General features: G+C 63.6%; 113 protein-coding genes and 2 riboswitches (2 of these 115 running past the window's edge). Of the genes, 80 read left to right on the top strand and 33 right to left on the bottom strand.

Annotation, left to right across the window (positions count from 1 at the left end):
* Positions 1–417: the 5' portion of a nucleoside triphosphate pyrophosphohydrolase gene (gene mazG, locus CHB87_RS10540; RefSeq protein ID WP_089408389.1), read on the bottom strand. The gene continues 393 nt to the left of window position 1, outside the view; the window shows 417 of its 810 coding nt (coding positions 1–417); the start codon lies at positions 415–417; the stop codon falls past the left edge of the window.
* Positions 418–522: 105 nt separating this feature from the next.
* On the opposite strand from mazG, the gene CHB87_RS10535 reads away from it, so the two are divergent.
* Positions 523–726 carry a DUF3311 domain-containing protein gene (locus CHB87_RS10535; RefSeq protein ID WP_089408388.1) on the top strand — a complete coding sequence of 68 codons (204 nt, stop codon included), beginning with the start codon at positions 523–525 and terminating at the stop codon, positions 724–726.
* Between the two features lie 453 nt (positions 727–1,179).
* On the opposite strand, the gene CHB87_RS10530 is transcribed toward CHB87_RS10535, so the two are convergent.
* Positions 1,180–1,899 (bottom strand): OmpA family protein, encoded by a 720-nt coding sequence (locus CHB87_RS10530; RefSeq protein WP_089408387.1) that lies wholly within the window; start codon positions 1,897–1,899, stop codon positions 1,180–1,182.
* A 247-nt stretch (positions 1,900–2,146) separates the two neighbouring features.
* Here CHB87_RS10530 and uvrC point away from each other — a divergent pair, with 247 nt between their 5' ends.
* Entirely contained in the window at positions 2,147–4,207 is a 2,061-nt protein-coding gene (gene uvrC, locus CHB87_RS10525; protein ID WP_089408386.1) for an excinuclease ABC subunit UvrC, read from the top strand.
* Positions 4,208–4,429: 222 nt separating this feature from the next.
* Positions 4,430–6,904 carry a TonB-dependent receptor gene (locus CHB87_RS10520; protein ID WP_245817930.1) on the top strand — a complete coding sequence of 825 codons (2,475 nt, stop codon included), beginning with the start codon at positions 4,430–4,432 and terminating at the stop codon, positions 6,902–6,904.
* A gap of 225 nt (positions 6,905–7,129) precedes the next feature.
* Here the strand turns inward: CHB87_RS10520 and CHB87_RS10515 are convergent, their stop codons facing one another.
* The gene (locus tag CHB87_RS10515; protein WP_176441694.1) at positions 7,130–8,056 is read right to left on the bottom strand and encodes an extracellular solute-binding protein; all 927 of its coding nucleotides are present in this window, start codon (positions 8,054–8,056) and stop codon (positions 7,130–7,132) included.
* An 82-nt stretch (positions 8,057–8,138) separates the two neighbouring features.
* Between CHB87_RS10515 and CHB87_RS10510 the strand changes: the two genes are divergently transcribed.
* The gene (locus tag CHB87_RS10510) at positions 8,139–10,094 is read left to right on the top strand and encodes a DUF1570 domain-containing protein (protein ID WP_089408384.1); all 1,956 of its coding nucleotides are present in this window, start codon (positions 8,139–8,141) and stop codon (positions 10,092–10,094) included.
* A gap of 254 nt (positions 10,095–10,348) precedes the next feature.
* On the opposite strand, the gene CHB87_RS10505 is transcribed toward CHB87_RS10510, so the two are convergent.
* Positions 10,349–10,774: a thioredoxin family protein gene (locus tag CHB87_RS10505; protein ID WP_089408383.1), complete on the bottom strand. Its 426-nt coding sequence runs from the start codon at positions 10,772–10,774 to the stop codon at positions 10,349–10,351.
* An 81-nt stretch (positions 10,775–10,855) separates the two neighbouring features.
* Here CHB87_RS10505 and CHB87_RS10500 point away from each other — a divergent pair, with 81 nt between their 5' ends.
* On the top strand, positions 10,856–11,518 hold the full coding sequence (locus CHB87_RS10500; RefSeq protein WP_089408382.1) for a peroxiredoxin-like family protein: 663 nt from the start codon (positions 10,856–10,858) through the stop codon (positions 11,516–11,518).
* A gap of 240 nt (positions 11,519–11,758) precedes the next feature.
* On the opposite strand, the gene pgi is transcribed toward CHB87_RS10500, so the two are convergent.
* Positions 11,759–13,396, bottom strand: a complete 1,638-nt coding sequence (gene pgi, locus CHB87_RS10495; RefSeq protein WP_089408381.1) for a glucose-6-phosphate isomerase — start codon at positions 13,394–13,396, stop codon at positions 11,759–11,761.
* A gap of 344 nt (positions 13,397–13,740) precedes the next feature.
* On the opposite strand from pgi, the gene CHB87_RS10490 reads away from it, so the two are divergent.
* The 4 genes from CHB87_RS10490 (at position 13,741) to CHB87_RS10475 (ending at position 18,193) form a co-directional block, all read left to right on the top strand.
* Positions 13,741–14,601: an IclR family transcriptional regulator domain-containing protein gene (locus tag CHB87_RS10490; RefSeq protein ID WP_089408649.1), complete on the top strand. Its 861-nt coding sequence runs from the start codon at positions 13,741–13,743 to the stop codon at positions 14,599–14,601.
* A 324-nt stretch (positions 14,602–14,925) separates the two neighbouring features.
* Positions 14,926–16,110 carry a glycosyltransferase family 2 protein gene (locus tag CHB87_RS10485; protein WP_089408380.1) on the top strand — a complete coding sequence of 395 codons (1,185 nt, stop codon included), beginning with the start codon at positions 14,926–14,928 and terminating at the stop codon, positions 16,108–16,110.
* A 17-nt stretch (positions 16,111–16,127) separates the two neighbouring features.
* On the top strand, positions 16,128–17,342 hold the full coding sequence (locus CHB87_RS10480; protein WP_089408379.1) for a hypothetical protein: 1,215 nt from the start codon (positions 16,128–16,130) through the stop codon (positions 17,340–17,342).
* Positions 17,343–17,398: 56 nt separating this feature from the next.
* Entirely contained in the window at positions 17,399–18,193 is a 795-nt protein-coding gene (locus CHB87_RS10475; RefSeq protein WP_089408378.1) for a glycosyltransferase family 2 protein, read from the top strand.
* A 28-nt stretch (positions 18,194–18,221) separates the two neighbouring features.
* Here CHB87_RS10475 and CHB87_RS10470 read toward each other — a convergent pair whose 3' ends face one another.
* Positions 18,222–19,439, bottom strand: a complete 1,218-nt coding sequence (locus tag CHB87_RS10470; protein WP_089408377.1) for a hypothetical protein — start codon at positions 19,437–19,439, stop codon at positions 18,222–18,224.
* Between the two features lie 291 nt (positions 19,440–19,730).
* Here CHB87_RS10470 and CHB87_RS10465 point away from each other — a divergent pair, with 291 nt between their 5' ends.
* Complete coding sequence (locus CHB87_RS10465; protein WP_176441693.1) at positions 19,731–21,077, top strand: ArnT family glycosyltransferase; 1,347 nt, start codon at positions 19,731–19,733, stop codon at positions 21,075–21,077.
* 71 nt (positions 21,078–21,148) lie between these two features.
* Here the strand turns inward: CHB87_RS10465 and CHB87_RS10460 are convergent, their stop codons facing one another.
* Complete coding sequence (locus CHB87_RS10460; protein WP_142988299.1) at positions 21,149–22,129, bottom strand: type I phosphomannose isomerase catalytic subunit; 981 nt, start codon at positions 22,127–22,129, stop codon at positions 21,149–21,151.
* A 329-nt stretch (positions 22,130–22,458) separates the two neighbouring features.
* Here CHB87_RS10460 and CHB87_RS10455 point away from each other — a divergent pair, with 329 nt between their 5' ends.
* Entirely contained in the window at positions 22,459–23,397 is a 939-nt protein-coding gene (locus CHB87_RS10455) for an acyl-CoA desaturase (protein ID WP_176441712.1), read from the top strand.
* Positions 23,398–23,470: 73 nt separating this feature from the next.
* Here the strand turns inward: CHB87_RS10455 and CHB87_RS10450 are convergent, their stop codons facing one another.
* Both CHB87_RS10450 and CHB87_RS10445 read right to left on the bottom strand, forming a co-directional pair.
* Positions 23,471–25,117, bottom strand: a complete 1,647-nt coding sequence (locus CHB87_RS10450) for a carboxylesterase/lipase family protein (RefSeq protein ID WP_089408647.1) — start codon at positions 25,115–25,117, stop codon at positions 23,471–23,473.
* A 157-nt stretch (positions 25,118–25,274) separates the two neighbouring features.
* Positions 25,275–26,381 (bottom strand): lactonase family protein, encoded by a 1,107-nt coding sequence (locus CHB87_RS10445; RefSeq protein WP_245817929.1) that lies wholly within the window; start codon positions 26,379–26,381, stop codon positions 25,275–25,277.
* 108 nt (positions 26,382–26,489) lie between these two features.
* Between CHB87_RS10445 and CHB87_RS10440 the strand changes: the two genes are divergently transcribed.
* The 8 genes from CHB87_RS10440 (at position 26,490) to CHB87_RS10405 (ending at position 36,751) form a co-directional block, all read left to right on the top strand.
* Positions 26,490–27,440, top strand: coding sequence for a sensor histidine kinase (locus tag CHB87_RS10440; protein WP_089408374.1), 951 nt, complete (start codon positions 26,490–26,492; stop codon positions 27,438–27,440).
* A 22-nt stretch (positions 27,441–27,462) separates the two neighbouring features.
* Positions 27,463–28,155, top strand: coding sequence for a MarC family protein (locus CHB87_RS10435; RefSeq protein WP_089408373.1), 693 nt, complete (start codon positions 27,463–27,465; stop codon positions 28,153–28,155).
* Positions 28,156–28,206: 51 nt separating this feature from the next.
* Positions 28,207–28,953, top strand: coding sequence for a response regulator transcription factor (locus CHB87_RS10430; RefSeq protein ID WP_089408645.1), 747 nt, complete (start codon positions 28,207–28,209; stop codon positions 28,951–28,953).
* Positions 28,954–29,056: 103 nt separating this feature from the next.
* The gene (locus CHB87_RS10425) at positions 29,057–29,251 is read left to right on the top strand and encodes a heavy-metal-associated domain-containing protein (RefSeq protein ID WP_089408372.1); all 195 of its coding nucleotides are present in this window, start codon (positions 29,057–29,059) and stop codon (positions 29,249–29,251) included.
* Complete coding sequence (locus tag CHB87_RS10420) at positions 29,248–31,563, top strand: heavy metal translocating P-type ATPase (protein ID WP_089408371.1); 2,316 nt, start codon at positions 29,248–29,250, stop codon at positions 31,561–31,563. The genes CHB87_RS10425 and CHB87_RS10420 overlap by 4 nt, the downstream gene beginning before the upstream one ends.
* 99 nt (positions 31,564–31,662) lie before the next feature.
* On the top strand, positions 31,663–34,077 hold the full coding sequence (locus CHB87_RS10415) for an LptF/LptG family permease (RefSeq protein ID WP_089408370.1): 2,415 nt from the start codon (positions 31,663–31,665) through the stop codon (positions 34,075–34,077).
* Positions 34,078–34,186: 109 nt separating this feature from the next.
* A complete protein-coding gene (locus CHB87_RS10410) occupies positions 34,187–34,975 on the top strand; it encodes an FKBP-type peptidyl-prolyl cis-trans isomerase (RefSeq protein WP_089408644.1) in 789 nt (262 codons plus the stop codon).
* A 24-nt stretch (positions 34,976–34,999) separates the two neighbouring features.
* A complete protein-coding gene (locus CHB87_RS10405) occupies positions 35,000–36,751 on the top strand; it encodes an ABC transporter ATP-binding protein (RefSeq protein WP_089408369.1) in 1,752 nt (583 codons plus the stop codon).
* Between the two features lie 63 nt (positions 36,752–36,814).
* On the opposite strand, the gene fliS is transcribed toward CHB87_RS10405, so the two are convergent.
* From fliS to CHB87_RS10390, 3 genes are all read right to left on the bottom strand, one after another.
* Positions 36,815–37,288: a flagellar export chaperone FliS gene (gene fliS / locus CHB87_RS10400; RefSeq protein ID WP_089408368.1), complete on the bottom strand. Its 474-nt coding sequence runs from the start codon at positions 37,286–37,288 to the stop codon at positions 36,815–36,817.
* Between the two features lie 27 nt (positions 37,289–37,315).
* Complete coding sequence (gene fliD / locus CHB87_RS10395) at positions 37,316–38,680, bottom strand: flagellar filament capping protein FliD (RefSeq protein ID WP_089408367.1); 1,365 nt, start codon at positions 38,678–38,680, stop codon at positions 37,316–37,318.
* Positions 38,681–38,855: 175 nt separating this feature from the next.
* Positions 38,856–40,082: a flagellin N-terminal helical domain-containing protein gene (locus CHB87_RS10390; RefSeq protein ID WP_089408366.1), complete on the bottom strand. Its 1,227-nt coding sequence runs from the start codon at positions 40,080–40,082 to the stop codon at positions 38,856–38,858.
* A gap of 373 nt (positions 40,083–40,455) precedes the next feature.
* Here CHB87_RS10390 and CHB87_RS10385 point away from each other — a divergent pair, with 373 nt between their 5' ends.
* From CHB87_RS10385 to CHB87_RS10375, 3 genes are all read left to right on the top strand, one after another.
* Entirely contained in the window at positions 40,456–40,704 is a 249-nt protein-coding gene (locus tag CHB87_RS10385; RefSeq protein WP_089408365.1) for a flagellar FlbD family protein, read from the top strand.
* A 66-nt stretch (positions 40,705–40,770) separates the two neighbouring features.
* The gene (locus CHB87_RS10380; protein WP_089408364.1) at positions 40,771–41,568 is read left to right on the top strand and encodes a flagellar motor protein; all 798 of its coding nucleotides are present in this window, start codon (positions 40,771–40,773) and stop codon (positions 41,566–41,568) included.
* A complete protein-coding gene (locus tag CHB87_RS10375) occupies positions 41,565–42,320 on the top strand; it encodes a flagellar motor protein MotB (RefSeq protein WP_089408363.1) in 756 nt (251 codons plus the stop codon). The genes CHB87_RS10380 and CHB87_RS10375 overlap by 4 nt, the downstream gene beginning before the upstream one ends.
* Here CHB87_RS10375 and CHB87_RS10370 read toward each other — a convergent pair.
* On the bottom strand, positions 42,286–42,717 hold the full coding sequence (locus CHB87_RS10370; RefSeq protein WP_217897028.1) for a secondary thiamine-phosphate synthase enzyme YjbQ: 432 nt from the start codon (positions 42,715–42,717) through the stop codon (positions 42,286–42,288). The genes CHB87_RS10375 and CHB87_RS10370 overlap by 35 nt on opposite strands.
* Before the next feature lie 42 nt (positions 42,718–42,759).
* On the opposite strand from CHB87_RS10370, the gene CHB87_RS10365 reads away from it, so the two are divergent.
* The 10 genes from CHB87_RS10365 (at position 42,760) to CHB87_RS10325 (ending at position 50,359) form a co-directional block, all read left to right on the top strand.
* Positions 42,760–43,143: a hypothetical protein gene (locus CHB87_RS10365; protein ID WP_089408362.1), complete on the top strand. Its 384-nt coding sequence runs from the start codon at positions 42,760–42,762 to the stop codon at positions 43,141–43,143.
* A gap of 158 nt (positions 43,144–43,301) precedes the next feature.
* Positions 43,302–44,585 carry a hypothetical protein gene (locus CHB87_RS10360; protein WP_245817928.1) on the top strand — a complete coding sequence of 428 codons (1,284 nt, stop codon included), beginning with the start codon at positions 43,302–43,304 and terminating at the stop codon, positions 44,583–44,585.
* A 134-nt stretch (positions 44,586–44,719) separates the two neighbouring features.
* On the top strand, positions 44,720–45,340 hold the full coding sequence (locus CHB87_RS10355) for a non-canonical purine NTP pyrophosphatase (protein WP_089408360.1): 621 nt from the start codon (positions 44,720–44,722) through the stop codon (positions 45,338–45,340).
* A 136-nt stretch (positions 45,341–45,476) separates the two neighbouring features.
* Positions 45,477–46,259: a succinate dehydrogenase cytochrome b558 subunit gene (locus CHB87_RS10350; RefSeq protein WP_089408359.1), complete on the top strand. Its 783-nt coding sequence runs from the start codon at positions 45,477–45,479 to the stop codon at positions 46,257–46,259.
* Positions 46,260–46,654: 395 nt separating this feature from the next.
* Complete coding sequence (gene sdhA, locus CHB87_RS10345; protein WP_089408358.1) at positions 46,655–48,424, top strand: succinate dehydrogenase flavoprotein subunit; 1,770 nt, start codon at positions 46,655–46,657, stop codon at positions 48,422–48,424.
* 11 nt (positions 48,425–48,435) lie between these two features.
* Positions 48,436–48,627: a hypothetical protein gene (locus CHB87_RS21880; RefSeq protein ID WP_142988298.1), complete on the top strand. Its 192-nt coding sequence runs from the start codon at positions 48,436–48,438 to the stop codon at positions 48,625–48,627.
* 12 nt (positions 48,628–48,639) lie between these two features.
* Entirely contained in the window at positions 48,640–49,395 is a 756-nt protein-coding gene (sdhB, locus tag CHB87_RS10340; RefSeq protein ID WP_089408357.1) for a succinate dehydrogenase iron-sulfur subunit, read from the top strand.
* A gap of 50 nt (positions 49,396–49,445) precedes the next feature.
* Positions 49,446–49,655 carry a type II toxin-antitoxin system HicB family antitoxin gene (locus CHB87_RS10335; protein WP_089408356.1) on the top strand — a complete coding sequence of 70 codons (210 nt, stop codon included), beginning with the start codon at positions 49,446–49,448 and terminating at the stop codon, positions 49,653–49,655.
* Positions 49,652–49,891 carry a type II toxin-antitoxin system HicA family toxin gene (locus tag CHB87_RS10330; RefSeq protein WP_089408355.1) on the top strand — a complete coding sequence of 80 codons (240 nt, stop codon included), beginning with the start codon at positions 49,652–49,654 and terminating at the stop codon, positions 49,889–49,891. The genes CHB87_RS10335 and CHB87_RS10330 overlap by 4 nt, the downstream gene beginning before the upstream one ends.
* A gap of 54 nt (positions 49,892–49,945) precedes the next feature.
* Positions 49,946–50,359 carry a GlcG/HbpS family heme-binding protein gene (locus tag CHB87_RS10325; RefSeq protein ID WP_089408354.1) on the top strand — a complete coding sequence of 138 codons (414 nt, stop codon included), beginning with the start codon at positions 49,946–49,948 and terminating at the stop codon, positions 50,357–50,359.
* Between the two features lie 86 nt (positions 50,360–50,445).
* Here CHB87_RS10325 and CHB87_RS10320 read toward each other — a convergent pair whose 3' ends face one another.
* Positions 50,446–50,634 (bottom strand): hypothetical protein, encoded by a 189-nt coding sequence (locus CHB87_RS10320; protein WP_089408353.1) that lies wholly within the window; start codon positions 50,632–50,634, stop codon positions 50,446–50,448.
* A gap of 73 nt (positions 50,635–50,707) precedes the next feature.
* Between CHB87_RS10320 and CHB87_RS10315 the strand changes: the two genes are divergently transcribed.
* Complete coding sequence (locus CHB87_RS10315) at positions 50,708–51,826, top strand: dipeptidase (protein WP_089408352.1); 1,119 nt, start codon at positions 50,708–50,710, stop codon at positions 51,824–51,826.
* 2 nt (positions 51,827–51,828) lie between these two features.
* On the opposite strand, the gene CHB87_RS10310 is transcribed toward CHB87_RS10315, so the two are convergent.
* On the bottom strand, positions 51,829–52,122 hold the full coding sequence (locus CHB87_RS10310) for a putative quinol monooxygenase (protein WP_089408351.1): 294 nt from the start codon (positions 52,120–52,122) through the stop codon (positions 51,829–51,831).
* A 90-nt stretch (positions 52,123–52,212) separates the two neighbouring features.
* On the opposite strand from CHB87_RS10310, the gene CHB87_RS10305 reads away from it, so the two are divergent.
* On the top strand, positions 52,213–53,025 hold the full coding sequence (locus CHB87_RS10305; protein ID WP_245817927.1) for a peptidylprolyl isomerase: 813 nt from the start codon (positions 52,213–52,215) through the stop codon (positions 53,023–53,025).
* A gap of 96 nt (positions 53,026–53,121) precedes the next feature.
* On the top strand, positions 53,122–53,643 hold the full coding sequence (locus CHB87_RS10300) for a peptidylprolyl isomerase (protein ID WP_089408350.1): 522 nt from the start codon (positions 53,122–53,124) through the stop codon (positions 53,641–53,643).
* 70 nt (positions 53,644–53,713) lie between these two features.
* Here the strand turns inward: CHB87_RS10300 and CHB87_RS10295 are convergent, their stop codons facing one another.
* The 4 genes from CHB87_RS10295 to CHB87_RS10280 form a co-directional block, all read right to left on the bottom strand.
* Positions 53,714–54,145, bottom strand: coding sequence for an organic hydroperoxide resistance protein (locus CHB87_RS10295; RefSeq protein ID WP_089408349.1), 432 nt, complete (start codon positions 54,143–54,145; stop codon positions 53,714–53,716).
* A gap of 118 nt (positions 54,146–54,263) precedes the next feature.
* Positions 54,264–55,193, bottom strand: a complete 930-nt coding sequence (mdh, locus tag CHB87_RS10290) for a malate dehydrogenase (protein ID WP_089408348.1) — start codon at positions 55,191–55,193, stop codon at positions 54,264–54,266.
* A 122-nt stretch (positions 55,194–55,315) separates the two neighbouring features.
* Positions 55,316–56,851, bottom strand: coding sequence for a glycosyl hydrolase family 79 C-terminal domain-containing protein (locus CHB87_RS10285; RefSeq protein WP_089408347.1), 1,536 nt, complete (start codon positions 56,849–56,851; stop codon positions 55,316–55,318).
* Between the two features lie 236 nt (positions 56,852–57,087).
* Positions 57,088–58,527 carry a glutamine synthetase family protein gene (locus tag CHB87_RS10280; RefSeq protein WP_089408346.1) on the bottom strand — a complete coding sequence of 480 codons (1,440 nt, stop codon included), beginning with the start codon at positions 58,525–58,527 and terminating at the stop codon, positions 57,088–57,090.
* A gap of 409 nt (positions 58,528–58,936) precedes the next feature.
* On the opposite strand from CHB87_RS10280, the gene CHB87_RS10275 reads away from it, so the two are divergent.
* The 5 genes from CHB87_RS10275 (at position 58,937) to CHB87_RS10255 (ending at position 62,021) form a co-directional block, all read left to right on the top strand.
* Complete coding sequence (locus tag CHB87_RS10275) at positions 58,937–59,953, top strand: glutamine synthetase beta-grasp domain-containing protein (RefSeq protein ID WP_089408345.1); 1,017 nt, start codon at positions 58,937–58,939, stop codon at positions 59,951–59,953.
* 96 nt (positions 59,954–60,049) lie between these two features.
* Positions 60,050–60,331 (top strand): type II toxin-antitoxin system Phd/YefM family antitoxin, encoded by a 282-nt coding sequence (locus CHB87_RS10270; RefSeq protein ID WP_176441692.1) that lies wholly within the window; start codon positions 60,050–60,052, stop codon positions 60,329–60,331.
* Positions 60,332–60,338: 7 nt separating this feature from the next.
* A complete protein-coding gene (locus CHB87_RS10265; protein ID WP_176441691.1) occupies positions 60,339–60,740 on the top strand; it encodes a type II toxin-antitoxin system VapC family toxin in 402 nt (133 codons plus the stop codon).
* Positions 60,741–60,762: 22 nt separating this feature from the next.
* Complete coding sequence (locus tag CHB87_RS10260; protein ID WP_089408342.1) at positions 60,763–61,680, top strand: carbon-nitrogen hydrolase; 918 nt, start codon at positions 60,763–60,765, stop codon at positions 61,678–61,680.
* The gene (locus CHB87_RS10255; protein WP_089408341.1) at positions 61,680–62,021 is read left to right on the top strand and encodes a hypothetical protein; all 342 of its coding nucleotides are present in this window, start codon (positions 61,680–61,682) and stop codon (positions 62,019–62,021) included. Before CHB87_RS10260 ends, CHB87_RS10255 begins: the two co-directional genes overlap by 1 nt.
* A gap of 2 nt (positions 62,022–62,023) precedes the next feature.
* Here the strand turns inward: CHB87_RS10255 and CHB87_RS10250 are convergent, their stop codons facing one another.
* Together CHB87_RS10250 and CHB87_RS10245 are read right to left on the bottom strand one after the other, a co-directional pair.
* On the bottom strand, positions 62,024–62,356 hold the full coding sequence (locus tag CHB87_RS10250; RefSeq protein ID WP_089408340.1) for a DUF5615 family PIN-like protein: 333 nt from the start codon (positions 62,354–62,356) through the stop codon (positions 62,024–62,026).
* Entirely contained in the window at positions 62,353–62,796 is a 444-nt protein-coding gene (locus CHB87_RS10245; RefSeq protein ID WP_176441690.1) for a DUF433 domain-containing protein, read from the bottom strand. The genes CHB87_RS10250 and CHB87_RS10245 overlap by 4 nt, the downstream gene beginning before the upstream one ends.
* Positions 62,797–62,883: 87 nt before the next feature.
* Here CHB87_RS10245 and CHB87_RS10240 point away from each other — a divergent pair, with 87 nt between their 5' ends.
* The 9 genes from CHB87_RS10240 (at position 62,884) to CHB87_RS10195 (ending at position 70,710) form a co-directional block, all read left to right on the top strand.
* Positions 62,884–64,383, top strand: coding sequence for a hypothetical protein (locus CHB87_RS10240; RefSeq protein ID WP_089408338.1), 1,500 nt, complete (start codon positions 62,884–62,886; stop codon positions 64,381–64,383).
* A 121-nt stretch (positions 64,384–64,504) separates the two neighbouring features.
* Positions 64,505–65,566 (top strand): agmatine deiminase family protein, encoded by a 1,062-nt coding sequence (locus CHB87_RS10235; protein ID WP_089408337.1) that lies wholly within the window; start codon positions 64,505–64,507, stop codon positions 65,564–65,566.
* Positions 65,566–65,889: a hypothetical protein gene (locus CHB87_RS10230; protein WP_089408336.1), complete on the top strand. Its 324-nt coding sequence runs from the start codon at positions 65,566–65,568 to the stop codon at positions 65,887–65,889. The genes CHB87_RS10235 and CHB87_RS10230 overlap by 1 nt, the downstream gene beginning before the upstream one ends.
* A gap of 9 nt (positions 65,890–65,898) precedes the next feature.
* Entirely contained in the window at positions 65,899–66,369 is a 471-nt protein-coding gene (gene tadA / locus CHB87_RS10225; protein WP_089408335.1) for a tRNA adenosine(34) deaminase TadA, read from the top strand.
* Positions 66,370–66,390: 21 nt separating this feature from the next.
* The gene (locus tag CHB87_RS10220; protein WP_089408334.1) at positions 66,391–67,164 is read left to right on the top strand and encodes a glucose 1-dehydrogenase; all 774 of its coding nucleotides are present in this window, start codon (positions 66,391–66,393) and stop codon (positions 67,162–67,164) included.
* A gap of 39 nt (positions 67,165–67,203) precedes the next feature.
* Complete coding sequence (locus CHB87_RS10215; RefSeq protein WP_089408333.1) at positions 67,204–67,461, top strand: glutaredoxin family protein; 258 nt, start codon at positions 67,204–67,206, stop codon at positions 67,459–67,461.
* A gap of 357 nt (positions 67,462–67,818) precedes the next feature.
* Positions 67,819–69,123, top strand: a complete 1,305-nt coding sequence (gene purB / locus CHB87_RS10205; RefSeq protein ID WP_089408331.1) for an adenylosuccinate lyase — start codon at positions 67,819–67,821, stop codon at positions 69,121–69,123.
* A 94-nt stretch (positions 69,124–69,217) separates the two neighbouring features.
* Complete coding sequence (gene purU / locus CHB87_RS10200; RefSeq protein ID WP_089408330.1) at positions 69,218–70,075, top strand: formyltetrahydrofolate deformylase; 858 nt, start codon at positions 69,218–69,220, stop codon at positions 70,073–70,075.
* A gap of 41 nt (positions 70,076–70,116) precedes the next feature.
* Positions 70,117–70,710, top strand: a complete 594-nt coding sequence (locus tag CHB87_RS10195; protein ID WP_245817926.1) for a YkgJ family cysteine cluster protein — start codon at positions 70,117–70,119, stop codon at positions 70,708–70,710.
* Here CHB87_RS10195 and CHB87_RS10190 read toward each other — a convergent pair.
* On the bottom strand, positions 70,707–71,666 hold the full coding sequence (locus CHB87_RS10190) for a hypothetical protein (RefSeq protein ID WP_142988297.1): 960 nt from the start codon (positions 71,664–71,666) through the stop codon (positions 70,707–70,709). The two genes, CHB87_RS10195 and CHB87_RS10190, sit on opposite strands and share 4 nt — an antisense overlap.
* Before the next feature lie 174 nt (positions 71,667–71,840).
* Between CHB87_RS10190 and CHB87_RS10185 the strand changes: the two genes are divergently transcribed.
* Positions 71,841–72,482: a UbiX family flavin prenyltransferase gene (locus CHB87_RS10185; protein ID WP_089408328.1), complete on the top strand. Its 642-nt coding sequence runs from the start codon at positions 71,841–71,843 to the stop codon at positions 72,480–72,482.
* 18 nt (positions 72,483–72,500) lie between these two features.
* Here CHB87_RS10185 and CHB87_RS10180 read toward each other — a convergent pair whose 3' ends face one another.
* The 3 genes from CHB87_RS10180 to CHB87_RS10170 all read right to left on the bottom strand — a co-directional run bounded on the left by CHB87_RS10180 (position 72,501) and on the right by CHB87_RS10170 (position 75,235).
* The gene (locus CHB87_RS10180; RefSeq protein WP_245817925.1) at positions 72,501–73,403 is read right to left on the bottom strand and encodes an alpha/beta fold hydrolase; all 903 of its coding nucleotides are present in this window, start codon (positions 73,401–73,403) and stop codon (positions 72,501–72,503) included.
* A gap of 62 nt (positions 73,404–73,465) precedes the next feature.
* Entirely contained in the window at positions 73,466–74,113 is a 648-nt protein-coding gene (locus tag CHB87_RS10175; protein WP_089408326.1) for a nitroreductase family protein, read from the bottom strand.
* Positions 74,114–74,200: 87 nt separating this feature from the next.
* Entirely contained in the window at positions 74,201–75,235 is a 1,035-nt protein-coding gene (locus tag CHB87_RS10170; protein ID WP_245817924.1) for a hypothetical protein, read from the bottom strand.
* A 182-nt stretch (positions 75,236–75,417) separates the two neighbouring features.
* On the opposite strand from CHB87_RS10170, the gene CHB87_RS10165 reads away from it, so the two are divergent.
* The gene (locus tag CHB87_RS10165; RefSeq protein ID WP_089408324.1) at positions 75,418–76,236 is read left to right on the top strand and encodes a hypothetical protein; all 819 of its coding nucleotides are present in this window, start codon (positions 75,418–75,420) and stop codon (positions 76,234–76,236) included.
* 165 nt (positions 76,237–76,401) lie between these two features.
* Here CHB87_RS10165 and CHB87_RS10160 read toward each other — a convergent pair whose 3' ends face one another.
* Positions 76,402–76,587 carry a hypothetical protein gene (locus CHB87_RS10160; RefSeq protein WP_089408323.1) on the bottom strand — a complete coding sequence of 62 codons (186 nt, stop codon included), beginning with the start codon at positions 76,585–76,587 and terminating at the stop codon, positions 76,402–76,404.
* A 243-nt stretch (positions 76,588–76,830) separates the two neighbouring features.
* Here CHB87_RS10160 and uvrA point away from each other — a divergent pair, with 243 nt between their 5' ends.
* From uvrA to pyrE, 3 genes are all read left to right on the top strand, one after another.
* Positions 76,831–79,986: an excinuclease ABC subunit UvrA gene (gene uvrA / locus CHB87_RS10155; protein WP_089408322.1), complete on the top strand. Its 3,156-nt coding sequence runs from the start codon at positions 76,831–76,833 to the stop codon at positions 79,984–79,986.
* Positions 79,987–80,102: 116 nt separating this feature from the next.
* The gene (locus tag CHB87_RS10150; protein ID WP_089408321.1) at positions 80,103–81,038 is read left to right on the top strand and encodes a CPBP family intramembrane glutamic endopeptidase; all 936 of its coding nucleotides are present in this window, start codon (positions 80,103–80,105) and stop codon (positions 81,036–81,038) included.
* 43 nt (positions 81,039–81,081) lie between these two features.
* Complete coding sequence (gene pyrE, locus CHB87_RS10145) at positions 81,082–81,726, top strand: orotate phosphoribosyltransferase (protein WP_089408320.1); 645 nt, start codon at positions 81,082–81,084, stop codon at positions 81,724–81,726.
* Here pyrE and CHB87_RS10140 read toward each other — a convergent pair whose 3' ends face one another.
* The 3 genes from CHB87_RS10140 to CHB87_RS22870 are packed head-to-tail and all read right to left on the bottom strand — an operon-like array spanning position 81,727 to position 82,925.
* Complete coding sequence (locus tag CHB87_RS10140; protein ID WP_089408319.1) at positions 81,727–82,260, bottom strand: hypothetical protein; 534 nt, start codon at positions 82,258–82,260, stop codon at positions 81,727–81,729.
* A 34-nt stretch (positions 82,261–82,294) separates the two neighbouring features.
* Positions 82,295–82,663, bottom strand: coding sequence for a DUF2442 domain-containing protein (locus CHB87_RS10135; RefSeq protein ID WP_176441689.1), 369 nt, complete (start codon positions 82,661–82,663; stop codon positions 82,295–82,297).
* A gap of 1 nt (position 82,664) precedes the next feature.
* Entirely contained in the window at positions 82,665–82,925 is a 261-nt protein-coding gene (locus CHB87_RS22870) for a DUF4160 domain-containing protein (protein WP_089408317.1), read from the bottom strand.
* Positions 82,926–82,971: 46 nt separating this feature from the next.
* Here CHB87_RS22870 and mtnA point away from each other — a divergent pair, with 46 nt between their 5' ends.
* From mtnA to mscL, 4 genes are all read left to right on the top strand, one after another.
* Entirely contained in the window at positions 82,972–84,027 is a 1,056-nt protein-coding gene (mtnA, locus tag CHB87_RS10125; protein WP_089408316.1) for an S-methyl-5-thioribose-1-phosphate isomerase, read from the top strand.
* 47 nt (positions 84,028–84,074) lie between these two features.
* A complete protein-coding gene (locus CHB87_RS10120) occupies positions 84,075–86,012 on the top strand; it encodes a VWA domain-containing protein (RefSeq protein ID WP_089408315.1) in 1,938 nt (645 codons plus the stop codon).
* A 52-nt stretch (positions 86,013–86,064) separates the two neighbouring features.
* Complete coding sequence (locus CHB87_RS10115) at positions 86,065–86,382, top strand: permease (RefSeq protein WP_089408314.1); 318 nt, start codon at positions 86,065–86,067, stop codon at positions 86,380–86,382.
* A gap of 100 nt (positions 86,383–86,482) precedes the next feature.
* Positions 86,483–86,887 carry a large conductance mechanosensitive channel protein MscL gene (gene mscL / locus CHB87_RS10110; RefSeq protein WP_089408313.1) on the top strand — a complete coding sequence of 135 codons (405 nt, stop codon included), beginning with the start codon at positions 86,483–86,485 and terminating at the stop codon, positions 86,885–86,887.
* Positions 86,888–87,474: 587 nt separating this feature from the next.
* Here the strand turns inward: mscL and thiC are convergent.
* The gene (gene thiC, locus CHB87_RS10105; protein WP_089408312.1) at positions 87,475–88,977 is read right to left on the bottom strand and encodes a phosphomethylpyrimidine synthase ThiC; all 1,503 of its coding nucleotides are present in this window, start codon (positions 88,975–88,977) and stop codon (positions 87,475–87,477) included.
* 145 nt (positions 88,978–89,122) lie between these two features.
* Here thiC and CHB87_RS10100 point away from each other — a divergent pair, with 145 nt between their 5' ends.
* From CHB87_RS10100 to CHB87_RS10075, 7 genes are all read left to right on the top strand, one after another.
* Complete coding sequence (locus CHB87_RS10100) at positions 89,123–89,602, top strand: cytochrome c maturation protein CcmE (RefSeq protein WP_089408311.1); 480 nt, start codon at positions 89,123–89,125, stop codon at positions 89,600–89,602.
* A gap of 191 nt (positions 89,603–89,793) precedes the next feature.
* Positions 89,794–90,525 (top strand): ABC transporter ATP-binding protein, encoded by a 732-nt coding sequence (locus tag CHB87_RS10095; RefSeq protein ID WP_245817923.1) that lies wholly within the window; start codon positions 89,794–89,796, stop codon positions 90,523–90,525.
* The gene (ybaK, locus tag CHB87_RS10090) at positions 90,522–91,016 is read left to right on the top strand and encodes a Cys-tRNA(Pro) deacylase (protein ID WP_176441688.1); all 495 of its coding nucleotides are present in this window, start codon (positions 90,522–90,524) and stop codon (positions 91,014–91,016) included. The genes CHB87_RS10095 and ybaK overlap by 4 nt, the downstream gene beginning before the upstream one ends.
* Positions 91,013–91,687: a heme exporter protein CcmB gene (locus CHB87_RS10085; protein WP_089408309.1), complete on the top strand. Its 675-nt coding sequence runs from the start codon at positions 91,013–91,015 to the stop codon at positions 91,685–91,687. Before ybaK ends, CHB87_RS10085 begins: the two co-directional genes overlap by 4 nt.
* Positions 91,688–91,722: 35 nt before the next feature.
* Positions 91,723–92,529, top strand: coding sequence for a cytochrome c biogenesis protein CcsA (gene ccsA / locus CHB87_RS10080; protein WP_089408308.1), 807 nt, complete (start codon positions 91,723–91,725; stop codon positions 92,527–92,529).
* A complete protein-coding gene (locus tag CHB87_RS22245) occupies positions 92,519–92,695 on the top strand; it encodes a hypothetical protein (RefSeq protein ID WP_176441674.1) in 177 nt (58 codons plus the stop codon). The genes ccsA and CHB87_RS22245 overlap by 11 nt, the downstream gene beginning before the upstream one ends.
* Positions 92,696–92,861: 166 nt before the next feature.
* Entirely contained in the window at positions 92,862–94,109 is a 1,248-nt protein-coding gene (locus tag CHB87_RS10075) for a YncE family protein (RefSeq protein WP_342743554.1), read from the top strand.
* Positions 94,110–94,130: 21 nt separating this feature from the next.
* On the opposite strand, the gene CHB87_RS10070 is transcribed toward CHB87_RS10075, so the two are convergent.
* Genes CHB87_RS10070 through CHB87_RS10060 form a run of 3 tightly spaced genes read right to left on the bottom strand, consistent with a single transcriptional unit; the run spans position 94,131 to position 97,238 of the window.
* On the bottom strand, positions 94,131–95,108 hold the full coding sequence (locus CHB87_RS10070; protein ID WP_089408306.1) for a YihY/virulence factor BrkB family protein: 978 nt from the start codon (positions 95,106–95,108) through the stop codon (positions 94,131–94,133).
* A 9-nt stretch (positions 95,109–95,117) separates the two neighbouring features.
* On the bottom strand, positions 95,118–96,257 hold the full coding sequence (gene queG, locus CHB87_RS10065; RefSeq protein ID WP_245817922.1) for a tRNA epoxyqueuosine(34) reductase QueG: 1,140 nt from the start codon (positions 96,255–96,257) through the stop codon (positions 95,118–95,120).
* A gap of 9 nt (positions 96,258–96,266) precedes the next feature.
* Complete coding sequence (locus tag CHB87_RS10060; protein ID WP_142988296.1) at positions 96,267–97,238, bottom strand: hypothetical protein; 972 nt, start codon at positions 97,236–97,238, stop codon at positions 96,267–96,269.
* A gap of 178 nt (positions 97,239–97,416) precedes the next feature.
* Positions 97,417–97,597: riboswitch (cobalamin riboswitch) on the top strand.
* 172 nt (positions 97,598–97,769) lie between these two features.
* Here CHB87_RS10060 and cobU point away from each other — a divergent pair.
* The 15 genes from cobU to CHB87_RS09985 all read left to right on the top strand — a co-directional run.
* A complete protein-coding gene (gene cobU / locus CHB87_RS10055; protein ID WP_089408304.1) occupies positions 97,770–98,312 on the top strand; it encodes a bifunctional adenosylcobinamide kinase/adenosylcobinamide-phosphate guanylyltransferase in 543 nt (180 codons plus the stop codon).
* Positions 98,313–98,320: 8 nt separating this feature from the next.
* Positions 98,321–99,688: a cobyrinic acid a,c-diamide synthase CobB gene (locus CHB87_RS10050; RefSeq protein WP_245817921.1), complete on the top strand. Its 1,368-nt coding sequence runs from the start codon at positions 98,321–98,323 to the stop codon at positions 99,686–99,688.
* Complete coding sequence (locus CHB87_RS10045) at positions 99,685–100,536, top strand: ABC transporter substrate-binding protein (protein WP_089408302.1); 852 nt, start codon at positions 99,685–99,687, stop codon at positions 100,534–100,536. Before CHB87_RS10050 ends, CHB87_RS10045 begins: the two co-directional genes overlap by 4 nt.
* A 61-nt stretch (positions 100,537–100,597) precedes the next feature.
* Positions 100,598–100,734: riboswitch (cobalamin riboswitch) on the top strand.
* Positions 100,735–100,765: 31 nt separating this feature from the next.
* Entirely contained in the window at positions 100,766–103,174 is a 2,409-nt protein-coding gene (locus tag CHB87_RS10040; RefSeq protein WP_089408301.1) for a TonB-dependent receptor, read from the top strand.
* 113 nt (positions 103,175–103,287) lie between these two features.
* The gene (locus CHB87_RS10035; RefSeq protein WP_089408300.1) at positions 103,288–104,385 is read left to right on the top strand and encodes a FecCD family ABC transporter permease; all 1,098 of its coding nucleotides are present in this window, start codon (positions 103,288–103,290) and stop codon (positions 104,383–104,385) included.
* Complete coding sequence (locus tag CHB87_RS10030) at positions 104,382–105,137, top strand: ABC transporter ATP-binding protein (protein ID WP_089408299.1); 756 nt, start codon at positions 104,382–104,384, stop codon at positions 105,135–105,137. The genes CHB87_RS10035 and CHB87_RS10030 overlap by 4 nt, the downstream gene beginning before the upstream one ends.
* Positions 105,134–106,207: a nicotinate-nucleotide--dimethylbenzimidazole phosphoribosyltransferase gene (gene cobT, locus CHB87_RS10025; RefSeq protein ID WP_089408298.1), complete on the top strand. Its 1,074-nt coding sequence runs from the start codon at positions 105,134–105,136 to the stop codon at positions 106,205–106,207. Before CHB87_RS10030 ends, cobT begins: the two co-directional genes overlap by 4 nt.
* 35 nt (positions 106,208–106,242) lie before the next feature.
* Positions 106,243–107,001, top strand: coding sequence for an adenosylcobinamide-GDP ribazoletransferase (gene cobS, locus CHB87_RS10020; RefSeq protein ID WP_089408297.1), 759 nt, complete (start codon positions 106,243–106,245; stop codon positions 106,999–107,001).
* Positions 106,998–107,579, top strand: a complete 582-nt coding sequence (locus tag CHB87_RS10015; RefSeq protein WP_245817920.1) for a histidine phosphatase family protein — start codon at positions 106,998–107,000, stop codon at positions 107,577–107,579. The genes cobS and CHB87_RS10015 overlap by 4 nt, the downstream gene beginning before the upstream one ends.
* Positions 107,572–108,348, top strand: coding sequence for a hypothetical protein (locus CHB87_RS10010; protein ID WP_089408295.1), 777 nt, complete (start codon positions 107,572–107,574; stop codon positions 108,346–108,348). The genes CHB87_RS10015 and CHB87_RS10010 overlap by 8 nt, the downstream gene beginning before the upstream one ends.
* Positions 108,345–108,920, top strand: coding sequence for a cob(I)yrinic acid a,c-diamide adenosyltransferase (locus CHB87_RS10005; RefSeq protein WP_089408294.1), 576 nt, complete (start codon positions 108,345–108,347; stop codon positions 108,918–108,920). Before CHB87_RS10010 ends, CHB87_RS10005 begins: the two co-directional genes overlap by 4 nt.
* Before the next feature lie 29 nt (positions 108,921–108,949).
* Positions 108,950–109,612, top strand: coding sequence for a 5,6-dimethylbenzimidazole synthase (bluB, locus tag CHB87_RS10000; protein WP_089408293.1), 663 nt, complete (start codon positions 108,950–108,952; stop codon positions 109,610–109,612).
* Positions 109,609–111,192, top strand: coding sequence for a cobyric acid synthase (locus CHB87_RS09995; protein WP_089408292.1), 1,584 nt, complete (start codon positions 109,609–109,611; stop codon positions 111,190–111,192). Before bluB ends, CHB87_RS09995 begins: the two co-directional genes overlap by 4 nt.
* A complete protein-coding gene (cbiB, locus tag CHB87_RS09990; protein ID WP_089408291.1) occupies positions 111,189–112,145 on the top strand; it encodes an adenosylcobinamide-phosphate synthase CbiB in 957 nt (318 codons plus the stop codon). Before CHB87_RS09995 ends, cbiB begins: the two co-directional genes overlap by 4 nt.
* Positions 112,142–112,332, top strand: the 5' end (the start) of a protein-coding gene (locus CHB87_RS09985; RefSeq protein WP_142988295.1) for a pyridoxal phosphate-dependent aminotransferase. 892 nt of this gene lie beyond the right edge of the window; the window shows 191 of its 1,083 coding nt (coding positions 1–191); the start codon lies at positions 112,142–112,144; its stop codon lies beyond the right edge, outside the window. Before cbiB ends, CHB87_RS09985 begins: the two co-directional genes overlap by 4 nt.

Here is a 112,332-nt window from a genome sequence, read left to right as displayed (position 1 = left end):
GGACCGTGGAACATCCTCCAGCAGGCCGCCGGAGACGCCTCGCGCGGCCTTCTCCTGCTTCTTGACCGCCTCCCAGTTGCGATTCACCTGGTCGGCGTTGTCGACCGTTCCGTCGGAGAAGATGTGCGGGTGGCGCCGGATCAGCTTCGCATTCAGGTTCGCCGCGACATCCTCGATGTTGAAGTAGCCTGCGTCCTGCGCCATCTGGGCGTAAAAAAGCACCTGCAGAAGCAGATCGCCAAGCTCGTCCTTCAGGTCCGGCCACGCGCGCCGCTCGATCGCGTCGAAGACCTCGTAGGTTTCTTCGAGCGTATGCCGCTTGATGGAGTCGAAGGTCTGCTCACGATCCCAGGGACACCCATCCGGCCCACGCAGCCGAGCCATCAATGCAACCGCTTCTTCCAACGCAGAGACCATACGTCCAGTTTATCCGGCCTATCGCCTTTACGCATTGGCCTTTCCTGTTTGTCATCCTCGAAGAGAATCTGCTTTTGCCTTTTTCGGTGTATTCTGACCAACAACATGCCCACCGAGCCCACATCCGCCACGAGAACCCGCTGGAAGCTGCTGCTGATCCTGCCCTACCTCGGCCTGTGCTTCCCCGCGCTCTACGCCCGCAATACGCCCGTGCTCATGGGCTTTCCGTTCTTCTACTGGTACCAGTTTGCATGGGTGGCGCTGGCGTCGGCGATTATGGCTCTGGTCTATAAGAAGCTGAAGTATTAGCGACTGTGCTCCGTCGCCCTTCCTGTGAATCCAATTTTTCCGTGCGTGAGCCATTGACTTTGCTGGCACAAGAGCGAGGATTGAATTCGGAGGACCTGCAGATGTCAAAAGACATTGACTGGCCGTTTTCTAACTATCCCCATTACCCGCCGGGCCACCCAGAACGACTTCGCTTACTGCGTTTACAGCTCAGGCTGGCCAAGACTCGTGGGAAAATACGCAAGAAGAAGCGCTAAATCTATAACAACAGAGGACCTTAAATAAAAAGGCGGCTGGCAGGGCATTGCACATGCTGCCCCGCCGCCGGGTGGTAGGAGCGTCTCCGCCGGCAGCACGCCGGCGGATCGCTTGAGGTAAGAGTGGTCGTGCAGGGTGAATCTTTGAAGCAGAAGGGTGTTGCAGAACCTATCGGCGAATCCGCCGAAAGCTTGAGAGCAAGACGCTCGAAAAATCCTAAGAACCCGTCATATTCGAAAGCAGCTGAATCTCCACGCGGCGATTCTTCGCTCGTCCGGCTGCAGTCTTATCAGACGCTACCTGTACATCCTTGCCTATCCCCACAAGGTAGAACTTGTGCGGCGGAACGTTGTACTTCGCGGACAGATAGGTCACAACCGCGTCCGCGCGACGCTGGCTCAGGCGATAGTTATACTCCGCATCGCCGACTGAGTCCGTACCGCCCGTCACCTGCAGAATATAGTGCTGCGTCGAAGCCAACTGGTCGGCCAGCGAGTCGAGCTGCTTCTTGTCCGCGGCCGTCAGCACCGCTTTGTCGAAGCCGAAGGTTACGCTGGTGTCCGCGAGCGACTTGTAGTTGTCCAGATTGGCGACCACACCGCTGAGCGAGTCCACGCGGTTGTAGGCCTCCTGCGCGTTCTTCCCCGCCGCGTCGGCCGACTGGCCAGCCGCAAGGGCATGCTGATCCGCCGTATTCGCCGCGTTCTGCGCATTGGCGATGCCGCGCTGCGCACGATCATCCGTATCCAGAATATTGCGGTGGTCGGCCGCCGTCTTCGCGTCCAGTTCATTGGTCTGCTGGATCAGCGGCGCCGTCTGCGCACGCACGTAGTTCTTCGACGAGCAGCCCGTCACCGTGACACAGGCAAGCAGGGCGGAGGTTGCGGCAGCAGCCAACATCATACGCATCCGGTCGGTTCGGACAACTTCGCTCATATTCGATCTCATGGCTTCTCCTTGGTCATAACCTTTGTGGCAACAAATCTTGCATGACACATCACAACAATCGGAGAGATAGCAATCCCCGCGCCAAATCGATAAGTCATTTACGTTCAACGGTTTGCCAATTTCGCACCGTCCCAGGCGCCCGCAGAACCCGGAACTTTTCTCCCGCTCGCGCGTCAAATCTTCCGGCCCGAAGACGCATACACTGAAGAGAACGCCTCGTCGCCCCAGAACCCGCATGGATCTCTACGAAAAAATCCGGACGCTCCCCACCAAGCCGGGCTGCTACCTCTACAAGAACGCCGAGGGCGTCGTGATTTACGTGGGCAAGGCGAAGAACCTGCGCTCGCGCGTGCGCAGCTACTTTCTGGAGGCGAACCAGCGGCAGAATCCGAAGACCGGCTCGCTCATGCGTGAGGCGGTCGACGTCGAGTACATCGTCGTCGACAACGAGCGCGAGGCGCTGGCGCTTGAGAACAACCTCATCAAGCAGCGCAAGCCGCGCTTCAACATCCTGCTGCGGGACGACAAGACCTATCCTTATATCAAGCTCACCCTGCACGACCGTCACCCGAAGGTCTTCGTCACGCGCAAGCTGCGCAAGGACGGCTCGGCGTACTTCGGTCCGTTCTTCCCCGGCAACCTGGCCTACCGGCTGGTCGACCTGATCCACCGCTCCTTCCTGATCCCAAGCTGCAAGGTGGACCTGAACCGCTACCACCCGCGCGCCTGTCTGCAGTACTACATCAAGCGCTGCCTCGGCCCATGCGTGCAGGACCTCGTCACGAACGAGGCTTACCGCGAGACCATCCGCGACGTCCAGCTCTTCCTCGAAGGCCGGACGGAGGAGCTCGAAAAGAAGCTGAGCCAGCGCATGGCCCAGGCCGCCGAAGACATGCAGTTCGAGCTGGCCGCCCGGCTGCGCGACCAGATCGTCACCGTCCACCAGATGCAGGACAAGCAGCGCATGGCCAGCGCGGACAACGAGGACGCCGACGTCTTCGGCTTCCACTACGAGAACCAGATGCTCGCCGTGAACCTCTTCCACATGCGCGGCGGCAAGATGGTCGACCGCCGCGACTTCTTCTGGGAGGATCTGCCGGAGTTCCTCAATACGTCGCTGAACGACGAATTGGAATCGGAGCAAGAGGAGGTTTGTCATCCTGAGCGCAGCGAAGGACCTGCGTCTCCGCCGCTCGAGGAGGCGTCCATCTCAACCCTCGAACCCAGCCCCGATCATTCCGCGCCCCAGATCGAACAGGAGAACATCGACGCCCGCGCGCCCATCCAGCGCGCCGCCTTGACCGATATGGGCACCGAGCTGGGCGAGGCCTTCTCCCCCGCCGTCTTCTTCAGCGCGCTCCTGAAGCAGCTCTACTTAGACCAGTCCTACGTCCCGCGCAGCATTCTTGTGCCGGTCGACTTCCCCGACCGCGCCGTGCTGGCCGACCTGCTCAGTGAACGCACCAAGCACCGCATCGAGCTGGCCGCCCCGCAGCGCGGCGACAAGCGTTCGCTGGTCGACCTCGTCTGCCAGAACGCCAAACAGTCCTACGACCAGCGCTTCCGCGTGCTGCAGCCCAATCAAAAAGCCATCCAGCAGGCGCTACAAGACGCGCTGATGCTCGGCGAGCTGCCCACCCGCATCGAGTGCTTCGACATCTCGCACATCCAGGGCGCGGAGACGGTCGCCAGCATGGTCGTCTGGGAGAACGGCGAGATGAAGAAGGCCGACTACCGCAAGTTCCAGATCAAGACCGTCTCCGGCAACGACGACTTCGCCAGCATGCGCGAGGTCATCCAGCGCCGCTACAAACGGCTCCTCGACGACAAAAAGCCATTCCCGAGCCTCGTCCTGATCGACGGCGGACTCGGCCAGCTTCACGCGGCCTACATGGCGCTCGAAGAGATTGGCGTCACGCTGCAGCCGCTCGCCAGCATCGCTAAGAAGGAAGAGATCATCTACGTCCACGGGCAGGAAGACGAGCCGGTCGTGCTCGACCGCCGCTCGCCCGTGCTGCACCTCGTCCAGAAGATCCGCGACGAATCCCATCGCTTCGCCGTCACCTACCACCGCAAACGCCGCCAGATCCGCGACCGCGAGTCCGAGCTGGACGCCATCCCCGGCGTCGGCGCACGCACCCGGCAGCGGCTCATCCAGCACTTCGGCAGCGTACGCGGCATCAAGCAGGCGGCCGAACAGAATCCCGACGCGCTGACCGCCGTCGTCACCAAGGCGACTGCGGCGAAGATTCAAAGCCACTTCCAGAGCGAGCCGGCGCTGCCCATCCTGCAGTAGCCGAAGGCCGGGCCGACCGCCCCGCAGCCGGTTGACCCACCCCTTGAAAACTTATAAAGTCGCTATGAAGAATCGATATTTTTCGATTTCCTTCGCACGCGAACCCCAACTTTCCCGATGCGCAGATCGGCCTGTCACGGTCTCGCCCTGCCTCGTTCACCCTCTCCGCAACTGTCTCCGCCGCGTGCGTGAGACCTGAGAGCCTGCTTGAAAAGGAATCCGATGCCCCGCACCACCGCTGTCTCCCGGCCCGCTTTTGTTCTACAGATGTCGCTTCCCTTCTGCGCTCTTCTGCTGTCTCCAGCCGCAAGCGTCGCGCAGACCGCGCCGCAGCTCAGCGGAACTGTCCGTGACCAGTCCCAGGCATTCGTCGCCGACGCCGCCGTCACGCTGATCGACACGGAGTCCGGCCTCACGCTGCGGACCATTACGAACTCCGCCGGCCAGTACACCTTCGTCTCCGTCGCCCCGGGCGTGTACCGGCTCGAAATTCAGAAGCCGCGCTTCGCCCCCGTCTCGATCCCGGGCCTCAGCCTACACGCCGGCGGATCGCTGACGCGAGACCTCACCCTTTCGCTCGCGGGCGCGACCGCCTCCGTTACAGTCAACGGCACGGCCGCCGGCGCGGTTGCCGACGGATACGCCGTCGGCAGCGTCGACCACGGCGTCATGGGCAACGCTCCGCTGGTCGACCAGCCGTACACCATCACCGTCATGCCCGCCGAAGAGATCGCCAACACCCAGGTCAAGAGCCTGCGCGACGCCATCAAGTACCTTCCGCTGGTCTCCTTCACCGAGCAGCAGGGGCCCGAAATCCTGCGGCCCGCGACACGCGGCGTGCAGGGCAGCATCGCGCAGAACACCCGCATGGACGGCATGGCCATGGCCATCACCGGCGGCAACCCGATGGAGCAGTACCAGGCGTTGCAGGTCGAGAACGGCCTGGGCGCGGCCATGTACGGCCCGGCGAACCCCTCCGGCATGTTCGACTTCGTCCTCAAGCGGCCGACCGAGGAGCGCACGGCGAACCTCTACCTCGAACAGGACGGCTCGACCGTCGGCACCATCTACGGCGACGCCGGCGGACGCCTCGGCCCGCACAAGATCTTCGGCTATCGCACCAACCTGCTCTTCGGCGACGGCACGCAGTTCGTCGAAGGCAGCCGCCTGCGCCGGCGCCTGGCTGAGTTCGCCTTCGACATCCGTCCCACCGAACACACCACCATCGACGCGCACTACAGCGTCTACGACCTCGTGCAGCGCGGCTATCCGGGCTGGTTCAGCTACGGGCCTTCGTCGAAGACCAATGCCGCCGCGCCGGACTACATTCTGCCCAACGCGCCCGACCCGACCCGCATGGGCTACGGTCAGGTCTACGCCGGCGTGAACCTGACGACGCAGTCCACCAGCGCACGCGTTCTGCACGACTTTTCGCCCAACTGGCACGCCATGGCAGGCGGCCTGGCGCAGCGGCTGGACCGCTTCATCGACACGCCCGTCAACACCATCACCGACAACGCCGGCGACTACAGCTCGTCCCTCGCCAGCGGCTTCGCGCCGCGCTTCGGCGTGGAGAGCGACCTCGGCTACATCACCGGCGTCATCCAGAAGTTCGGCATCAAGCAGGACGTCGTACTTGCCAGCGAGGGCTACCGGTTCAACCAGTACTCCTATACCGCGAATCTCGCCGCGAATCTTCTGCTGGGCACGGCGAACGTCGACGCGCCGAAGCTCTTCGCCGCTCCGCTGGCCGGTCTGCCTCAGAATCGCGGACTCTACCAGTCGGCAGTGGTTCATCAGCAGGGTTTCAACCTCGGCGACCTGATCTCCTACCGCAACCGCTTCCTGGTGCGCCTCTCGGCCAGCCAGGACTGGATCGGCGTCGACAACAACTCCGCGACCGCGCGGCTGAGCGGATCGAACAAGCAAGGCATCAGCCCGTCGGCCAGCGTGATGTACAAGCCGACCAGTTGGAGCACGGCCTACGCCACCTATGCCAGCAGCCTGCAGCAGGGCGACATCGCTCCCGGCAGCACGAACCTGATCAACGCTAACCAGTCGCTCTCGCCCTATCGCAGCAAGGAGTGGGAGGTCGGCTTCAAGACCGAGAACCATCCGCTGGCCATCACCACGGCGCTCTTCCGGCTGCAGCGCCCCTTCGCCGACACCATCGCCTACAACGGCAGCACGACCGAGAACATTTACGCCATCGTGGGCCAGCAGGTGAACTTCGGCGCCGAGATCTCCGGCCAGGGCACGCTCTTCCATCGCCTGCTGATCGACGGCGGCTTCACGGCGCTGAACGCGCGGCTGAACAACACCAACGTCCCCTCGACCGACGGCAAGCGCTTCGTCGGCATCCCTGCCTACAAGTCGAACCTGCTGAGCGAGTTCCGCGTTCCGTATGTCGCCAACCTGAGCGTCACGGGCGACTGGCAGTTCGTCGGCAAGCGGCCGCAGGACGACCAGAACCTGCACACCACGACCGGCTACAACACCTTCGACTTCGGGTTCCGCTACTCGCACGCCATCTTCACCCGGCTGGCGACGCTGCGCTTCACCTGCAACAACATCACCGATACGCGGTACTACTCGACCATCGCCGCGGGCGATATCACGGGTACAAACGCCAGCGCCAACACCGCCCACCTCGGCACGCCGCGAACGATCTCCAGCTCACTGCAGTTCGCGTTTTAGGGTATGTTCTTGCGACGTAGGGTGTAGCGGCTTTGTTCAGGGCACGGCTTTAGCCGTGCCATCTCTCCCCGACCCAATGCGGCTTCAGCCGCTGAGGTACGCCTTTCGCTCTGTGGCGGCTCGAACAAGAATCGTACCCCAGCGGCTGAAGCCGAATCCGTCGCCTGACCGGACCGGCATGGCTGAAGCCATGCCCCTAACAGGTCCACTCCTCATGCTCCCTGGTCAGGCGCGAAGCGGTTGCGCCGCACCCGGCGCCCCAAACGCATTCTGTAACAAAATTGCCTGAGCCTCCGCCGTCTGGAGCCAGTCCACGAACGCCTTCGCCCCTTTGGGGTTGGGGGCGTTCCTGAGCGCAGCCGCATAGAAGACCAGCGGCTCCGGCAGGAAGGTCTTACCGTCGATCGCAAGCAGTATCTCCGGATGCTCCTCGTGGATGCGATCGCCACTCAGATTCACATCGGCTGGCAGCACGATGTAAGGCATCTTCGACGCGACCGCGCCCATCCTGTAGGTCGCCATGGCGTCGACCTCGCCGGACTGGAGCCGGTCCTGATTGTTGCCGGTGGTAAGAATCTGCGCGGGGTTCAACGTAGGGCCTAGCACGCGATCCACCAACTCGGGCTGTCCATACTTCTTTGCCGCCAGCATCATCGCGAAGATGATGTTGCGGCCGCCGGGATCGCCAGCCGGGTTCGAACGCACGAGGTGAAAGCCAGGCTCCTGCAGGATCTCCCACCATGCGCCATCGCCCTTCGCGGCCTTGTCCAGCTTCGCGGCGAAGCGGCTCTTCGGGCTGTACACGATCACCATCTCGGTGCGAGCGACCGGAACGGCAGTCTCGGCAAAGCCGGCGTGCATCACCGTCTCCATCGGCCCGGCGGTGATGGGGATAAAGACATCGGCCATCAAGGCGCCGGTGACGATCTGCTTCGCCACCGCGTCCGCGCCCTGCGAATGGCTGCGCAGATTCAGGCCCAGCTTCCGCGCGGCCGCTGTCTTCAAAGGGCCGTCCAGCATCGCGCGGAAGGAGCCGGCGGATGCCGCCTCCAGCATAGGCAGCTCCTGCGCAAACAACCGCGTCGCCATCCCCCCGGCCATCAACGCCAGCGAGTCCGCCAGCAGATCCCGTCGTGTCGTTGCAATGCTCATCGAATCACGCTCCGTATGGACCATTTTAGCGGCTGCGATTTCGCTTTCCCCGCCACGCATCTTTCGCTAACCTCACAACATCATGCGAAGACGTCTCCCGGCCATCCTTCTGTTCTTTGCGACGAGCTTCGCCTCGGCAGCTCCCACCCCCTGGACCGAGGTGCGCAGCCCGCACTTCATCGTCTACACCAACGCCGGAGAGCACGACGGACGGCGCGTAGCCGGGCAGTTCGAGCGCATGCGCTCCGTCTTCCACACGCTGCTTCCGGGCGCCGCCAGCGACAACGAGCCGCCCATCACCGTGCTGGCCCTGAAGGACAAGAAGTCCTTCCAGAGCATCGAGCCGGAGTCCTATCTCGCCAAGGGCGCGCTCGACCTCGCCGGCATGTTCCTGCGCACGCCGGATAAAAACTACATCCTGATGCGGCTCGACAATCAGGGCGAACACCCTTTTTCCACCGTGTACCACGAGTACACGCACTACATGCTGCGCAAGGCCGACAGCTTTCTGCCGCTGTGGTTGAACGAAGGGCTCGCCCAGTTCTACGAGAATACGGAGATCGAGAACAAGGAGGTCCGGCTCGGCCAGGCGAGCGTCAACGAGATTCTCTACCTGCGCGAGCAGCATCTGCTGCCGCTGGCTACCCTGCTCGCCGTCGACCACAACTCGCCCTATTACCACGAGGAGCAGAAGGGCTCGGCCTTTTACGCCGAGTCCTGGGCGCTGACCCACTACCTCATCGTGAACGATCGCAAAAACAACACCCACATGCTCACGCAGTACATGCATCTGGTGCAGAACTACGAGGATCCGGTCGTCGCCGCGCAGCACGCCTTCGGCGATCTGAAGAAGCTGGAGCAGTCTCTCAATGGCTACATCAGCGGCGCGACCTTCTCGGAGTTCCGCATGAACTCAGGCTTCGCGCTGGACGACTCCGCTCTGCAGGCGCGGCCCGCCTCCCAGTCGGAGGCCGACACGGTGCGCGCGGACGTGCTCGTCTCCACCCGACGCACGCAGGAGGCGGAGACGCTGATCGAAGCCGTTCTGCGCGACGACCCGAAGAGCGCCGCCGCGCACGAGGTGATGGGCAATCTGCGTCTGCGCGTGAACGATCCCGACGGCGCCCAGAAGTGGTACGGCGAGGCCGTGCAGCTTGGCTCGCAAAACTATATGGTCCAGTTTCAGTACGCGATGCTTTCGCTGCGCGGCGGCGGCCACGATCGCGACGCAGCCGTCGAAGCGAGCCTGCGCGAAGCCATTAAGCTCAACCCCACCTTCGCGCCGCCGTACGACTCGCTCGCCATGTTTTACATGAGCCGCGGCCGGGATCTGGGCGAGGCGCACCGGCTGACCGTCCGGGCGATCGAGAACGATCCCGCGAACATGCACTACCGGATGAACGCGGCGGCCGTGCTCCAGCAGGACCAACAGCCGGACAACGCCGTGAACGTCCTCAAAACAGCGCTCAAGATCGCGCACGGCGCAGGCGAAAAGACCATGCTGCAGGGCCGTATCGACTCCATCGAACGCTACAAGGCCATGGGAGAGACGCCGGACCGCGCCCTGACCGCCTCGATCTCCGAGCGCCCCGGACCGGTGATCGCGGTGGAGTCGGAGCAGGTCACCGTCGCTCCGGCGCAGGGCCAGTCGGAGGCCGAGGCGCGAAATGCCGCGCGCATCACAGGGCTGCACAACTCGCTGACCGAGAGCCACCCCGCGCACACCCAGGTGGAGCTAAGCGCCGACGGCAAGACCGCCACCGTCGACCTGAACGCCGAACCCGAGCCGGCCAACGCGAAGGGCGTTCTCCGCGACGTCCACTGCGCCGGTCCGGGACTGACCCTGAATCTCGAAGAGACCGGCAGGAACGTCAAACTATTCTCGAGCGACCTCTCGAAGATCGCATTCACCTCGGCCAGCCACGCGGCCATCGACCCCTGCAAAAACTTCGAGGGCGCGAAGGCCAGCGTCGTCTATACCCCAAGCGAAGACGCCAACAGCGCGAGCCAGATCGTCTCGATCGAGCTCACGCAGTGATACATGGAATAGGGCTTAGGCAATAGAGTTTAAGAAGATTGAAAAGGCTTGTCATCCTGAGCGCAGCGAAGGACCTGCGTCTCTCCAGGCGCGCCCTCGTCGCTTCAAGCAAGACGCAGGTCCTTCGCTGCGCTCAGGATGACAGGCGTTGTGTCAGGATGACGGGCGTTGTGTCAGGATGACAGGCGTTGTGTCAGGATGACGGGCGTTGTGTCAGGATGACAGGCGTTTTGTCCGCTCAGTCAGGAAAGCATTTACAAAGCCGCCCGCAGCCAGCCGCTCATCACGTCCGAACCCACCAGCCCGGCCTGCTGGCGCACCGGCTTGCCGCCGGCGAAGACCATGAAGTTCGGGATGCCCTGAATGCGATAGCGCGCCGAGAGCGCCGGGTCTTTCTCTGTGTCGACCTTCAGGACGACGGCCTTGCCAGCCATCTCCTTCGCGGTCTTCGCCACCTCGGGCGCCGCGGCGCGACACGGGCCGCACCACGCGGCCCAGAAATCCACCAGTACCGGCACCTTCGCCTGGCCGACGATCTCGTCGAACTCCGCGCCGCTGACGGCGATCGGCTCCGCGACCGGCGGAAGCTCCGCCTTGCAGGCGCCGCAGCGGCCAGTGTCCGCCAAATGCCCCGGCGCGATCCGATTTTTCTGCCCACAGCTTGAACATGCACGAATCATGGCACTTAACCTCTCCTATTTGGATGCAGACTCCCACAGCTTCGAACCATCCGGCGGCCGGACGGCTTGGTAAACTGGGGTATGTCTTTGCAGGACGAGTTGGACGCCATCACGGCTCGCACACGAACGCTTGTACAGCCCGAGCGGCTAGCCTTTTCCGAGCAGGCCACTGCGGCGCTCTTTGAAAGCGGTATCGAGGACCGCATACTTGGCGCCGGCGCGCTGGCCCCGGAGTTCACGCTTGAAGACGGCGCCACGGGCAAGCTCGTCCGCTCGGCCGACCTACTCGCGCTGGGCCCGCTGGTGGTGAACTTCTTCCGCGGCCGCTGGTGTCCGTACTGCGTCACGGAGCTGGAAACCTGGCGCGATATCTACCCCGAGCTGCGCGCACGCGGCGCGCTGCTGGTAGGCATCTCGCCGCAGACGCGCCGGCAGAACGACTTCGCCGTGCAGCAGCACAAACTGCCCTTTCCGCTGCTCTCCGACCCCGGCGCCGCATTGGCCGAGCAGTTCGGCATCGCGTACAGCGTCCCGATCGATGCGCGCGCGTACTACCGCTCGATCCTGGTCAACATCCCCTTCAACAACGCCGGCCGAAGCTACGACACAGCCTGCGAGGCCGACTGGCGCCTGCCTCTGCCCGCCGTCTTCGTCATCCGGCAGGATGGAACCATCGCCTTCGCCGAGGCCCACGCCGACTCGCGCGTGCGGCCGGAGCCCACGGAGATTCTGGCGCTGCTGTAGTTTATGGGTGCTTCCAGCGACACGCGGATCCTTCGCTGCGCTCAGGATGACAGGCTTTTAGACGGGTCAAACAACGCTGACAGCAATTTTTTTGGGTGGTTGAGATCATTACAAAGGCCTGTCATCCTGAGCGGAGCGAAGCGTAGTCGAAGGATCTGCGTTTGTTCCCATCGCCACATAACTCTCAAACAAAACGGCCGCGAGTCCGAAGACCCGCGGCCACTTCTGCACTGCGAAGAGCTACTTATTCGCCCGATACTTCGCAATCAGGCTATTGGTCGAAGAGTCATGCGCACCAGCCGGAGCCTCCACCGACTCCAGCTCGCCAAGGATCTTCGTCGCCAGCACCTTGCCCAGCTCCACGCCCCACTGGTCGAACGAGTCGATGTTCCAAACCGCGCCCTGGGTGAAGACGACGTGCTCGTACAGCGCGACGAGCTTACCCAGAACATTCGGCGTCAGAACCTCGGTCAGGATCGTGTTCGACGGGCGGTTGCCCTCGAAGACCTTGTGCGGGACCAGCGCCTCGGCCACACCCTCGGCGCGCACCTGCTCGGCGGTCTTGCCGAAGGCCAGCGCCTCGGACTGCGCGAAGACGTTCGCCATCAGCATGTCGTGGTGGCGGCCCAGCGGATTCAGCGTCTTGTAGAAGCCGATGAAGTCCGCCGGAATCAGCCGCGTGCCCTGGTGGATCAGCTGGTAGAAGCTGTGCTGACCGTTCGTGCCGGGCTCGCCCCAGTAGACCGGACCGGTCTCATAGTCCACATGCGTGCCGTCCAGCGTGACGTGCTTGCCGTTCGACTCCATCGTCAACTGCTGCAGATAGGCCGGGAAACGCTTCAGGTAGTTCTCATACGGCAGAATCGCGACCGTCTGAGCGTCGAAGAAGTCCGTGTACCAGACCGAGAGCAGGCCCATCAGCACGGGCAGATTCTTTTCGAACGGCGCGGTGCGGAAGTGGACGTCCATCTCGTGGAATCCGGCCAGCAGCGACTCGAAGTTCTTCGGCCCGATGGCGATCATCGTCGAAAGGCCAATGGCCGAGTCCATGGAGTAGCGTCCGCCGACCCAGTCCCAGAAGCCGAACATGTTCGCCGTGTCGATGCCGAACTTGCCGACTGCCTGCGCGTTGGTCGAGATCGCGACGAAGTGGCTCGCAATCGCCTTCTCGTCCTTCAGCGAGGCCAGCGTCCAGTCGCGCGCCGAGTGCGCGTTGGTCATCGTCTCCTGCGTGGTGAAGGTCTTCGAGGCGACGAGGAAGACCGTCTCGTCGGCGTTCAGATCGTGGACCGCCTCCGCGAAGTCCGAGCCGTCCACGTTCGAGACGAAGCGGAAGGTCAGGTCGCGCTGCGAGTAGTGCTTCAGCGCCTCGTACGCCATCACCGGACCCAGGTCCGAGCCGCCGATGCCGATGTTGACCACGTTCTTGATCTTCTTGCCAGTGAAGCCCTTCCACTCGCCCGAGCGGATCTTGTCGGCGAAGCCGCCCATCTTTTCAAGCACTTCGTGAACCGCGGGAACGACATCCTCGCCGTCTACCAGAATCGACTCGGACTTCGGCGCACGCAGGGCGACATGCAGCACGGCGCGGCCCTCGGTGATGTTGATCTTCGCGCCGGTGAACATGGCCTCGATCTTCGCGCGCACGCCCGACTCCTCGGCCAGCTCGACCAGCAGCTTCAGCGTCTCGTCGTCCACGCGGTTCTTCGAGTAGTCGAGGAAGATGCCGGCGGCCTCGGCCGTGTAGCGCTCGCCGCGCGTGGGGTCGGCGGCAAAAAGGTCCTTCAGGTGCTTCGGGGAGATCTGCTCAAAGTGGCTCTGAAGCGCCTTCCAGGCCTTACGCTCGCCCAGGGGCAGCACTGTGGTTGCGGTCTGCATACGTTCCCATCTCCTTAGAAATACGGCTGAAATCTTTTGTCCTGCAAAAGGCCGCGGCCCGAAGCCGCGCCAGCGATCTTGCGTCACACCTAGTTTAGATAGCTCCGAGGCAAATGCGGGTGTACAAATACGACGCCGTCCGTTTTCCGCACAGAAGCAGAGTACGCTCTACGGATTTCAGGCCGGTAACCGACCTCGATTTGCCTTGGGTCGCTTCGTGCGTTTATCGTTACATCAGTTCGTCTATCGCACTGTACGTGTCAAATGGCCAGATCCCAGTCGATCCTGAGGCCCATTCCCTCCAGCCGCCGCACGCCGGAGATTTGATTCAGGAGATTCGCTCCATGCCTTCCGCACTCGCCCGTCCCGCCTCCACCCCGCCACAGGAGCTGCCCGTCGCTCCGCCGGTCGCCAAGCCCACCCCGGCCTCGACCCTCGACGCTTATGTCGGCGACCCCAACTTCATGACCTCGCTCGCCCGCGGACTCATCGTCATCCAGGCCTTCACCCAGCAGCACCCGCAGATGACGATCTCGCAGCTCAGTGTGAAGACCGGCCTCTCGCGCGCGGCCGTGCGCCGCTGCCTCTACACCCTCACCAAGCTGGGCTTCGCCGGCGCAGAGGACGGCCAGCGCTACGGCCTGCGCCCGCGCATGCTCTCGCTCTCGCACACCTATACCACCTCCAGCTCGCTCTCCACCTCCGCGCAGCCCATTCTGGAACGCATGTCCGCCACCTTCCGCGAGTCGTTCTCGGTCGCGACGCTCGACGGCGACGACATCGTCTACATCGCCCGCACGCAGGTCTCGCGGGTGATGGCGGTCGATCTGCACATCGGCTCGCGGCTGCCGGCCTACTGCACCAGCATGGGACGCGTTCTCCTCGCGTATCTTCCGACCGAGCAGTTGGAGCAATATCTCTCCCGCGTCGACCTGATTCCGCATACCACCCGCACCATCACAAGCGTGGAAAAACTGCGGCTGGCGCTGCGCAACGTCCGCCGGCTGGGCTACGCGCTGGTCGATCAGGAGCTGGAGGTTGGGCTGCGCTCGCTGGCCGTACCGGTCTACGCGCCGTCGGGACGCGTGGTCGCGACCGTCAACCTCTCCGGCAACGCCCCACGCATGCCGGTCTACGACATGCAGACGCACTTCCTGGCGCCGCTGCGCAACGCGGCCAGCGAGCTGAGCGCGTTTCTCCGGTAGTTACCGGCAACTCCGGCGGACGGCGCCCTGTCGCCGCCGGAGATTCCTCCCCGCATCACAAATTGCATGCCGCAAATGAGGCAATCCGTCGTAGGATGGTTTTTATTTGAGGGCTGGTGCTCGTCTCGCAAACTGGCGCGTCTATATTTCCAGCGGCGGTCAAGCCCTGCCGCAGGACGTTGGAACATGCTATCGACCATAAACCGCACACAGCCTTCCGAAGAGGATTCGCGCTACCTTCCGTAAAAATTCTGGCCCCATACCGTTTTTCCCCGATGGGGACCACCTTTGAACGACGAGTTTTCGGAAAGGAATGCTTTGCGGATGAGTTTTGAAGCCTCGAATGCGGAGATCGCGTACTGCCCGCGCATCGATCTCGCGGTCGTCATTCCAACCTATAACGAACGTGGAAACATCCCCGAGCTGGTCGCACGGATCGAAGAGGCGCTCACCGGGCTCGACTGGGAGCTCATCTTCGTCGACGACGACTCGCCCGACGAGACCGCCGAGGTCATTCGCGAGTACGCCTGCCGCGACTGCCGCATCCGGCTCATCCACCGCATCGGACGGCGCGGCCTCTCCTCCGCCTGCATCGAGGGCATCCTCGCCACGACCTCGAACTACGTCGCCATCATGGACGCCGACATGCAGCACGACGAGACCATCCTGCCGCGCATGCTCGAAACGCTGCGCCAGGACTCGCTCGACCTCGTTATCGGCACGCGAAACGCCGAGGGGGGCAGCATGGGCCAGTTCGGCCAGGCGCGCGTGATGCTCAGCCGCATGGGCCAGAAGATCAGCAATACCGTCTGCCAGTGCCGCATCAGCGACCCAATGAGCGGCTTCTTCCTCTTCAATCGCAGCTTCTTCAACGAGGTCGTGCGCCAGCTTCACGGTGGCGGATTCAAGATCCTGGTCGACATGCTTGCCTCATCCGAGCGGCCCGTACGCTTCGCCGAGGTGGGATACACCTTCCGCTCGCGCAAGCACGGGACCAGCAAGCTGGACGTGAACACCGGCGTCGAGTACCTCTTCCTCATCATCGACAAGCTGACCGGCTTCCTCATCCCAATTCGCTTCGCCGCGTTTTCACTCGTCGGAGCGGCCGGCGCCGCCACCCACCTCGCGTTGGTCGCGCTGCTGATGTTCCACTTCCAGTGGCATTTCATGTCCGCGCAGGTCGCCGCCACCTTCGTCGCCATGACCGAGAACTTCTTTCTGAACAACCTGATCACCTGGCGCGACCGCAGCCTGCGCGGACTTCGCATGGTGACGGGTCTGTTCTCCTTCTGGGTGGCGTGTTCGTTTGGCGCGTGGGCCAATGTGGTGGTGGCGCGCTCGCTGGTGCAGTCGGGCGCGCGCTGGTACATGGCCGGAATCGCCGGCATCATCCTCGGCTCGGTCTGGAACTACTCCATCGCGAACCTCTTCACCTGGCAGATGCCGAAGCGCGCACGCCCCGCGCCGCCGCTCGAGATCCCTGCCTACGACTCCGAGCTCGTCCCGTAATCCGCACGTGAGGTTCTTTGACTGACCACTCCGCCGCCGGCCGGCCCCTATCGTCTTCGACTCTGCTCCTGCTCGCCGCGCTCACCATCCTGCTCGGCAGCATGTTCGGCCAGTACGATCTCGACCTACCCACGGCCGGGCGCCTGCTCGTCGCGGCTGCTGTGGCGATCGGCATAGCCGCAGCCATCGTCAGCCTCCGGGAGGTCGAGCGGCCTTCGATCGCACTCCCGGTGCGCGGTTCGTGGCGCATCCTCGCCGGTCTTGCGCTCTTTCACATCGTCCTTGCCGTCTACTGTATCCATTCGGTCTCGCCGGAGACGATCGACTGCATCACCTTCCAGCGCGACGCAGTCCGAAACCTCCTCCACGGCGTCGATCCCTACGGCCAGACGCAGGCCAACATCTACAGCCCGGAGCTGACGAAGAAGTTCTATGGACCCGGCATGGTCGTCGATGGACGCGTCCAGGTCGGCTTTCAGTACCCTCCGCTGACGCTTGCCTGGGCGCTGCCGGGTTATTTGCTGGGCGATGTCCGCTACAGCTACGTGCTGGCGATCGTCGCCGCGGCGCTGCTGCTTTACGGGATCTATCCCGGCGGACGCAGCCTCGGCCTGGCGGCGTTTCTCCTGCTCAATCCGCTGACCTACTACGTCGAAGACCGCGGCTGGACCGAGCCGCTGGTGCTGATGCTGGCCGCGGCCGCGCTCTACGCCGCCGTTCACAAGCGCTGGTGGCTGCCCCTCGCCGCCGGCCTTTTGCTGGGGTCGAAGCAGTACAACTTCCTCGCGCTGCCGTTCCTGGGCTACCTCGCGCCGCCGCTCGGCTGGCGAACCTACCGCAAGCTCGCGGGATACGCGATGCTGGTTGGCCTCGCCACCGCCCTGCCTTTCCTGCTCTGGAACGCGAAGGCGCTCGTCCACGACATCGTCCTCTTCCACCTCGCGCAGCCCTTCCGCGACGACGCCCTGAGCATGGCCGTGCCGTTTCCGTGGATGCTCAAGGTCGGCCCGCTCTTCGTCATCGCCTTTGTCCTCTGGTACATACGCAAGGGGCCGCACCGCTTCGCCACCTTTGCGGCGGGCTATGCGCTCGCCATGCTAATCTTCGTGGCGACCAGCAAGCAGGCCTTCTGCAACTACTTTTTCCTGATCGGCAATCTTTTGCTGCTTGCCGTCGCGGCGATGCCCAGTATCTCGCTGAGGCCGCAACTTCGCTCGAAAGATGTCGTCTAACCCACCAGAACGGCTCGACACATCGACACCGAAAGAAGAGAGCTAAACCTTCTATTATGTTGAACGGAAAAAACATCGCCGTGGTCATGCCGGCCTATAACGCCGCCAAGACCCTCTCGCTTACCTACGATCATCTGCCGCACGAGATCGTCGACACCGTCATTCTGGTCGACGACAACAGCCGCGACGAGACCGTCAGGATCGCCCGCGAGCTCGGCATCCACACCTTCGCCCACAAGGCGAACTTCGGCTATGGCCGCAACCAGAAGACCTGCTACGCGGAGGCGCTGCGCCTCGGCGCCGACATCGTCATCATGGTGCATCCGGACTACCAGTACTCGCCGGAACTGGTGACTTCCATGGCCGGCATGCTCGCCTACGGGGTCTACGACGTCGCGCTCGCCTCGCGCATCCTGGGCGTCGGCGCGCGCAAGGGCGGCATGCCGCTCTATAAATATGTCGCCAACCGCTTCCTGACCCTGACCCAGAACATCCTGCTCAACTACAAGCTGTCGGAGTACCACACGGGCTACCGCGCCTTCACGCGCGACGTGCTCGAAAAGCTGCCGCTCCACCAGAACACGGACGACTTCTCCTTCGACAACGAGATGCTCGCGCAGGCAATCTTCTTCGGCTACCGGCTGGGCGAGATCTCCTGCCCGACGAAGTACTTCGAGGAGGCCTCCTCGATCAACTTCTCGCGCAGCGTGAAGTACGGGCTGGAGGTGCTCTCCGTATCGCTGAAGTTCCGCCTGGAAAGACTGGGACTGGGACGCTTCCCGATCTTCTGCCGCGAGACGAAGACCGAGCAGGCGACGGCCCGGATGGACTACTACGAGTGTATGAAGTAAAGGTCGAAGCCCTCACCAGAGGGCCGTCCTAAGCGACAGCCTCCACAGGCTCGATTTCGCTCACCAACTTGCTCTGCGTGAAGAGTTCCCGTGCGCCGCCGACGAACAGACCCGTAAGCGTAAGACCCTCGGTAATCCTCCAGTCGAAGACGGCGGCGACGTTGATCGCGGCGAAGAACACCGCCATCCAGACGATCGTACGTCCGAACGTTCCGCTGCGCGCGCACAGCCGCCACGCCACCAGCGCCATCGGCAGTGTAATCGGCGCCGCGTCGTATTCCATGATGCGGGGATTCAGCAGGATCGTGCCCAGCAGCAGCACCGGCATCCACTGCGCGAGCGTCAGCGCGCCCGCCAGAAACCGCCGCGACAGCACCCACATCGCCGCAAAGATCGCCCCGCCGTACAGCAGGTAGGAGACGCCGCTCGTCACCTGATAGGGAATGCGGTGGAAAAACGCATTCGCCAGCAGACCCGCCGGGCTGCTGCTGAAGTCGCGATTGAAGCTGAACTGCAACTCGACCGCGTCCAGATAGTTGTGAAACGCAGCCGGCCAGATGTGCGGCTGCAGTGCGAAGAGCGCAACCCCGGCGACGCCCGTCAGAACAGCCGGCAGCACCTGCCGCCGGGCCGACAGGATCGGAATCGCCACCAGGCTCAGCAGCGGCGCCTTGACGCAGGAGGCGGCGAGCACCGCCGCGTAGAACCAGCCCCACTGCCCTCGGCGGAGACCGACCCAGGCCATCGCGAACGCGAGCCCATAGAGGATGTAGGCGATGTTGCCGCTGAAGAAGGCGTCCTGTTCCAGCAGCCCGGGAAAGAAGACCACGACCGGCGCCAGCAGCGCAAAGACCCGTCGTTCGCGGCCCTCCGTCCACTGAAAACCGAACCAGATCGCAGCGGCAATTCCCGCAGCGTAGATCAGCCAGAAGAGCGTTCCGCTGACCAGCGGCGGCAGCATTCCGATCAGGCGCAGCGCTGGCAAGGTAACCGGCGAATACACGTAACAGTAGGGGATGGGATCGTGCGCGTGGGCCGGCAGATCGGCGTAGTAAGCCCGCTGGGCGGCCGTCGCATCCGCGTACGGATCGTGCCCGGCATGCATCGACGCAATCGCCGCGCGATAGATGTTGAGATCCCAGCCGACCACATATCCGGGAACCAGGCTCCATGCCACGATGGCCGTAAGCGCAAGAATCCAAAAGACATACGGAACCTTGCGGGCGCCGGGAAAGCGGGTCGTCATGAAAGCTGCTCCTGGAGTTCAGAGGGTTCGGAACCCATTTCAATCGACCGGGAAGTCAGCCTCATTGTTGTTTGGACGAGAAGAACGCTCGGCAGTTTCAAGGTACGTTTATCTTAATCCAGATGGCGCGGTCCACCATAGGTAACCGGAAAATGTTATGCAGCTTCAATCCGATTCACGATAGACTCAGTGGAAGAACAGCAGCAAGGAAAAGTAGCCATTCTGACCCAAACGAAGCAGCGCAATAGAGTTCAGGCGCATCCAATGCGCGGCGTCCCGGTCTCGCAGCCTATGAGACCGTTCGCGGCACTGAAGACGTTTTTGCTCGTCACCGACCTGAAGGTGTTTCTCCTCGGCACCGTCCTGCTGGCCATCTTTCTCCGGCTGGCCGTGGTTGCGTTTCTGATCCACGATGCGGCGTCGCAGGCGATCAACATCAACGACTTCGGCTGGGAGAGCTGGGAGATGGGCTGGACCGCCCGCAGCATCTTCCTCGGCCACGGCTTCAGCTCGCCGTTCCTGCCGACCAACACCGGCCCAACCGCGCTGGTTCCTCCGCTCTACCCCTACTTTCTGGCCGGCGTCTTCAAACTGCTCGGTCTCTACACGCTTAAATCGGCGTTCGCGGTGCTGGGCTTTAACAGTATCTGCTCGGCTCTGACCTGCCTGCCGCTTTATCTGCTGACGCGCAATGCGCTCACGGAGCGCGCGGGACGCATCGCCGCCTTCGGCTGGGCCGTCTATCCGTTCTCCATCTACTTCTCGGCCGACCGGGTGTGGGACTACGCGCTCACCGCGCTGCTCTTTAGCTGCTGCCTGCTGATGGCGCAGCGGCTTCATCTGCGCGGCCGCCTGGCGTGGGCAGGGTTCGGCCTGCTGTATGGCGTCGCCGTGCTGTCGAACCCGTCCATCGTCTCCATGCTGCCGGTGCTGCTGCTGATCGCGCTCTTCAAGGTCTGGCGCGTCGGCGGCGCGTGGTTCACCAAGGGACTGATCGCCTCGCTCGCCTTCATCGCGGTATGCACGCCCTGGACGATCCGCAATCAGCGCGTCATGCACGCCAGCTTCTTCATGCGCGACGGCTTCTGGCTGGAGTTCTACGCGGGCAACAACGGCGACACGCACGAGTCCAACTCCGCCTTCGCGCACCCGGCCAGCAACCCGGCCGAGATGGTGAAGTACGAGCAGATGGGCGAGATCGCCTACATGGCCTCGAAGCACGATCTGGCGGTGGACTTCGTCAAGCACCACCCGGGATTCTTCGCCGTCGCCACGGTGCGGCGCGTGGTGCGGTTCTGGACCGGCTTCTGGTCCTTCAGCCCCAGCTACCTGAAGTACGAGCCGTTCGACCTGCCCAACGTCCCTTTCTGCCTGGTGCTGATCTGGGCGCTGCAGCGCGGCATCCGCCGCTGGTGGCGGGAGAATCCGGGCTCGCTCGTGCCCTATCTCTGTGCGCTGATCCTCTTCCCGCTGCCGTACTACCTGACGCACGCCTCCATGGACTATCGCCAGCCGCTCGAACCGATGATCATCGTGCTCGTCACGGTCGGCTTCTTCGGGACGGGTTCGGATCGCCAGACCGAGCCGGACCAGAGCGAGTTCGAGCTGCAGAATGAGCAGGAACCCGTGCTCGCGTAACGATCTTCAGCCATGAAAGAGGCCGCTCGTCCATTCCGGACAAGCGGCCTCTTTTTTGCCCTCACGCCGCTCTACGCAGGCTCCGAGCAGCGCACGAAGGCGATATCCTCGCCCGCAACCGAGACCTCCAGGCCAGCCGGAACGATCACCGCCTGCCCTGCCGGCATCTCCACCGAGGCGCCATGCGCCGTCACCGTTGCGGTTCCCTTCAGACTCACGAGGCAGGATGCGCCGACCGCATCGAGCGCCATGGCGCCCTCGAAGCGGTCGACGATGAAGTACTGCTGGTCGATCAGGCGGGTGAAGCCGTGCATCGCGACCGGCGCGATCTTACCGGCTTTGGTCGAGGTGCTCGTGACGGCCAGACCGGCCTCCAGATGCAGCTCGCGCGGGCGGCCGTAGTCGTACAGCCGATAGGTGACGTCGCAGGTCTGCTGTGTCTCCAGCAGCACCACGCCAGGCCCGATCGCATGCACGGTGCCGGCGTCGACGAAGACCATATCGCCAACCTTCACCGGCACCTGCTCGATGAGCGACTCCATCGTGTTGTCCTTGGCCGCGGCGCCGAGCGCGGCGACATCGACGCCTGGCTTCAGCCCCAGCGCGACGGTCGCGCCGGGCTCGGCCTCGAGCACATACCAGCACTCGGTCTTGCCCCGCGCCACGCCCATGGCCTGCGCCTGCGCATCGTTCGGATGCACCTGCACGGAGAGCTTATCGTTCGGGAAAAGAATCTTGATGAGCAGCGGAAACTCGCCCTGGCTGGCCGGTCCGAGCAGCGCCGTACCCAGTTGTGCAGCCACCGCAGCCAACGTCTGGCCGGTAAACGGCCCTGTCTCGACGATGCAGTCCGGGCCGGTGAGCCACGCTTCTCCGACGAGTTCGTCGGTGCCCGTGGACGCATACCAGGGCTTCAGATCCGGCTTGCCCCAGATGCGTTTGCTGAAGACCGGCGCAAGGCGGAAGGGCATCAAAACCGCGTCAACCGGGCGGATATCGCTGAAGTCCTCGGCCAGGCCGCCTGTTCCCAAAGCTGTGTGATCCAACGTCATTCCCTCGTCTCCCGATGCAGAGTGATGCGCAGAGTCAGGATACCTGCAAGTTGCTCTGCCTGTTGTTTCTTAAGCTACCAAAGCTCGCGCATGCAATGTGTCAGGGGCCATTACAAAAGTCTTACAACGCCGCGCTGCAGCCCCTGATAGCTTTGTCGATAGCAACACCAGAGGAATCGAACGACATGACACCAGCAACGCTGAACACCGAATCCGAAGCGATCAAAGCTCCGAAAAAGAGCTACGAAGACACCGTCTGGGCGCCTGAGCACGAAGGTGTGATCCAGGACATCAGCAGCAACCACATCGCCAAGGCGCCGGTGATTCCGATGTCCGAGCGCGCGACCGCCAAGGCCGTAGCCGCCAAGGTGAAGCAGGACCTGCGCATGGGCCGCGAGCACCAGCAGGGACGCATCAACTGGATTACGTCGATCGCCATGGGCCTGTTCCATGTGGGCGCCATCGCCGCGTTCTTCTTCTTCTCGTGGGCGAATCTGGCGGTCTTCTTCGTCATGTACTTCCTCGCCATCAACGTGGGCATCGGCATGTGCTACCACCGCCTGCTGACGCACCGCGGCTACAAGACTCCGAAGTGGGTCGAGTACCTGATTACCGCCTGCGGCTGCCTCGCGCTTGAGGGCGGACCGATCTTCTGGGTGGCGACGCACCGCGTCCACCACCAGAACTCGGACCACGAAGGCGATCCGCACACGCCGCACGACGGTAGCTGGTGGGCGCACGCAGGCTGGATCCTCTCCGGCCGCGCCATGCACTCCGAGACCGCCCTGCTGGGCCGCTACGCCCCCGACCTGACCCGCGACAAGGGCCATGTCTGGCTCTCGAAGTTCCATTACCTGCCGCTGGTCGTCACGGGCCTGCTGCAGATTGCGCTCGGCGCGGCGATCGCCGCTCCCGGCCACCGCGTCGTCGGCGCGCTCGGCATGGTGCTGTGGGGCACCTTCCTCCGGACCACCATCGGCCTCCACGCGACCTGGCTCGTCAACTCGGCCAGCCACCTGTGGGGCCAGCGCCGCTTCGAGACCCGCGACGACTCGCGCAACAACTGGTGGGTCGCGCTCCTGACCGGCGGCGAGGGCTGGCACAACAACCACCACGCCCACCCGGTCAGCGCGCGCCATGGCCTCGCCTGGTACGAGTTCGACATCAACTACTACGGCATCTGGGTGCTCTCGAAGATCGGCCTCGCCGAAAAGGTCCAGATCGCGAAGTTCGACAAACTCAACCCCAAGCCGGCCGGCACCAACTAACTCCTGCCGCCGAAACAAAAAGCCGCCATCCGAAAGGGTGGCGGCTTTTGTTTTGTCATTCCCGCGGTGCGACCTAAGCCGTACCCGGCTGGCGATAGTGCGCCTCCGCCACCATCCGCCGTTCCTCCCCACGTGGGTCGTCCTGCACCTTCGAGACGCGATCGAAGAGCATCGTGCTCCGCGCCTTCAGGTCGTAGGTCGGCCACTTCGGCATGCCTGCGCCATTCGGATCCCCGGTCTTCGCAAACCGGATCAGCATGGTCGACATCAACGTCGCAAGCGGCTGGGCAGCGGCGATGTCCGCCTCCGTCGCGCCGATCATTCCGGGCGAGAGCTTCAGGTTGTCGAAGACAAACGCAATGTCGATCGTGTGCGGCGCGCGGCCGTCGGCGGTCGGCGAGCCGTAGTCCATCTGGTAGACCCATGTCCGCTTCGCGCTCTCCGGATTCGCGGCGCGACGTTCGGCCTCGATCACCTGCCCCGGCCCTGACCGGAACGCAGCCGTGGCGGCGATGAAGACGTCGACCGGCTGGTACGCCGGGTAGAGTTCGCGGTAGCGCTTCACGATGGCCTCCGGCGTGTACGGCCCCATGAACTCCTTCAGCGCCGGACCGAGCTGCGCCGGAAGCTGCTCCCACGTAAGCGAAGCCATGCGCCAGGCGTTGCCGCCCTGCAGCTCGTCTTTTGTATTGCCTAAGATCATCGGCACGGATAAAGACTGCGGCGGCGCGTCCGGATCGAAGGGATCGCGCGGCAGCACGCCGCCGTCCATCACGGGCAGCCATGCGCCGGTGGTGGGCGCGCCCTTCTGCACCTGCTCCATGGTCAGGGCGTCGAGCTTCGCAGCGGTGATCTCGCCGGTGATGCCCATGGCGGCAAGCGCGGCCTTCGCCCGCTCCGTCGCGAGCCGCTTCGGCGCGGCCCAGACCTGCTGGCCCGACATCGTCAGCACGCGGTGGAAAAGACCCTTCGCGGCGGGCATCGCCATCAGTGTGGCGCACTTGGCGCCGCCGCCGGATTGACCGAAGATCGTGACCGAGCCGGGATCGCCGCCGAACTCCGCGATGTTGTCGCGCACCCACTGGAGCGCGAGCACCAGGTCGAGCTGGCCCACGTTGCCGGAGTCCTTGTACTCCGGTCCGGCCAATTCGCCGAGGTAGAGGTAGCCGAAGGCGTTCAAACGGTGGTTGACCGTGACGACAACCACGTCCCCGCGCCGCGCCAGCCGCGCGCCGTCGTAGAGCTCCGCGTTCACCGTGCCGTTGTTGTACGCGCCGCCGTGGATGTAGAAGAGCACCGGCCGCTTCCTGCCGTCGCGCAGGCCGGGCGTCCAGACGTTGACGTGCAGGCAGTCCTCTCTCTGCGGTCCGAGATCGGGCGGCAGGTGGTAGTGCTTTTCGGCCTCGCCGGAGACGCGCGCGCCGCGATCCGCCTGCTGCTGCGGCGCGCGCGCCGGCCAGGCAGTGCATTGCAGCGGGGTCTTCCACGGCGCGGGTGGAACCGGCGGCCTGAAGCGCGTCGTCCGGGTATCCGCGCCGTAGGGGATGCCCTGGAAGACGAAGATGCCCGCGTCCGCACGGCCCAGCACCTTGCCCGCGCGAGTCGCGGCGATGGGCTGCTGATCGGGATAGGCCAAGGCCAGCGGCTGGCTCACGAACGGCTGCGCGGCGGCGACGAGACCGGCGTACTGCAGCAGGGTGCGGCGGGAGACGGGTTTCATGGTCGGACCAATCCTCTTCAGATCTTCGCCGACCATCTTAGCCTGAAAGCCGCCTGGCATGTGTGAGCCGATCGGACGGGATCGGCAACCTGAACAAAAAGCAGATCCTTCGCTGCGCTCAGGATGACAGGCTTTTTTTGCAGGGATCCTGAAAGAGCTACCTGCCCCACCAGGCCAAACCGTCGGGTTCGCGGCCGGCATCGATCTTTGCGATCATCTCCAGCCGTTCCAGATCGACGACCGCGACGTAGTGGTCGCGCGGGCAGGCGATGAAGGCCCGCTTGCCGTCCGGCTGAACCTGGATGCCGGATGCGCCGCGCTCTTCGATGGGAATGCGCTTGACCACTTGCCGTGTGTGCGCGTCGACGACAACCAAATCCTTGCCGGTGTGCGTCGTAATGAGCACGAGCTTGCCGTCGGGAGTAAACTTCAGCCGGTTCGCACCCACTACATCCGGCGTGATCGTCGCTATTGTCGTCGCCGGCTCCAGAACGCCATCCAAAAGCAACTCGTCAGGCCGGGCCCGGTGTCCCGCCCTTCGCTTGTGGTCAAAGCCAAACCTGATCACGGAGATTGTCCCGTCCGCGGCACCAACCCAGACATCGCGCTCGTCCGGGGAGACGGCAAAGCCCTCCGCACCGGCTCCGTCCGGGATGAGCGTATGCTTCCAGCCCGGAACGCTATAAGACGCTGGAGCGGCAGGCGCGCCCGGAACCATCACGGGTAAGCCCCCCAGCGTCCGCCCGAAGACGCTGAGCGTACCTGAGCCGGCGTTTGAAGCGATGACCCACCATCCGCTACGTGATACCCAGACAAGATGCGTCTTGTCCTGCCCCGTGCCGAGCACGGACTCCACTTTACCGGTCACCGGGTCGAGCGTCGCCACCGCCTTCGAACCCTCCGCCGTAAACCAGAGCTTGCCTTCGTGAACGAACAGACCATGCGCGCCACGTAGCGGGGTGATGTCGATCGGCGGCAGCGGCTTGCGGCCGATCAGATCGACCACCGCAAGCGTGTGCAGCGTGCCTTCGCCGTAGTTCGAGACATAAGCGGTGCGTCCGTCCGGGCCAACGACCACCTCATGCGGGTCTTCACCGATCGGAACCTGCGCGATCACCTTCAGGGTATCGGCGTCCACAATGGCCAGGGCATGGCTCTGCTTGGTGACAACCAGCAGCGCGCCGTGCTCCGGCTGCTGCGCGACGGCGGCGAAGTTGAGGAATACGGCGGCGGCGAACGCCAGCCCAAGGCTACGGATGTTCATGGTTGCTCCCTTTTCTGCCTCCCTAGGCTAACCCGGCGAGCGCCCGGCGTTGTACTCTACTGCTATCAGGGCAGCCGTAAGCCAGAGACGAAGCCGACTATTTCGACCATGAATATCTCACGCCGCCGCGGAGCCATCGCCACCTTCATCACGCTCGGCGTGCTGCTCTGCGGGTTGGCGATCACGCTGAACATCGGCTGGATCGTGCTGAACGAGGCGCGGCTGCTCTACATGATCCTCGGCATCATCCTCTTCGCCGTGCTGGTGGCGGGCGTGGTGCTGAATACGATCTTCCTCGTGCGCGAGATTCGCCGGAACGAACGGCAGGACTCGTTTCTGAACGCCGTCACGCACGAGTTGAAGACGCCCATCGCCAGCATCCGGCTGTATCTCGAAACCCTGCAACGGCGTTCGACCACCGAGGAGCAGAAGCAGGAGTTTTACAAGATCATGCACGCCGACTCCGACCGTCTGCTCGCGACGGTGGAGCAGGTGTTGAAGGCCGGCGAGCTGGGCCAGCGCATCCGCCAGCAGAACAAGACCCTGATCGACATCGAGCCGCTGGTGGCCGAGTGCGTGGCGACGACGCTGCGCCGGCATCGCCTTTCGCCGGAAGCGGTAGTGCTCGAACCCGTCCCCGGCGCCGTCAAGCTGCGCGTCGTAGGCGTCGCCGAGGATCTGCGGATCGCCCTGCTGAACCTGCTCGACAACGCCGTGAAGTACTCGCCCGATGGCGTGAAGGTGCGGGTGGCGCTGTCGATCGCGGACTACAGCTTTGTGAAGATCGCGGTGACGGACCAGGGCGTGGGCATCCCGGCCGACCAGTTGAAGCGCATCTTCAACCGCTTCTACCGGATTCCGGGCCGGTACTCGGTCAAGATCAAGGGCACGGGCATCGGGCTGTTCCTCGTCCGCACGATTGCGCGGCAGCATGGCGGCAAGGTGACGGCGGCCAGCCCTGGCTCTCGACAGGGTTCGACGCTCAGCCTGGAGCTTCCGCTTGCGGGAAACGACTCCGCGCTGCCGGAGCAAAACTCCGGCGTGCATCGCATTGCGTAGCCGCATGATCTAACCTTGTACGATGCTTGTCTGGGAATCATTTTTACTGGCCTTCAGCGCGCTGCTGCCGCTCATCAACCCGCTGGGTTCGGCGCTGGTCTTCCTCGGCCTGGTGGGGGACGCGCCGGTGGAGGTTTACCGGTCGCTGGCGCGGCGGATCGCCATCAACACGATCATCTTCCTCGCGGTCATTGAGCTGCTGGGCTCGGCGCTGCTGAACTTCTTCGGCATCTCCCTGCCCATCGTGCAGCTCTCGGGCGGCATGGTGATCGCCGCCATGGCATGGGGCCTGCTGAACGAGCCGGACGCCGGCGCCAACGCACGCAACAAGCAGGAGGAGATCGAGGTGCGCACCGAACCCGACGCACGTGCGCTCGAGGAAAAGGCCTTCTACCCGTTCACCTTTCCCGTCACCGCCGGTCCGGGCACGCTGGTCGTCACGCTGACGCTGACCGCGCACGCCTCCGACCCGGTGCTCTCGCACAACATCGAGAACCACCTGGGCATCTTCGCCGCGGCGATCGTGCTGAGCGCGTTGGTCTACCTCTGCTACGCATATGCGCCGACGATCACACGAGCGATTCCGCCGTCGACCGCGCATGGATTCCTGCGCGTGGTGGCGTTCATTCTGCTCTGCATCGGCGTGCAGATCGGTTGGAACGGCCTGTCGGTGCTGCTCGGCAGTCTTATGCAGCGCGCGCATCTTGGCGGGTGATGAGCAAAACGATATAGCTCTCCATTCGGCATCCGGACGATAATGGAGTTCATGGACTCGCCCGCACCGCTGATCGTACTCGTCGAAGACGAAGACCACCTCGCCCAGGGGCTGATCTTCAACCTGCAGGCCGAGGGCTACCGCACGCGGCATGAGGCCGACGGCGAGGCCGCGCTCACCTGGCTGCTCGAGACCACCGAGAACATCGGCGCCATCCTGCTCGACGTCATGCTGCCGGGCAAGGACGGCTTCGAGATCGTCGCCGCGCTGCGCGAGCATGAGCGCTACTTCCCCGTCCTGATGCTGACCGCGCGTTCGCGACCCGAGGATGTGCTCGAAGGCCTGAACGCCGGCGCGGACGACTACCTGCCCAAGCCCTTCGACCTGTCGCTGCTGCTCGTCCGGCTGAAGACGCTGATGCGCCGCGCGAGCTGGCAGCTTCCAGCTCCCGCCGCCGCGCCACCGCCGCCGAAGCCCTCGCAGGACCACTACGACTTCAACGGGCGGTCGATCCACTTCGACACGCTGGAACTGCAGGGCCCGGAGGGCAAGATCACCCACCTGACCGTGATGGAGGCCGACCTGCTCCGCTACCTGACCGACCGCGAAGGAGCCATCGTGCCGCGCAAGGACATCCTCGAGCAGGTGTGGCGCGTTCACGAGGACACCGACACGCGCGCGATCGACAACTTCATCGTCCGGCTGCGGCGCTACATCGAAGACGACCCAAGCGCGCCGGCCCATCTGCTCACGGTGCGCGGCGTCGGCTATCGGTTCATGGCGGCGCCGCAGGGATAACCGCCTCGTGTTTTGGTTGTCATCCTTCGCGAAGCGGAGGATCTGCTTCCGTCCTTATCGCCGACGTTCGCACCGCACCGAAACCCAGGAGCATCCAATTTCCATGACGACGACTCTGAAGATCGAAAATATGCACTGCGGCGCCTGTGTTCGCCGCGTCACCATGGCGCTGAACAAGCTGCCCGGCACGCAGGTGGAAGAGGTCCAGATCGGCGCGGCGCGCATTGCGACGACGGCGACTCCGCCTGAGATTCTCGCGGCGCTCGACAAGGCGGGCTACCCGGCCCGCGTCGAATGAGCGGCGCGGTCGAGACCGTCACGCTTCCCATCGGCGGCATGACCTGCGCCTCCTGCCAGGGCCATGTGGAGCGCGCGCTGCGCGAGCTGCCCGGCGTCGCGTCGGCCGAGGTCAGCCTGCTGGCGAACCGTGCGACCGTTCGCTACGATCCCGCCGGAACGACGATGCAGGCGATGCAGCAGGCGGTGGAAGAGGCGGGTTACGAGTGCCCTTTGCCCGGCGCCTCCGACGGCGCCAATCCCCACAGCCACATGGACATGGACCATATGAACATGATGGCGATGGACATGGCCGAGACCCATACCGGCCTGCGGGCGGTGCTGGCGCTCATCGCGGCTGCGGTCGCCATGGCGCTTTCCATGCCGCTGATGATGGCGTCCGACACCGCCGATCCCCTGCTCAACTGGATGAACCGGCTGCTGATGCCGGTGATGCCCGCCGTGCTGATGCAGCTTCCCGCCGCGCCCATCCGCTGGCTGCTGCTGGCGATGACCGTCGCGGTCATGCTCTTCTGCAGCCCCGAGACCTACCTGCGCGCATGGCAGGCCGCGCGGCATCGTTCGACGAACATGAACACGCTGGTCGCCATCGGCACGCTGGCGGCGCTGGGCTACTCGGCGACGGCGACCATCGCGCCAAGCCTCTTCCTGCGCCACGGCCTGGCGCCCGATGTCTACTACGAGGCGGTGCTCTTCATCCTGGCGTTCCTGCTGGTCGGCAGCGTGCTGGATGCACGTGCCCGCACCCGCACGCAGGACGCCCTGACCGGATTTGCGCAGTTGCAATCCAGCTCCGCGCGCGTGCTGCGCAACGGCGTCGAGACCGAGGTCCAGATCGCCGAGGTACGGCCTGGCGACACCGTCCAACTGCGTCCCGGCGAGCGCGTGCCGGTCGATGGCGTCGTGCTCACCGGCTCATCCACGGTGGACGAGTCCCTGCTCACCGGCGAGTCCCACCCGGTCCTGAAGGAGCCGGGCGGCAAGCTCATCGGCGGCTCGATCAACCTCGACGGACCGCTGACCCTGACAGCGACCACGCTCGGCGCGGCCAGCGTACTCTCCCAGCTCAGCCGCCTGCTGGCCGACGCCCAGGCCAGCCGCGCGCCCATGCAGAAGCTGGCCGACCGCGCCTCCGCCATCTTCGTCCCGGCCGTCTTGGGACTGGCCGCGCTGACCTTTGCGGCGTGGCTGGTCTTCGCGCCGGATCATTCCCTGCCGCGCGCCTTTGGTATCGCGATTGCCGTGCTGGTCATCGCGTGCCCCTGTGCGATGGGGCTCGCCGTGCCCGCCGCCTTGACCGTGGGGATCGGCCGCGCGGCGCAGCTCGGCTTCCTGGTGAAGAACGGCGAGGCGCTCGAACGGCTGGCGAAGACCGACACGGTTGCGCTCGACAAGACCGGCACGCTGACGCTCGGCCAGCCGCGCATCGTCTCGGCAGACTTAGCCGCGGGAGTGGATGAAGATGCCCTGCTCGGCCTTGCCGCGGCGCTGGAGAAGCACTCGGAACACCCGCTGGCGAGGGCCGTGATCGCTTACGCCGCAGACCGTCCGTTGCCTGCGCTGTCGGCCGTGAAGACGATTCCGGGGCAAGGAATTACGGCCAGCTTCGAGAACCAGCCAGTCGCCATCGGCAACGCTGCTCTGCTCACCGGCCTCGGCGTTCCGCTCGCGACGCTGGGGCAGGACGGTAATGCGACTGCCCTTTATCTGGCCATCGGCGACCGCCACGTCCTGACGCTGCGCGCGGAGGATACGCTCCGGCCCACGGCTGCGTCGGCCATCGCACAGCTACGCGCGCTGCACATCACGCCGCAGATGCTGACCGGCGACAACCCCGCGACCGCCGCAGCCATCGCCGCCGAGGCCGGGCTTACCCCGCAGGAGACCGCCGCCGGACTCCTGCCTGCCGGGAAGCTGGAGCGAATCAAGCAGCTCCAGCAGGCAGGCCGGGTCGTCGCCATGGCGGGCGACGGGCTGAACGACGCCGCAGCGCTCGCCCAGGCCGACACCGGTCTCGCCATGGGCGGCGACGCGGGCACCGACCTGACGCGCGGGGCCGCCGACCTCGTCCTGCTGACACCCGACCTGACGGCTATCCCCGCAAGCATTCGGCTCGCGCGCCGCACCGTCAAGACGATGCGGCAGAATCTCGGCTGGGCCGTCGGCTACAACGCGCTGGGGCTGCCGATCGCGGCGGGTGTGCTGTATCCGCACTTCCACATCCTGCTCAGCCCAATTCTGGCCTCGGCGGCGATGGCGCTTTCGAGCACGTCAGTGCTGCTGAATTCGCTGCGGCTGCGCCGGTTCCGCTGATTGCAAGCGACAAAACCGGATCCTCCGCGAGGAGGATAAACAAGAAAAGCGAAGACAACATATCATCGAAGGAGTACACGGTCCTCCCCGTTCCAAACGATGCGCATTCTCACCCGTTACATCCTCGGCGAAGTCCTCTCCCACGCGTTGCTGGGTGGTGTGCTGTTTACATTTGTGCTGTTCATGCGCATCATCGGCAAGCTGCTGGAGCTGCTGGTGAACGGGACCGCCTCGGTTCCCGACGTAGCGCGAATGATTCTCTACACCTTGCCCGGCTTCCTGACCGTGACGATTCCCATGGCCGTGCTGGTCGGCATTCTGCTGGGGCTTTCACGGCTGGCGTCGGACTCCGAAATTACGGCGATGCGCGCGGCAGGCATGGGCGCGTTGGACTTCGTCCGCATCATCAGCATTCTGTCGACGGTCGCGCTGGCGCTGGGCCTGCTGAACACGCTCTACCTCGAGCCGAAGGGCGCCGCCAGCCTGCTTGCGCTGGAGGATTCGCTGAAGTCCTCGCAGGGCAGCTTCGAGGTGCAGCCGCGCGTCTTCTACGAGAACTTCAAGAACTACGTGCTGTATGTGCAGGATGTGAAGCCGGTCGCCGGCGCGGCGATCTGGAAGCACGTCTTCCTCGCCGACCTGACCAAGCCCGCGACCCCGCACATCACGACGGCGGACCAGGCGCTGGTCACACCCGGCGGACCGGGCACGCTGACACTGCATCTGCGCGACGGCAGCCAGCACGACATCTCGACCAAGGATCCGAACCAGTACAACATCAGCACCTTCGCCACGACCGAGATGCCGATCCAGACCGGCGCGCAGGAGGACACGCACATCTCGCGGTCCGATACCGTGAATCTTGCGCTTCCGCTCGACCGCCTGTTAGCGCTGGCAAGCACCGGCAGCCACAGCACGCCCGCGCAGGTCGCCGCCGCGCGACCCTACCGGATCGAGTTCAACCGGCGCTTCTCGTATCCGTTCGCCTGCCTGGTGCTGATGCTGGTCGGCGTGCCGTTGGGACTGTCGTCGAAGCGCGGCGGCAAATCGACCGGCTTTGTGCTGACGATTTTGCTGGTCTTCGTCTACTACTTCCTGTCGTCGGTGGGGGTCGCGCTGGCGAAGCAGGGCAAGCTGTCGCCGTTTCTCGGCGTCTGGGGCGCGAACCTGATCTTCGCCGCGGCGGGCGCGCTGCTGCTGCAGCAGATGTCGCGGGGCGGCGTGGCGCTGAGCCTGGTATCGACCATCGGCGTCTGGCTGAAGAGCGCGCTGGACCGGCTGCGGCCCAACCGCGAGCGCGCCGAGAACGCCAGCCGCGAGCACAAGACCACCGCGCAGCGCTTTCGCGGCGCCTTCCACACCCGCTTTCCGCTCATTCTGGACGACTATATTTTGCGCGAATACGCGGCAAACTTCGCGCTCGTGCTGGGTTCATTTTCGACGCTCTTCCTGATCTTCACGTTCTTCGAGCTGATCGGCGACATCATCCGCAACCGCTCGGCGCTGGTGACGGTCGGCGACTACCTGCTGAACCTGATTCCCTACATCCTCTATAACGTCACGCCGCTGTGCTCGCTGGTGGCGGTGCTCATTACCTTCGGCGCGCTGTCGAAGACCTCCGAGCTGACGGCGATGAAGTCCGCCGGGCTTTCGCTCTACCGCATCGTCGCGCCCGTGCTGGTGCTGACGGCGGTGATCGCCTGCGCGCTCTTCGCCTTCGACGAGTTCTACCTGCCCGCCGCGAACCGCCGGCAGGAGGCGCTGCGATCCGAGATCAAGGGCAAGCCGGCCCAGACCTTCCTGCGCCCCGATCGCAAGTGGATCTCCGGCCAGAGCTCGCTGCCGCCCGAACAGGCCTTCAACAGCGTGCGCGTCGAGCATCCCGGCGGACCAGCGCGCGTCTTCTACTACCAGTTCTTCGACCCCGACAAGAATGTCTTCGCCAACCTGACCGTCTTCGAGCTGGATCCGCACAGCTTCACCCTGACCCGGCGCATCTTCGCCGCCAGCGCGCGCTGGGACGACAAGGTGAACGGCTGGATCTTCGAAAACGGCTGGGAACGCACCTTCTCCGGCGAGTCCACGGCTGGCTATAACTCGTTCAGCCTCAGCACCTTCCCCGAAATTCACGAGCAACCGGGATACTTCAAGAAGGAAGACCGGCAGTCGCAGGAGATGAGCTTTGGCGAGCTCTCCGGCTACATCGCCGACCTGCGTCAGTCCGGCTTCGACACCAAGCGGCTGAGCGTGCAGCTCAACCGCAAGATCGCCTATCCGGCCATCACGCTGGTGATGGCGATCCTGGCGATTCCCTTTTCGCTCTCAGCCGGTAAGCGCGGCGGGGTGGCCGGATTCGCTATCGCGATCCTGATGGCGATCTCGTACCTCGCCGTCGCCGGGTTGTTCGAGGCGATGGGCAACGTCAATACGCTGCCCCCCGCGCTGGCCGCGTGGACGCCGGATGCCTTGTTCGCGCTGGCCGGCGGCTACCTGCTGCTGCGTACGCCGACCTAAAAAAAAGAGGCTTAACACCGATTTTCACCGATTGAACCGATCAGAACGGTGTTTGATCTCTTCAGATCGGTGTTAAGCCTTTGGCGGTTCGGGTATTATGGGTGCAATCATGAAGCCTTCCGCCGGACTCCTTCTGCTCTCCTTTGCCGTGCCTGCGCTTGCGCAGACCGCCGCAACCGCCCCTCACGTCAAGTCCACGACCACGCCCGTGCACAAGGCTGCGACGGCTGCCGCTCCGGCTGCCTGCGCCAAGCTGCCGGAGCTGTCGACGAAGATCCCCGCCCTGCCCGCAGGTACGCCCTGCGCCAAGCCGCTTTACACCATCACGACCCAGCCGACGGTCAAGCTGGAATACATCTCTCCTGTCGCCGATCCCGGCCTGAAGGAGGCGCTCGGCCTCGAGTCGACGAGCTTCTCGCTGCTCTACCAGGATACGAAGGTCGGCACGGGCATCGCCGCCGCGGGCTATAAGTACTACACGCTGCACTACTCGGGCTACCTGCTGGACGGCACGAAGTTCGATTCGTCGCTCGATCGCGGCGAGCCGATCAGCATTCCGTACGGCGAGCACCAGGTCATCCCCGGCTGGGACACCGGCTTTGGCGGCATGAAGGTCGGCGGCAAGCGCCGTCTCATCATCCCCTTCCAGCTCGCTTACGGCACGACCGCGCATGGTCCGATTCCGGCCAAGTCGACGCTGGTCTTCGACGTCGAGCTGGTCTCGGTTTCGAACACGCCTCCCGCGCCGAAGACGCCTCCGGCTCCGCCCGCAGGCTCGACGCCTCCGCCGGCCGCTGGCGCCGCTCCGGCCAAGCCTGCTATGACGCCCCCTCCGGCAGCAACGCCCGCTCCTGCCGCGGCGCCGGCGACCCCGCCGGCAACATCCGCGAAACCCTAACCGCGTTTCAACATCTAAGGAAGTATGTTCGAACGTCTACGACCGCTGGCCCCGTACCTCAGGCGATATTGGAAGCACCTCGCCTGGGGCGGGGTCTCGGTCATTTTGTATAACGCCATCAAGGCGAGTCTGCCGCCAATCATCGGCCACGCCATCGACGAGATGCAGCACGGCATCACCGATCGCGCGCTGCTGATGCACGCATCGCGGCTGCTGATCGTCGCCGTGTTGATGGCCGTCTTCCTCTATCTCAGCCGCCAGATTCTCATCGGCGCCTCGCGCGAGATCGAGTTCGATCTCCGCAACGATATCTTCGCCAACCTCGAACGGCAGTCGGCGGCCTTCTATCAGCGCCACCGCACCGGCGACATCATGGCCCGCACGACCAACGACCTGAGCGCGGTTCGCCAGTTGCTCGGGCCGGCCATTCTTTATTCCGCCAATACCGTGTTTTTTACCGTCACGGCCCTGCCCTACATGGTGAAGATCAGCCCGAAGCTGACCTTTATCGCCTTCGTTCCGCTGCCGCTTGCGTCGCTTCTGGTGCAGTACTTCGGCAACAAGATTCATGTGCGTTTCGAGCGCATTCAGGCCATGTTCTCGGATATCTCCGCCAAGGCGCAGGAGAACTTCTCCGGCGCGCGGCTGATCCGCGCCTTTGCGCAGGAGGAGGCTGAGATCGCCTCGTTCGAGACGGCGAACATCGAGTACATCGGACGCAGCCTGCATCTGGTCCGGCTGATGGCGATGCTCTGGCCGACGCTCGAACTGGTGCTTGGGCTCTCCCTCGTGATTACGCTGCTGGTCGGCGGACACGAGGTGGTCGAACACCGCATCACGGTCGGCGACTTCACCTCGTTCATGGTCTACATGGTGCAACTAACGTGGCCGATGATCGCGGTCGGCTGGGTCGTCAATCTCTTCCAGCGCGGCACGGCGTCCATCGTACGGATCGACGAGTTGCTCAAGGAAGAGCCCACGATCCAGGACGACCCAGCCCTCGCGGGCGCAGCCCCCGATCAGATCGATGGCGCTATTGAATTTCGCCATCTCACCTTCGGTTATGGCGAGATGGCGCCCACCTTGAAGGACATCAACCTGACGATCCCCGCCGGTTCGAGCCTCGCCATCGTAGGCCCGACCGGAGCGGGCAAATCGACGCTGGTCAATCTGATTCCGCGGCTCTACGACGCCGAACCCGGCATGGTGTTGATCGACGGCAAGCCGATCCGGCAACTGGCGCTCGATACGCTGCGCGGCGGAATTGGTTTCGTTCCCCAAGAGACGTTCCTGTTCTCCGATACGATTCTTCATAACGTATCCTTCGGCGTGCCCGAGGCAACACATGAGCAGGTGGTCGAAGCCGCAACCGTCGCGCACATCGCGACTGAGATCCTCGAATTCCCCAAGGGCTTCGAAACGGCGGTGGGCGAGCGCGGGGTGACGCTCTCCGGCGGACAGAAGCAGCGCACCGCCATCGCACGCGCGGTGCTGCGCGATCCGAAGATCCTGATCCTCGACGATGCGCTAGCCAGCGTGGACACCTACACCGAGGAGCGCATCCTCAGCGGCCTCGGACGCGTGATGCAGGGGCGGACGACAATCCTGATCTCCCATCGCATCTCGACCGCGCGCAACGCGGACCAGATCGCCGTGCTGGTCGACGGTTCGATCGCCGAGCGCGGCACGCACGACGATCTGCTGGCGCTCGATGGCTACTATGCGCGGCTGTATGAGAAGCAGCGGCTGGAAGAAGAGCTGGCGGTAACGACGTAGTGGTGAGCGAGCGGCGACAACCGCTCACTCACCACGAAGCCATCGCCACGAACCACTCGCTCTTTACGCGCTCCAGCGCGAGGCCGGCGCCTCGGAGTCGAAGACCGGTTGCGGGTTGAGACGCGTGAACTTCTCCTCGGTCGTCTTCAGCTCGCGCGGCAGCACGCGGCCGACAAGCGGATCCTTGGCGGCGAGGGCCCAGGCCTCGCGCACGTTGCGCACGCAGCCGATGACCTCCTCGAACTGCTCGCGGCTCGCCAGATGCGAGGCCTCAAGCGTCATGGTGAACATGGCCGCATAGAAGTCCGAGAGCGCGGACGCCGCGGCCTGTCCAAGCTCCGGCCGCAGCCGGGCCTGCAGGTACATCAGGATGTCGACCACCTTCTTGACCGCGATGCGCCGGCCAATGGTGTCGTCTTCCACGCAGCACTGCGCCGCGCGATAGAGGAAACGCAGTGCGCCGTCATAGAGCGCGACGACGAGTTCGATGCCGGTTGCACCGACGAGAGACTGCTGTTGATACGTCATTTCCGCCATGGGAGAGCCTTTCCGGTTCGGTATTGCCTAAAGAGTCGAAGCGACGTAGCCCGTCAGCGAGCTGTAAAGGATGTTCTGCTCGTTGAGCTGCGCGGGGATGGATTGGAGAGTTTCGTTCGCCGTGTTCAGCTCGGCGGTAAGGGTGGTCTTCTCCGTGGCGAGCAGCGCGTCCTCGTTGCTGACGTCCGTGTTCAACGAGGTCTCGACCGTGGAGTTCTGCGCCAGCGCGAGTGAGACGGCGCCCTGGGTGGATGAGCTTCCAAGCTGGTTGAGCGTGGTCGTCAACGTCTGGCCCCAGCTTCCGGCGGTCTCGAAGAAACCCTCCACGTCGCTGAAGTGGCTGTTCAGCGCGGTGTCGAGCGCGCTTGTGTCGAGCGTGAGCGTGCCATCCTGGCCGATGCTCAGCCCGATCTGGTCGATGGTCGCGATGCTGCCGCTGGCCGCGCCGCCGCTCAGCGCCTGCGAAAGACGCGTCTGGATGAGCGAGAGCGTGGGGTTGCCGAAGAGCGGCTCGGCGGCGCCGGTAGAATCCTTCCCCTCCTGCGTCTTGATGTCCGCGACGACCGCGTTATAGGCCGTCACCACGCTCTGCACGGCGGTCTCGATGGAGCTGTTGTCGTTGGTGATCTGCACCTGAACGGGCGTCGTGGAGGCGGCAAGAAGCTGGAAGGTGACGCCGGAGATGGCACCGGTCACGGTGTTCGAGGCGCTGGTCGTATCGAGTCCGTCGACAGTCAGGCTGGCGTCGGCGCCGGGCTGGCCGGTGGTGAAGTTGATGGCGGAGCTGGTGGTGGAATCGGTCAGGGCGCCGCCGAGCGTGATGGATCCCGCCGCACCGCTGGTGCTGCTCACCAGCGAGAGGCGCGACCCGTTCGCGTCCGTGATGACGCTGGCGGTCACGCCGTAGGAGCCCTGGTTGATCGCAGAAGCCAGCGTGGCCAGCGTGTTGTTGCCGCTGCCGATGGTGATGGTCTTGGCCGTGCCGGAGCCGACCTGGATGCTCAGCGTACCGCTGAGCGTGTCGGTCGCCGTGATGCTGCCGGTGTACTTCGACGAGGTCGTGGCGAGGGAGTTGACGACCACCGTATGGCTGCCCGCGACCGCGGTGGTGCTGGCGGACGAGAGGCTGAGCACGTCGGGATTTGAACTCGAACCCTCCTTCGAGGCAAACAGGCCATCGAACGAGGTGAGCGATGAAAGCGAGGTCGACAGGGTCGCAAGATCGGTTCCGAGCGAGGTGAAGGCCGTATCCTGCGTCTGCAGCGTCGAGAGCTGCGACTTCCAGGCTGTCTCCACGCCCGACTGCGTGGCGAGGATCGAGGTGACGGTCGATGCGACATCGAAACCGGCGCCGCTTGTGGGCGAACCAAAACTGAGTCCAACGGTAGCCATACGCTTTGTCCCTTGCTGTGATTGCTTGCTTGCAACAGGAGGAATGCACGCGTTGGGCCAACGCTGGAAGCCCAACATTAGAGATCGCTTGTCCAATACAACTCGATGGAAAAAGAAGGTTAAAGCGAGAAGAGCGGACATGGGCCGATGCCCACGTCCGCTACCCCTCAACCGACTATTGAAGCAGCTTGAGAACTTCCTGCTGCACGCTGTTTGCCTGGGCGAGCGCGCTGATACCGGTCTGCGAGAGCACCTGGTACTTGGCGAGATCGCTGGTGGCCTGGCCGTAGTTGGTGGACTGAATGCTGCTCTGCGCCGAGGTCAGGTTCTCCGACTCCGCCGAAGCGACGTTCGAGGCCGCGGTCAACTGGTTGATGTCCGCGCCGATGATGCCGCGCTGATAGGCCACGCCGGCAATCGCCGAGGTCACCGTGGTCAGCACCGTCTGTGCGCTGGACTGGGTGAGGGTTGAGACGTCCGAGTTGGTGAAGTCGATGCCCGCGCCCGCAGTCGCGCCAGCCGCGGCCGGAGCGTAGTCTTCGAGCGTGTTCGTGCTGACAGCCAGCACGTTCGTGCCTGCGGTGGTGTTCTCCGCATCCTCCGGACCGGTGAGCACGAGCTTGTTGCCCGAGCCGATGCTCGCCACGATGCCCGAACCATCCGCGTTGTACTGATCGTTCAACTGGTTGACGGCATCGGTCAGGCTGGTGCCGGTGGCGATCGTCGAGTTGATGGCCGTACCGCCCGCCACCGAGACGCTCAGGGTGCCCGCGATGGTGTCGTTGTAGTTCGTCAGCGCCGAGAAGGTGACCGAAGAACCCACCGTCAGGGACGAGGTGGTCGCCGTGCCCGAAGTAAGCGCAACGCCCGCGCCGACCGGAGCCGACTGGCCGACATTGCTCTTGCTCAGTACGCCGACGATGTCGCTGTACACGTTCGCGCCGCTGCCGGTGCCGTCCGAGACGAAGACCGTGTTGGCGATGTTCGAGAAGACGCTGTTGCTGTTGAAGTTGGTGGTCGTGCCGATGTCGCCGATTTCGTTCAGGATGTTCTGATACTCCTGGTTGGCCGAGCTTACCTGGTTGCTGTTCAGCGTGCCGTTGGCCGCTTCGGTCGAGAGGGTGACCGCGCGGTCGAGCAGGTTGGTGACCTGCGAGAGGGCGCCATCGGCGGTCTGCAGCAGTCCGATGCCGTCGGTCGCATTCTGCGAAGACTGGGTAAGTGCGGCAATGTTGGCGCCAAGTCCATCGACGACCGCGAGACCGGCTGCGTCATCCGCACCGGAGTTGATACGCGAGCCCGAAGAGAGCTGATTCAGGGTCGTCTGCAAAGACGCCTGAGTCTGGTTCAGGTTGTTCTGCGCGTAGATTGCAGCGATGTTGTTCAAAATGCCCAAGGACATGGATTCCGCTCCTGTACTGATCCGAATTTGAGTTACCGCAACGCCTTGCCCGGGTGCTGCGCCAGCGTGACGAACAAAGCAGGATTGCCTTGTTCTTACCGGTTCAGCGTGCGGTTGGCCCCGCGTTCTTTCACTACATCGGCGTTGGGTCGGACACCATTAGCACCAGTGGCCCTGTAAATGCAAGCGCCGCGCGAAAAGTAACATTCCTCTTAGTTACAGGTTGGGCGAGTTATCTCGAATCGCTCGCCGGTAACGACAATAGAGGCGGCGATCCGCCGGACGGCGTCCGCGGGTACGCAATCGCAGCTCGCTCCGCGACTATCGCCGCGCTCTTCCCCGCCGATACATCACGCAGGGAGCGTATCGAACCATGATCGAACTTACCCGTCTCAACGGTCACCGGCTGGTCGTCAACTGCGACCTCATCAAGTTTGCCGAGGCCACCCCCGACACCACGCTGACGCTGGTGACGGGCGAAAAACTCATCGTGCTCGAATCCTGCGAGACGCTGGAAGAGCTCATCCTCAACTATCACAGCAGCATTCTCAGCCAGGCCTGGCGCTATCCTTCGCGCGGCGCCGTCTCCGCGCTTGAAGCCGTTCGGGCAACCTCGGAATAAGTTCACACTGCGTTACATATTGAGTTCGACCCCACATTTGTCACACGCGCCAAAGGAGTTCAAGCAATGGACATCGCCAGCATAGGCGGCATCATCCTCGCCATCGTCGGCATCCTCGCCGGGATGATGATCGAAGGCGGCAACATCGGCCAGATCACCCAGCCCACGGCGGCGATGATCGTCGTCGGCGGAACCATCGGCGCGGTCATGCTGCAGTTTCCCATGAACATCTTTCTCGCGGCATGCAAGGATCTCGTCAAGGTCTTCCTGCACAAGGGCGCCGATGGCGAGGCCATCCTGATGCAGATCGTCGAGTTCGCCAACAAGGCGCGCAAAAGCGGCATCGTCTCGCTCGACGGCGACCTCGCGCAGGTCAACGACCCTTTCCTCAAGCAGGCTTTGATGCTCGCGGTCGACGGCACGGAGTCGAGCGAGGTGCGCAAGATCATGCAGCTTGAGCTTGAGAATAAGAGCGAGATCGAAGAGAAGATCCCCGCGGTCTTCGAAGCCATGGGAGGCTACTCGCCGACCGTCGGCATCATCGGCGCCGTGCTCGGACTCATCCAGGTGATGAAGAATCTCGACAACATCGACGAGGTCGGACGCGGCATTGCAACGGCCTTCGTCGCCACCATCTACGGCGTCGCGATGGCCAATCTGATCTGTCTCCCCGCCGCGGGCAAACTGAAGTTTCGCCACCGCGAAGAGACCATGATCAAGGAGATGATGCTCGAGGGCGTCATCTCCATCCTCGAAGGCATGAACCCGCGCATGATCGAGACCAAGCTGCGCACCTATCTCTTCGAGACCGGACACAAGCCGGCGGCAGAGGGCGCGCGCCAGCCGCAGGAGGCGCAGGCATGAGCAAGAAGAAGCATCCCGAGCATGTGAATCATGAGCGCTGGCTGGTCTCTTACGCGGACTTCATCACGCTGCTGTTTGCGTTCTTCGTCGTTCTGTTCGCGGCCGGCCAGACGGACAAGCGCAAGCAGGTGCAGCTTGCCATCGCGATGCAGTCCGCCTTCACGCACGACGGCATCTTCGATCAGCACTCGAAGACGCCGCCCATCGCGCAGGACGCCGCGGTGGGCCGCTCGTCGAAGCCCGCGCCCTTCGGCCTGCCCATCCCCACGCCGCAGGAGCTGGCGCAGAAGCGCGTGCAGGAGCATGTCAGCGAGGTGATGAAGAAGGCGGTCGAACGCAAGCGTCTTGCCGCAGGCGCCATCAGCATGCACACCACCGATGATGGGCTGGTCATCAGCCTGCGCGAGGCGGGCTTCTTCCCTTCGGGCTCGGCCGATGTGCGCGCGGGCGCCGAAGAGATCGTCGCCGAGGTGGCGAGCGCGCTGCCGGATCAGGCCATCCACGTAGAAGGCCACACCGACAACGTGCCCATCCACAACCAGCAGTTCGCCACCAACTGGGAGCTTTCGACCGCGCGCGCGGCGACGATCACGCGCATGGTGCTCGCCGCCGGCAAGGTATCGCCAAAGCTCATCTCGGCCACCGGCTTCGCGGAGTATCAACCCGCGGCCAGCAACGCCACCGAAGAGGGCCGCGCGCAGAACCGGCGCGTCGACATCATTCTGCTGAAACGCCCAGAATCTTCACAATGACGCGCTTGCTGCGCTGACCGTCGAACTCCGCATAGAAGATGCGTTGCCACTGCCCGAGATCCAACCGGCCACGCGTGATGGGCAGCGTCGTCTCATGGTGAAGCAGCAAGGCCTTCAGGTGCGCATCGGCGTTATCCTCGCCGGTCTGGTGATGCTTGTAGCCGGGCCACGAGGGCGCCAGCTTTTCAAGCCACGTGCCGATGTCTTCGATCAACCCATTCTCATGGTCGTTCACGTAGATCGCCGCCGTGATGTGCATCGGCGAGACGAAGCACAGGCCATCGATCACTCCGCTCTGGCGTACGATGCGCTCCACCTGATCGGTGATGTGAACCATCTCGTAACGCTTGCTGGTGTTGAATGTCAGATACTCGGTGTGCGCCTTCATCGAGGCCATGTTCTCTCCTGAATTGTGGTTGCGTAGCGTTATACTCAGTCTATGGCGAACAGGGCCAACCCGGCGCGCGTGACGATGCGGCTTCGCATCCTCCTCGCGATGCTGTGCCTGATCGCCTTTGCCACAGGCCCGACGACATGCCTGGCAACCATGCCTCACATGCCCATCGCGCAGGCCGCCAGCGTCGAGGCAGACTGCAGCCCGTGCTGCTCGCGCCAGACTCCGGCGAGCGTCGAACTCGGCTGCTGCACCGCACCGCAGGACCTACCGCCTGCGCATATCGCGGCTGCAGCCACGATTCAACCTGCGCTCATCTTCGCGTCGCTTGAGCCGCTGCCCATGCTGAGGCCTGCGTCGTTCGTACGCGCCACACGCATCGCCGCGACCTCTCCTCCACCGCCCAGGCTGGTCGCACTCCGCATCTGATTTCCTACTTCATCCGCCAGCGTCTCGACCATCCCGCAAAACATCGCACACGAGCCCCGGAGAGTAGACCCATGCCGTTCCCCCGTATCGCTACGCGCGCAGTTGCGTGCCTGTTCTTCGCATCGTTTGTAACGCTTGCAACAGCCCAGCAAAGCATCATGCCCGATATGCCAGGCATGAACATGAGCGCGCCCGGCACGAAGCACGCCGACCCGCTCTCAGGCACGATCTGGCAGCACACCGACTCCGGCACCAGCACCGAGCCAGCCAGCACGCCCGCGCCCATGTGGATGGGCCAGCACCATGGCTGGATGACCATGCTGCACGGCAACGCCTTCGTCGCGGACACGCAGCAGCAAGCCGACAACTCCCGCGGCGGCGACAAGCTCTTCTCGACCAACTGGATCATGCCCATGGCCATGCATCCGCTCGGCGGCAACGGGCAGATCACGCTGCGCGCGATGTTCTCGCTTGAACCCGCGACCGTCACTGGGCGTTTCTATCCGGAGCTCTTTCAGCAGGGCGAGACCGCCTTTGGCAGGCCCATCGTCGACGGCCAGCACCCGCACGACTTCTTCATGGAGATCACCGCGCTCTACGACCTGCGCCTGGGCCAGCACGCGCTGCTGAGCCTCTACGCCGCGCCGGTGGGCGACCCCGCGCTGGGCCCGACCGCGTATCCGCACCGGCTCTCGGCTTCGGAAGATCCCATCGCCGCGCTCGGGCACCACCAGCAGGACTCCAGCCACATCGCGATGAACGTCGTCACCGCCGGCCTGACGTATAAATGGGCGCGGATCGAAGGCTCGGGCTTCCACGGCGAAGAACCCACCGAGGCGCGCTGGCAGCCGGAGCCCTCGGCCAACGGCCATGCGGTCGACAGCTACTCCGCGCGACTGACGATCTCGCCCACGCGCAACTGGTCCGGGCAGTACTCCGTCGCGCACATTACGGCCCCAGAGCAGTTGCACCCCACCGAAGATCAGCAGCGCCAGACCGCCAGCGTCATGTATAACCGGCCCCTCGGCGCGCATCACGATACGACCTCCATGCCCGGCATGGACATGGCGACACACGCGACCGGCGACTGGTCCAACACGCTGCTCTGGGGCCATACCAGATCGCTCGCCGACAACACCATCGCCGACAGCTACCTCGCCGAGTCGCTGCTCAAGTTCCACACGCGCAACTATGCCTGGGTGCGGATCGAATCCGCCGCGCGCACCAGCGAGCTCGTGAACCCAACCGGCCCGGAGCTGCCCGTCGGCCATGTACAGGCGTATACGCTGGGCTACGACCGCGACTACAAGGTCGCGCCGCACCTTCTGGCCGCACCTGGGGCACAGTTCACGGTCTATCGAGCGCCGGATGCGCTGGTCTCCACCTATGGACGCACTCCGTTGGGCGCGGTGGCGTTCGTGCGCTTCCGCATCGTGCAGTGAAGATACCAGGGTGCCCCATCCTTCGCACCTTTGCGAAGGGTGGGACGCAACAGGCTCGAACCGAATACGTCCCACCCTTTCCGATGAAGCCTGGAAAGGATGGGGCGCCCGGACATCTGTACTAACCTTGAAGCATGATCCTCTACGTCGCCACGACCAACCCCGGCAAGCTCCGCGACTTCGCCGCAGCCGCCACGCCCGGCGTCACCATCGCGCCGCTGCCGAACATCGCCAGCATCCCCGCACCGGACGAGACCGCCGACACCTTCGAAGGCAACGCGCGCATCAAGGCGCTCGCCTACTCGGCCATCGCGCCGGGCCAGATCGTGCTGGCCGACGACTCCGGCATCGAGCTGGACGCGCTCGGCGGTGCACCCGGCGTCCGCTCCGCGCGCTACGCCGACGACGAAGGCTTCCCCGCCACGCCGGGGGTCACAACCGACCAGCGCAACCTCGCCTGCCTGCTCGACCGCACGCGGCACCTCACCGGAGAAGACCGCTACGCCCGCTACCGCTGCGTCCTCATCGCAGCACGCGACGGCGAGGTGATCGCCATCGGCACGGGCGACGTCGACGGCATCCTGCTCGACACGCCCACCGGCAACGGCGGCTTCGGCTACGACCCTATCTTCCTGATCTCCGAGCACGACGAGACGATGGCCGAGCTGGATATCGAAACCCGGCTGTCGCTGAGCCATCGCGGGCGGGCGCTGGCCGATCTGCTGGCGAAATTGAAGAGCGCAGATTTCGCGTGATCATAGAATTCGCACAAACCTTCCGCTAATCGCACCAATCCCGCCAGTTTTCTTGACGCTCCCACAACCGGAGCGGAATAATCAGCCTGCCGCACCTGTTAAGCATTCGCGACACGCAACACCCAGGAGCCTGTCCATGGCCACCACCGCACCTCCCGCAAACACGATCCGCAAAGGCGTCCAGCCCTTGCGCGCCGGACAGGGCAACTCCTTCCTGTGGCGCCGCCTGCACTCGCTCTCGGGCATCGTGCCCATCGGCGCGTTCCTGATCGAGCACATCATCTCGAACTTCGAGATCCTGAACGGGCCGCTGGCCTACGCCAAGCAGGTCCAGTTCCTCAACTCCCTGCCGCTGGTCCGCGTGCTGGAGTGGGCGTTCATCTTCATTCCGCTGGCCTTCCACGCGCTCTACGGCGTCTTCATCGCCTTCCGGGGCCGCTCGACCGTCAACGTCTACCCGTGGGCCGGCAACTACATGTACGTGATGCAGCGCGTCACGGGCATCATCGCGCTGCTCTATATCGGGCAGCACGTCTGGCGGCAGCGCTTTTCGGGCGTCAGCCTGCCGGAGCATCCCGGCGCGGCATTCGCCAAGGTGCAGCATGAGCTCTCAAATCCCTGGATGCTCGCGATCTACGTCATCGCGATGATCGCGACGACCTGGCACTTCGCCTACGGCATCTGGCTCTTCGCAGCCAAATGGGGAATCACGCCTGGCGACAAGGCCCGCAAGCGCTTCGGCTATATCTGCGCGGCGTTCGGCACGGCGCTCTGCATCATGGGTCTGGCCAGCATTGTTTCGATCGTGATGGCGCCGCCCGCTCCGGATGATGTGATGCCGGAGAAGCCTGCGGTTACGGCGCAGGCATCGCCTTCAACAGAGTTCAGGCATCCGGAGAATTACGGCTCGCGCCAGTAATAACAGTTTTGCCGCATGCGCCTTGTTAAGGGCACGGCTTCAGCCGTGCCGTTCGACGCCCAGGATAGAACGGGGCTTTAGCCCTTGAGGTACGAAAATGATAGGAACGACAACCTTCATAGCCGTCGCCCTCGCACTTTTCACCTTGGCAATGGCTGCCGACCTTCGGCGCCGCTCTCTGCTGAAAGAATTCGCCAGACACCATGAAACAGAAGTTTCCGAAAAACCTTTGACCTCCGCTGCAATCGCACAAATCGAGGAGAAGCTTCCAAAGGGTTCCCTTCGTACTCGCATCAAGTGGCTTGAAAGAAGCTCCAGACTATCCTGGCTTGCTCTTGAGGTCGTAGCAAATCTTTTTTGAACAGGCTCTTGGAATCTCTGAATAGGAATCGCACATGGCAGCCACACCAAGAATCATCGTCGTAGGCGGAGGCCTCGCCGGCCTCGCCGCCGTCATCAAGATCGCCGAGGCCGGCGGCACGGTCGACCTCTTCTCCATCGTGCCCGTCAAGCGGTCGCACTCGGTCTGCGCGCAGGGCGGCATCAACGCGGCCAAGGACCTCAAGGGCGAGGGCGACTCCGTCCTCAAGCACTTCGACGACACCGTCTACGGCGGCGACTTCCTCGCCAACCAGACGCCGGTCAAGAACATGACCGCGCAGGGTCCGGCCATCATCGACCTGCTCGACCGCATGGGCGTGCCCTTCAACCGCACGCCCGAGGGCCTGCTGGACTTCCGCCGCTTCGGCGGCACGCTGTACCAGCGCACGGCCTTCGCCGGCGCGACGACGGGTCAACAGCTGCTTTATGCGCTGGATGAACAGGTTCGCCGCTACGAGGCCGAGGGCAAGGTCAAGAAGTACGAGGGCTGGGAGTTCCTCTCCGCCGTGCTGGGCTCGAAGGGCGAGGCACGCGGCATCTGCGCCATGGACCTCCGCTCGATGGAGACACGCACCTTCCCCGCCGACGCGGTCATTATCTGCACCGGCGGCAACGGCGCGATCTTCGGCAAGAGCACGAACTCGGTCGTCTGCACCGGCTCGGCGCAGTCGGCGCTGTACCAGCAGGGCGCGTTCTACGCGAACGGCGAGTTCATCCAGGTACACCCGACCGCCATCCCCGGCGAAGATAAGCTGCGCCTCATGTCCGAGTCTGCGCGCGGCGAGGGCGGACGCGTGTGGGTTCCGCGCGACCGAAACGATAAGCGCGTCGCCCGCTCGATCCCCGAGGCCGACCGCTACTACTTCCTCGAAGAGCGTTATCCGAAGTACGGCAACCTGGTGCCGCGCGACATCGCCACCCGCGAGATCTTCAAGATCGTCTACGAAGACAACATGGGTATCGACGGTCAGCCGATGGTTTATCTCGACCTGACGCACCTGCCGAAGGCCCGGCTGCACAAGCTCGAGGGAATTCTGGAGATCTACGAGAAGTTCGTCGGCGACGATCCGCGCGAGGTGCCGATGAAGATCTTCCCCGGCATGCACTACACGATGGGCGGCCTGTGGGTGGACTTCCAGCAACAGACGAATATCCCCGGCGTCTTTGCGGCGGGTGAGGCCGACTACTCGATCCACGGCGCGAACCGCCTGGGTGCGAACTCGCTGCTGTCGTGCATCTACGGCGGCTTTGTCGCGGGCCCGCAGGCGCTGCAGTACGCCAAGGCTCTGCCCGCGCAGGTGGGCGATGGCGGACACGCCGAAGAGCTGGCGCGTCAGAAGCAGAAGAACTCCGGCCTGCTGAACAACGCCGGCACGGAGAACCCGTTCAAGATCTGGCGCGAACTGGGCGAGACGATGACCAAGCACGCGACCATCGTCCGCTACAACGCAGGCCTGGACGAGGCGGATGCGAAGATCGTCGAACTGCTGGGCCGCTACAAGAACGTCAACCTCTCGGACAAGAGCCAGTGGGCGAATACGAGCTTCGCCTTCACGCGCCAGCTCTACAACATGCTGGAGCTCGCACGCGTGATCGTGCAGGGCGCTCGCCAGCGCGACGAGAGCCGCGGCGCACACTACAAGCCGGACTTTCCGAATCGCAACGACGAGCAGTTCCTGAAGACGACCAAGGCGGCGTTCGTCGACGGCGCGCCGAGCATCTCGTTCGAGGATGTCGACATCAGCCACATCAAGCCGCGTCCGCGCGTCTACTCCAGCACTTAACGAGGCGCATCATGTTCGGCTTTGACAAGCTCGGAATCATCATCGTTCTGGCGGTATGCGCCTCGGTGTTGTTTCTCCCGGCTTTACTGCTCGGCGGATGGTTCGTATCGAACGCAATCGTGAAAGGCACTCACGAGCTGGATCGCAGAACATCTTCTTCAGGAATCGAAGCGAACACGGATACAACACGCGATAGAGATTGAGGGAAAACAAGCATGGCAACCGCAGCCCGCACCATCCAAGTCGAGATCAAGCGCCAGTCCAGCCCGGACCAGCCGGCGACCACCGAGAAGTTCGAGATTCCCTATCGCCCGAACATGAACATTACCTCGCTTCTCGGCGAGATCGCGCTGAACCCGGTCGAGGTGACCGGCAAGCCCACCACGCCGATCACCTATGACTCCAACTGCCTGGAGGAGATCTGCGGCTCGTGCGCGATGTTGATCAACGGCAAGGCGCGCATGGCCTGCTCCGCGCTGGTCGACAAGCTTGAGCAGCCGATCCGGCTGGCGCCGCTGTCGAAGTTCCCCGTGGTGCGCGACCTCGCGGTCGACCGCTCCGTGCTGTTCGAGAACCTGAAGGCGGTCAAGGCCTGGGTGCCGATCGACGGCTCATACGATCTCGGCTCCGGCCCTCGCCAGCAGCCGCAGATTCAGGAACAGCGCTATCCGTTGTCGAACTGCATCTCCTGCACCATCTGCATGGAGGTCTGCCCCCAATTCAATGATTCAACGTCATTCGTCGGCGCAGCGACGATTGCGCAGGTGAAGCTCTTCAACATGGACCCCGCGGGCTCTGTCCTGAAGGAAGAGCGCCTTCGCGCGCTGGCCGGGGACGGCGGCGTGCAGGAGTGCGGCATGGCGCAGAACTGCGTTGCAGCCTGCCCCAAGCAGCTTCCGCTGATCGAAGCGATCTCGGATGTCAGCCGCGATGTGGTCATCCAGCAGGTGAAGGACTTCTTCTCGTTGTAATATCGGTGCGCTCCTTGCCGGGAAATCCCGGCAGGGCGTACTCTTCCCTTATGAGCGAACTTGTCTTCAACGTGACGCAAGAATCGGATGGCGGCTACGTTGCCGTGGCAGTTGGCGAGAGTATCGCCACTCAGGGCGATACCTGGGATGAACTCTGCTACATGGTTCTGGATGCCGTGAAGGGTTATTTCTACGACTCAGAACCGCCCACGCGCATACGTCTATCCCTTCATGTTGAGCAGGTTCTGGCTGTCGCGTGAGGACTCCGCGAGATATCTTCGGTCGAGAGCTTGCCGATCATCTCCTCCGTCGGTGGGACTACCGCGAAGAACGACAGGCAGGCAGCCACATCATTCTGCGCACCGACATTCCTACGGGACAGACGCTCCCCATCCCGGCTCACAAACCTCTGCGCACCGGCACACTCATTGCGATCGTGAGAATGGTTGCAGCACACAAGGATGTTACGCGAGACGACATCCTCAGAGACTTATAAGCTACTCAGCACTGCATCGTTTGCATATTCAGCAGCCACTAGGAGCCCCATCGAATGCCCAGCACCATCCCTACCCTGACCCTCGAAGATGCACGCCGCCTCATCACCGCAGCCGAAACGAAGGCGGAAGCCATCGGCCAGCCCATGTGTATCGCTGTCGTCGACGCGGGCGGCAACCTGCTCGCCTTCGAACGCATGACCAACGCCTGGATCGGCTCCATCGACATTGCACAGAAGAAGGCGTTCACCTCGCGAGCCTTCGACATTACTACAAAAGATCTCGGTGCAAACTCGCAGTCGGGCGATCAGTTCTTCGGTATCCACGCCTCGAACGGCGGCAGAATCATGATCTTCGCCGGCGGTCTGCCGATCGTCATGGAGGGTAAGGTCATTGGCGCAATCGGAGTCAGTGGCGGATCCGGCGAGCAGGATCATGCGGTAGCTGAGGCGGGTCTGGCACGCTTGTAGTGGATATGAACGACAAGCAGTAGAAAGACACATCAAAGCCCCACTCAACGTTGAGCGGGGCTTTGATGTGTGGAACGAACTCGGAACTACTTGGTAAAGATCGTGTCGCCTGGAACATGCTTTTCATTCTCATGAAGTCTGTGCTTGCCATGCTTGGCGGCGGCATCCGCGATGGCCTTCAGACGCTGCTCGTCGGTCGTGTCCTCGCCCTCGGGCGAAATGTTCTGGAGCGAGGGACGTGCTGTCGTGTCGTTGTTTCCAAAGTCAAGAGCCATATTGCACCTCGCACTATAAGAAGCCTGCGACCGCACACAGGTTGCTCCGCCAGCCGGTAAACTCCAATCAGCCATGCTGACCATCGACACCCATGCCGACACGCCGCAGCGCTTCGCCGATCAGGGCTGGGACTTCGTCGACGGGCCGCTCGGCCCCGGCATGATCGACCTCGCCACGGCGCGCGCCGGCGGCCTGGGCGCGGAGTTCTTCGCCATCTGGGCCGAACCCTCCGAGTGGAAGGGACGCTATGCCCACCGAACGCTGCAGTTGATCGACGGCGTGCTCGAACAGGTCCGCAAGCACCCAGAGGAGCTGCGGCTGTGCCTTTCGCCCGAAGACATCCGTGAGGCGTATGCCGAGGGCAGATTCGCCGTCCTCCTGGGCCTCGAAGGCGGCCACTCCATCGAGAATTCGCTGTCGCTGCTACGCGTCTACCATCGGCTCGGCATCCGTTATATGACGCTGACGTGGTCGAACACGCATGAGTGGGCCGACTCCTGCGGAGACCTGCACGACGACTCCGTGCGGCGCCACGGCGGTCTGACCGGCTTCGGTCGCGAGGTGATTGCGGAGATGAACCGGCTCGGCATGATCGTCGACGTCAGCCACGCGTCGGACGAGACCTTCTGGCAGGTGCTCGCATGCTCCCGCGCGCCGATCCTCGCGACGCATTCGAGCGCCCGCTCGCTTACGGATGTACCCCGCAACCTGACGGACGAGATGCTCCGCGCCCTGGCGAATGCGGGCGGCGCCTGCATGGTCAACTTCTTCCCTGCCTTCATCGACGAGGACTGGCACGCAGCCTGGAATCGGCAGCGTCCCGAACGACGCGAAGCCCACGAACACGCAGCGAAGCCATGGCGCGAACGAAATTTGCCTATTCCGTTTTATGTCTCGGATGGTGTGGATCGGAGGTTTGCTGCCCGCCTGCCGCGAGCGCCCTTTGCGTCGTTGATCGATCACATCGACCACGTGGCAAAGGTAGCGGGCATCGACCATGTCGGCATTGGGACGGACTTCGACGGCATTCCGTCATTGCCCGAAGGCATCGATTCGGCAGCCGATCTGCCGAAGATCGCGGACGCGCTGCGCGAGCGCAGGTATTCCGAGGATGACCTGGAAAAGCTGCTTGGCGGCAACCTGCTCCGGGTCTTCGCCGAAGTGCAGGCCGCCGCCACGACGCAACCTTAGAGTTATTTCTCCGCCAGAATCGCAATCTTGTGAATCTTCGGCTGCTCGGCGAAATACTCGTCCGCCTTTGCCATCAGGGCCTTGGCGATCTCGCCGGTCAGGTGTGCATCGCGCCCCGCCTCATCGTCGAACGTGTCGAAGACGCCGTATGTGCCGTTATCCTCTTTGAATCCGTACCATGAGACGGTTCCCGGCTCGGCGTGGGACATCTCGCCACCCAGCTTCAGAAACGCTTCGATCTCGGCTTCCTTGCCCGGCTTCGGCTTCAACTCCGCGTACAGCGCAAACTTTGCCATAAAATCCTCCAACTGCGTTGGACGCCCGCCGCGCCCCATCGGTCACCTGCACTTGTAGCCTTTGCCGCGAGGCGTTAGCCTTGTGAGGTGATGTTCGAAAAGACGATCCGAGACTCCGGTAAGACCGCCCTCCGCCTTGCGTTTGGCCTGACGATGCTTGCCGCCCCTGCAGCTCTTCAGGCACAAGCCGCCGCGCCAGCCGCTCAACCGGAGAAGACAGCGCCCGCGGCGACCACCCCGGCGCCGGCCGCCGCCGAGCAGTTCCCCGACGCCCCCAGCACGGCCGCGCAGATCAAACCGCCGATGGTTCCCACTGGCCCCACCGTCGTCATCGACACGACCATGGGCCGGCTGACCTGCAAGCTCTTCGAGAAGGAGGCGCCGGTCTCCACCGCCAACTTCATCGGCCTCGCCGAGGGCACGAAGGACTGGACCGACCCCAGCACGCAGAAGAAGATGCACGGCGTAAGGTTCTACGACGGCGTGACCTTCCACCGGGTCATCCCAACCTTCATGATCCAGGGAGGCGACCGGCTGGGCAATGGGTCGGGCGACGGCGGCTACTTCTTCGACCAGGAGATCGTGCCGGGCTTGAACTTCGACGTCGCCGGCCGACTCGCCATGGCCAACGCCGGGCCGAACACCAACGGCACGCAGTTCTTCATCACCGAAGAGCCACAGCCGGACCTCGACGGCAAGTACAACATCTTCGGCCAGTGCGACGCCCACACCGTCCTGCTGGTCGCCTCCATCGCCCGCGTCTCGCGCAACCACGACGACAAGCCGGATGTACCCGTGGTGATGAACCACGTTTACATCGTCCGCGACGGACAGCCGATGCCGCCGCTGCCGGTCGCGCCCATCTCGCTGCCTGCAGCGCCGTTGCCGCCGCAGAAGCAGTAAGAATTCACCCGACCGCGTTAGAATGGCGTGTTCGTCATTTCACGGGTCCATCAACGCGGAAACTCGCCCCAGCACTGTAAGGAGAACACTTAAATCATGCCTACCAAGCCCGGCACTTACGCCACCTTCAAGACCAGCGAAGGCGCCATTGTCTGCGAACTGTTCGAGAAGGACGCGCCCATTACCGTCGCCAACTTCATCGGTCTCGCCGAAGGAACCAAGGAGTGGAACAGCCGCAGCAAGAAGGGCGACAAGCTCTATGACGGCACCATCTTCCACCGCGTCATCCCGGCCTTCATGATCCAGGGCGGAGATCCCGAGGGCTCCGGCATGGGCGGCCCCGGCTACAAGTTCGCAGACGAGACCAAGGGCAGCCCGCACCACTTCAAGACGCCCGGCAAGCTCGCCATGGCCAACGCCGGCCCCAACACCAACGGCAGCCAGTTCTTCATCACCGTCACCGACACCAGCTGGCTGACGGGCAAGCACACCATCTTCGGTGAAGTGGTCGAAGGCTACGACATCGTCGAGAAGATCAGCAAAGTCGCCCGCGACGGTATGGACCGGCCCAAGAAGCCGGTCGTGCTGGAGTCGGTTACGATCGAGCGCGTCGCGTAACGGAAGTCGCGTCCACGCACAAAGGACCTGCCTCGGCAGGTCCTTTGCTTTGCAGCCAATCTCAGACTGACTAAGCCACCGACAGCTTCACATCGATATTACCCCGCGTCGCGTTCGAGTACGGGCAGACCTCGTGCGCCTCGTGGACCAGCTTCTCCGCCAGTTCCTTCTCCATGCCGGGGATGTGCACGACCAGCTCGACCGCGATGCCGAAGCCCTTGGCGCCGTTCGCCAGGGGGCCGAAGCTCACGCTCGAGTCGATGGACGCATCCTTCGGGACGTGGATCTTCTGCGAGCTCCCAACAAACTTCAGCGCGCCGATGAAGCAAGCCGCGTAGCCCATCGCGAAGAGCTGCTCGGGGTTGGTGCCCGTGCCGCCGCCGCCCATCTCCTTTGGCGGATCGAGCTTCACATCCACCTTGCCGTCGTCGGTCTTCGCCACTCCCTCGCGGCCGCCGGTGGCCGTCGCGTGCGCTGTGTAGACTACTTTTTCGAGTGCCATCTGGTTTTGAGTCCTCCTTGTAGGACAGCTTATAAGATGCAACGCCAGCTGAATCGAATCGTAGAAACGAAGAGGCAGCCTCGCAAGGCCGCCCCTTTATTCCCTTGCTGAAACCCAGCTACTGAACCCCGATCACCGTGCACAGCTCCTTCACCGAGTCGGCCGACTTCTGCAGCGCAGCCTGCTCCTCGGCGGTGAGCTTGATCTCGATGATCTTTTCCAGGCCGTTCGCGCCCAGCTTGCAGGGCACGCCGACGAAGAGGCCGTCGATGCCGTACTCGCCCTGGAGGTACGCCGCGCAGGGCAGAATCTTCTTCTTGTCCTTCAGGATCGCTTCGACCATCTCGACCGCGGCCGACGAAGGCGCATAGTAGGCCGAGCCGGTCTTGAGGAACTTCACGATCTCCGCGCCGCCGTTGGCCGTGCGGGTCTCGAGCTCCTTCAGGCGATCGGCGGGGATCAGCTCCGTAATCGGGATGCCGGCCATGGTCGAGTAGCGCGAGAGCGGCACCATCGTGTCGCCGTGGCCACCCAGCACAAACGCCGTGACGTTCTCGACCGAGCAGTCCAGTTCCATCGCGATGAAGGTGCGGAAGCGAGCCGAGTCCAGCACGCCGGCCATGCCAATCACGCGTTCGCGCGGGAAGCCGGAGTGCTTGAACGCCGCCTGCGCCATCGCGTCCAGCGGGTTCGAAACGACGATGATGATGGTGTTCGGCGAGTGCGCCACCACCTGCTTGACGACGGTGCTCATGATGCCGGCGTTGGTGTTGAGCAGGTCGTCGCGGCTCATGCCCGGCTTGCGCGGAATGCCCGCCGTGATGACGACGATGTCCGAGTTCGCGGTGTCGGCGTAGTCGTTCGTGCCGGTGATGGTACAGTCCAGCTTCTCGATCGGCATGGCCTGCATCAGGTCGAGCGCCTTACCCTGCGGGGTGCCCTCCATCACGTCCAGCAGTACGACGTCGGCGAGTTCCTTGGCGGCGATCCAGTGGGCAGCGGTGGCGCCGACGTTGCCGGCTCCGACGATCGTTACTTTTTTACGCATGTGTAAAAGGCTCCGGGTGAGGGTTGTATTTCAACTCCACCATCATAGTCGCGCAGCTCCAACTCCGGCATCTTCGGTGACCGGCTATCGCACAGTGTGTGCGATAGCCGTGTCCTGCCCCCTTACGACAGCGGGATCTTCACCACCATCGCGCTCGAATGATTCAACGGAATCGTATAGACCGAGTTCGACGGCACGACGGTCGAGATGCTCTGCGTTCCGGAAGACGTACCGTCCGTGCTGCCCTTGAAGGTCAGGCCGCCGAGCGTGATCTCGTCTCCGCTGCCCGAGAGGTTCGTGTAGTCGCTGGCCGCGTAGTTGTTGCCGGTCACCAGCAGCTTCCACAGCGAGGCGTTGCCTCCGCCGGTCATGGTGATGACCACATTGCCATCGCCGGTCGAGGTCTCCTCCTTGTTCAGCAGCAGGATGCGGACGTTGTTCGAGGCGTCGAGCGTCGCGTAGGCCACGATGTTCTTCGACGTGGTGGGCGTGATGGCCGGCAGCAGGGCCGCGTTATTCTGCAGCATCATCGCCGTGGCGATCATGCCGTAATAGATCGGATTGATCTTCGAAACCCCATAGGTGTAGTTCGGGAAGGTCCCGGAATGGGTGAACTGGAACGGGCTGTAATAAGAGGTCGCCGCAATCGTAAACAGGTTGATGCCGCTGACGTAGTGCTGGGCGTAGCTCATCGCCTCGTCGAGAAACCACAGCGCCGACTGAAAGGTGTCGCTGACCCCGGCCTGACCCTGGCAGGCGATGGAGTTCATCTCGCCGATGCGGAAGTTCGAGCGGCTGACGCCATGCAGCGTCGCAAGCCAGGTGGAGGCGTTGTTCGGACGCGAGACCATCGACGTGCTGTTCACCGCCGCCGACGTCATCAGGTAATCCGCCGCGACCGAGTTGCCGTTGCAGTGATTGCCCGCGTAGTAGTGCAGATCGAACAGCCCCAGATGCGCCTGCTCCGAGTTGATGAAGTCGTTGATGTTCGTCGTGGTCGAGAAACTGTTCGAGCCGCCGGAGAAGACCGGCGCGTCCATGGGAATGCCCGTATTCTCCGCCTCGATCGACGCGACAGTGTTTTCATACTGCGTCTTGAAGGTGGAGTAGTTCCACGTTCCGGTGCGGGTGGGCGAGACGTAGAGATCGGGCTCGTTGCCGACCTCGTAGCTCAGCACGCTGCCCGTGGGCAAGCTGGAGTAGATCGTATGCGCCTGCGCGGCCGCCGTGCCGTTGCTGCCGCCGGTCGAGTTCACGTCGCCCGCGAAGTCGACCCCGACGAAGTACTTCACCCCGCCGTTCGTCGTGTGGGTGGCGTTGTAGAGATTCGAAAGCGTCGTGAACGCGTCGGTCGTGTCCGTGGTGAACGCCTCATCGCTTAGCTCGCGCATCTGCAGCGGACCGTTCTGATAGGTCGTCAGGTTCGTCAGGAGCTGGCGAAAGATGGGGTTCGGACTGGTCGAGGTGCCCACCATGTACTTGGTCTCCGCAAGGTCGAGCGACAGCCCCAGGAAGCCGGTGTTCACGGGCGTCTGCGTGGCGGTGGGATCGACGGTGAAGCTGGCGGTCGTCTGCGCGCAGGCGGTCGAAAGCGGGGTGCATACGGTGAACAGGATGGCGGGCAGAAGGACGCGGACGGATCGGAAACTGTTTCGCATAACGGACAAAGCTCCTTTGAGTATCTGCGACATGGCGGTGCGCCAGCCTTCTCCGGGAGAATCGCCAAATCCCTTAATTCAACCGGTTGACTAGCGCCAAACACCATACGCCCGCCAAGCTGCGTTTGTCTTCGTCTCAGAAAACTTTTTGCGAATTTTCTCGACTTCCGCCTGCGACGAGAAACAAAAAGGGCCGGCGAGATGCGCCGGCCCTTCCCTGCTGCATGCGCTCTGAACTAGAAGATGTTCCAGAGCAGCTGGTTGTAGACATCGTGGTGGAACTGTACCTCGCTCGACTTGACGATCGTGCCCAGCAGGCGCGGGCAGCGGTCAGCGGAGGCCTGCTTCAGGTCCGCGTAGCGCGCCTTCACGTCCTCGCCCAGCAACTTGGTCGCCCAGTCCGCCTTGCGGAAGTCCTCGATCGCCGTGTAGATGTTGTCCGGCAGGTAGCGGCTCGCCTGGCGCAGGTTGTCGATCTGCGCGGTCTCGCCATCGAGGCCGGTCTTGAAGACCGAGTACAGCACCATGTAAGGGTTCGCATCCGGTCCGACCGAACGAACCTCGACGCGCGAGCTCTTCTCGTTGCCGATCGGAATGCGGACCATCGAGCCGCGATCCGTCGCCGAGGCCTTGATCTGGTTCGGCGCCTCGAAGTGCGGATCGAGACGGCGATAGGCATTGACGCTGGCGTTCAACAGCAGGCAGATGTCGTTGCCATGCGTCAGGATGCGGTCGACGAACTCCCAGCCGAGCTTCGAGATCTTCTCCTCGCCCGCCGCGTCGTACATCAGGTTCTTGCCTTCCTTCGTGATGGACACGTTGGTGTGCATGCCCGAGCCGTTGACGCCGGTCACCGGCTTCGGCAGGAAGCTGGCCGTCATGCCCATCTGCGTCGCAACCTGGCGGCAGATCAGCTTGTAGAGCTGGATCTGGTCGGCGGCGGCAACCACGTCGCCATAGGTGTAGTTGATCTCGAACTGCGAGGGAGCGACCTCGGGGTGATCCTTTTCGTTCTCGAAGCCCATCGCGCGCTGGACCTCGGAGACGGTGTCGATGAACTCGCGAAGCGGATCGCCTGGCAGCGAGTGGTAGTAGCCGCCCTTGTTCACATACTCGAACGTGCCGGTCTCGTGGAAGCTGCGCTCGGCGTCGATGCCCTCGAAGAGGAAGCCCTCGATCTCGTTCGCCGCGTTCAGGGTGTAGCCGTTCTTCTCGAACTGCTCCTTCGCGTAGCTCTTCAGCACGCCGCGCAGGTCGCCCGAGTAGTGCTCGCCGTTCTTGTCGATCACCTCGCCGAAGACCAGCACCTTGCCCGCGCCGAAGACGTCGGCCGGAGTCCAGTAGAAGGCCGACCAGTCGAGGCCGAGGCGCAGGTCGCTCTCACGCTGAGCGGTAAAGCCGCGAATCGACGAACCGTCGAACGTCAGGTTGTCATAGCTCTTCACCAGGAACTTCTTGTCGTAGTCCAACATGTGCAGACGGCCTTCGAGGTCGGAGAAGACGACCGTCACGGCCTTGATCTGCGACGCATAGGGCCCTTCGGTCAGGTCATGCAGACGCGCTGCCTGAATCTCTTCGGCCGGAACGCGCGCCTTGCGCTGTTCCTTGCCCGCCAGGTTCAGTTCTTCCAGCTCCGCATACGAAAGTTCCAGAAAATCACGATATTCGCTCGACATGATGCTCCTTGAGGTGAGTCTTGAAGATGGAATGCAGCCCGTAGAAGGCCCTGAAAGACTGCTTGGTAAAACGGCCCGGATCGGCTTGGAGTGAGAAGGGCGCGAGCCGTTTCCACGCCTCAAGTTTACTACCGGGCCGCGCTTCGCGCACCGGCTCCAACGGAAATGTCCGCCGGTGGCATTTCGATCGCAGACGGCTATGGGAGCGATAGAAAGTCATATAAAACCCATAAAATATGGCGATTTTCGTCTTTCACGCTCTCAGCCAGGCATGAAAAGTGTGTTAACCTCGTTTCACAAAGCCATTGAAATAACCACCCATACCGGCCCACGCTCTCGGTCTCTTTCGTCGCATCCTTCAACGAAAACGGGCGTCTTGCTGCCCTAACCCACTGATTCTGAAAAGGCTATGACTAAATACAAACTCGAATACATCTGGCTCGATGGCAACACACCCGTCCCCGGTCTGCGTGGGAAGACTCAGCTCAAGTCGTTCGCGACCCCTCCGACGCTGGCCGACCTGCCGCTCTGGGGATTTGACGGCAGCTCCACCCTCCAGGCCGAGGGCAAGAGCTCCGACTGCGTGCTGAAGCCGGTCGCCCTCTATCCGGACGGCGCGCGCAAGGACGCCTACATCGTGATGTGCGAGGTCCTGCTCGCCAGCGGAGAGGCTCACCCCAGCAACCACCGCGCGACCATCGTCGACGACCCGGACTTCTGGGTCGGCCTCGAACAGGAGTACTTCCTCTATAAGGACGGCCGTCCGCTGGGCTTCCCCGAGGGTGGCTACCCGAACGTTCCGCAGGGTCCGTACTACTGCGGCGTCGGCTACAAGTACATGGGCGGCATCGCGCGCCAGATCGTCGAAGAGCATCTGGACCTGTGCCTGAACGCCGGCATCAACCACGAGGGCATCAACGCCGAGGTGGCGAAGGGCCAGTGGGAGTTCCAGATCTTCGGCAAGGGATCCGCCAAGGCGGCCGACGACACCTGGACCGCGCGCTATCTGCTGCTGCGCCTATGCGAGAAGTACGGCGTCGATGTCGAATTCCACTGCAAGCCGATCAAGGGCGACTGGAACGGCTCCGGCATGCACTGTAATTTCTCGACCAAGTACATTCGCGAAGTCGGCGGCAAGGAGTACTTCGAGGCTCTCATGGGCGCCTTCAAGGACAACGTGAAGGAGCACATCGCGGTCTACGGCCCGGACAATCACCTGCGCCTGACCGGCCATCACGAGACCCAGTCGATCGACAAGTTCAGCTACGGCCTGTCGGACCGCGGCGCGTCGATCCGCATGCCGATCAACTTCATCAAGGACGGCTACAAGGGCTACCTCGAAGATCGCCGCCCGAACTCCGAGGCCGATCCGTACCAGCTCGTCGCCCGCGTGCTGAAGACGATCGAGAGCGTACCGAAGCCTTAGGCGCTTACCAACGAAGCAAGGGAGCCACCGCGATACCGTCGCGGTGGCTCTTCACTTTGCGGCGAATGTATACTTAGTCATAAGGAGATGACCCATATGGCGATCGCATCCAAAGCACCTGGCGCCCACTCCGCCAGGCCGGCGATGGAAGAGGTTTCTATCGCGGAAGCGAAGGCCCATCTCTCCTCCATCCTCAACGGCGTAGAAAATCTCCGTAGGCCTGTGACAATCTCGCGGCGCGGTATCCCCATCGCGCAGATCATTCCCATCGCGCATAAATCCGCGCCCAAGCTGAGCGGCTCCATGTCGGGCACAGGGCGCATTCTCGGCGATATTGAATCTCCGTTGGAAATCGAGTGGACTGCTGGTGACCAATAGCGCTCTCTTGCTCGACACGCACATTTGGTTCAAGCATCAGACACTGCCCCACCTCTTGAAGCCAGCAATCGTCGATGCGATCGACCAAGCTGCCGAGAGGAACGAGGTCTTCGTCTCCGTCATCTCGATCTGGGAGTTTGCCATGCTCGAACGAGATGGCAAACTTGAATTGGATGGCGGAGTAGACCGTTGGTGCCGGGAAGCTCTTGCAAAACCGGGCATCGCACTTTTGCCGCTCTCCCCGCAGATCGCGATCGACTCCGTCTATCTCAAGGAGCCGATGCACAAAGACCCTGCCGACCGAATCCTCGTAGCCTCCGCGCGCGTCGAAAGATTGACACTCGTGACACGAGATCGCGCTATCCTCAACTGCGCAGAGGCGATTGGGCTGATATGCCTGCCTGCCTAATTTTTTCCGATCGGAACCTGAAATGACCAAGAAGCACAAGAAAATCGCACTCATCCAGATGTCCTGCGGCGTCGACACGCAGGAGAACCTCGATAAGGCCGCCGACCGCGTTCGCGAGGCGGCACGCGCCGGGGCGAACGTCATCTGCCTGCCTGAGCTCTTCCGCGCGCAATACTTCTGCCAGCGCGAGGAGCACGCCCTCTTCGACACCGCCGAGTCCATCCCCGGCCCCAGCACCGATCGCCTCGGCGCCATCGCGAAGGAAGAGGGCGTGGTCGTCATCGCCAGCCTCTTCGAACGCCGCGCCGCGGGCCTGTACCACAACACCGCCGCGGTCCTGGAATCCGACGGATCCCTGGCTGGGAAGTATCGCAAGATGCACATCCCCGACGACCCGCTCTACTACGAGAAGTTCTACTTTACCCCCGGCGACCTCGGTTTCCAGGCCCAGAAGACCAGCCAGGGTAACATCGGCACGCTCGTCTGCTGGGACCAGTGGTACCCCGAGGCCGCTCGCGTCACCGCGCTCAAGGGCGCCGAGACGCTCTTCTACCCCACCGCCATCGGCTGGCACCCATCCGAAAAGGCTGAGTTCGGCGAGGCCCAGTACAGCGCCTGGCAGACGATGCAGCGCGCGCACGCCATCTCGAATGGCGTCTTCGTCGGCGCGGTCAACCGCGTCGGCCACGAGTACGGCGACGTCCAGCACGACGGCATCCTGATGAAGGGTCCGGAGGGCGCAGGCCTGGAGTTCTGGGGCGGCAGCTTCATCGCAGACCCCTTCGGCCGCGTCATCGCCCAGGCCAGCCACGACAAGGAAGAGATCCTGATCGCCGAGATCGACCTGAAGCTGCTCGAAGATACGCGGCGCAACTGGCCCTTCCTGCGGGATCGGCGGATCGACGCCTATCAGGGGATCACGAGCCGGTATTTGGACTAATGACGAAGCAGGAACTAATCGACGGTTACTCCGCCATGAGTTCGAGAGCAAAGGTTCAATTCCTCGCCCTTTGCTCTTTTAGCCTTACTGTGGGGATGCGGGGCTTGTATGACCTTACCGATTCCGAAAAACGTGCGAGACGCCTGCAAGGAGCGAATGAGTTGCAGCATCATCTCAGCTCTGAGCTCGGACATCACGACGAGGAAAACGAGAAGCGGTATCCCGACGATGTCCTCATCAACATCTTGCTCGAGAAAGCCGCCCACTACGGGATCTCCGGTGAAATGGGTTATGCGCTCAGGCAAGCGATGAAGCTCTGCTCTGCAACAGACCCAATTTGACGCTATCGCCGACGAAACTCACCACAATCGACGATTTGAAAGGAATCTGGCTCCGCATTGATCGCCTTCGCGATCAATGCGACGTGAGGTGAAATCATAGGCCACGTCTGTGCAGTCAGGTAAATCATCGCAATCCATCTTCCCGTGAAGTTTTGCTGATACTTAAGATTCTGGTCTGCAGTCACGAACACCTGAAACTGAGCGGCCTCAGCCAGAGCCAGCAGTTCACCGTTCTTGACGCCCGCCCATCCCATGTAAGCGACCGTCCGAACATCGTGGCCTGCAAGGGCAAGCCGAAGAGAGTGTGGCAGATTTTCATCCAGCAGCACGATCATGCCGCAGAAGCCTCTTGCGATCTCACGTACTCGATCAAGCCAAGGATCGTTTCTTCCGAGAGGCTAGGATAGTCTTCCCGAATCTCCGCCACCGTTGCGCCCGACCAGTAGTATTCGGCGACGATGTCCGGCGGTATTCGTGTATTGAGAATCGTCGGGGCGCCGGAGTAGCGCCCGGGAACCTGCTCCACCAGCGCGCATCCGCGCCAATTGACCAGCGTCTTCGTATCCCAACCCGCGCGTTCAAGCCCATAGGTCAAGATCTCTCGAATCGCTTCCACAGGAATCGAGGGATGGCGAGCGGCGAGCGCTTCAAATCGCACTCCCTGCTGCAGGTCGTTGAGGATCGCATCCGCGGAGATATGTGTGCCTCTGATGAAAGGAACGCTCGACGCCCCATCCGAAACAGTCTCGACAAGTTCGCATCCGCTCCAGTCCACGCGCCACCTCTCTCCAAATTCTAACGCCAATCAGGAACACACCTTCGTGCTATTCCCCATCCCCCGCGAGGCCGATACCGTAAGGTAGTGGACGCCTCAGCCAGCACGACGCACAACCCATCCGAGCGCTGGGCGCAGCTCATCGCGCTGATCGTCCTCTACGCCGCGCCCGCGCTCTTCTGCATCCACATCGCCTGCGTCAGCGACCCCGACATCTGGTGGCACCTTCGCACCGGCGAGTGGATTCTGCAGCACCACGCCATCCCGCGCACCGATCCCTTCACCAGCGACGTCGCCGGACAGCCGTGGCAGGCCTATAGCTGGCTCTTCGAACTGCTGATTTATAGGCTCTACACCGCCTTCGGGATGCCGGGCATCGTCGCCTATTCGGGCGGCATGGTGCTGGCCATCACCGCCGCGCTGCACCACCTCGTCCGCCGCCGCCAGCGAGATTTTTCGCTCGTCATCGTCATGACGTGGCTCGCGACCTTCGCCCTTGGACACCTCTTTACGCCGCGCCCGTGGATGTTCACCATTCTCTTCTTCGTGCTCGAAGTCGACATCCTTCTGCACGTGCGCAGGACCGGCCGGCAGCGCGAGCTGCTCTGGCTGCCCGCGATCTTCTGCCTCTGGGCCAACACGCACATTCAATTCATCGACGGACTGCTGGTGCTGGGACTCGCCTTCACCGTCGCGGCGTATGAGGAGTGGCGCAAGGAATCGAAAGGCGCGCTTTGGATGGGCGCCGCGCTGGCCGCGAGCCTCGCCGCCACCTGCGTGAACCCCTACGGCTGGCACATCTACCAGGTCGCCTACGATCTGGCCTCGCAGCCCGGCGTGCTGAATAAGATCGACGAGCTGAAGGCGATTCCCTTCCGCCAGCTCGCCGACTTCGCGACACTCTTCCTCGCGCTTGGCGCAGCCGCCGCGCTGGCTCGCGCGAAGCGTCTGCCGCTGTTCGAGACCGGCCTGTTTCTCTTCGCCGCCGTCATCAGCTTCCGCTCGCAGCGGGACGTCTGGGTGATGGCCACGGTCGCCATCGCCATCCTCGCCGCCGCCGTTCCGGGCAGCGAAAAGGCGAAGGACCGCCTGCCGGCCTTCGCGCCCACGCTCGCCGCGGTCGCTGCCTCGCTGCTCCTGCTCATCGGCTTCAAGGCGATGCGCATCACGGACGCGAGCCTGAGCCCGCAGCTCGCCGCCGCCATGCCCGTCCGTGCGCTCGAAGATATCCAGCGGAAGGGCTTCACCGGTCGGCTCTACAACAACTTCGACTGGGGCGGCTATCTCATCTGGAAGCTGCGCATGCCGGTCTCGATCGACGGTCGCGCCGCGCTGCACGGCGATCAGCGCATCGACCGCTCCATCGCAACGTGGTCCGCGCAGCCGGACTGGGCGACCGACCCGCAGCTTGCCGGCGCCGGGCTGGTCGTCGCACCCGTCACCGCGCCACTCACGCAGCTCCTGCGTAACGACCAGCGCTTCCAGCTCACGTACGAGGATAGGCTGGCCGCTGTCTTCGTCTCGCGCGCGGAGATCGCCAAACGCGCCGAGACGACGCCATCCGCAACGCTCGTCGCCCATCGCTAAAGCCCCTTTTGTTGTCATCCTTCGCGCAGCGGAGGATCTGCTTTTCGCTTTTGCCCGGTCCACCACGCCCCATTCACAACCCAAACCTCGCCACTCGCTATACTCCCTAAAGAGATAGCCGATGACGAAGACCACACCCCGCTACCGCATGCCCGCCGAATGGGCGCCCCACGCCGCCACCTGGATCGCCTGGCCCCACAACGTCGAGGACTGGCCCGGCAAGTTCCAACCCATCCCCTGGGTCTACTCCGAGATCGTTCGCTATCTCTCGCGCGTGGAGGATGTCAATATCCTCGTTCAGGATCTGGCCGCCGAGAAGCGAGCCACGCTGTTCCTCAAGCGCGCCGGCGCGAACCTCGCCCGCATCCACTTCCGCCACATCCAGACCGACCGCGTCTGGCTGCGCGACTCCGGCCCGATCTTCGTCCACGACGAGAAGGGCGACACCAGCATCACCAACTGGCGCTTCAACGCCTGGGCCAAGTACGACAACTGGCGCCGCGACGACCAGATTCCGCAGCACGTAGCGAAGCTCTACGACATGCCCGAGCGGCGGCCGGAGATCACGCTCGCCGACGGCACGAAGCATCGCCTGGTGCTCGAAGGCGGCTCGATCGACACCAACGGCGCCGGCATCCTGCTGACCACCGAAGAATGTCTGTTGAGCGAGGTGCAGCAGCGCAACCCCGGCGTCTCCCGCGAGCAGTTGGAGGCAGCCTTCCACGAGTATCTCGGCATTGAGAAGACCATCTGGCTGAACCGCGGCTGCGCCGGCGACGATACGCACGGCCACGTCGACGACATCACCCGCTTCGTCGGCGAGAACAAGATTCTGACCGCCTGCGAGCGCAACCACCGCGACGAAAACCACCTGCCGCTGGCCGAAAACCGCGACCGCCTGCGCCAGGCCCGCAACCTCAAAGGCGAGCCGTTCGAGATCGTCGAACTGCCCATGCCCGCGCCGGTCGTCTTCGAGGGCCAGCGCCTGCCGGCCAGCTACGCGAACTTCTACATCGCCAACGGCCTCGTACTCGTACCCACCTTCAACGACCCCAACGACCGCTGCGCGCTGAACATCATCGCCGACTGCTTCCCCGACCGCGAGATCGTGGGCATCCACTGCGTCGACCTGATCTGGGGCCTTGGGGCGCTGCATTGCATGACCCAGCAGGAGCCTGCATAGTGTCCAAACCCTGGCCCCCGCCGCCCGACCTCGCCTCCATCCAGGAGCTCGTACGCACCGCCGATCCCGAAGGCCACATCGCCGACGGCGCACCTGCGGACGAGTACGAGCCCGAGGAGGAGCTGATCTTCGAGGCTATCCAACACATCGCAACCGCGGATCTACTGGCTGAGAACCTGCTGCCGATCATCGAGCCGATCTGGCAGCAGAGCTTTGCGCTGGATTCAGCCGCCATGGCGGAACGCCGCCCAGCGCTACTGTCACTGGCTCAGCAGATTGAACGCTTCTTCGGACCTGAAGCCAAACCGCAGGTTCGTGGGTGATTTGAGATCATGACCGACGAAGACTACCTCCGCGCCGCCATCGCCGAAGCCCGCGCAGCCGAGGCCGCCGGCGAGGTTCCCGTAGGCGCGGTCATCATGCGCGATGGCGAGGTCATCGCCACCGGACGCAACCGCGTCATCACCGACTCCGACCCCACCGCACACGCCGAGATCGTCGCCATGCGCGCGGCCGGCAGCATCCTCGGCAACTATCGTCTGCTCGGCTGCGACCTCTACGTCACGCTCGAACCCTGCGCCATGTGCGCCTCGGCCATCCTGCACGCGCGCATCCGGCGGCTGGTCTATGCCGCGCCCGACCCCAAGGCCGGTGCCTGCGGCTCGGTGCTCGAAGTGATGAATCATCCGAAGCTCAACCACCGGGTTGAGGTCGTCTCCGGTCTACTGGCCGAGGAATGCAGCTCCATGCTGACCAGTTTCTTCCGCGCACGTCGCGGCCGGCCAGAATTGCATCTATCCTGACAGCACACACAGGAGATACGCATGTCCGCACGCTTCACAGGTAAGGTCGCCATCGTCACCGGATCCTCCTCCGGCATCGGACAGTCCATCGCCATCCGTCTCGCCAGCGAGGGCGCGGCCATCGTCGTCGACTACCACTCGCACCCCGAGGGCGCCGAAGACACGAAGGCCAAGATCGAGGCCGCCGGCAGCAAGGCCATCACCGTCCAGGCCGACGTCTCGAAGCTGACCGACGTGCAGAACCTCGTCGACCAGGCCTACGCCCAACTTGGCGGATGCGACATCCTCGTCAACAACGCTGGCGTCGAGAAGAATGCAGCCTTCGTCGACGTGACCGAGGCCGACTACGACATGGTGCTGAACACGAACCTGAAGGGCGCGTTCTTCCTCACGCAAGCCTTCGTGCGCAAGCTGGTCGCGGCGAAGAAGCCGGGCCGCGTCATCAACATCAGCTCCGTCCACGAAGACATGGTCTTCCCCAACTTCGCCAGCTACTGCGCGGCCAAGGGCGGCATGCGGATGCTGATGCGTGACCTCGCGATGGAGCTGGGGCCGGTCGGCATCACGGTCAACAACGTAGCGCCGGGCGCGATCAACACGCCGATCAATGCATCCCTGCTGGCGAACAAGCCGAAGCTCGATGCGCTGCTGAACAACATCCCGCTGGGCCGGCTGGGCACGCCGGACGAGGTCGCGGCGCTGGTCGCCTTCCTCGCGTCGGATGAGGCGGCCTACACCACCGGCTCGACCTACGTCGTCGACGGCGGACTGATGCGGAACTACAAAGAGCAGTAAATCGGGCTGAAACAGCTTCGGGCGGAGTAAACTGAGAGCATGGAATTACTCGTTTACTCCGCCAGCTGGTGCCGCGACTGCCGCGAGGCCAAGAAGTTTCTCGCCAAGCACAACATCGCCTACAAAGAGATCGACATCGAAAACACCCCCGGCGCCGCCGAAGAGGTCTTCGAGCACGTAGGCAAGAAGGCGATTCCGCAGTTCGTCATCGACGGCAAATGGGTGCAGCCGTACCGCCCGGGCCAGGGCTTCCTGCATGCGGAGATGGCGCAGCTCTTCGGTGTACCGCACCCGTAAATTCGAGGTAGCGCGATGATCTGGTTGAAGCGTTTTCGTCGATGGAACAGCACTCTTGGTCCCGCAGGCGTCGTGGCGCTATATGCCGCGACCTTCGTTTGCGCCGGAGTTCTCACCGATCTCGGACGCTATCTATTTTTCCTCACGGGATGGTTCAACACTGCGCAGCCGTTCCACTGGAATGGGTTGGTTGGATCCGGAGTATACGGAACGCTCCTGGGTTCCTGGCAGGTTTTCGACAGGGACCGCAAGCGATTGCGCCCTTCAAACCTCCAGGACACACAACAGACGACCGAACTGGACTGAGTTGATCTGGATCGACTCAGTAGCCATCGGAACAGAATCAAAAGGACGACAATGATTGCCCGCTATACCCGCCCCGAGATGGGCCGCATCTGGTCTGAAGAGAACAAGTACACCTGCTGGCTGCGTGTCGAAACCGCTGCCTCGCAGGCGCTCGCCGCCGCCGGACTCGTCCCGCAGGAGGCCGCCGACGCCATCCGCGACAAGGGCGCCTTCACCGTCGAGCGCATCACCCAGATCGAGGATGAGGTCAAGCACGACGTCATCGCCTTCACCACCACGGTCGCCGAGCACATCGCGGACCCGAACGCCTCGCGCTGGTTCCACTACGGACTGACCAGCACGGACGTGGTCGACACCGCGCAGTCGCTCCAGCTCGTCGAGGCGAACGCCATCATTCGCAAGGGCATCCTGCGCCTGGCGGATGTGCTGAAGACGCGCGCGCTCGAGTTCAAGCACACCCCTGTCATCGGCCGCACGCACGGCGTTCACGCCGAACCCACCACCTTCGGCCTGAAGCTGCTGCTCTGGTACTCCGAGATGCAGCGCAATCTGGTCCGCTTCGACGCCGCCGCGGAGGCTCTGCGCGTTGGCAAGCTGTCGGGCGCGGTCGGCACCTTCGGTCACCTGAAGCCCGCGCACGAAGAGGCCATCTGCGCCGCGCTCGGCCTGAAGCCGGTCGACATCGCCACCCAGGTCGTCCAGCGCGACCTGCACGCGGCCTATATCGGCACGCTCGCTGTGCTTGCGTCGACATTGGATAAGATCGCCACCGAGGTCCGCCACCTGCAACGCACCGAGGTCCGCGAGGCCGAGGAGTTCTTCTCCGAGAAGCAGAAGGGTTCGAGCGCGATGCCGCACAAGCGCAACCCCATCGCCAGCGAGCAGATCTCGGGCCTGGCGCGCGTCATCCGCGCCAACTCGCAGACCGCGCTTGAGAACGTAGCCCTGTGGCACGAGCGCGACATCTCGCACTCGTCCGCCGAGCGCGTCATCATCCCCGACTCGACGATCCTGAGCGACTACCTGCTGCAAAAGACCGCCGGCCTGATCGAGAAGCTGCTGGTCTACCCGAAGCGCATGCTGAAGAACCTGGAATCCACCGGCGGTCTGATCTTCTCCGGCCAACTGCTGCTCGACCTCGCCGAATCCGGCATGAGCCGCGAGGACGCCTACCGCCTCGTCCAGGGCCACGCGATGAACTCGTGGAAGAATGAGCTTGTCTTCCGCGATGAGGTCGCTAACGAACCAGCCATCACCGAACGCCTGAGTCCGGAGAAACTGGCCCATGCCTTCGACTACACACGGCAACTGGCCAATGTGGATGCGATCTTCGCGCGGGTGCTGGGGTCGGAATAGTCACGCGGACTCAGAGTAGCTCCACGTGAACTCAAGCGGACAATAGACGAGCTGTAAGCTTGACAGCTTGGAGCTTAAAGCTCGAGAAGACCTCATGCCCAAGACCGCCATCCTCCTCATCGACTGCCCGGACCGCAAGGGCCTCGTCGTCGCTATCGTCGATTTTCTCGTTCGCCAGTACGACGTCAACATTCTGAACTCCGACCAGCACCAGGACGCCGAGCTTGGGCTCTTCTTCATGCGCGTGGAGTTCGCCACCGACGACCCCACCTGCACGCTGAAGCACTTCCACTCCGCCTTCGGGCCGCTGGCCGCGAAGTTGCACATGAACTGGCGCATTGAGTTCGCCGACGCCCCGCGCAACGTCGCACTCTTCGTCTCGCAGTACCTGCATTGCCTTGCGGACCTGCTGCAACGCCACCAGGCCGGCGAGTTTCGCTGCAACCTGTCGCTCATCGTCAGCAATCATGAGAATGCGCGTCCGCTGGCCGAGTTCTACGGCATCCCGTTTCATCACCTGCCGGTCACGCGCGAGACCCGGCCGCAGGTCGAGACCGCGCAGCTCGACCTGCTGGCCGAGCACAGGATCGACCTCATCGTCCTCGCGCGCTACATGCAGATTCTTTCTCCGGCCTTCGTCGACGCATATCCGCAGCGCATCATCAACGTCCACCACTCGTTTCTGCCCGCCTTCACCGGCGCGAAGCCGTATCACGCGGCGTTTGCGCGCGGGGTCAAGCTCATCGGCTCGACCAGCCACTACGTCACCGAGGTGCTGGACGAAGGCCCGATCATCGAGCAGGACGTCGCACGCGTCACGCAGAACGACCAGCTCCCCTCCCTGATCCAGAAAGGACGCGACCTCGAGCGGTTGGTCCTCTCGCGCGCCGTGCAGTGGCACCTGGAGCACCGCATCCTCTCCTACGCGAACAAGACCGTCATCTTCGCCTGAGCCTTACACTGGAAGTGGAGGCGAGACCGATTCCTGAAGCATTGACCCAGATCGTAGACGCGGCGCTGGCCGACTCCGCCCGCCGCAGCGGTGCGCACCTGGTCTGCAGGCCCGGCTGCGCGCAGTGCTGCATCGGCGTCTTCCCCATCGCGCATCAGGATGCGGCGCGTCTGCGCGAAGGTTTAGGACTCCTGACGGATTCCGATCCGGAGCGTGCGACCCGCATCCGCGCCCGTGTGCTGGAAGGGCTGGCGCGACTCGACCCATGGTTCCCCGGCAATCTTGAGACGGGCATCCTGGCCGAGGACTACGAAGAGACCATTCTCTTCGAGGAGTATGCGAACGACGAACCCTGCCCTGTGCTCGATCTCGAAACCGGCACATGCGACCTCTACGAGCATCGCCCCATCCTCTGCCGGACCTTCGGGCCGCCCATGCGCGCCGAAGGCGACAACGGCGAGGTCAACCTTGGCACCTGCGAACTATGCTTTATCTATGCTTCGACCGAGGAGATTGAAGCCTGCGAACTGGACCCGGCGATCCCGGAGATCGAAGCCGCCAGCAACGAGGCCTTCGACGCGGCGCACGGCACGCGCGGCGAAACACTGATCGCCTACGCATTGCGCGGAGCTTAGATCGGCTTCGCATTTGCAGTGGAACGCGAGACCTGACCGCTCGTGGTCGTGATGGCCGGTGCCGCGCTGGCTTGGGCGCGTCCATCCACCAGCGACTGCGGGTCGTTCACCTGGAACACCGACGCCTCCTTCGGCAGGCTGCCGCGTCCGTCGACCAGGTACGCCACCACCACACCGCCCGTAAACTCCGGCATCAGCACGACCATCGGAATCAGGTAGCGCTTGCGCTTCACCACCGACTCCGTCACGCCGTCGATCTTCTGGCTGCGCGGCACCGTGCCCGCCACCTGCCGGATGTCGAAGGCGCTCATCTTCAGCTCGGGATGTTTGCGGCTGTACTTCACCAGCGACTTCGCCACCTGCTTGGGAGTCGTCATGCCCACGTCGGCGATGAAATTGCGATGGATCGAGTGCGGGAAGTAGGTGTCCAGCACCACGCGCGAGAAGTCCGCGCAGTTGTGAAAGAGCAGGTTGAAGTGCCCGTGGTTGCGCTTGTCGTTCTGCAGCGCGATAAAGCGCTCGTCCTGCTCGCGCGTGGTCTCGACCATGAAGCCGTGGATGGTGCGGTCATAGGAGGAGCCAACCAGTTGAATCCATTCGCCCTTGGGAGCGGCGCCGTCCGGGGTGCTGGGCGCGATACCCAGTAGATGCTCGCGCCGATAGGCGTCGCGGATGGCCGCCACCTGTTCCTTCGTCACGCTTGTCGGGACTTCGGCGGCGGTATCGACCGAATAGAGGTACGGGATCAGCGGGATCGCGACCCAGTCGTACCCGTTCACCTTGTGGTAACGGCTGATGACGACGCCAAGCTCGCCGGGCCGGCACATACGCAGCTCCGTCGGCGTCTGGGCGCAGACATGGTTCAGGTAGACGGCGGCGTGTCCCGTGGGGTTGAAGGTGCCAAACTCGCCATACGGCTCTTCCATCAATAGCGCGACGGAGGCGTGCGCCGCCACCACTCCCAGGCACAAAGCCAGCCCAGCGATGCATTTCGACCAACGCGCGCCACCAAGCATGCACGAATCCCTCTATTTCGAAATAACCCTGTTACAACAAGTTTGATGCGGTTTTTTTGACGCCTCGCGATCCGGTAGACGGAAAAAGATCGGGATCGTAGATAATCGAACCCTGTGAGTTCATCCCGTCAATACCCGCAAAACCTGACCCTCGCCGCCACCGGCGCCAGCGGAGCCGTCTTCACCGTGGAGATGTTGCGCGCGCTTGAGGCCGACGAGCGCGTCATCCGCGTCAACTTCGTCGTCTCCGATTCCTGCCTGCGCGTGCTCGCCGAAGAACTCCAGATAGCCGGCCGCAACGACCTCGTCGAGCGATTGATCGGTCGTCCATCCACGAAGATTCAACAACATACGAACGTCGACATCGGCGCGAACATCGCCAGCGGCAGCTATCCATCGGATGGGATGATCGTTCTGCCCTGCTCCATGGGCACGCTTGCCGGTATCGCCAACGGCATGGCCGGCAACCTGATCGAACGCGCGGCGGACGTCTGTCTGAAGGAGCGACGGTCGCTGCTGCTCTGCATTCGCGAGACGCCCTTCAACCGCATCCACCTGCGCAATATGACGCTCGCGGCCGAAGCCGGCGCCGTCATCTACCCGGTGATGCCAACGCTCTACAACCTGCCGCAGAGCACGTCCGAGATGGCGAAGCAGTTCGTCCAGCGGGTGCTCGCGCATGTCGGGCTGCCGCAGGCGGGGGCGTATCAGTGGCGCAGTGATGAGGAAGCGGGAACCAGGGACCAGGAACTGTAGCCGCTCATCCCCTAAGCTCTATTCCGTATTCCCTGCTTTCAGAAACTTCAGCGTCCCGGCGAACACCGCCCCGGAGCACTCGCTCGGTGCGAGATGCCCGCATCCGGGCACGATCGCCAGCTCAGCGTGCGGAATCTCCCGCTGCATCGCCTCGCCGGTTGCGGGCGGAATCAGCCTGTCCTCCCCGCCCCACATCAACAGCGTCGGCTGCTTCAGGCTGTGCAGACGAAAGTCCAGCAGGTCGCGCCCGGCGGTCATCGAGGCCAGGCTGCGGTTGACGATCCAGGCATTGCGCTGCAGCTTGCGGATCGCGTCCCGGCCGACGAAGCCCGGCAGCGGCTTCGCGGCGGGGGTCAGCATCTCCTGCAGGCGAAAGAGTCCGGCGGGATCGCTGGGCGTAAAGAGGTCCGCAGCCCAGGTGGGAGGAAAATAGACCCCCGCCGAGTCGTAGACCATCAGCGTGTCGGCCAGCTCCGGGTGGTCGAGTGCCAGCTTCAACACCACCCATCCACCCATCGACCAGCCGCCCACGATCGCGTGGTCGAGGTGCAGCGTCTGCATGAAGTCGACCACCGTCTTCTCTTCGAGTGAGACCGAGTAGTCCGCATCGGCGGGCCGTGCCGAACGGCCGTACCCCAGCAGGTCGAGCGCGTAGACGTGATAGCCCTGCGCCTTCAGCCGCGGAATCAGCGGCGCCCAGTCCTCCGCGCGCGCTCCCAGGCCATGCACCAGCACCAGCGTCCTGCCGTCCGCGCCGGGCTTCGCTTCGAGGTAGTGAATCCGGTTGCCATCGACCGTGGCGTAGTGGCTGTGCACGCCGGCGCGCCAAAGCCGCAGAGCGACAACCTGGTCGTTCACCCAGAGCGGGTTGGTGAAAAAGACCACCCCGGCGGCAAACAGTACAAGGAGCAAAAAAGACATGCTCTTCAGGAAGAGTTTCATGCGTATCGGACGCTCCCTCCGAACACTCCGAATCTAAATATTTATTTCAGGGGCTTGCCGTACTCTTCGCCGAAGACCGTGTGGTTCCGGTCGAACCGCCCACCGTTGAACTTGTCCGGCCCCTTCGCATGTCCGATGGCGAGCATCGCCACCACCCAGTAGCTCATGGGCAGCCGCAGCACCTCATGCACCTTATCCTGTTCGAAGCCTTCCATCGGCGCCGTGTCGTAGCCCATCACCTCCGCCATCAGCAACATATGGGTGAAGGAGATCATGACCATCTTGTTCAGCCAGCCGCGCATGGCGTCCTGGTTGAAGCTCGAAAGGTAGTTCGGCACGCTCGTCCGGGCCTGCTCGGCGTAGGCCTCGGGCATGCCGCCCTCGCGCCCCATCTGCAGCATCAGGTCCAGATCCTTGCGCCAGCCGTCCATGTCGCCGCATGCGACGATCACGGCCGAGGCCTCTTCCACCTTGGCCTGGTTGTAGCTCGCGCCGCGCAGCCTGCGCAGTTGCTCCGGCGCCTGCACCACCACGAACCGCCAGGGCTGCATGTTGTATCCGCTGGGAGCCTGCAGACCAGCGTCGATGATCGCCTGCAGATCCGCCGCCGGCATTGGAGCGCCGTCGAAGCTGGGCGTGGCCCGCCGGCTCCAGATCGCTTCGCTCAATGTCTTTACCGGCTTCGGCATGGCCCTAACCCCTTGTGAAAGATCTGCGCTGAATCAGACTACAGTGACGCTTCTAAAAAATCGGTAAAAGTGATGGAAACGTTCGTTTTACGGAATCTCCGCCATCGAAAGTTCGGTGGCATAGGGGTTCTGGCCATCGGCTTCGGCGAAGATCCAAAGCCCGTGGAAGGCCGTCTTCAACTCCGGATACGCCGCGAGCACCGCTGTCATGGCGGCGAGATTGCGCTTCCGCGCGGCGGCCGCATCGCTCAGCGGGTCGACCTTCATATGCAAAGCCACGTCCAGATTGCGCGCGTCCAGCGAGTTATCCGCGAAGATGCCGGTGAACCGGTACTCGACGCCGTCCGCGCCCTTCACCACCAGCGGATTATCCTGTCCGACGCCGTCCGCAACCGCCGGCGGCGCGGCCGAGGCCAGCTCCGTCTTCAGCTTTTCGAGGTGCGTGCTATCGACAAAGCCCGCCGGCTCCAGCAGCGCGCGCGCCTGCTGGTAGTAGAGCCAGGCATCCCACGGATGCTTCTGCGCGGTATACGTCCGCGCTTCCTTCCAGAACCACAGCCCGTCGTGCCCGGCCGCGGTCGTCGCCTTGGGGTAGAAGCCAGCCATCAGCCACTTTCCGCCATCCTGCCGGAGCAGCAGCGAGAGCCGGTACGGCGCGGGCGTCGCGATATTCACCATCGAGAAGGCATAACGTCCCGGCGGCAGCCCGGGAATGTTGAAGTCCGCCTCCGCCGTCGTGCGGTTCAGCGAGCAGAAAAACTGCGCATCCGGCGACGAACCGTCGGGATTCTTCTTGAGCAGCGACGCGTCCAGCAGGTAGACCTGCTCCACCGTCAGCGCGCCGCCCTTCAGCTTCGGGGCAATCCGGCCGATCGCGTCGCCCAGTTGGCCGAAGTTCGTGGCGTACTCGGCGATGGTCGTGCTCTTCACCGACGCCTGGTCGTCGTTCTGGATCGCCTTCGCCAGCATGGTCGAGGACGTCACCAGGTCGTTGCGGTCGCCGGGCTGCATCTGCGACTGCGGCGTGCAGGTCTCGCCAAAGGCCGCGCCCGCAGGCGAGACGGCGCACGCCACCGACAACAATACTCCCGCAGCCAGTTGCTTCAGCAAATTCTTCTCCATAGAGTGGTCCTGTGCGAGGCGTCTCCTCAGCCGTTCGCAGTACGAATGCTCTGCCAGTCTAGTACATATGTTCGGCGCTCCGCCCGGCGATCCGGCAGATTGCGCAGTAGACTATTAACAGCAGGGCTGCGCTGCGATGACGTTGCGCTCGCCAGCCCGTCCTATACCTGACTATCCAAGATATGCCGGCCCATCCGTCAACCCGTCTTCATCACTCGCTCCTGGGATTCGCCGCGCTGGCGCTCGCGCCGTTTGCGGGACATGCGCAACTGACGCCGACCGGCCAGGCGAAGCCTTCGGCCGCCATTCCGGCCACCGCGCCCACGGTACTGCCCGCCGCCCCCGTTGCGCCACCCGTGCCGCTGCGTCCGGAGCAGCAGCCCGCTCGCCGCGCGACCGTCACCTGGTCCGGCGGACAGCTTACCGTGCAGGCGGAGAACTCCAGCCTGAACCAGATTCTGCGCAGCATCGCCCAGAAGACCGGGATGAAGATCACCGGCGGCGTGACCGAAGAGCGCGTCTACGGCGCCTACGGCCCGGCCAGCCCCGGCGAGGTGTTGAACGCGCTACTGGACGGCGCGGGCAGCAATATGCTGCTGGTCGAAGACGACGCGCGGCTGCCCGCGGAGCTGATCCTGACCCCGCGCCACGGCGGCGCCACCCCGCCGAGCCCCAGCGCCGGCGCGTCGGACGACCGCGATCAGGACGACGACCGTCCGCCGCAACAGCAACGCCCTGGGCCGGTATCGGGCTTCAAGCCTCCCATGCGTCTGTCCGCGCCGACGCCGCCGGTCTCCGAGCCGCCCCCGTCGCCCGCCACCGCGGCCACAGCCGTAACGAGTGACAACCCGGCAGCGGCGACCTCATCCGATGCAAGCGCTACCCCCGCCGCTTCCACCGCGACGACGACGGACCAATCCCCCAACGGCGTCAAGACGCCGCAGCAGATCTACGAGCAGCTCTTGCAGATGCAGCAGAAAAAGACTGCCCCGCAGGAATAAAAATGAAAAATGTGGGTTTTGCTTGAGGACAAGGCTTCAGCCCTGCCACAAGTGGTGCATTTGCGTTGCGGCTTCGGTTGCTGAGGCAGGTTCGCCGCGGTCAGGACGACTGACATCCGCAGCGGGACTCAACCCCAGGAAACGTCAGCGAAACCGTTGAAAATTCTAACCTTCGACCACGCCGCCCGTCACCGCAGGCTTCATCGCCGTGCGCGCCGACCGCGTCATCGCCACCTGGCGCGAGTGAATCCGGAAGATCTGGAACATCGCCACGCAGATGCCATGCGCGAGCAGAACACCCAGCGCCAGCGAGGCCAGAACAGCGGCAACCAAGACAATCGACAGATCCACGGGAAACTCCTCTTCGCTCAGCCAATCACTTTCGCGGAAGGCTCAAAAAACGCCCCGATGTACCACGAAAGGTGCAACAGCCTTATTCTCGCAAACCTACTGCCAGTCAGACGCTAGAATTCTTAGCCGCTGTTGTGCATTTCGGTACATTTTAACGAGGGACTCACAAATGTCCCATCTCACTTCATTCCCTCTGGATGCCGTATCCTAGAGCTTTGGCCGAAAGGCGGCAGCGCGCACACCATGAACACGACGGAAATCTCGACGGCAAGACCCAGACGGCCCGGCATCACCCACATCACCGTGCGCGGCGCACGGCAGCACAACCTGAAGAACGTCAGCGTGGCCATCCCGCGCAACACGCTCACGGTCGTCACCGGGCTTTCGGGCTCCGGCAAATCCTCGCTCGCCTTCGACACCATCTACGCTGAGGGACAGCGCCGCTACGTCGAGACCCTCTCGGCCTACGCGCGCCAGTTCCTCGACCAGATGGAGCGGCCCGACGTCGACGCCATCGACGGCCTGTCGCCGGCGATTTCGATCGAGCAGAAGACGACCTCGCGCAGCCCGCGCTCGACCGTCGGCACCATCACGGAGATCTACGACTACCTGCGCCTGCTCTACGCCAGCGTCGGCCAGCCGCACTGCCCCAACTGCGGCCACGCCATCTCGCGCCAGTCCGCCGACCAGATCGTCGAGCGCATCGCGGCGCTGGCGCCCGGTGAACGCATCACCGTCTTCGCGCCCATCGTCCGGGGCCGCAAGGGCGAGTTCCGCGAGGAGCTCGAAGCGCTCGACCAGCAGGGCTTCCGCGCCCGCATCGATGGCGAGATGACCGAGCTGACCGAGGGCATGCGCCTTGAAAAGCGCAAGAACCACACTATCGAAGCCGTCGTCGACCGCATTATCCTGAAGCCGCTGCCCGCCGATCCGAACGACGTCAATTCGACCCTGGCCGGCCTGCCGCCGAAGTACGACACGCGCCGTCTCGAGGCCAGCGTCCAGAAGGCGCTCGGCATGGCCAACGGCCTGGTCCTGATCGCCATCCACGGCATGGACGAGACGCTCTACAGTTCGTCGATGGCCTGCCCGGACTGCGGCATCAACGTGCCCAAGCTCGAGCCGCGCAGCTTCTCCTTCAACTCCAACTACGGCGCCTGCCCGGAGTGCCACGGCCTGGGCAGCATCTACGACTTCGACCCCGGCAAGACCATCACCGACTGGTCCAAACCCCTGCTCGACGGAGCGATGGGCCCGGGGTCGGGTTCGCAGTACCTGCTGCGCCTCATCAAGCTCGCGGCCGACCGCTACAAGATCAACCTCAAGGTTCCGTTCAGCGAGCTGAAGCTCGAAGACCGCGAGATTCTGCTTTACGGACCGCCGAAGACCGAGGCCAGCCGCACCGGCTTCCATGGCATCTTCGCCTATCTTCGCTCGAACCTTGAAGAGACCAAGTCCGAGGGCTATCGCGAGTACATGATGCAGTACATGTCCGCCAGCGTCTGCCCGCGGTGCAAGGGCAAACGCCTGAGGCCGGAATCGCTGGCCGTGACGGTGAACGACGCCTCCATCGCCGACTTCACCGGCCTGTCGCTCACCCGCGCACTGGTCGCGGCGCAGGGCATGAACTTTACTGGCCGCGACCGCATCATCGCCGACCGGCTGCAGCGCGAGGTGATCGAACGCCTCGAATTCCTGAACGCAGTGGGTCTCGGCTACCTGTCTCTGGATCGCTCCGCGGCGACGCTCTCGGGCGGCGAAGGCCAGCGCATCCGCCTCGCGACACAGATCGGCTCGCGCCTGCGCGGCGTGCTCTACGTGCTGGACGAGCCGAGCATCGGCCTGCACCAGCGCGACAACCAGAAGCTCATCACGGCGCTCGAAGCCCTGCGCGATCTCGGCAACACCGTCCTCGTCGTCGAGCACGACGAAGACACCATGCGCAAGGCCGACTACATCCTCGACATCGGCCCCGGCGCGGGCAAGCACGGCGGCCACATCATGGCCTCGGGCACCCCGCAGGAGATCATGGACAACCCGAACTCGGTCACCGGGCAGTACCTCGCCGGAAAGATCGAAATCGTCACCCGGCCCACGCGCATCCGCGAGGACGGCAGCGAGGACAAGGCGCCGCGTCCGCTCACCGGCCGCTGGATTACCGTCGAGGACGCGCACTCGCACAACCTGCAGCACGTCACCGCGCACTTCCCCATCGGCGTCATGACCGTCATCACCGGCGTCAGCGGCTCGGGCAAGTCGACGCTGGTGAACGACATTCTCTACCGGTCGCTCGCCAAAGAACTGTATGGCTCGAAGGAAGAGCCCGGCCAGCATGGCAAGGTCATCGGCATCGACCAGCTCGACAAGGTCATCCAGATCGACCAGACCCCCATCGGCCGAACGCCGCGCTCGAACCCCGCGACGTACACCGGCGTCTTCGCCGCGATCCGCGATCTCTTCGCGATGCTGCCGGAGTCGCGCGAGCGCGGCTACAAGCCAGGCCGCTTCTCCTTCAACGTCGTCGGTGGACGCTGCGAGGCCTGCCAGGGCGAAGGCCAGCGGCGCATCGAGATGAACTTCCTGCCCGACGTCTATGTGCTCTGCGAGGTATGTAACGGTCGCCGTTACAATCAGGAGACGCTCTCGGTCAAGTTCAACGGCTACTCCATCGCCGACTTGCTCGACCTCGCCATCGCCGACGCCGTGCCGATCCTCAAGGACATCCCCTCGGTCAACGTCAAGCTGCAGACGCTGGTCGACGTCGGCCTCGGCTACATCCATCTCGGCCAGTCCGCGACGACGCTCTCGGGCGGCGAGGCCCAGCGCATGAAGCTGGCCCGCGAGTTGTCCAAACGCCAGACCGGGCGCACGCTCTACCTGCTCGACGAGCCGACCACCGGCCTGCACTTCGACGATGTGCGGCGGCTGCTTGAGGTCCTGCACCGCCTTACCGACCTCGGCAACACGGTCGTCATCATCGAGCACAATCTCGACATCATCCGCAACGCCGACTACCTACTGGACATGGGCCCGGAAGGCGGTGAGGGCGGCGGCACGGTCGTCGGCCATGGCACGCCGGAACAGCTCGCCACGGTCGCCGCAAGCTACACCGGCCAGTTCCTGCGTAACCACTACAGCTCGGAAGAACTCCGGACGGTTCTGGAGTCCGGCAGGAGCTACGCCGGCGCCCAGCCCGACAGCATCCGCGCCGAGGCCGATGCGATCAAGACCAAGAGCAAGTTCGTCGCGCCCGAGAAGAAGACCGGCGTACCCACTGCCTCCAAGGAAAAACCCGAAAAGAAGCCAGCGAAAAAGGCCGCAAAGAAAGCTGTCAAGGCCGCCGCGAAACCGGCCACCAGGACTGCGGCGAAGAAGGCCGCAGGTCGTCCGAAGAAATGATCCGCTCTGCCGATGACGCAAATTCAGTCATGCTACAAGCACTGAAAGAGCACTGCGGCTCTAGCACCGAGGTACGGTTTTCGTTTAGTTCTTCAATCAGCTTTTAGGAAGCCTGCATGATCGAGCCACTCCCGCCGGAAGCCCATACCTCCTCTAGCCCCGCTCCGCCTCCCGCTGAGTCCATTGGCCTCAGCGAGTGGAACTCGCCTGCTCCGCCTCCGCCGCCAGTCCTCGCTCGCGTGCCACACCTCGGGCATGCCGCGCTGTTTGGCGTCACGATCTTTATCCTGCTGCTCCTCTCGCAGGGCGTCGCGGCAGGCTTGCTCCTGATGCACACGGGCGGTCGGAAGAGCGGCCTGGATCAGGTGCTGCCAGGGCTGATGAACCCGAAGATTCAGCTCGCGACGCTGGGCGCGACCTACATCGTCTCCCTGCTGACGGCATGGGCGTTCTTCCCGCTGATGTGGAAGCGCGGCTTCGCCATCGGCCTGCAATGGAATGCCGCCGCCGCTCGGAAATACGCGCTGCGGATCATCCCGGCAGGCGTCGTGCTTAGCATCGCCGTGCAGGCGTTGCAAACGGTGCTGACGCCGCCAAAGTCCGCGCCGATCGAGGAGTTCTTCAAGACGCAGTCGGACGTGTGGCTCATCGTCGCCTTCGGCACACTGCTGGCGCCACTGACCGAAGAGATTATCTTCCGCGGCTTTCTGCTGCCGGCGCTCGCCATCGCCTTCGACTGGATCTCGCTGAAGCGCAACGCGGACGCCTATCAGGCATGGATCACGACCGACACGCTGTCGACGCCGGCTCTCGTCGTCTCGGGCCTCATCAGCAGCGCGTGCTTCGCCGCCATCCACGCCGCGCAGATCGGCTATGCATGGCGTTCGGTTGCAGTGCTCATGGTCGTGTCCTGGGTTCTCACCGCCGTGCGTGTTCGGTTGAAGTCGGTCGCGGCCTCCACCCTGCTGCATGCGACCTATAACTTCACCATCTTCTTCGTGCTCTTCATCCAGACTGGCGCCTTCCGCCATCTCGACAAGATGAAGGACTAGCTTTTCCACACGCCCGCGCCGCAGAACCAATTAGCGTAGAGCCATGGATACCCGCGCCGCGCTACTCGACCTCATCGCCACCCACTCCTTCAAGCTGGGCGACTTCACGCTCGCGAGCGGCAAGAAGTCGGACTACTATATCGATTGCCGCACCACGACGCTGCACGCCGAGGGTGGCCGCCTGGCCGGGCTGGTGCTCTACGACCTCATCCAGAAGCACATGCCGAAGGCCGAGGCCGTCGGGGGCCTGACCATGGGCGCCGATCCGCTGGTCTCGAACACCGCCAGCGCCAGCGCATGGGCGCTCGCCGACTGGCACGAGATTCAGCAGCTCGCCGCCGAGATGGACCTCGACGAGACCGAAGACCCCGGCGACGAGCCGAAGCTCATCCACGGCTTCCTCGTCCGCAAGTCCGAGAAGACCCACGGCACCGGCCGCAAGGTAGAAGGCTTCCTGAAGCCGGGCGCCAAGGTGGTCATCGTGGACGACGTCTGCACGACCGGCGGCTCGACCATCACGGCCATCGAAGCCGCACGCGAGGCGGGGATGGAGGTCATCGGGGTGCTCTGTCTGGTCGACCGCGAACAGGGTGGGCGGGCGGCCATCGAAGCGGCTGCGGGGAAGGCTAAGTTTGTCAGTGTGTTTACCGCGACGGACGTGCGGAAGGCGCATATCGCGCTAAAGTAGCTAAATTGCTATCGACCAGACTTCCACGCCACTCGAGCAGTGATTTAGTTGTTTTTGGGTTTCCCGGTAGCGTTCTTGTGGGCATGCGAAGAAGACATAACGATGCAATTCGCTGCGGCCAGCCATTTTCTCCAAATCTCTTTTCAGCTTGCCATTGCTTCCAGGTGAAGTCGCAGCAAACGTTTCAGCTCCCACCATTCCGGGGACTACACTCATGATGTCCAATTCCTGAGATGCGTTTGCGCCTGGAGCGAGCCTGAACCCACCGGCGCTGGGGTGTTCTTTGAAGAGCAACTCCGTAGCATGCAGAGCAACCAAATACGTCCAGGTCTGATTGACCTGCTCGATGAGATTTAAAGGCTCATGAGTGACAGGGTGATATCCCTTTTTTTCAAACTTAACGTTCTTCAAAAACTCGATTGGATCGGTACTCTGGAGCGATATCCAATCGTGAGCCCTTCGAGCCGCTTCACGAACTTGATCCATATGCTGAGCAATCTCTTCCGGACGATGGATCACAATCGCGTCAGTCATATTTCCGCATTCACCGTGGAGCTTTTACTAAAGATCATGCAGCGACGTTGGTTTGCAATCTCGCATTGAAATCTTTCATCCACTGAGCATTTCCACGCCTACCTTCAATCAGCCCCTGGACAGAGAAATCCAAGTCCAGCTTCTCCCAATGAATTCCACGCCCGCGCATCTCAATCGTCACATCTGATGCATCTTCAACGCTTGCATTCGCGAGATGCTGCAAATCCTCCTGAGGAATCGTTAGCCGCCGTCCATTGGACAGTGTGATCAGAAGCAGTCGCAACGCGGCGTCGAAGCGCACAGCCGTAGCTGTCACGCGGTCGTCCTTAGGCTCGCTCTTCGCGCGCTCCAAAGCCCCTTCGATCATCTCCTTGGTCGCAGTGTCGATCTCTTCTTCCGTCATCTCACTTCCCTCCATGGATGCTCTGCCAAAGTTCTCGAAGGACCGCCTCGTGATCGCGCGCGACTTTGAGTATCTTCTTCAAATCGCTAGCCTTCGCGTTCGGCGGATCGATTGCGAAGGGTCTGCTTGAGATCGCAATCCCACTGTCTGGTAAAAGATCGAGAACAGCCTCCGTCTCCGCATACTTTGCGTGCACGTGCGGGGGCGGGTGGTCATCGACGTAAACGAAAAATCTTACTCCGTCGAACCGCAACGACCCCATACCGAAATCCTACGCCCAAGCTCATCCGCGATAAACTAAATACGACATGATTCCTACCCTCGAATGGCTCCCTGAAGGCGTTAACTTCCTCGATCAAACCAAGCTCCCGCACGAGGAGGTCTACGTCCTCGCCACCGATTACAAACAGGTTGCGACCGTCATCCGCGACATGATCACGCGTGGCGCGATGGCCATCGGCGTCTCCGGCGCCATGGGCGTGGCGATCGGCATCGACCGGTCGACCGCGACCGACATCCCGACACTGAACGCCGAGGTCGCCGAGATCTGCGCGCACCTTGCCGCCACACGTCCCACTGCCGTCAACCTTTTCTGGGGCATCGACCGCGTCCGCGATCTTTACAACTCGCTCGCGGCGAAGAACACGCCGATTCCCGAGATCAAGCTGGCCGTCATCGCGCTCGCGAACGAGATGTACGACGAGGACATCGCCAACTGCAAGACTCTCGGGGCGAACGGCGCCGCCCTGCTTCCGCAGGAGGGCACCATCCTGACCCACTGCAACGCCGGTGCGCTGGCGGCCTGTGGCTACGGGTCGGCTCTCGGCGTCATCCGCGCGGCGGTCGAGCAGGGGCACAAGATCGACGTCATCGCCGACGAAACCCGGCCCTATCTGCAAGGCGCTCGGCTGACCGCGTGGGAGCTGATGAAGGACAACATCCCCACCACCGTCGCCTGCGACAACATGGCCGCGTACCTGATGAGCAAGGGCCGCATCCAGGCCTGCATCGTCGGCGCGGACCGCATCGCGGCCAACGGCGACACGGCGAACAAGATCGGCACCTTCGGCGTCGCGATCCTTGCGAAGGAGTTCGGCATCCCGTTCTATGTCGCCGCGCCCTGGGCGACGATCGATGTGAACACCGCACACGGCGACCTGATTCCCATCGAACAGCGCGACCGCAAAGAGGTCACGCACTCGAACGGAAAGCAGATGACGCCGGACAATGTGGGCATCGAAAATCCTGCCTTCGACGTAACTCCTTCAAAATACATCACCGCCATCATCACGGAGCGCGGCGTGCTCACGGCGCCCTTCGAGGAGTCGATTGCGCGCATCGCCGATGCTGCGATTCTCGCCTAAATACGCATCGCCTCGGGTTACAATTCCCCCGTAGCCCGAGGTCCCCGATGCCGCGTCTTCTACCCGCTGCCCTTGCTCTTGCGACGTTCGCCGGCATCCCGGCCATCGCACAAACCGCTGCCCAGGCGCCGTCCCAAACCACGGCTCAAGCGCCCGCCAAAACGGCCGCCGCGCCCACGACTCAGCTCGTAAAAGACGAGGGCATCACGACACTGCACTCGACCGCCAAGCTGGTCGTCGTGGATGTGGTCGTGACCGATCGCGATCATCACCCCGTCCACGGCTTGAAGCAGAGCGACTTCACCCTGCTCGAGAGCAAGAAGCCGCAGCAGATCAAGAGCTTCGACGAACACTCGGCCCTGACCGACGCGGCCGCCGCCAAGTTCGAGCCGATGCCCAAGATGCCGCCCGGCATCTTCACCAACTTCGAGCCCGCGCCCGTTAACAGCGCGCTGAACATCGTGCTGCTCGATACGCTGAACACGCCGTTGAAGGACCAGATGTTCGTCCGCAACCAACTGCTCGACTATCTGAAGCATGCGAAGCCCGGCACCCGCGTCGCCATCTTCGGCCTCACCTCGAAGCTCGTTCTGCTGCAAGGCTTTACCTCCGATCCCGATGTGCTGAAGACGGCGATCAACAAGACGAAGAGCATCCGCGCCTCGCTGCTGCTCGACGATCCCGCCAACGGCGCCACCGCGGATAGCGGCGATCTGAGCGACTTCGGCATGGCCCAGATCTCGGCCAACGTCTCCACCTTCGAATCCATCGAGCAGTCCTTCATGATTCAGCAGCGCGTGGAGTACACGCTGGACGCGATGAACAACCTTGCGCGCTACCTGTCGAATCTACCCGGCCGCAAGAATCTCATCTGGTTCTCCGGCTCCTTCCCGCTCGACATCCTGCCCGATGGCGAGGTTGGCGCGGCGGGTGGCGATCCCTTCGCGGCGGTTCTGGAGATGGAAGATGAGTACCGCGAGACGACCAACCTGCTCGCACGCAGCCAGGTCGCGGTCTATCCCGTGGACGCGCGCGGCCTGATGGTCGCGCCCATGTTCGACGCGTCCACCTCCGGCGCGAAGTTCGCGCGCAACCCCGCAGCCTTCGGCCAGGCCAACACCGCCTTCTTCAACAAGACCACCGGCGAACACGCCACCATGCAGCGCATGGCGCAGGATACGGGCGGCGAGGCGTACATCAACACCAACGGCCTCGCGCAGGCAGTCACCAAGGCTATCGAAAACGGCTCCAACTACTACACCCTGACCTACGCGCCGTCGGACACGAAGTGGAACGGCGACTACCGCCCCATCAAAGTTACGCTCGCGCAGCAGGGGTACAACCTCTCCTATCGCCACGGATACTACTCCGACGACCCCGACGCGCCGCCAAAGAAGGGACACACCGAGACCGCGGCCACCGCCACGCCGACCCCGCCCGCCGTCCACACCGCCATGATGCATGGCTCGCCCGGCTCGACGCAGATCATCTTCAAGGTGCGCGCCCTGCCCGTCTCCGCCGAGAACGAGCCCGAGGTCGCGCCCGGCAACCAGGTCAACCCCGACCCCAAAAAGGCGCACGGTCCGTATCGCCGCTATGCGGTCGACTACGCCGCCGATCCGCGCATGATTACCTTCGAACACACGGCCGAGGGCAAGTACCACTGCTCGCTGCAGTGGGTCGTCTATGTCTACGATCCCGAGGGCCAGTTGATCAACATCTCCCTGCGCGACACCGAGGCCAACATCACCGCCGCGCAGTACAACGCGACGATGCACGGCGGCGTGCCCTTTCACCAGGAGGTCAGCGTCCCGGCCAAGGGCGAGTACTACCTGCGCATCGCGGTCCACGACGCGCTGGACAGCCACATCGGCGCGGTTGAAATTCCCGTCGACGCCGTCAAAAATCTGCCGCCGGTTACTGCATCCGCCGCACCCGTGCCGCCGAAACCGGCTGCGGACACGCCTGTAAACGCACCGCATTAGGCTTGATCGCAAGCCGGAGGCATATGCTGGAAGCAGAGGACCGCAACCGGTTTTGATCTTCGAATACCTCAACCCGCGCCGGCGTTCCCTCATCCGGGGGAACGTGCTGGTGGTCGCGAGCCTGGCCTGGTCGTTCCCGCTCTCGGACTTCCCGCACAACCGCACCACGCTGCTGCTCCTGCTGCCGCTTGCCGTTTGCATCGCCGGGACGATCGACACGATTCGCTGCATTCAACGCCGCTGGAGCTTCTACCACGGAGGCGTCGTGCTCTGCATCTACATGGACCTGATGGCGCTGGCGATGATCTTCTTTTTGCTCGCCTATCCGTATGCGCTGTGGTTTGCCGGGGGCAAATCGGTTCGCCCTTAGGTGGTTTTTGGCCAGGTTTTCCCACGCTCCGCCATACCACCTCTGGGGTATACTCCAACCCATACCCGACGGGCTCATCTTTGTTTCAACCGGAGAAACCATGCTTAAAGGCTTTCGCGATTTCATCCTCCGCGGCAATGTTGTCGATCTGGCCGTCGCCGTCATCATCGGCGGCGCGTTCGGCGCGGTCGTCACGGCGCTGACCAATAACATCCTGATGCAGTTCATCGCCGCCATCATCAAGAAGCCCGACTTCTCAAAGGTCGTCTTCGACCTGAACGGCACGCCGATCCAGTACGGCAGCTTCCTGAACGCCGTCATCAATTTCCTGATCGTCGCGGGTGTGGTGTACTTCTTCGTCGTCGTGCCGCTCAACTATCTGCTGGCCAAGGTGAAGAAGCCTGCTGAGGTCGTCGCACCGACGACCAAGCCCTGCCCGGAGTGCCTCTCCGACGTGCCGATCGCGGCCAGGCGCTGCAAGTTCTGCACCTCGCAACTCGCCTGACGCGATCGACAACGCGGTAACCCGTTTCGCTTCTTCGCGGTAACCACAAACGCTATGCCGGACCTCGGGCATAGCGTTTTCCTTTGAAAATTCGAAGAATATGACCTTTTCGGCACATCCCACGAAAGCGTCATCGAGAAACTGCCTCCGTGGGATACAGCGTTTTCGAGCATCGGCGGAAGATTGTTTTCAGAGGCAGTTCACCTGCCCCAGAAAGCAGAGGAACTCCCCCGATGGTTCATGACGTTGTTCTCGCACTGGTTTTCCTGGCCATGATCGTGGCCCCCGCGCTCATCTCGATGAACTCGAACGGCGAAGAAGCAGACTCCATCTAAGCGCCCTTACCCGCCGGAGCCCCGCGCCACCCCGTTAGGCTGACTCCCCGCTCCGCCGGCGCAACAAATCTCTTCCCTCAGGTTTAGCACCTGTAACACCAAGCCCTCCCCCGGCAGCAAAGACAAGCGCCACCTCCCTCAATGGGACGTGGCTCTTGTCTTTTGTTTGACCTTCCCTGTTTGTCATTCTCGCAGGGACTTTGTTTGTCATTCCCGAAGGGAATCTGCTTCTGTATTTGTCGTGCCTTTGTCCTACCCGCGCAAAGCCATCTGCTCGGTGACGATCTGGGTCAGGTCCGGCTTCTTCAGGCCAAACTCCGACTCATTGAACTTGTCCACCTTGCTCGACCAGTTCATCGAGCAGAACTTCGGGCCGCACATGCTGCAGAACGCCGCTTCCTTGTAGTAGTCGTCCGGCAGCGTCTCGTCGTGCATACTGCGCGCCGTCTCCGGGTCCAGCGACAGCGCGAACTGCTTGTCCCAGTCGAAGGTGTAGCGTGCATGCGAGATCGCGTCGTCGCGGTCGCGCGCGCCGGGCCGGTGACGCGCCACGTCCGCCGCATGCGCAGCGATCTTGTACGCGATGATGCCGTCCTTCACATCCTTCTCATTCGGGAGACCCAGGTGCTCCTTCGGGGTGACGTAGCAGAGCATCGCCGCGCCGTGCCAGCCGATCATCGCCGCGCCGATCGCCGACGTGATGTGATCGTAGCCCGGTGCGATATCCGTGACCAGCGGCCCGAGAACGTAGAACGGAGCGCCGTCGCAGAGTTCGACCTCCTTGTCCACCTGCAGCTTGATCTGGTCCATCGGAATGTGGCCGGGGCCTTCGATCATCACCTGCACGTCGGACTTCCAGGCGCGGCGGGTGAGTTCGCCCAGCGTCTTCAGCTCGGCGAACTGCGCCTCGTCGGAGGCGTCCGCCAGACAGCCGGGACGCAGACCGTCGCCGAGCGAGTAGCTGACGTCGTACTTCGCCATAATCTCCGTGATGCGGTCGAAGTTCTCGTAGAGGAAGTTCTGCTTGTGGTGATGCGTCATCCACTGCGCCATGATGGCGCCGCCGCGGCTGACGATGCCGGTGATGCGCTTCGCCACCAGCGGAATGTACTCGACCAGAACGCCGGCGTGGATGGTGAAGTAGTCGACACCCTGCTTCGCCTGCTCCTCGATGACCTCGAGGTAGACGTCGATGTTCAGGTCCTCCAGCCGCTTCACGCGGTTCAGCGCCTCGTACAGCGGCACGGTGCCGATCGGCACGGGCGAGTGGCGGAGGATCTGCTCCCGGATCATCGGGATGTCGCCGCCGGTCGAGAGGTCCATGACGGTGTCGGCGCCGTAGTGCACCGCCGTGTGCAGCTTGCGCAACTCTTCATCCACGTTCGAGGTCAGGGCCGAGTTGCCGATATTCGCATTGATCTTGCACAGCGAACCGACGCCGATCGCCATCGGCTCCAGCTCCGGGTGGTTGATGTTCGCGGGAATAATCATGCGGCCGATCGCCACCTCATCGCGGATGAACTCCGGCGAGAGCTTCTCGAGCTTGGCGATGTAGGCCATCTCTTCTGTAATCAATCCCTTGCGCGCAAAGTGCATCTGGCTCATGTTGGTGTCGCCGGTGCGCGCCGCCTCTTCCTTGCGCTTCACGATCCACTCCGCGCGAGCCGTCGGAACCGGATAGTCATTGCCCGTCGCGGTCAGACCGTTGCCATTCCCATTGCCATGCGAAGCATGTCCATTTCCGTTCAAACTCATGCATTTACCCCTGATCTCGTAGAGTTCCGTCCGCCGCAAGGCGTGTACTGGTTATCGATTGAGTATACGCCGGGAACTGGCGCCGTATCGGCCACCTGGGCGCCGCACGGATTCTCGCTTCGACGCTGCTAAACTATCTACAGCCATGCCAAGCCCAACGCAGCAACGCGGTTCGTCGAAGATCGTCATCGCCAGCGTCGTGATCCTGTCGACCATCGGATACCTGACCTACTCGGGCATCGCCGAGAACAAGAGCTACTACGTCACGATCTCGGAGATGCAGAAGATGGGCGACGTGGCTCACAAGCGTCACCTGCGCGTGGCCGGCAATGTTGCGCCGGGCAGCATCCAGCGCAACGGCACCAACGCGCACTTCGCTCTGATCGAACAGGGCAAGCGGCTCGAGGTCTCGTACCAGGGCGCGGAGCCGCCGCCGGATACCTTCAAGGACGACGCGCAGGCGCTCGCCATCGGAACCTATGGCCGCGACGGCGTCTTCCACGCCACGCAACTCCAGGCCAAGTGCGCCAGCAAGTACGCGCCAGCGGCTCCCGGAGCGACGCCGCCGGGAACGCCCACGGCCGCGCCCGTGTCAAAACCTGCGGTCACTGCTTCCTTGAACTAGCAAAAATGCTCGTCATCCTGAGCGCAGCGAAGGACCCCCGTATTGGTCGTCGCTTGTTTTTTGGGTTCGTCGACGAAATCGTACCTCAGCGGCTGAAGCCGCAGATAGCTCCAGGCGTCACAGCACGGCTGAAGCCGTGCCCTTAAGCAAGGCTAAGCAGTAAAATCGGCGCATCGGGAGACGGGAACGACATGGAGATGCAGCAGACATCCTGCAAGGCCGCTGCCCCGCTGCATTCCACGACCGCGCCCGCCATCTCGCTCGCCGGCGTCTCGAAGATCTACGGCGGATTCGCCGCCGTCAAGAACGCCACGCTGACGCTCGCAACCGGCTCCTGCACCATGATTCTGGGCGAGAACGGCGCCGGCAAATCGACGCTGCTGCGCCTGCTCGCCGGCCTTATCACACCGACGCGCGGCACGGTCTCGCTCTTCGGCGGCCAGCCCGGCGAGCAGCGCGGGCGCGTCGCCTACATGAGCCACGCGCCGATGCTCTACGACGAACTCTCCGCCATGGAAAACCTGAAGTACTTCGCCAGCCTGCAGCGCACGGGCGACTCCTGCGGCTGCGTCGCCAGCCCCGAGATGGCGCTGCGCGCGGTCGGACTCGATCCACACCTGACGCGACCTGTCGGCCAGTACTCGCAGGGGATGCGCCAGCGCACGTCGCTCGCCCGCGTGCTGCAGTCCGACCCGGAACTGCTGCTGCTGGACGAGCCGTTTTCGAATCTCGACGTAAGTTCCGCATCGCAGATGGTCGAGCTGCTGGCCGACTTCCGCACCTGGCCGGTGACCGGCGGCGGCCGCCGCACCATCGTCCTGACGACGCACTTGGCGCAGCTTGCCGAGCCGCTTGCGGACTCGACCGTCACCGTGCGCCAGGGCACGATCGTCGCCCACACGCTCCGCGAGACCGCCGCATGAAGGCAGTGGCGTCCACCAAAACGAACGCGGCACGTCTGCTCGACCAGCTCGGCATCGCCTACGAACTTCGTCCCTACGAGGTCGACCTCGACGACCTGACCGCCCTCTCCGTCGCCAAAAAGATCGGCCTGCCCCCCGAACAGGTCTTCAAGACGCTGCTGACCCACGCGGGTGGGCGCGACTATCTCTTCGCCGTCGTGCCGGGCGACGCCGAGCTCGACCCCAAGAAACTCGCGACCGCAGCCGGCGTCAAGAAGGTCGAACTCGCCCCGCTCAAAGAGGTCGAGCCGCTGACCGGATACATTCGCGGCGGCGTCACCGTGCTGGCCGCAAAGAAGTCCTACCCGGCCTTCGCGGACGAGACCATCGAACTCTTCGACGTCATCTCCATCTCCGCCGGGCAGCGCGGCCTGCAGATGCTGTTGAAGCCCGAGGACTACCTCCGCGCCGCCGAGGCCTCCGTCGCCGACATGACACGGGCGGCCGGATGAACTACCTTCACCACGTCCTGACCCATCTGCGCAAAGACCTCCGCCTCGAATGGCGGTCGCGTGACGCCATCAACGGAATGCTGTTCTTTTCGCTGCTGGTCGTCGTCATCTTTTCGATGGCCTTCGATCCGACGGCGGCGGCCTCGCGCCAGATCGCGGGCGGCATTCTGTGGGTGGCGCTGCTGTTTGCCTCGATCACGGCCTTGAACCAGGGCTGGGCGCGCGAGGTGCGCAATCACGTGCTGGACGCGCAGCGTCTGACGCCCGCGCCGGCCTCCGCGCTCTTCCTCGGCAAGGCGCTCGCGAACCTCATCTTCGTCTCGGCGGTGGAGCTGGTGCTCGCGCCGCTCTTCGTCATCTTCTACAATCTGCACGCGTTGGGCGAGGGTTGGATGATGTTCCTGGTGCTTCCGCTGGGCACCTGGGCGCTGGTCTGCAACGGGACGTTCTTCGCCGCGCTGGGTCTGCGCACGCGCAATCGCGAGCTGATGCTGCCGCTCGTGCTCTTCCCTATCTCGCTGCCCGCGCTGCTGGCGATGATCCAGGCAACGACCGCCATTCTGACCGGCGAGTCCGACCCCGAGCTCTGGGTGAAGATGCTCTTCGGCTACAACGTCGTCTTCACGACGGTCTGCCTGCTGCTCTTCGACATCGTTCTGAACGCCGAATAACGGCCAGCAGCCGGCAAAGCGCGTAAAATATCCGTATGCCGCAGCGCACCCACACCATCTCCGGCCCCGACGCACCCGCCGAGCAGAGCTCCAGCACCGGCCAGATCCTCGGCCTGCTCTGGCTGGCCGCAACGCTGGTCGTCCTCGTCATCGGCTTTCGCCAGGCCATCTTCATCGCGCCCACCGAAGCCACGATGGGCAACATGCAGCGCATCTTCTACTACCATGTGCCGCTGGCGATCCTCGGGCTCATCTTCCCGTACGTGAACTTCGGCGCGTCGGTCGCATACCTGATTCTGCGCCGCCGCAACCCGCTGAGCGCGCTGACGGCGGACGCGCTCGCGCTGGCCTCGGCGGAGGTGACGGTCGTCTACGTGAGCCTGTGCCTTGCGACCGGCATGCTCTGGGGACGCGCGGCCTGGGGTATCTGGTGGGCATGGGACGCGCGCCTGACTTCGCTGCTGCTGCTCTGGCTGCTCTACGTCGCCTACCTGCTGACGCGCCGGCTGTCGCTTTCGGGGGAGACGTCGACCGTGGGCGCGGTCATCTCGGTCTTCGCGGCCATCGACGTACCAATCGTTTACATGTCGATCCAGTGGTGGCGCACGCAACATCCGGCGCCGGTTCTGACCGGCGAGGGCAGCCTCGATCACTCCATGTACGTCGCCTTCGGCTGGAACGTGCTCGGTTGGGCGATGTGGGGTATCTTCCTGATTGCATTCCGCTTCGCGCTCGAACGCCGACGCCAGCTACAGCAGCAGGAGCTGGCGCTTTCGGTCCTCGAGGCCTCGCTCGAACCCATTCAGCCGCGATTTACGCAGGAGCCCCCCAATGCACTTTGAATTCCAAACGCCAATGCACTATGAATTCCAGACCATGGGCGGACGTCACCTCGTCTACGCCTACGCCGCCGTCTTCCTCATCCAGGGCGGATACATCGCCTGGGTCGCGAAGGAGTGGTTCAAGACAAAATCCTTCAGCGCAAAAAAAATCAACGAAGTCAGCTAGGCCGACTTCGTTGTCCGAGGAGTTTTGCAGATGACTTGGAGACAACTCCGTCAGGTGCTGTCTCCGGCTTCCACTTATTTGAACCCAGCCGCTGGCGGAAGTTGCGGCTATTCGAAAAAATTTCTCCCGCGTCATACGCAGGGCGGAATGCACTAGACTCGCAGAAGTGTACAGACCTCTTTCCAACCGAATTGCCGGCCTCTCGATCGCCACTCTGTGCCTGCTGCCGCTGGCTGCCTGCCGCCGCAGCGGCTTTCCGGACATTCCGGCCGGATTCCGCGAGTTTGCCTATGTCGCCAACAGCGGCGGCAACACCGTCTCCGTACTCGACCTCGTCTACCTGCGCCAGGATCGCGTCCTGCAGGTAGGCGCGGAGCCGACCGCGCTGGCCGTGAACGGACACCGCGACGAGGTCTACGTCGTCAACACGCAGACGCGCCAGACCAGCGGTTCCATCTCCGTCGTCGACACCACGAAAAACCGGATCGCCGCGACGATCCCGGTCAACCGTCAGCCGGTGGCCATCGCGGTCGACTCGTCCGGTCGTCGCGCCTTCGTCGTCAACTCCGGGTCGAACAACATCTCCGTGCTCGATCTCGACCAGCGCCGCCAGATCGCCGTGGCCTCCACCGGCGAGCAGCCGGGCGTGGTTCGCATCGCCGCCAACGGACGCACCCTGATCGTCACCAACCGCGGCAGCGGCAGCGTCTCAATCTACGACGCCGCCCTGCCGCCCGAGCCGGACGCCAAACCTACCGGAAAGGCCGACCCGCCGCTGAAGCTCCGAGCCACCTTCGGCAACTGCCCGGGCGCGAGCGACGCGGCGATTCTGCCGGACGACTCGCGGGCCTTCGTCGCCTGCTCGGGCGGCCACCAGGTGATGGGCATCGCGCTTGCGCAGGCGCCGGATTCCTGGGCGGTCAAACAGGACTCCGCCGCGCTGACCGACCATCTGCTCGCCTTCCTCGACGTCGGCCAGCAGCCGGAGCACATCGCCATGAAGCCGAACGGCGGCGAGATCTTCGTCTCGAACACCCTCTCGGACTCAGTCTCCGAGATCTCCACCTATACCTGCGAGGTCGGCGGCACGTATCCCATCGGCAGCCGGCCCGCGCACGGCGTGGTGAGCGACGACAACTCCACGCTCTGGGTCTCGAACTCCGGCGCGGACGCCATCGGCCTCTACAGCATCGAGGACGGCAAGCTGGTCAGCAGCCTGCACACGGGCAGCTCGCCCGACTCGCTTGCCTTCTCGGCCGACGAGCATCTGTTGCTCGCCGCCGACCAGCACTCGGGCGACGTGGCGGTCATCCGGACCCAGGGCAAGCTCGGCCCGGCGCTCTTCACGATGCTGCCGGCTGGCCAGGCGCCGAGCGCGATCGTGACCAAGGCGATGACGGATGGCGGGCATTAGGGCAAGAACGAGCGGCCGCTCCTAGGTTGTCTCTTCCACCGCCGTCTCCAGCGCATACCGCGTCGCCGAGAAGTGCGCCCCGGCCAGCAGCAGCAGACCGGAGAGGAACGACCACATCATCAGGCCGACCGTCGTCTGGAATGGCCCGTAGACGTTGCGGAAGTCCAGCCGGGGCAGCATCAGCACGTAGATGTACTTGGCGATCTCCCACAGCACGCCGATGACGATGGCCGTCGGCAGCACGGCGCGCGCGGGAATCTTGCGGTTGGGCAGGATCCAGTAGATCAGGAAGAAGAGCAGGATGCTCGCAATGATGGCGAAGAAGTTCAGTACGCCGCCCGCCAGCATGTTGAAGACGACATTCTCCGTGTGGCCGAAGAAGATCCAGCGCATCATGCCGCGCTGCCCGGCGGTCAGCCCGACCGAGGCCAGCGCTAGCGCTCCAACCGCCGCCGCGAGGCCGATCGAAACGATCTGATTCTGCAGGTAGTTGCGGTTCTTCTTCACACCCCAGACCGCGTTCAACGCGACCTCGAGCGGCAAAAAGACACCGGTCGACGAGATCAGCAGCATGGCGATCGAGAAGATCTGCATGCCCTTCTGCGGATGCGCGTTGCGCATCACCATAGCCGCGCCGGTGGGCAGCAGACTGGTCATCAGGTCGCCGACGACCGCCTCCATCTGCTTGGAATGAAAGACGTTGCGGCTGATCGTCAAAAGCAGCACGATGAACGGAAATAGTGACAGGATGACATTCGCCGCGACGCTGAAGGCGTAGGTATGGACCTCCGTGCCGGCCATGTATTTGCCGAGCGCGAGCATCTGCGGGCCAAGCCCCGGCTTCGCGACGACGGGCTTCACCTCTTCGAGCGGCACAGCCTGCTTTTCCAGCTCGGGCTTCGGGTCAGGCCCCGCAGGCGCGGGCTTCGATTCCAGTTCGGACTTCGGTTCCGGCGCGGGCTTCGAGGCGTCCGCGGGCACGATCTTCAGATCATCCATGACGTGATTCTAAAGGCGGTCTTTGGATTCTTCCGCCAAATTGGATTCTTCCGTCAAAATCGCCAGCCGCGTGAGCGCCCACCGCGCCGCCTCGGCGAGCACCGCGTCCTCGCTCGCGGACCATCTCTCCAGCCGTGCGGCAAACCGCCGGTCGCCGCTGTTGCCCATGGCGATCGCGACGTTCCGATGGAGCCGGTGGCGCTTCGTCCGTTCGAGCGGAGAACCCTTGAACCAGAGTTTGAACTCCGCCGCATCGAGGCTCGCGAGCTGCTCCAGGTCCGGGTTCACCAGCTCCGTCCGGGTCATCAGGCCTTGCTTGACGGCGACGGGCGAGCGCCGGTTCCAGGGGCAGACATCCTGGCAGATGTCGCACCCGAAGACCTGCCGGCCGACCTTCGCTCGCAGCTCCTCGGCGATCATTCCTTTCTTTTCGATCGTCAGATAGGCGATGCAGAGCGAGGCGTCCATCTGGCGCGGCGCGATCAGCGCATCGGTGGGACAGGCGTCGATGCAGCGCGTGCAGCTTCCGCAGCGGTCCGGGGCGAGCGCCAGTTCGCCCTCAAAGGCCGGCAGCGAGGTCGCAATGACGCCCAGCAGCAGCCACGATCCAAGCTGCTGGTTGAGCACGCAGGTGTTCTTCCCGATCCAGCCGATCCCAGCCTTGGCGGCGAGATCCCGCTCGAGGATCGGCCCGGTATCGACGTAGCAGCGGGTCTCGCAGCCGGTCTTTCCGAGCAGCGCCGCCTCCACCACGCGCAGCCGCGCCAGCATGTCGTCGTGGTAGTCCATCGGCGCGCCGTCCGGCGTACCGCTCCAGGCGTAGCGGGCGATCCAGCCCGCCGTCGCCGGCGCAGGCTCGACCGAGCGAGGGGCCGCGGCGTTGTAGCTCATCGCGCAGACCAAGACCGACCGCGCCCACGGAATCGCCACCTGCACGGAGGTGCGGAGCAGCTCGCCGGCCTCGTCGCGTCGCTTCAGATACTCCATCTCTCCCGCGCGACCGGCTTCGACCCACGCGGCGAAGCGCTCTGCCGTGAGCGCGCCGGCTGGTTCGCCAGCGGAATGCGCCGGAGCTACGCCTGCCAGGTCGAAGCCCGCCGCGACCGCCTGCGCGCGCATCCAGTCGAGCAGCTCCGGAGTCCATGCCATCTCACCACTTTACTGCTTCGGCGCAGGCCCGCTCGTCTTCGTCCACCACTCGGGAAGATGCAGGCCGGGAGTCGGCAGGTGCAGCGCGTGGAAGCCGCGCACGATCTCCGGTGAAAACTCGCGCGTCACATTCTGGAAGGCGTAGCTGCCGAACCTCGAGCCCATGCGCCGCGCGCCGTGCGAGACGTCATTGAAGCCGTCCGGCAGATACGCGTTCGCTACGAATCCACCCGCCGCGGCCGACGAGATATTCGCCAGCGCGAGACGGTAGTGGCCGTCGTCCGAGCGATCCACAAACGTATACCCGATGGCGTAGAAGAGCCGGTGCGCGACGCTCTTATCCGACTTCGGAAGCTGCAGCATGATGTCGTTGCGGCCTCCAGTATGCCCAGGACGTGGGGTGTCGTTCCCTTCCACCGCGCGCTGCTCGGCATTCTTGCGCATGGTCTCGCCCATGGCCGCGATCCACGTCGGCCGGTAGCGAAAGTCCTCATGGGTCAGCGCGCCGACGGCGTAGCGCGTGGTCAGGATCGTCGTCTTCGTGCCTACGTCGCTGCCGTAGTTGCGGCCAAAGGCGCCGATGCCGCGCCGCCACTCCGGCGGATAATTGTTGTTCGGGAAGGCCTGCCGAAACGCGGCGCCGATAGCCGGCGTGATCAGCGCCCTGGGTCCGAAGGCCACGTACACGTACGACATCGTCTTGCGGTGCAGCGTGTCCGGGCCACCGGTGGCGAGCGGCGCGAAGATGGCGTCTCCGGCGACGGGGCCGGGCATGGGCTTGGCGACGACGACCTTGCCATCCTCGGTCAGGACCTGCTCGCCGGGCTGCGGCTTTTGCGCGTCCGACTGGCTGCTCGATTGCGGCATCGGAGCCTCCGGCAACGCTTCGGCCAGTTGCTGGGCGTGCAGACACGCCGGAACTCCCACCAACATCGCCGCCGCGACGCATACTCGTGCGCTACCACTCCAAGCTGAGCTCATGATCCTCTTCTTCGTTGTACCGGGGATGCATCTGGGCAGACCGGGAGCTCCCACCCAGGAAAGAGGTGCAGGGTCCGTTCGATTCGATGTACCTCTTTGACGGATCGCAAATGGATTTGGCGACGGAAATCGATATGTCTGCATCTTGCCGGCGGATTGACCCTCCGGAACGGCCCAAGATATAGTCGAGCTATCTGGTGTTCGGGAAGACGGTGAGAGTCCGTCGCTACCCCGTAACTGTAAGCGTTGAGAGTCTGGACAAGGTGTCCAAAAAGCCACTGGGAGCGGATGCTCCTGGGAAGGCCGTTCAGGCTCGACGAAGCGCAAGTCAGGAGACCGGCCAGATGCGCAGCACGCTTCAAATCCACTTCGCTGGGAGAGTGGAAGAGCATATCCACGGGTCTGGACCCTAGGGGTCATCGCCGGACCGTACGTGGCTCTGCCTGATTTTCGTTCCCGCTTCTCGAATTGGCGCCGATGTGCGCTCGTTCGACGCCGTCCGGCTCAAACGCCGAGCGGATGAGGAGCATCATGCAGGAGATTCAAGTCAATCCGGTGACGCTGGTGCTGGGCGGGGTACGCAGCGGCAAGAGCCGCTATGCGCAGCAACTGGCCGCGCGCCACGCCCGCGTTACGGTCATCGCGACGGCGCGGCGTTCGGATGACGAGATGAACGCCAGGATCGACCGCCATCAGCTCGACCGGCCCACGACCTGGACCACGGTGGAAGAGCCGGTGCAGCTTCCGGCCGCGATCCGGTCCGCGGCGACGTGGTCGGATGTCATTCTGGTCGACTGCCTTACCCTCTACGCGGCGAACCTGCTGCATCTTTGCGGCTCAGACACGGACAGGCTCGACGCTCACTTTGCCGCGCTCGGCGATGTGCTGCGTGAAGCTCCCTGCAACCTCGTGCTGGTTGCGAACGAGGTCGGCAGCGGCATCGTGCCGGCGTATGAGCTGGGCCGGCGGTTTCGCGACGTCGCCGGCGAGCTGAATCAGCGCGTCGCCGCGATTGCCGACAACGTGCTGCTGATGGTCGCCGGGTTGCCGCTGGTTCTGAAGGGCGCGGCATGAGGGGGCTGATGATCGCCGGATCCGCGAGCGGCGTCGGCAAGACCACGGTTACGCTGGCTATCCTCGCAGCCGCGCGCAGGCGCGGATGGGCAGCGCAGCCGTTCAAAGGCGGCCCGGACTTTCTCGACACCGGCCACCACAGCCGTATCGCGGGACGCACCGCGCGCAATCTCGATACGTGGATGCTCTCGCACGAGGCGAATCGGGACGTGCTGCGACAGAGCGCGGTGGGGGCGGACCTGCTGGTCGCCGAGGGCATGATGGGGCTCTTCGACGGCAAGAGCGGCGACTCGGACAAAGGCAGCTCGGCCGAGATCGCGAAGCTGCTGCGACTGCCGGTCGTGCTGGTGCTCGACGCGGGCAAGAGCGCGCGCTCGATCGCCGCCGTGGTGCTGGGTTTCGAGAGCTTCGACCCGGAGTTGCCACTCGCGGGCGTCATCCTGAACCGCGTCGCCAGCGAAAATCATCTGCGTCTGCTGCGGACGGCCATCGAGCAGCGCTGCAAGACGCCCATCCTCGGATGGCTGCCGCGCGAACCGGCGATTGCGATTCCGGAGCGGCACCTCGGGCTTCAAACCGCCGAAGAGGCCGGCGAAACAGAGACACAGCGTGCGGCGCTCGCCGATCTTGCGGAGAAGCATCTTGACCTCGACCGCATCTTTAAACTGGAGTGTGGGCTCGAGCTGACACCTTCGCCTTCAGTTCCTGCACGAAAAGGACAGGTTCGCATCGGCGTCGCTCGCGACCGCGCCTTCAGCTTCTACTACGAGGACAACCTCGACCTGCTGCGGCAGCACGGCGCGGCGATCGTTCCCTTCAGCCCACTCGCCGACGCGGCGCTGCCGCCAGACCTCGACGCGCTCTATCTCGGCGGAGGATACCCTGAACTCCACGCCGCACAGCTCAGCGCGAACAGCGCGATGCTCGCATCCATCCGGAGCTTCGCCGCGGAGGACGGACCGATCTACGCCGAATGCGGCGGCATGATCTACCTCTCACGCGCAATCTCCACGCTCGACGGCGCGAACTACCCCATGACAGGCGTGCTTCCCTTTGCGATGGAGATGACCCCGAAGCTGGTCCGCTTCGGCTACACCACGGTAGAACTCACGCGCGACTGCCTGCTGGGCAAAGCAGGCGACGAACTGCGCGGACACAGCTTTCACTACTCCCGCATCGCGCCGCAGAGCGCCGAACCTGTCGAGATGTCCACAAGCTATCGGGTCGCCTACTCGCTCTCCGGCAAACAGGAGTTCGAAGGCTTCACATTGCGCAACGTCCTCGCGAGCTACATCCACTTGCACTTTCGCACCGCTCCGGGCGTAGCCGAGCACCTGGTCCACTCCATTCAAGCAAGCCGGCAGGTACCCGCATGAAGAAGCTCCTCATCCTCCTCGCGCTCAGCGCGATTCCGGCGCATGCCAGCCGCATCGTGACCGACGAGACCGGCCGCAAGGTCACGCTACCCGACCATCCGCATCGCATCGTCTCGCTCGTGCCGAACATCACCGACGACGTCTTCTCGCTTGGCGCGGGAGACGATGTGGTCGCGGTCAGCGACTACGTGCAGTATCCCGCCGAGGCGAAAAAGAAGCCGAGCGTCGGCTCCATCATGAAGCCGTCGATCGAGACCATCCTCTCGCTGCATCCGGACCTCGTGCTGGGCATGCCCAAGGCCAACGACCAGGCCACGCTCGACAAGCTCGCGGCCCTCGGCATCCCGGTCTTCCTCGCGGAACCGCATGGGCTCAAGGGCATTCTGCACACCATCGCGCTGCTGGGCGATGCATTGAACCGGCAGCCCCAGGCGACCGCGCTGGTCGCGCAACTGCAGCGCCGTATCGACGCCGTGCGCGCCAGCGTGCAGGGCAAGCCAGTCGTCAGCATCCTGATGCCGGTCTGGTACGACCCCATCCACACCATCGGCAAAGGCGCTTTCATCACCGACATCGTCGACGCGGCCGGCGGCCACTCCATCACCGACGACATCGCGCAGGAGTGGCCCATCGTATCGATGGAGACCGTCATCAGCCGCGCCCCGCAGGCGCTGCTGCTGGTCAAGGATGGCAAAATCACGCTCGACCTGCTGCGCACGCGTCCCGGCTGGTCGACGCTGCCGGCAGTAAAGGCAAACCGCGCGTACTACGTGGACCGCCGCATCGACTTCCCCAGCCCGGTCGCCATCGATGCGCTGGAGGATCTGGCGAAGCAGTTTCATCCATAGAGTTTTCCTCGGCAGGAGCCGTTGTCCTCCGGCCGTCAACCGCAACCAACCAGCAGGGTGTCGGGAAGCGCGGTGCGAATCCGCCACTACCCCGTAACTGTAAGCGCCGAGAGGCCATGCACGCACGTCAACGCCACTGGAGGCGCAAGCCTCTGGGAAGGCCGCATGGACCTCGATGACGCGCAAGCCAGGAGACCGGCCCGAGCTGCAACCAGACCCGAGGGGGAACATGCTCTACCGCAATACACGTCTCAGATCGCTCAGTCTTGCCGCATGCAGCATCGCCGCTCCACTGCTCGCACAGTCCGCTATCACCGACAACATGGCGTTCGGCGAACACATCCACGGAACGGTGCGCGATCCGCTTGGAGCGGTCGTCGCCAATGCGCATATCGAACTCATCTCCGATGGTCACGTCCGGACCTCCGCGAACTCGAACGCACGCGGGGTTTACGACGTGGTGGCTACGCACACGGGCCCTTACATCGTCCGCGCGACCGCACCGAGCTTCGACGCGACCGATACTCCGGTCAAGGTGCTGCGTCTCGCCTCCGACATGCGCCTCGACCTGACGCTCGCGACGCCGACCGACACCCAGCAGGTCAGCGTCACCGCGACCGGCACGGCCACGCCCGAGGCGCAGATCGGCGCGTCGCTCACGATCCTCTCCACGGAGGATCTGACCGACAAGCTGGAGGTGCAGGATCCGCTGCGCCTCATCGCTGGCGTGCAGATCACGCAGACCGGCCAGATGGGCGGCACCAGCGGGCTGAACATCCGCGGCGGCGACACCGACGCCAACAAACTGCTGATCGACGGCGTCTCCGCCAACCAGATCGGCGGCGGCGTGGAGTTCGCCAACCTTGCGTCTGTCGGCATCTCGTCCATCGAGGTGCTGCGCGAGCCCAACAGCGCGCTCTACGGATCGGATGCGCTCGCGGGCGTGGTGGCGCTGACCAGCACGCGCGCTGCATTGACACCTCTGCCGCTCTTTACTTACGCGGGCGACGGCGGCAACTTCCGCACCTATCGCAACGAGGTGACGGGCAGCGAGGTCTATCGGCAGTTCGACCTCTACTCCGCCTTCGCGCGGGTGGACACACGCAACAGCCTGCCGAACAGCAAGTTCCACAATGCGACCTATGCGGGCAACTTCGGCTACGCGCCCAACGCCGCAAACGACCTCCGCTTCACGACGCGGCAGATCGCGGTCTCCGGAGGCCAGCCCGGCGCCATCGCGCTGAACGGCATCGCCGACGACGGCATCGAGAAGGAGCAGGACCACTACTACACCGGAACCTGGGACAACCAGGCGACGACCCGCTGGCACAATCTCCTTCGCTATGGCGGCATCCGGCTGAACTCGACTTACTACACCGGCGCGCCCACCGGCATCCCCGATGGCTTCGGCGACTATGACGGCGCGGTCGTCACGATCACCGGCGCGAATGGCTACAGCGTCACGGGCCAGACCGCCTTCCAGTTCGGACCTGCGACGCCGTTCGTCTCCGTCACGAAGCGCGACTTCGTCTACGCGCAGACAGACTACCGCTTGAACCCGCATGTCGTCGCGCTGGGCGGCTTCAAGTACGAGAACGAAAGCGGCTCTTCCGGCAATCAGGGCACTTCGCCCGAGACCATCCAGCGCGGCAACTACAGCTATACGATTCAGTTCTCGGGCGACTTCTTCAACCGACTCTTCTACAGCGTCGGCACGGGTCTCGAGGACAACGGCCTCTTCGGCTTCGCCGGTACGCCGCGCGCGTCGCTCGCCTACTATCTGCTGCGCCCATCGAGCAATGGCCTCTTCACCGGCACCAAGCTGCACGGCAGCTTCGGCAAGGGCATCAAGGAGCCGAGCATCTTCCAGCAGTCCAACTCGCTTGTGAGCGCGGACCCCACTGCGACGCCGCTTGGCCCCGAAACCTCACGGACCTTCGATGGCGGACTCGATCAGCAACTGCTGAACGGCCGCGTACGTTTGGGCGTCACCTACTTCCACAACGAGTTCACCAACGTCATTCAGGATGTGCCGAACTCGGCTCTCTCCGCGTTTCCGAAGGTCGATCCAGCGAAGTATCCTTACGGCGTCTATCTCAACGCCAGCTCCTTCCGCGCGCAGGGCATCGAGTTCGAGAGCGAGTACCGGATCAACAGCCACCTCTTCGCGCGCGGCGGCTACACCTACACCGATGCGGTCGTGCAGAAGTCTTTCGCCACTGCGGCAAGCGGGACGGACTTCCCCACGATCGCCATCGGCGCCTATGCTCCGCTGGCCGGCGCGCGTCCTTTCCGCATCGCGCCACACACCGGCTACTTCGGCGTCAACTACAGCCGCTCGAAGTTCTATACTTCGCTCACCGGCACACTCGTCGGCAGGCGCGACGACAGCACCTTCGCCAGCGACACGAGCTTCGGCAACACCATGCTGCTGCCCAACCGCAATCTTCTGGGCGCCTATCAACGGCTGGAGTTGAACGGCGGCTACCGGATTACGCCACGTGTCAGCGTCTACACCGACATTCAGAATCTGCTGAGCGAACATTACTTCGAAGCCTTCGGATATCCTTCTCTTCCGTTGACCTTCCGCTCGGGCATCAAGCTCAACTTTGGAGGCGAGTCATGGAAGTGGAACTAGCACGTTACGAGCAGGCAGGCTAGGCTTGTCGCAGCATCTGCATTTGTAGCAAAACGAGGAACAAAACCCACGGTCGCCTTAAGATCGACGATCGTGGGTTCAACCAACACACGATGCCCACCACCGTCCAACCCGTCACCCCGATGCTCGCCGCGGCGCCCGCAGGCGCTCGCGCGCCACGCATCCCCGCGTCGCAGATTGCGGACCTCGGCATCAATGCGGTGCTGCTCCTTGTTCTACTCGCAAGCATCCTGTTCTCCGTCTCGCTCGGCGCCATCCGCATCCCGCCGCACGACATCCTTGCGGCCATCTTCGCGCGCCATCCGCTCACTGAGACACAGCAGGCCATCCTCTTCAGCATCCGCCTGCCGCGCGTACTCGCTTCAGCCATCGTGGGCGCCGCGCTCGCCCTCTCGGGACTCATGTTTCAGGGCCTCTTCCGCAACCCCATGGCCGACTCCTACATCGTCGGCGCGTCTGGCGGCGCGGCTCTTGGCGCATGCATCGGCATCGTCTTTCTGTCGCGCCTTGCCTTCTTCGGTTTCAGCGCGCCGGCGATGCTCGCCTTTCTCGGCGCCTTCCTCACCATGGCGGTCGTCTACTGGCTGGCCCGTTCGCGCGGGCGCACCAACGTCGTCACGCTGCTGCTTGCAGGCTTCGTCACCAGCGCCATCCTCACCAACTCCACCTATCTGTTCGAGCTGTACGGACCGGACTCAACCAACAGCGTGCGCATCGTGGACGCATGGCTGCACGGCGCCATCGGCATCCCGCAGTGGAGACAGCTTGGCGCGACCACCCTGCTGCTCGCGCTTGCCATCGTCGCGGCCATCCCGCTTATGCGCCGTCTCAACACGCTCGCACTGGGCGACGAGTACGCCCACCAGCTCGGCATACGGGTCGAGACGACACGCATCGCCATCATCCTTGTCGGCTCGCTGCTCACTGCGCTGGCCGTCTCGCTGGGCGGACTCATCAGCTTCGCGGGACTGATCGTGCCGCACATGGCGCGCCTCATCCTCGGCCCCAATCACACGCGCCTGCTGCCCGTCGCAACGCTTGGCGGCGCCATCTTTCTCGTCCTCACCGACACCGCCGCGCGTACGCTCTTCGCACCGTCCGAGCTGCCCGTCGGCGTACTCATGGTCTTCCTCGGCGGCCCGTTCTTCCTTTACCTGCTGCGCAAATCCAAGCGGGAGTACACCCTATGATCCCGCTTGTGCAGATACGCGATCTGAGCTTCCACTTCGGCGAACGCGCCATCCTCAACCACATCGAACTCGACATCGACCAGGGCACGACGGGCGCGCTCATCGGCCCCAACGGCGCGGGCAAGACCACGCTACTCCGCATCCTCGCCGGCACGCTTACGCCGAGCGCGGGCGAGGTGCTGCTCGAAGGCCGCAGCTTTACAAACATGCCACGCAGGGAGCGCGCGAAGCACATAGCGCTCGTGCCCCAGAGCCTCGATGTGCCCTTCGAATTCACCGTGCAGCAGATCGTCGAACAAGGCCGCACGCCCTACCTCGGCATGCTGCGTGGGTTGATGCGCGAGGACCGCATCGCTGTCGATCGCGCCGTTGATCTCACCGACCTGGCCAGCCTGCGCCATCGCATCTTCAACGAACTCTCCGGCGGCGAGCGTCAGCGCGTGAAGATCGCGCTCGGCCTCGCGCAACAGCCTCGTCTGCTCCTGCTGGACGAACCCACGCAAAGCCTCGACATCGGCCGTCAGGTCGAACTCATCGACCTGCTCGCGTCACTGCATCATGAAGGCGTTACGGTGCTCGCCTCCATCCACGACCTGCATCTTGTCCCCGGCAACTTTGCCGCAGTGCATTTGCTTGAGCCCGGACAACCCCTCGTCTCCGGCTCGCCCGAGATCATCCTGACGCCCAGCCAGTTGAGCCGCGCGTTTCACTGTACGCCCGGACGTCACCCACTACTGCAGGAAGCCTTATGATCCCGATAAGCCAAAGCCACATCGACCGTATCGTCAAAGACCTGACCCCACCGGACGAACAGGCTCGCACACAAGCTCGCGCGCATCTCGACACTTTGACCAAGCCGTTAGGAAGCCTGGGCCGGTTGGAAGACATCGCCGCACAACTCATCGCGATCCATGGCGCGGCGCCTTCTCTGCCGCTGCGCAAGGCCGTCTACACCTTCGCGGCCGACCACGGCATCGCAGATGAAGGCGTCAGCGCGTATCCACGCGCGGTCACACGCCAGATGGTGCTGAACTTCCTCCACGGAGGCGCCGCCATCAACGTGCTCGCGCGGCTGCATGGCGTTGCATTGCATGTCGTCGATGCGGGCGTGGACGCGGACTTCGGAGGCATCCCCAACCTCATCCATCGCAAGGTTCGCAACGGCTCTCGCAACATGCTGCATGAGCCGGCCATGTCCGACGAGGAACTTGCAAAGGCCATCGCCGTCGGCGCGGAGCTGGCGCAGCAGGCGTCTGCCGCAGGCATGCAGCTCATCGCCATCGGCGAGATGGGCATCGGCAACACGACCTCAGCCTCAGCCATCACCTGCGCTCTCACCGGCGCCTCGGCAGCCAAAGCCACGGGTCGCGGCACAGGCGTCGACCACGCTGCCCACGCGCATAAGATCCATATCGTTGAACGGGTTGTAACAAAGCACTGCCCCGAGAACACACCTCCACTCGCGATCCTGCAACGCGTGGGTGGTCTCGAGATTGCCGCCATGACCGGCATGGTCCTTGCCGCGGCCACGCATCGCATCACCATCGTATGCGACGGCTTCATCTCCACTGCGGCCGCCGCGCTCGCCGCGGCTATCGCGCCCGAGGTCAAGGGCTACCTTATCGCGGGCCACCGCTCCGAAGAGCCGGGGCATGCGCTGCTTCTCTCATACCTTGACCTCATGCCCGTCCTCACACTCAACATGCGTCTCGGTGAAGGCACAGGCGCCGTGCTTGCAATGCCCGTCATCGAGTCCGCGCTCGCGCTCTATTCACGCATGGCCACCTTTGCATCGGCGAACATCAGCGAGGCTTCGCAGTGACAGCGTCACAAACGCGAACGCCACGTGTCTCGCCCTTGAGACATGGGCTTTCGCTGTGGCACGATCTACTTTCCGCTACGCAATTCCTCACCCGCATCCCCGTGCCGTCGCCGCCGTACGACGAAGGCTCGCTCTCGCGCGCGGTCAAGTTCTTTCCCATCGTCGGGCTTGTCGTTGGCGTGCTTGCTGCTGTGCTTCATCGTATCTTCGCATTGCATCTATCCCGCCCCGCAGCAGCATCGCTCACACTGACCTTCCTCGTCCTCATCACCGGATGCTTCCACGAAGACGCGCTCGCCGATGTCGCGGACGGCTTTGGCGGCGGCTGGCATCGCGAACAGGTGCTCGCCATCCTGAAAGACAGCCGCATCGGCGCCTATGGCGGCGCGGCCCTGGCGCTCAGCCTGCTCGCGCGTCTCACCCTGATTGCGAGCCTGCCTCTCGCGCATGTAGCGCAGTACCTCATCGCCGCGCATGTGCTCTGCCGCTGGACGACGCTCCCCCTCAGCTATCTCATGGCCGACGCGCGAGCCGGCGCGCAGGGACAAGGCAGCCGCATCGCGAAACTCACCACGGCAGGCACACTCGTCTTCGGCACCGTCACGGCCTTCGCCATCGCGATCTATGCGCTGCGGATGCAGGCCGCCGCGCCCATCCTCGCCGCCATCGCGGTTACGGCGCTCTCGGGCCTCTACTATCGACGCCGCATCCAGGGCGTCACCGGGGACTGCTTCGGAGCCACCAACCAACTCACCGAGATCGCCGTCTACCTCTGCGGAGCGTGGGTGCTATGAGCTCCATTCTCCTCATCCGTCATGCAGAGACCGACCTTCGCGGAACCTTCTGCGGCCACTCCAATCCGCCGCTCAATCAAAAAGGTCAACTTCAGTTACAAATCTTATTTGAAGGTCTTCGCCCTTACAAGATCGCCGCTGTTCACACCAGCGATCTGGTGCGCGCCGACTCCACTGCGCGAGCGATCGCGATGGAATTTGTAACGCCTACCCATACAAACCCAGGGCTACGCGAGATTGGCTTCGGCCACTGGGAGGGACTTACATGGACACAGATCGAGCAGCGCGATTCCGTCTACGCCCAGCGTTGGATCGATGGTTACCCGCACCTCGCGGCGCCGGAAGGGGAGTCGTACGAAGGCTTCCGCACCCGCGTTCTGCAAGCCTTCGCGAACATCGAAGCTGGCCAGGACACGGGCGATATCGCCATTGTGACGCATGCCGGAGTCATGCAACTTCTACTGACAGAGCTGTGCGGCCACACACCGCAAGATGCCTATAACCGCACGCGCGACTACTGCAGCATCGTGCGCTTTCAGCCTTGCTTCGAATGCACGCGTGCGGTGCGGCATGCCTAATATAGATATTCCCGTACGCGAACTGATCGCATGGCCGCTCGACGACTATACCTACCGCCCCAAGACGAGTCATGTCGCGATCGCACAGGCAAAGGCGGCGCTCGCCACGCGGCAACCTTATCGTGCTGCGGCCGCACTGCTGCAGCACGAGACGGACGCGAATCAGGCGGCCTTCGCCGTACAGGCGAGCCGCGCCGATCTGCTGGACGAGATGCAGGGCCTCGACTGGTCTCTCGGCATCGTCGACCTCACGAAGTTGCTCGCCTTTCAACGCCGGCTGAGCTTCCATCCGAACCACCGTCTTCAGCTCGAAGCGTTCGGCGCTCCAAAACCCATCGCGTGCGACACGACGCAATCCGGCAGGAGCTTCACGATCACGACCACCGATCCAAACCTGCATCTGCGTATCGTCGGCCAGCAACCGCAACTGCACACCGGGAGCCCTTTTTTCGAGGTTGCGGAGTATCGTGGCCGCTGGTTTCTGCGCGATGGATATCACCGCGCTTACGCCATGTTGCGTGCAGGCATCACACAGTCGGCCGCCGTCATCATACGCGCGCGCAGTCTTGCGGAGCTTGGCGCGACCCAGCCATGGTTCTTTTCCGAGGATGTCCTCTTCTCCTCTCATCCACCGCATGTCACCGACTTTCTCGATGATGCGCTGAACATCGAATACACTCGCCCGCCCCTCATCAAGACGCTTCATGTCACGATAGAGGAGAGCTACAAGCTCGCCTCTTCGCAAGCAGCACAAGGAGAACCATCATGAGCATCGCAACCAAACGCGGCGACGGCGGACAGACCGGTCTGGCCGGCGGCATCCGCGTCTCGAAGTCCGACCTTCGCGTCGAGTCCTATGGCTCCGTCGACGAACTCAACACCTTTCTCGGCTTCGCCCGCAGCATCTGCCAAGACAAGGAGATCGCGACATGGACCGAAGAGATTCAACGCACGCTCTTTCGCATCGGCAGCGCGCTGGCCACACCGCCCGAGAGCGCGAAGAAGCCGCCCGTCATCACAACCGAAGATGTCGACAAGCTGACCGACCTGGTCCACACGATCGAGGCCACCGAAGGCATCCTCTCCGATTGGTCGTTGCCCGGCGCGCATACCGAGTCCGCGGCGTATGAGGTGGCGCGCACCGTCTGTCGCCGCGCCGAACGGGCCGCCGTACGCTTCGTCGAGCATGGCGGCGTCGTGCAGCCTGAGGTCGTCATGTACCTCAACCGGCTCTCCGACGTCATCTGGCTCTTCGGCCGGCTCATCGAGCATCGCGCCGGCGTCGTCTCGCGTCTGCGCGAAGAAACCAAGGGCGGACCGAAGTGGTCGCGCGCCTGGTAGAGCAATCCACTCCAACGTCGAGCAGAGCCATGCCTCAGGCCACACCCTATAACCCGGAAGACCGCGCAGCCATCCACCGCGTCATCGCTGAGCGGCGCGATGTGCGGCGCGGCTACCTGCCTGAGCCGCTGCCCGAGTCTTTGCTTACGAAGCTGCTCGCAGCCGCGCACAGTGCGCCCTCCGTGGGACTCATGCAGCCCACGCGCTTCCTTGTGATCCGCTCGCTTGATACACGCAGACGAGTCCATGAAGCCTTTCAACGAGCCAACGAAGATGCTGCCGCAACTTATACCGGCGAGCGGCGCGAGCATTACAGCAGCCTCAAGCTGGAGGGCATACTCGAAGCGCCGCAGAACCTCTGCATCCTCTCCGATACGCAGTCGCAACGTGGCCACGGGCTTGGCCGCCACACCATGCCCGAGACCGCGCTCTACTCGACCGTATGCGCGATCCAGAACCTTTGGCTCGCAGCACGCGCGGAGGGCGTCGGCGTGGGCTGGGTCAGCATCCTGGCGCCGGATGCACTGCGCGTTGCACTCGCCATCCCCACGCACCTTACGCCCGTGGCTTATCTCTGCCTGGGCTTTGTCGACAGCTTCGCGGCCGAGCCCGACCTGGAGCGTTACGGCTGGGAGCAGCGCATCGCGCTCGACGATGTCGTCAGCTATGAAAGCTTCAAGGAGACGCCGTGAGAGCGCGCGCCGTCATGGTTCTCGGCACAAGCTCGCATGTCGGCAAGTCCTTGCTGACGGCGGCGCTCTGCCGCATCTTCGCACGCGCCGGCATCAACGTCGCGCCCTTCAAATCGCAGAACATGTCGTTGAACTCGGCCGCCACCATCGAGGGTCTGGAGATAGGCCGCGCGCAGGCTCTGCAGGCCGAGGCCGCATGCACACCGGCCTCCGTTCATATGAATCCAATTCTGCTGAAGCCTTCCGGCGATATGAGCTCGCAGGTCGTCGTGCGCGGCAAGATCTGGGGTCAGATCTCCGCGCGCGACTATCATCTTCGCCGCGTCGAAGAGCTGCTGCCCCTTGTGCGCGAGTCGTACGAGATCCTCGCCGAGCGCCACGACCTCATCGTGCTCGAAGGCGCAGGCTCCCCTGCGGAGATCAATCTCAAGGAGCACGACATCGTCAACATGCGCATGGCCGCGCTTGCCGATGCGCCTTGCATCCTCGTCGGCGATATCGATCGCGGCGGCGTCTTCGCTTCGCTCTACGGCACCTTTGCGCTACTCGAACCGCATGAGCAGGCGCGCATCGCGGGCTTCCTCATCAACAAGTTTCGCGGCGATGTCACGCTGCTAGAGCCCGGCATCCGCATGATCGAAGAACGCCTGGGTAAGCCATGTCTCGGCGTCGTTCCCTGGCTGCCGGAGCTAACGCTTGAAGAGGAGGATAGCCTTCCACTCTCCGAACGCAGAGACGCAGGCTTCCCACGCGATGAAGCCTCGGAGCGGATGCTGCGCATCGCCGTCATCGCTCTGCCGACCTTCTCGAACTTCACCGACTTCGACGCCTTGCGCGCTGAGCCTTCCGTATCGCTATGCTTTACACGCTCGGCGGAGCACATCGCACAAGCGGACATCATCATTCTGCCCGGAAGCAAGCAAACCGTCGACGATCTGTGCTGGATGCAGGCGCAGGGTCTTGCGGAGGCAGTCGTTGCACGCGCTCGGACCGGGCTTATCGTCGGCATCTGTGGAGGCCTGCAGATGCTTGGGCAACGGATTACCGACCCTGCGGGCATCGAGCATCTCGGCGCCATGCCCGCGCTCGGTCTGCTGCCCATTCACACCATCATGCAGCCGAGCAAGATTACTACGCTCGCCACTGGGCAGCTCTCCGTGCCGAGCCTGTTCGGCCAACCGATGCCGGCGGTTGTGCTTGCGGGCTATGAGATTCACATTGGCGAGACTCTCTATCTTGCGGGCGCTCAACCCTTCGCGGAGCTCACCCGCCGCACAGCCAACGATGAGATGCAACTAAGCGATGGCTGCATCGCGTCCGATGGCTGTGTCTTCGGCACCTACCTGCACGGGCTCTTCGGTGAGGACGCTTTTCGTCATGCTTTCCTGACAGCCGCCCGCGCGCACTACAGCCTGAGTCCGGCGGCTCGTTACGAGAGCTGGAAGCAACGCCGCGAAGAGTCGCTCAACCGCCTTGCGGACGTGGTGGCCGATGCGCTCGATCTGCCCCGGCTCTTTGCCCTTGCGGGTCAGACGCCAATCGCTACCGATTCGGTTACAGATAGAGAGCGTGCGGTTTGAAGCCCGTCATCCTGCTCCCATTAGCGTACGCGGCGGATCGAATTGCCGGCGATCCCGAGTGGTTTCCGCATCCCGTGCGGCTCATCGGCCACGCCATCTCGCAAGGTGAAACGATGCTCCGGTACGATGGCGAAGGCGATCGCGTGGCGCTGGCGAAGGGCGCAACCCTGGCCCTTGCGGTCGTGGCGTCGAGCTACTGCCTCAGCGCGGCTGCAATCGAGCTGGCTCGCCGTCGCTCTGCCGTTCTGGGCTCGTTCGTCGAAGTCCTGCTTGCGTGGACCTGCCTTGCCGCACGCAATCTTGAACAGGAAGCGACATCTGTCGCCGATGCGCTCACTACCGGCGATCTGCCCTGTGCGCGCACGCGCCTCGCACGCATCGTAGGCCGCGATACAGCGTCGCTGGACGAATGCGAGATCAGCCGCGCCGTCATCGAGACACTCGCCGAGAGCGCCTCCGATGGAGTCGTGGCGCCGATGTTCTACATGGCGCTTGGCGGTGTGCCCCTTGCGATGGCGTACAAGGCCGTCAACACGCTGGACTCCATGATCGGCCATGCGGATGCGCGTTATCTCTACTTCGGCAAGTTCGCCGCTCGGCTTGACGACGCCGCCAACCTGCTGCCCGCGCGGCTTACGGCGCTTGCCATCGCGATGGCTTCGCCGGCTCCAAAGCGCGCGCTCGACATTTGGCATCGCGACGGTTACAAACACAAGAGCCCGAACGCAGGCCAGCCGGAGGCTGCAATCTCGGGCGCGCTTGCCGTACGACTTGGCGGCGCCAATACCTATGCCGGCGAGCTCATCGAATCGCCGGTGATGGGCGCGGAGTTCATCGCGCCCAACCTCGACAGCGCGCGCCGCGCCATCCGCCTGACCACCGCAGCATCGCTTCTGGGATTGGCCGCCGCGATGCTGCTTGCAGCTGGCGCGGCGCGCCGGTGCGCGCGATGATTCCGCCCCACGGAGGCCAGCTCCGTCCTATCGCCGAGCGCTTCGGTCTTCCGCTCGAGGGCCTGCTCGACTTCAGCGCCAATATCAACCCAGAAGGCCCGCCGGCAAGCGTCTTCACAACGCTGCATAAGGCGCTTGAAGACCCCGCCACGCTGACCGATTATCCCGACCTGCAACAGAGCGCGTT

It is taken from the genome of Granulicella rosea (assembly GCF_900188085.1).
GTDB classification, from domain to species: domain Bacteria; phylum Acidobacteriota; class Terriglobia; order Terriglobales; family Acidobacteriaceae; genus Edaphobacter; species Edaphobacter rosea.
This window is presented reverse-complemented; position numbering and strand designations above follow the sequence as displayed.

What these genes read in the sequence shown, in the direction of transcription:
- CHB87_RS10465 (WP_176441693.1), top strand. Translation starts at nt 19,731, where the DNA reads ATGAGACCGTTCGCGGCACTGAAGACGTTTTTGCTCGTCACCGACCTG.
- CHB87_RS10370 (WP_217897028.1), bottom strand. Translation starts at nt 42,717, where the DNA reads ATGGCCTCGATGAAGGCGCACACCGAGTATCTGACATTCAACACCAGC.
- CHB87_RS10320 (WP_089408353.1), bottom strand. Translation starts at nt 50,634, where the DNA reads ATGGCTCTTGACTTTGGAAACAACGACACGACAGCACGTCCCTCGCTC.
- pyrE (WP_089408320.1), top strand. Translation starts at nt 81,082, where the DNA reads ATGGATACCCGCGCCGCGCTACTCGACCTCATCGCCACCCACTCCTTC.
- CHB87_RS10455 (WP_176441712.1), top strand. Translation starts at nt 22,459, where the DNA reads ATGTCCGAGCGCGCGACCGCCAAGGCCGTAGCCGCCAAGGTGAAGCAG.
- CHB87_RS10335 (WP_089408356.1), top strand. Translation starts at nt 49,446, where the DNA reads ATGAGCGAACTTGTCTTCAACGTGACGCAAGAATCGGATGGCGGCTAC.
- CHB87_RS10275 (WP_089408345.1), top strand. Translation starts at nt 58,937, where the DNA reads ATGACTAAATACAAACTCGAATACATCTGGCTCGATGGCAACACACCC.
- CHB87_RS10030 (WP_089408299.1), top strand. Translation starts at nt 104,382, where the DNA reads ATGATCCCGCTTGTGCAGATACGCGATCTGAGCTTCCACTTCGGCGAA.
- tadA (WP_089408335.1), top strand. Translation starts at nt 65,899, where the DNA reads ATGACCGACGAAGACTACCTCCGCGCCGCCATCGCCGAAGCCCGCGCA.
- CHB87_RS10500 (WP_089408382.1), top strand. Translation starts at nt 10,856, where the DNA reads ATGTCTTTGCAGGACGAGTTGGACGCCATCACGGCTCGCACACGAACG.
- CHB87_RS10295 (WP_089408349.1), bottom strand. Translation starts at nt 54,145, where the DNA reads ATGGCACTCGAAAAAGTAGTCTACACAGCGCACGCGACGGCCACCGGC.
- fliD (WP_089408367.1), bottom strand. Translation starts at nt 38,680, where the DNA reads ATGGCTACCGTTGGACTCAGTTTTGGTTCGCCCACAAGCGGCGCCGGT.
- CHB87_RS10390 (WP_089408366.1), bottom strand. Translation starts at nt 40,082, where the DNA reads ATGTCCTTGGGCATTTTGAACAACATCGCTGCAATCTACGCGCAGAAC.
- CHB87_RS10420 (WP_089408371.1), top strand. Translation starts at nt 29,248, where the DNA reads ATGAGCGGCGCGGTCGAGACCGTCACGCTTCCCATCGGCGGCATGACC.
- CHB87_RS10270 (WP_176441692.1), top strand. Translation starts at nt 60,050, where the DNA reads ATGGCGATCGCATCCAAAGCACCTGGCGCCCACTCCGCCAGGCCGGCG.
- CHB87_RS10475 (WP_089408378.1), top strand. Translation starts at nt 17,399, where the DNA reads ATGTTGAACGGAAAAAACATCGCCGTGGTCATGCCGGCCTATAACGCC.
- CHB87_RS10470 (WP_089408377.1), bottom strand. Translation starts at nt 19,439, where the DNA reads ATGACGACCCGCTTTCCCGGCGCCCGCAAGGTTCCGTATGTCTTTTGG.
- CHB87_RS10095 (WP_245817923.1), top strand. Translation starts at nt 89,794, where the DNA reads ATGGAGATGCAGCAGACATCCTGCAAGGCCGCTGCCCCGCTGCATTCC.
- CHB87_RS10005 (WP_089408294.1), top strand. Translation starts at nt 108,345, where the DNA reads ATGAGCATCGCAACCAAACGCGGCGACGGCGGACAGACCGGTCTGGCC.
- CHB87_RS10430 (WP_089408645.1), top strand. Translation starts at nt 28,207, where the DNA reads ATGGACTCGCCCGCACCGCTGATCGTACTCGTCGAAGACGAAGACCAC.
- CHB87_RS10150 (WP_089408321.1), top strand. Translation starts at nt 80,103, where the DNA reads ATGATCGAGCCACTCCCGCCGGAAGCCCATACCTCCTCTAGCCCCGCT.
- CHB87_RS10175 (WP_089408326.1), bottom strand. Translation starts at nt 74,113, where the DNA reads ATGCCGAAGCCGGTAAAGACATTGAGCGAAGCGATCTGGAGCCGGCGG.
- CHB87_RS10215 (WP_089408333.1), top strand. Translation starts at nt 67,204, where the DNA reads ATGGAATTACTCGTTTACTCCGCCAGCTGGTGCCGCGACTGCCGCGAG.
- CHB87_RS10140 (WP_089408319.1), bottom strand. Translation starts at nt 82,260, where the DNA reads ATGACTGACGCGATTGTGATCCATCGTCCGGAAGAGATTGCTCAGCAT.
- mdh (WP_089408348.1), bottom strand. Translation starts at nt 55,193, where the DNA reads ATGCGTAAAAAAGTAACGATCGTCGGAGCCGGCAACGTCGGCGCCACC.
- queG (WP_245817922.1), bottom strand. Translation starts at nt 96,257, where the DNA reads ATGGCATGGACTCCGGAGCTGCTCGACTGGATGCGCGCGCAGGCGGTC.
- CHB87_RS10365 (WP_089408362.1), top strand. Translation starts at nt 42,760, where the DNA reads ATGGCGAACAGGGCCAACCCGGCGCGCGTGACGATGCGGCTTCGCATC.
- CHB87_RS10415 (WP_089408370.1), top strand. Translation starts at nt 31,663, where the DNA reads ATGCGCATTCTCACCCGTTACATCCTCGGCGAAGTCCTCTCCCACGCG.
- CHB87_RS10285 (WP_089408347.1), bottom strand. Translation starts at nt 56,851, where the DNA reads ATGCGAAACAGTTTCCGATCCGTCCGCGTCCTTCTGCCCGCCATCCTG.
- CHB87_RS10100 (WP_089408311.1), top strand. Translation starts at nt 89,123, where the DNA reads ATGCCAAGCCCAACGCAGCAACGCGGTTCGTCGAAGATCGTCATCGCC.
- sdhA (WP_089408358.1), top strand. Translation starts at nt 46,655, where the DNA reads ATGGCAGCCACACCAAGAATCATCGTCGTAGGCGGAGGCCTCGCCGGC.
- CHB87_RS10520 (WP_245817930.1), top strand. Translation starts at nt 4,430, where the DNA reads ATGCCCCGCACCACCGCTGTCTCCCGGCCCGCTTTTGTTCTACAGATG.
- CHB87_RS10070 (WP_089408306.1), bottom strand. Translation starts at nt 95,108, where the DNA reads ATGGATGATCTGAAGATCGTGCCCGCGGACGCCTCGAAGCCCGCGCCG.
- CHB87_RS10355 (WP_089408360.1), top strand. Translation starts at nt 44,720, where the DNA reads ATGATCCTCTACGTCGCCACGACCAACCCCGGCAAGCTCCGCGACTTC.
- cobU (WP_089408304.1), top strand. Translation starts at nt 97,770, where the DNA reads ATGCAGGAGATTCAAGTCAATCCGGTGACGCTGGTGCTGGGCGGGGTA.
- cobT (WP_089408298.1), top strand. Translation starts at nt 105,134, where the DNA reads ATGATCCCGATAAGCCAAAGCCACATCGACCGTATCGTCAAAGACCTG.
- CHB87_RS10045 (WP_089408302.1), top strand. Translation starts at nt 99,685, where the DNA reads ATGAAGAAGCTCCTCATCCTCCTCGCGCTCAGCGCGATTCCGGCGCAT.
- CHB87_RS10220 (WP_089408334.1), top strand. Translation starts at nt 66,391, where the DNA reads ATGTCCGCACGCTTCACAGGTAAGGTCGCCATCGTCACCGGATCCTCC.
- CHB87_RS10035 (WP_089408300.1), top strand. Translation starts at nt 103,288, where the DNA reads ATGCCCACCACCGTCCAACCCGTCACCCCGATGCTCGCCGCGGCGCCC.
- CHB87_RS10315 (WP_089408352.1), top strand. Translation starts at nt 50,708, where the DNA reads ATGCTGACCATCGACACCCATGCCGACACGCCGCAGCGCTTCGCCGAT.
- purU (WP_089408330.1), top strand. Translation starts at nt 69,218, where the DNA reads ATGCCCAAGACCGCCATCCTCCTCATCGACTGCCCGGACCGCAAGGGC.
- CHB87_RS10440 (WP_089408374.1), top strand. Translation starts at nt 26,490, where the DNA reads ATGAATATCTCACGCCGCCGCGGAGCCATCGCCACCTTCATCACGCTC.
- CHB87_RS10505 (WP_089408383.1), bottom strand. Translation starts at nt 10,774, where the DNA reads ATGATTCGTGCATGTTCAAGCTGTGGGCAGAAAAATCGGATCGCGCCG.
- CHB87_RS10040 (WP_089408301.1), top strand. Translation starts at nt 100,766, where the DNA reads ATGCTCTACCGCAATACACGTCTCAGATCGCTCAGTCTTGCCGCATGC.
- ybaK (WP_176441688.1), top strand. Translation starts at nt 90,522, where the DNA reads ATGAAGGCAGTGGCGTCCACCAAAACGAACGCGGCACGTCTGCTCGAC.
- CHB87_RS10360 (WP_245817928.1), top strand. Translation starts at nt 43,302, where the DNA reads ATGCCCGATATGCCAGGCATGAACATGAGCGCGCCCGGCACGAAGCAC.
- bluB (WP_089408293.1), top strand. Translation starts at nt 108,950, where the DNA reads ATGCCTCAGGCCACACCCTATAACCCGGAAGACCGCGCAGCCATCCAC.
- CHB87_RS10450 (WP_089408647.1), bottom strand. Translation starts at nt 25,117, where the DNA reads ATGAAACCCGTCTCCCGCCGCACCCTGCTGCAGTACGCCGGTCTCGTC.
- thiC (WP_089408312.1), bottom strand. Translation starts at nt 88,977, where the DNA reads ATGAGTTTGAACGGAAATGGACATGCTTCGCATGGCAATGGGAATGGC.
- CHB87_RS10120 (WP_089408315.1), top strand. Translation starts at nt 84,075, where the DNA reads ATGCCGCGTCTTCTACCCGCTGCCCTTGCTCTTGCGACGTTCGCCGGC.
- CHB87_RS10535 (WP_089408388.1), top strand. Translation starts at nt 523, where the DNA reads ATGCCCACCGAGCCCACATCCGCCACGAGAACCCGCTGGAAGCTGCTG.
- CHB87_RS10445 (WP_245817929.1), bottom strand. Translation starts at nt 26,381, where the DNA reads ATGAACATCCGTAGCCTTGGGCTGGCGTTCGCCGCCGCCGTATTCCTC.
- CHB87_RS10170 (WP_245817924.1), bottom strand. Translation starts at nt 75,235, where the DNA reads ATGGAGAAGAATTTGCTGAAGCAACTGGCTGCGGGAGTATTGTTGTCG.
- CHB87_RS10280 (WP_089408346.1), bottom strand. Translation starts at nt 58,527, where the DNA reads ATGTCGAGCGAATATCGTGATTTTCTGGAACTTTCGTATGCGGAGCTG.
- CHB87_RS10460 (WP_142988299.1), bottom strand. Translation starts at nt 22,129, where the DNA reads ATGACGTTGGATCACACAGCTTTGGGAACAGGCGGCCTGGCCGAGGAC.
- CHB87_RS10485 (WP_089408380.1), top strand. Translation starts at nt 14,926, where the DNA reads ATGAGTTTTGAAGCCTCGAATGCGGAGATCGCGTACTGCCCGCGCATC.
- ccsA (WP_089408308.1), top strand. Translation starts at nt 91,723, where the DNA reads ATGCCGCAGCGCACCCACACCATCTCCGGCCCCGACGCACCCGCCGAG.
- CHB87_RS10255 (WP_089408341.1), top strand. Translation starts at nt 61,680, where the DNA reads ATGACGAAGCAGGAACTAATCGACGGTTACTCCGCCATGAGTTCGAGA.
- CHB87_RS10250 (WP_089408340.1), bottom strand. Translation starts at nt 62,356, where the DNA reads ATGATCGTGCTGCTGGATGAAAATCTGCCACACTCTCTTCGGCTTGCC.
- CHB87_RS10180 (WP_245817925.1), bottom strand. Translation starts at nt 73,403, where the DNA reads ATGTCTTTTTTGCTCCTTGTACTGTTTGCCGCCGGGGTGGTCTTTTTC.
- CHB87_RS10135 (WP_176441689.1), bottom strand. Translation starts at nt 82,663, where the DNA reads ATGACGGAAGAAGAGATCGACACTGCGACCAAGGAGATGATCGAAGGG.
- CHB87_RS22245 (WP_176441674.1), top strand. Translation starts at nt 92,519, where the DNA reads ATGCACTTTGAATTCCAAACGCCAATGCACTATGAATTCCAGACCATG.
- pgi (WP_089408381.1), bottom strand. Translation starts at nt 13,396, where the DNA reads ATGCAGACCGCAACCACAGTGCTGCCCCTGGGCGAGCGTAAGGCCTGG.
- CHB87_RS10015 (WP_245817920.1), top strand. Translation starts at nt 106,998, where the DNA reads ATGAGCTCCATTCTCCTCATCCGTCATGCAGAGACCGACCTTCGCGGA.
- uvrC (WP_089408386.1), top strand. Translation starts at nt 2,147, where the DNA reads ATGGATCTCTACGAAAAAATCCGGACGCTCCCCACCAAGCCGGGCTGC.
- CHB87_RS10405 (WP_089408369.1), top strand. Translation starts at nt 35,000, where the DNA reads ATGTTCGAACGTCTACGACCGCTGGCCCCGTACCTCAGGCGATATTGG.
- CHB87_RS10350 (WP_089408359.1), top strand. Translation starts at nt 45,477, where the DNA reads ATGGCCACCACCGCACCTCCCGCAAACACGATCCGCAAAGGCGTCCAG.
- CHB87_RS10530 (WP_089408387.1), bottom strand. Translation starts at nt 1,899, where the DNA reads ATGAGCGAAGTTGTCCGAACCGACCGGATGCGTATGATGTTGGCTGCT.
- CHB87_RS22870 (WP_089408317.1), bottom strand. Translation starts at nt 82,925, where the DNA reads ATGGGGTCGTTGCGGTTCGACGGAGTAAGATTTTTCGTTTACGTCGAT.
- CHB87_RS10010 (WP_089408295.1), top strand. Translation starts at nt 107,572, where the DNA reads ATGCCTAATATAGATATTCCCGTACGCGAACTGATCGCATGGCCGCTC.
- CHB87_RS10260 (WP_089408342.1), top strand. Translation starts at nt 60,763, where the DNA reads ATGACCAAGAAGCACAAGAAAATCGCACTCATCCAGATGTCCTGCGGC.
- mtnA (WP_089408316.1), top strand. Translation starts at nt 82,972, where the DNA reads ATGATTCCTACCCTCGAATGGCTCCCTGAAGGCGTTAACTTCCTCGAT.
- CHB87_RS10235 (WP_089408337.1), top strand. Translation starts at nt 64,505, where the DNA reads ATGACGAAGACCACACCCCGCTACCGCATGCCCGCCGAATGGGCGCCC.
- uvrA (WP_089408322.1), top strand. Translation starts at nt 76,831, where the DNA reads ATGAACACGACGGAAATCTCGACGGCAAGACCCAGACGGCCCGGCATC.
- fliS (WP_089408368.1), bottom strand. Translation starts at nt 37,288, where the DNA reads ATGGCGGAAATGACGTATCAACAGCAGTCTCTCGTCGGTGCAACCGGC.
- CHB87_RS10515 (WP_176441694.1), bottom strand. Translation starts at nt 8,056, where the DNA reads ATGAGCATTGCAACGACACGACGGGATCTGCTGGCGGACTCGCTGGCG.
- CHB87_RS10510 (WP_089408384.1), top strand. Translation starts at nt 8,139, where the DNA reads ATGCGAAGACGTCTCCCGGCCATCCTTCTGTTCTTTGCGACGAGCTTC.
- CHB87_RS10085 (WP_089408309.1), top strand. Translation starts at nt 91,013, where the DNA reads ATGAACTACCTTCACCACGTCCTGACCCATCTGCGCAAAGACCTCCGC.
- sdhB (WP_089408357.1), top strand. Translation starts at nt 48,640, where the DNA reads ATGGCAACCGCAGCCCGCACCATCCAAGTCGAGATCAAGCGCCAGTCC.
- CHB87_RS10165 (WP_089408324.1), top strand. Translation starts at nt 75,418, where the DNA reads ATGCCGGCCCATCCGTCAACCCGTCTTCATCACTCGCTCCTGGGATTC.
- CHB87_RS10310 (WP_089408351.1), bottom strand. Translation starts at nt 52,122, where the DNA reads ATGGCAAAGTTTGCGCTGTACGCGGAGTTGAAGCCGAAGCCGGGCAAG.
- CHB87_RS10435 (WP_089408373.1), top strand. Translation starts at nt 27,463, where the DNA reads ATGCTTGTCTGGGAATCATTTTTACTGGCCTTCAGCGCGCTGCTGCCG.
- mscL (WP_089408313.1), top strand. Translation starts at nt 86,483, where the DNA reads ATGCTTAAAGGCTTTCGCGATTTCATCCTCCGCGGCAATGTTGTCGAT.
- CHB87_RS10425 (WP_089408372.1), top strand. Translation starts at nt 29,057, where the DNA reads ATGACGACGACTCTGAAGATCGAAAATATGCACTGCGGCGCCTGTGTT.
- CHB87_RS10380 (WP_089408364.1), top strand. Translation starts at nt 40,771, where the DNA reads ATGGACATCGCCAGCATAGGCGGCATCATCCTCGCCATCGTCGGCATC.
- CHB87_RS10385 (WP_089408365.1), top strand. Translation starts at nt 40,456, where the DNA reads ATGATCGAACTTACCCGTCTCAACGGTCACCGGCTGGTCGTCAACTGC.
- CHB87_RS10490 (WP_089408649.1), top strand. Translation starts at nt 13,741, where the DNA reads ATGCCTTCCGCACTCGCCCGTCCCGCCTCCACCCCGCCACAGGAGCTG.
- CHB87_RS10410 (WP_089408644.1), top strand. Translation starts at nt 34,187, where the DNA reads ATGAAGCCTTCCGCCGGACTCCTTCTGCTCTCCTTTGCCGTGCCTGCG.
- CHB87_RS10060 (WP_142988296.1), bottom strand. Translation starts at nt 97,238, where the DNA reads ATGAGCTCAGCTTGGAGTGGTAGCGCACGAGTATGCGTCGCGGCGGCG.
- CHB87_RS21880 (WP_142988298.1), top strand. Translation starts at nt 48,436, where the DNA reads ATGTTCGGCTTTGACAAGCTCGGAATCATCATCGTTCTGGCGGTATGC.
- CHB87_RS10300 (WP_089408350.1), top strand. Translation starts at nt 53,122, where the DNA reads ATGCCTACCAAGCCCGGCACTTACGCCACCTTCAAGACCAGCGAAGGC.
- CHB87_RS10305 (WP_245817927.1), top strand. Translation starts at nt 52,213, where the DNA reads ATGTTCGAAAAGACGATCCGAGACTCCGGTAAGACCGCCCTCCGCCTT.
- CHB87_RS10375 (WP_089408363.1), top strand. Translation starts at nt 41,565, where the DNA reads ATGAGCAAGAAGAAGCATCCCGAGCATGTGAATCATGAGCGCTGGCTG.
- purB (WP_089408331.1), top strand. Translation starts at nt 67,819, where the DNA reads ATGATTGCCCGCTATACCCGCCCCGAGATGGGCCGCATCTGGTCTGAA.
- CHB87_RS10050 (WP_245817921.1), top strand. Translation starts at nt 98,321, where the DNA reads ATGATCGCCGGATCCGCGAGCGGCGTCGGCAAGACCACGGTTACGCTG.
- CHB87_RS10325 (WP_089408354.1), top strand. Translation starts at nt 49,946, where the DNA reads ATGCCCAGCACCATCCCTACCCTGACCCTCGAAGATGCACGCCGCCTC.